This is a genomic window from Rudaea cellulosilytica DSM 22992, from assembly GCF_000378125.1.
Taxonomy (GTDB): domain Bacteria; phylum Pseudomonadota; class Gammaproteobacteria; order Xanthomonadales; family Rhodanobacteraceae; genus Rudaea; species Rudaea cellulosilytica.
Map to the genome: position 1 here is coordinate 631681 of NZ_KB899241.1, position 112250 is coordinate 743930.

Annotated in this window: 107 protein-coding genes (1 of these 107 running past the window's edge); 53 read left to right on the forward strand and 54 right to left on the reverse strand. The window is 64.9% G+C overall.

The window, feature by feature from the left end; genetic code table 11:
• Positions 1–680: 680 nt before the first annotated feature.
• The 3 genes from F455_RS0102825 to F455_RS0102835 form a co-directional block, all read right to left on the reverse strand.
• Positions 681–1322 (reverse strand): C40 family peptidase, encoded by a 642-nt coding sequence (locus F455_RS0102825; protein WP_018971746.1) that lies wholly within the window; start codon positions 1320–1322, stop codon positions 681–683.
• A 151-nt stretch (positions 1323–1473) separates the two neighbouring features.
• Positions 1474–2481: an NAD-dependent epimerase gene (locus F455_RS0102830; RefSeq protein ID WP_018971747.1), complete on the reverse strand. Its 1008-nt coding sequence runs from the start codon at positions 2479–2481 to the stop codon at positions 1474–1476.
• A gap of 10 nt (positions 2482–2491) precedes the next feature.
• Positions 2492–3781 carry a nucleotide sugar dehydrogenase gene (locus tag F455_RS0102835; protein WP_018971748.1) on the reverse strand — a complete coding sequence of 430 codons (1290 nt, stop codon included), beginning with the start codon at positions 3779–3781 and terminating at the stop codon, positions 2492–2494.
• Between the two features lie 113 nt (positions 3782–3894).
• Here F455_RS0102835 and F455_RS0102840 point away from each other — a divergent pair, with 113 nt between their 5' ends.
• Positions 3895–4476, forward strand: a complete 582-nt coding sequence (locus F455_RS0102840; RefSeq protein WP_018971749.1) for an LOG family protein — start codon at positions 3895–3897, stop codon at positions 4474–4476.
• 19 nt (positions 4477–4495) lie between these two features.
• On the opposite strand, the gene F455_RS19540 is transcribed toward F455_RS0102840, so the two are convergent.
• On the reverse strand, positions 4496–4924 hold the full coding sequence (locus tag F455_RS19540) for a TfoX/Sxy family protein (protein ID WP_018971750.1): 429 nt from the start codon (positions 4922–4924) through the stop codon (positions 4496–4498).
• A 9-nt stretch (positions 4925–4933) separates the two neighbouring features.
• The gene (locus F455_RS0102850) at positions 4934–5425 is read right to left on the reverse strand and encodes a GAF domain-containing protein (protein ID WP_018971751.1); all 492 of its coding nucleotides are present in this window, start codon (positions 5423–5425) and stop codon (positions 4934–4936) included.
• Between the two features lie 103 nt (positions 5426–5528).
• On the opposite strand from F455_RS0102850, the gene F455_RS0102855 reads away from it, so the two are divergent.
• The 6 genes from F455_RS0102855 to F455_RS0102880 all read left to right on the forward strand — a co-directional run bounded on the left by F455_RS0102855 (position 5529) and on the right by F455_RS0102880 (position 12781).
• A complete protein-coding gene (locus F455_RS0102855) occupies positions 5529–5699 on the forward strand; it encodes a hypothetical protein (RefSeq protein WP_157578392.1) in 171 nt (56 codons plus the stop codon).
• Positions 5696–6382, forward strand: a complete 687-nt coding sequence (gene bioD / locus F455_RS0102860; protein ID WP_018971753.1) for a dethiobiotin synthase — start codon at positions 5696–5698, stop codon at positions 6380–6382. The genes F455_RS0102855 and bioD overlap by 4 nt, the downstream gene beginning before the upstream one ends.
• A gap of 4 nt (positions 6383–6386) precedes the next feature.
• Positions 6387–7748, forward strand: coding sequence for a hypothetical protein (locus F455_RS0102865; protein ID WP_018971754.1), 1362 nt, complete (start codon positions 6387–6389; stop codon positions 7746–7748).
• A gap of 34 nt (positions 7749–7782) precedes the next feature.
• Positions 7783–8130 (forward strand): hypothetical protein, encoded by a 348-nt coding sequence (locus F455_RS0102870; RefSeq protein ID WP_018971755.1) that lies wholly within the window; start codon positions 7783–7785, stop codon positions 8128–8130.
• Between the two features lie 178 nt (positions 8131–8308).
• A complete protein-coding gene (gene dcp, locus F455_RS0102875; RefSeq protein ID WP_026293009.1) occupies positions 8309–10477 on the forward strand; it encodes a peptidyl-dipeptidase Dcp in 2169 nt (722 codons plus the stop codon).
• A 69-nt stretch (positions 10478–10546) separates the two neighbouring features.
• Positions 10547–12781, forward strand: coding sequence for a M3 family metallopeptidase (locus tag F455_RS0102880; protein WP_018971757.1), 2235 nt, complete (start codon positions 10547–10549; stop codon positions 12779–12781).
• Between the two features lie 59 nt (positions 12782–12840).
• On the opposite strand, the gene F455_RS0102885 is transcribed toward F455_RS0102880, so the two are convergent.
• Together F455_RS0102885 and yihA are read right to left on the reverse strand one after the other, a co-directional pair.
• Positions 12841–14217: a glutamate--cysteine ligase gene (locus F455_RS0102885; protein WP_018971758.1), complete on the reverse strand. Its 1377-nt coding sequence runs from the start codon at positions 14215–14217 to the stop codon at positions 12841–12843.
• Between the two features lie 153 nt (positions 14218–14370).
• Positions 14371–14973, reverse strand: coding sequence for a ribosome biogenesis GTP-binding protein YihA/YsxC (gene yihA / locus F455_RS0102890; protein WP_018971759.1), 603 nt, complete (start codon positions 14971–14973; stop codon positions 14371–14373).
• 123 nt (positions 14974–15096) lie between these two features.
• Between yihA and F455_RS0102895 the strand changes: the two genes are divergently transcribed.
• The 6 genes from F455_RS0102895 to F455_RS0102920 all read left to right on the forward strand — a co-directional run bounded on the left by F455_RS0102895 (position 15097) and on the right by F455_RS0102920 (position 21675).
• Positions 15097–15753, forward strand: a complete 657-nt coding sequence (locus F455_RS0102895) for a c-type cytochrome (protein WP_018971760.1) — start codon at positions 15097–15099, stop codon at positions 15751–15753.
• Between the two features lie 134 nt (positions 15754–15887).
• Positions 15888–16583: a thiol:disulfide interchange protein DsbA/DsbL gene (locus F455_RS0102900; RefSeq protein ID WP_018971761.1), complete on the forward strand. Its 696-nt coding sequence runs from the start codon at positions 15888–15890 to the stop codon at positions 16581–16583.
• A gap of 178 nt (positions 16584–16761) precedes the next feature.
• A complete protein-coding gene (locus F455_RS0102905) occupies positions 16762–17466 on the forward strand; it encodes a thiol:disulfide interchange protein DsbA/DsbL (RefSeq protein ID WP_018971762.1) in 705 nt (234 codons plus the stop codon).
• A 56-nt stretch (positions 17467–17522) separates the two neighbouring features.
• Entirely contained in the window at positions 17523–18338 is an 816-nt protein-coding gene (locus F455_RS0102910; RefSeq protein ID WP_018971763.1) for an endonuclease/exonuclease/phosphatase family protein, read from the forward strand.
• A 12-nt stretch (positions 18339–18350) separates the two neighbouring features.
• Complete coding sequence (locus tag F455_RS19545; protein WP_018971764.1) at positions 18351–20402, forward strand: transglycosylase SLT domain-containing protein; 2052 nt, start codon at positions 18351–18353, stop codon at positions 20400–20402.
• 58 nt (positions 20403–20460) lie between these two features.
• The gene (locus F455_RS0102920; RefSeq protein WP_018971765.1) at positions 20461–21675 is read left to right on the forward strand and encodes a multifunctional CCA addition/repair protein; all 1215 of its coding nucleotides are present in this window, start codon (positions 20461–20463) and stop codon (positions 21673–21675) included.
• A 142-nt stretch (positions 21676–21817) separates the two neighbouring features.
• Here the strand turns inward: F455_RS0102920 and F455_RS21560 are convergent, their stop codons facing one another.
• Positions 21818–22942, reverse strand: coding sequence for a class I SAM-dependent methyltransferase (locus F455_RS21560; RefSeq protein WP_018971766.1), 1125 nt, complete (start codon positions 22940–22942; stop codon positions 21818–21820).
• A 62-nt stretch (positions 22943–23004) separates the two neighbouring features.
• Here F455_RS21560 and F455_RS0102930 point away from each other — a divergent pair, with 62 nt between their 5' ends.
• Positions 23005–23754, forward strand: coding sequence for a pteridine reductase (locus F455_RS0102930; RefSeq protein ID WP_018971767.1), 750 nt, complete (start codon positions 23005–23007; stop codon positions 23752–23754).
• Between the two features lie 10 nt (positions 23755–23764).
• On the opposite strand, the gene F455_RS0102935 is transcribed toward F455_RS0102930, so the two are convergent.
• The 4 genes from F455_RS0102935 to tsaD form a co-directional block, all read right to left on the reverse strand.
• Complete coding sequence (locus tag F455_RS0102935) at positions 23765–24607, reverse strand: DUF6159 family protein (protein ID WP_018971768.1); 843 nt, start codon at positions 24605–24607, stop codon at positions 23765–23767.
• An 82-nt stretch (positions 24608–24689) separates the two neighbouring features.
• The gene (gene folK, locus F455_RS0102940; protein ID WP_018971769.1) at positions 24690–25175 is read right to left on the reverse strand and encodes a 2-amino-4-hydroxy-6-hydroxymethyldihydropteridine diphosphokinase; all 486 of its coding nucleotides are present in this window, start codon (positions 25173–25175) and stop codon (positions 24690–24692) included.
• Positions 25172–25537, reverse strand: coding sequence for a dihydroneopterin aldolase (gene folB, locus F455_RS0102945; protein WP_018971770.1), 366 nt, complete (start codon positions 25535–25537; stop codon positions 25172–25174). The genes folK and folB overlap by 4 nt, the downstream gene beginning before the upstream one ends.
• A 56-nt stretch (positions 25538–25593) precedes the next feature.
• Complete coding sequence (tsaD, locus tag F455_RS0102950; protein WP_051084114.1) at positions 25594–26655, reverse strand: tRNA (adenosine(37)-N6)-threonylcarbamoyltransferase complex transferase subunit TsaD; 1062 nt, start codon at positions 26653–26655, stop codon at positions 25594–25596.
• Between the two features lie 63 nt (positions 26656–26718).
• On the opposite strand from tsaD, the gene rpsU reads away from it, so the two are divergent.
• The gene (rpsU, locus tag F455_RS0102955; protein ID WP_018971772.1) at positions 26719–26934 is read left to right on the forward strand and encodes a 30S ribosomal protein S21; all 216 of its coding nucleotides are present in this window, start codon (positions 26719–26721) and stop codon (positions 26932–26934) included.
• Between the two features lie 138 nt (positions 26935–27072).
• Positions 27073–27525, forward strand: a complete 453-nt coding sequence (locus F455_RS0102960) for a GatB/YqeY domain-containing protein (RefSeq protein ID WP_018971773.1) — start codon at positions 27073–27075, stop codon at positions 27523–27525.
• Positions 27526–27527: 2 nt separating this feature from the next.
• Here the strand turns inward: F455_RS0102960 and F455_RS0102965 are convergent, their stop codons facing one another.
• Positions 27528–28214 carry an ArsR/SmtB family transcription factor gene (locus F455_RS0102965; RefSeq protein ID WP_033409150.1) on the reverse strand — a complete coding sequence of 229 codons (687 nt, stop codon included), beginning with the start codon at positions 28212–28214 and terminating at the stop codon, positions 27528–27530.
• 105 nt (positions 28215–28319) lie between these two features.
• Between F455_RS0102965 and F455_RS0102970 the strand changes: the two genes are divergently transcribed.
• Genes F455_RS0102970 through dnaG form a run of 3 tightly spaced genes read left to right on the forward strand, consistent with a single transcriptional unit; the run spans position 28320 to position 31002 of the window.
• The gene (locus F455_RS0102970; protein WP_018971775.1) at positions 28320–28664 is read left to right on the forward strand and encodes an NIPSNAP family protein; all 345 of its coding nucleotides are present in this window, start codon (positions 28320–28322) and stop codon (positions 28662–28664) included.
• Positions 28665–28709: 45 nt separating this feature from the next.
• Positions 28710–29222: an RBBP9/YdeN family alpha/beta hydrolase gene (locus F455_RS0102975; RefSeq protein ID WP_018971776.1), complete on the forward strand. Its 513-nt coding sequence runs from the start codon at positions 28710–28712 to the stop codon at positions 29220–29222.
• Positions 29223–29259: 37 nt separating this feature from the next.
• Positions 29260–31002: a DNA primase gene (gene dnaG / locus F455_RS0102980; RefSeq protein ID WP_018971777.1), complete on the forward strand. Its 1743-nt coding sequence runs from the start codon at positions 29260–29262 to the stop codon at positions 31000–31002.
• Positions 31003–31027: 25 nt separating this feature from the next.
• Here the strand turns inward: dnaG and F455_RS0102985 are convergent, their stop codons facing one another.
• Both F455_RS0102985 and F455_RS0102990 read right to left on the reverse strand, forming a co-directional pair.
• Positions 31028–32326: an MFS transporter gene (locus F455_RS0102985; protein ID WP_018971778.1), complete on the reverse strand. Its 1299-nt coding sequence runs from the start codon at positions 32324–32326 to the stop codon at positions 31028–31030.
• The gene (locus tag F455_RS0102990) at positions 32316–32774 is read right to left on the reverse strand and encodes a YybH family protein (RefSeq protein WP_026293011.1); all 459 of its coding nucleotides are present in this window, start codon (positions 32772–32774) and stop codon (positions 32316–32318) included. The genes F455_RS0102985 and F455_RS0102990 overlap by 11 nt, the downstream gene beginning before the upstream one ends.
• 256 nt (positions 32775–33030) lie before the next feature.
• Between F455_RS0102990 and F455_RS0102995 the strand changes: the two genes are divergently transcribed.
• The 5 genes from F455_RS0102995 to F455_RS0103015 all read left to right on the forward strand — a co-directional run bounded on the left by F455_RS0102995 (position 33031) and on the right by F455_RS0103015 (position 36124).
• Positions 33031–33240, forward strand: coding sequence for a cold-shock protein (locus F455_RS0102995; protein WP_018971780.1), 210 nt, complete (start codon positions 33031–33033; stop codon positions 33238–33240).
• Between the two features lie 494 nt (positions 33241–33734).
• Positions 33735–34706: a hypothetical protein gene (locus F455_RS0103000; RefSeq protein WP_157578393.1), complete on the forward strand. Its 972-nt coding sequence runs from the start codon at positions 33735–33737 to the stop codon at positions 34704–34706.
• A 5-nt stretch (positions 34707–34711) separates the two neighbouring features.
• The gene (locus F455_RS0103005) at positions 34712–35287 is read left to right on the forward strand and encodes a GTP-binding protein (protein WP_018971782.1); all 576 of its coding nucleotides are present in this window, start codon (positions 34712–34714) and stop codon (positions 35285–35287) included.
• Positions 35284–35694 (forward strand): roadblock/LC7 domain-containing protein, encoded by a 411-nt coding sequence (locus tag F455_RS21765; protein WP_018971783.1) that lies wholly within the window; start codon positions 35284–35286, stop codon positions 35692–35694. The genes F455_RS0103005 and F455_RS21765 overlap by 4 nt, the downstream gene beginning before the upstream one ends.
• A gap of 70 nt (positions 35695–35764) precedes the next feature.
• Positions 35765–36124 (forward strand): hypothetical protein, encoded by a 360-nt coding sequence (locus F455_RS0103015; RefSeq protein ID WP_018971784.1) that lies wholly within the window; start codon positions 35765–35767, stop codon positions 36122–36124.
• A 71-nt stretch (positions 36125–36195) separates the two neighbouring features.
• Here F455_RS0103015 and F455_RS23175 read toward each other — a convergent pair whose 3' ends face one another.
• The 3 genes from F455_RS23175 to F455_RS0103030 form a co-directional block, all read right to left on the reverse strand.
• Positions 36196–37695 carry a phytoene desaturase family protein gene (locus F455_RS23175; protein ID WP_018971785.1) on the reverse strand — a complete coding sequence of 500 codons (1500 nt, stop codon included), beginning with the start codon at positions 37693–37695 and terminating at the stop codon, positions 36196–36198.
• The gene (locus tag F455_RS0103025) at positions 37695–39278 is read right to left on the reverse strand and encodes a phytoene desaturase family protein (RefSeq protein WP_018971786.1); all 1584 of its coding nucleotides are present in this window, start codon (positions 39276–39278) and stop codon (positions 37695–37697) included. Before F455_RS0103025 ends, F455_RS23175 begins: the two co-directional genes overlap by 1 nt.
• 142 nt (positions 39279–39420) lie before the next feature.
• A complete protein-coding gene (locus F455_RS0103030) occupies positions 39421–40617 on the reverse strand; it encodes an aminomethyl transferase family protein (protein ID WP_018971787.1) in 1197 nt (398 codons plus the stop codon).
• Positions 40618–40742: 125 nt separating this feature from the next.
• Between F455_RS0103030 and F455_RS0103035 the strand changes: the two genes are divergently transcribed.
• The gene (locus F455_RS0103035) at positions 40743–41510 is read left to right on the forward strand and encodes a HipA family kinase (protein ID WP_026293012.1); all 768 of its coding nucleotides are present in this window, start codon (positions 40743–40745) and stop codon (positions 41508–41510) included.
• Complete coding sequence (locus F455_RS0103040) at positions 41500–41910, forward strand: DUF3037 domain-containing protein (RefSeq protein WP_018971789.1); 411 nt, start codon at positions 41500–41502, stop codon at positions 41908–41910. Before F455_RS0103035 ends, F455_RS0103040 begins: the two co-directional genes overlap by 11 nt.
• Here F455_RS0103040 and F455_RS0103045 read toward each other — a convergent pair.
• The 8 genes from F455_RS0103045 to F455_RS0103080 all read right to left on the reverse strand — a co-directional run bounded on the left by F455_RS0103045 (position 41870) and on the right by F455_RS0103080 (position 49357).
• Positions 41870–43159 (reverse strand): MFS transporter, encoded by a 1290-nt coding sequence (locus F455_RS0103045; RefSeq protein WP_033409156.1) that lies wholly within the window; start codon positions 43157–43159, stop codon positions 41870–41872. The genes F455_RS0103040 and F455_RS0103045 overlap by 41 nt on opposite strands.
• A gap of 62 nt (positions 43160–43221) precedes the next feature.
• Positions 43222–43701 (reverse strand): glutathione peroxidase, encoded by a 480-nt coding sequence (locus F455_RS0103050; protein ID WP_018971791.1) that lies wholly within the window; start codon positions 43699–43701, stop codon positions 43222–43224.
• 69 nt (positions 43702–43770) lie between these two features.
• Entirely contained in the window at positions 43771–44169 is a 399-nt protein-coding gene (locus tag F455_RS0103055; RefSeq protein WP_018971792.1) for a DUF2501 domain-containing protein, read from the reverse strand.
• 104 nt (positions 44170–44273) lie between these two features.
• Entirely contained in the window at positions 44274–46025 is a 1752-nt protein-coding gene (locus F455_RS0103060) for an alpha/beta hydrolase-fold protein (protein WP_157578394.1), read from the reverse strand.
• 68 nt (positions 46026–46093) lie between these two features.
• Positions 46094–46999 carry a heme o synthase gene (gene cyoE, locus F455_RS0103065; RefSeq protein ID WP_018971794.1) on the reverse strand — a complete coding sequence of 302 codons (906 nt, stop codon included), beginning with the start codon at positions 46997–46999 and terminating at the stop codon, positions 46094–46096.
• A gap of 10 nt (positions 47000–47009) precedes the next feature.
• Complete coding sequence (locus F455_RS0103070; RefSeq protein WP_018971795.1) at positions 47010–48035, reverse strand: COX15/CtaA family protein; 1026 nt, start codon at positions 48033–48035, stop codon at positions 47010–47012.
• Positions 48032–48613 carry a hypothetical protein gene (locus F455_RS0103075; RefSeq protein WP_018971796.1) on the reverse strand — a complete coding sequence of 194 codons (582 nt, stop codon included), beginning with the start codon at positions 48611–48613 and terminating at the stop codon, positions 48032–48034. The genes F455_RS0103070 and F455_RS0103075 overlap by 4 nt, the downstream gene beginning before the upstream one ends.
• A gap of 3 nt (positions 48614–48616) precedes the next feature.
• Positions 48617–49357 carry an SURF1 family protein gene (locus F455_RS0103080; RefSeq protein ID WP_026293015.1) on the reverse strand — a complete coding sequence of 247 codons (741 nt, stop codon included), beginning with the start codon at positions 49355–49357 and terminating at the stop codon, positions 48617–48619.
• Positions 49358–49458: 101 nt separating this feature from the next.
• Between F455_RS0103080 and F455_RS0103085 the strand changes: the two genes are divergently transcribed.
• Entirely contained in the window at positions 49459–49668 is a 210-nt protein-coding gene (locus tag F455_RS0103085; RefSeq protein WP_018971798.1) for a twin transmembrane helix small protein, read from the forward strand.
• Between the two features lie 151 nt (positions 49669–49819).
• Here F455_RS0103085 and F455_RS0103090 read toward each other — a convergent pair whose 3' ends face one another.
• The 6 genes from F455_RS0103090 to F455_RS0103115 all read right to left on the reverse strand — a co-directional run bounded on the left by F455_RS0103090 (position 49820) and on the right by F455_RS0103115 (position 54757).
• Positions 49820–50698: a cytochrome c oxidase subunit 3 gene (locus F455_RS0103090; RefSeq protein WP_018971799.1), complete on the reverse strand. Its 879-nt coding sequence runs from the start codon at positions 50696–50698 to the stop codon at positions 49820–49822.
• Positions 50699–50708: 10 nt separating this feature from the next.
• On the reverse strand, positions 50709–51299 hold the full coding sequence (locus tag F455_RS0103095) for a cytochrome c oxidase assembly protein (RefSeq protein ID WP_018971800.1): 591 nt from the start codon (positions 51297–51299) through the stop codon (positions 50709–50711).
• Positions 51296–51433 (reverse strand): hypothetical protein, encoded by a 138-nt coding sequence (locus tag F455_RS23180; RefSeq protein ID WP_018971801.1) that lies wholly within the window; start codon positions 51431–51433, stop codon positions 51296–51298. Before F455_RS23180 ends, F455_RS0103095 begins: the two co-directional genes overlap by 4 nt.
• 95 nt (positions 51434–51528) lie before the next feature.
• Entirely contained in the window at positions 51529–53154 is a 1626-nt protein-coding gene (gene ctaD / locus F455_RS0103105) for a cytochrome c oxidase subunit I (protein WP_018971802.1), read from the reverse strand.
• 31 nt (positions 53155–53185) lie between these two features.
• Complete coding sequence (coxB, locus tag F455_RS0103110) at positions 53186–54094, reverse strand: cytochrome c oxidase subunit II (protein WP_018971803.1); 909 nt, start codon at positions 54092–54094, stop codon at positions 53186–53188.
• Between the two features lie 162 nt (positions 54095–54256).
• The gene (locus tag F455_RS0103115) at positions 54257–54757 is read right to left on the reverse strand and encodes a DUF2244 domain-containing protein (protein ID WP_018971804.1); all 501 of its coding nucleotides are present in this window, start codon (positions 54755–54757) and stop codon (positions 54257–54259) included.
• A 299-nt stretch (positions 54758–55056) separates the two neighbouring features.
• On the opposite strand from F455_RS0103115, the gene F455_RS0103120 reads away from it, so the two are divergent.
• The 3 genes from F455_RS0103120 to F455_RS0103130 are packed head-to-tail and all read left to right on the forward strand — an operon-like array spanning position 55057 to position 60438.
• A complete protein-coding gene (locus tag F455_RS0103120; protein ID WP_018971805.1) occupies positions 55057–56685 on the forward strand; it encodes an alpha-glucosidase in 1629 nt (542 codons plus the stop codon).
• A gap of 15 nt (positions 56686–56700) precedes the next feature.
• A complete protein-coding gene (locus tag F455_RS0103125; protein WP_018971806.1) occupies positions 56701–58914 on the forward strand; it encodes an alpha-L-rhamnosidase-related protein in 2214 nt (737 codons plus the stop codon).
• Between the two features lie 57 nt (positions 58915–58971).
• Positions 58972–60438, forward strand: a complete 1467-nt coding sequence (locus F455_RS0103130) for an MFS transporter (protein WP_018971807.1) — start codon at positions 58972–58974, stop codon at positions 60436–60438.
• Between the two features lie 8 nt (positions 60439–60446).
• Here F455_RS0103130 and F455_RS19560 read toward each other — a convergent pair whose 3' ends face one another.
• Positions 60447–62918: a glycoside hydrolase family 31 protein gene (locus tag F455_RS19560; RefSeq protein ID WP_018971808.1), complete on the reverse strand. Its 2472-nt coding sequence runs from the start codon at positions 62916–62918 to the stop codon at positions 60447–60449.
• Positions 62919–63173: 255 nt separating this feature from the next.
• Here F455_RS19560 and F455_RS19565 point away from each other — a divergent pair, with 255 nt between their 5' ends.
• On the forward strand, positions 63174–66020 hold the full coding sequence (locus F455_RS19565) for a TonB-dependent receptor (protein ID WP_018971809.1): 2847 nt from the start codon (positions 63174–63176) through the stop codon (positions 66018–66020).
• Between the two features lie 149 nt (positions 66021–66169).
• Positions 66170–67381 carry a cation:proton antiporter gene (locus tag F455_RS0103145; RefSeq protein ID WP_026293018.1) on the forward strand — a complete coding sequence of 404 codons (1212 nt, stop codon included), beginning with the start codon at positions 66170–66172 and terminating at the stop codon, positions 67379–67381.
• 23 nt (positions 67382–67404) lie between these two features.
• Here the strand turns inward: F455_RS0103145 and F455_RS0103150 are convergent, their stop codons facing one another.
• Entirely contained in the window at positions 67405–67917 is a 513-nt protein-coding gene (locus tag F455_RS0103150) for a hypothetical protein (RefSeq protein WP_018971811.1), read from the reverse strand.
• A gap of 152 nt (positions 67918–68069) precedes the next feature.
• Between F455_RS0103150 and F455_RS0103155 the strand changes: the two genes are divergently transcribed.
• Positions 68070–68633 (forward strand): TetR/AcrR family transcriptional regulator, encoded by a 564-nt coding sequence (locus F455_RS0103155; RefSeq protein ID WP_211212279.1) that lies wholly within the window; start codon positions 68070–68072, stop codon positions 68631–68633.
• Here the strand turns inward: F455_RS0103155 and F455_RS0103160 are convergent.
• The 3 genes from F455_RS0103160 to F455_RS0103170 all read right to left on the reverse strand — a co-directional run bounded on the left by F455_RS0103160 (position 68630) and on the right by F455_RS0103170 (position 73719).
• Positions 68630–69364 carry a DUF6445 family protein gene (locus tag F455_RS0103160; protein WP_018971813.1) on the reverse strand — a complete coding sequence of 245 codons (735 nt, stop codon included), beginning with the start codon at positions 69362–69364 and terminating at the stop codon, positions 68630–68632. The two genes, F455_RS0103155 and F455_RS0103160, sit on opposite strands and share 4 nt — an antisense overlap.
• 27 nt (positions 69365–69391) lie before the next feature.
• Entirely contained in the window at positions 69392–72625 is a 3234-nt protein-coding gene (locus F455_RS21770) for an alpha-amylase family glycosyl hydrolase (protein WP_051084115.1), read from the reverse strand.
• Between the two features lie 92 nt (positions 72626–72717).
• A complete protein-coding gene (locus F455_RS0103170) occupies positions 72718–73719 on the reverse strand; it encodes a LacI family DNA-binding transcriptional regulator (RefSeq protein WP_018971814.1) in 1002 nt (333 codons plus the stop codon).
• 257 nt (positions 73720–73976) lie between these two features.
• Between F455_RS0103170 and putA the strand changes: the two genes are divergently transcribed.
• Complete coding sequence (putA, locus tag F455_RS0103175) at positions 73977–77102, forward strand: bifunctional proline dehydrogenase/L-glutamate gamma-semialdehyde dehydrogenase PutA (RefSeq protein ID WP_018971815.1); 3126 nt, start codon at positions 73977–73979, stop codon at positions 77100–77102.
• Entirely contained in the window at positions 77092–77298 is a 207-nt protein-coding gene (locus F455_RS23315; RefSeq protein ID WP_157578395.1) for a hypothetical protein, read from the forward strand. The genes putA and F455_RS23315 overlap by 11 nt, the downstream gene beginning before the upstream one ends.
• Positions 77299–77427: 129 nt before the next feature.
• On the opposite strand, the gene F455_RS0103180 is transcribed toward F455_RS23315, so the two are convergent.
• The 3 genes from F455_RS0103180 to F455_RS0103190 all read right to left on the reverse strand — a co-directional run bounded on the left by F455_RS0103180 (position 77428) and on the right by F455_RS0103190 (position 78818).
• Positions 77428–77931 carry an REP-associated tyrosine transposase gene (locus tag F455_RS0103180; RefSeq protein ID WP_018971816.1) on the reverse strand — a complete coding sequence of 168 codons (504 nt, stop codon included), beginning with the start codon at positions 77929–77931 and terminating at the stop codon, positions 77428–77430.
• Positions 77932–78017: 86 nt separating this feature from the next.
• Positions 78018–78446 carry a GFA family protein gene (locus tag F455_RS0103185; protein WP_026293020.1) on the reverse strand — a complete coding sequence of 143 codons (429 nt, stop codon included), beginning with the start codon at positions 78444–78446 and terminating at the stop codon, positions 78018–78020.
• A 36-nt stretch (positions 78447–78482) separates the two neighbouring features.
• On the reverse strand, positions 78483–78818 hold the full coding sequence (locus F455_RS0103190) for a DUF4242 domain-containing protein (protein ID WP_018971818.1): 336 nt from the start codon (positions 78816–78818) through the stop codon (positions 78483–78485).
• A 174-nt stretch (positions 78819–78992) separates the two neighbouring features.
• On the opposite strand from F455_RS0103190, the gene F455_RS19575 reads away from it, so the two are divergent.
• Positions 78993–79988 carry an AraC family transcriptional regulator gene (locus tag F455_RS19575; protein ID WP_018971819.1) on the forward strand — a complete coding sequence of 332 codons (996 nt, stop codon included), beginning with the start codon at positions 78993–78995 and terminating at the stop codon, positions 79986–79988.
• 53 nt (positions 79989–80041) lie between these two features.
• Here F455_RS19575 and F455_RS0103200 read toward each other — a convergent pair whose 3' ends face one another.
• Positions 80042–80932, reverse strand: coding sequence for a DUF4878 domain-containing protein (locus F455_RS0103200; protein WP_018971820.1), 891 nt, complete (start codon positions 80930–80932; stop codon positions 80042–80044).
• A gap of 172 nt (positions 80933–81104) precedes the next feature.
• Between F455_RS0103200 and F455_RS0103205 the strand changes: the two genes are divergently transcribed.
• Genes F455_RS0103205 through F455_RS0103215 form a run of 3 tightly spaced genes read left to right on the forward strand, consistent with a single transcriptional unit; the run spans position 81105 to position 84250 of the window.
• Complete coding sequence (locus F455_RS0103205) at positions 81105–82757, forward strand: ExeA family protein (RefSeq protein ID WP_018971821.1); 1653 nt, start codon at positions 81105–81107, stop codon at positions 82755–82757.
• A gap of 51 nt (positions 82758–82808) precedes the next feature.
• Positions 82809–83561, forward strand: coding sequence for a general secretion pathway protein GspB (locus F455_RS21565; protein WP_018971822.1), 753 nt, complete (start codon positions 82809–82811; stop codon positions 83559–83561).
• Between the two features lie 5 nt (positions 83562–83566).
• Positions 83567–84250, forward strand: coding sequence for a rhomboid family intramembrane serine protease (locus tag F455_RS0103215; protein ID WP_018971823.1), 684 nt, complete (start codon positions 83567–83569; stop codon positions 84248–84250).
• Positions 84251–84285: 35 nt separating this feature from the next.
• Here F455_RS0103215 and F455_RS0103220 read toward each other — a convergent pair whose 3' ends face one another.
• Complete coding sequence (locus tag F455_RS0103220) at positions 84286–84996, reverse strand: queuosine precursor transporter (protein ID WP_018971824.1); 711 nt, start codon at positions 84994–84996, stop codon at positions 84286–84288.
• A gap of 144 nt (positions 84997–85140) precedes the next feature.
• Between F455_RS0103220 and F455_RS21775 the strand changes: the two genes are divergently transcribed.
• Positions 85141–85623: a TlpA family protein disulfide reductase gene (locus F455_RS21775; RefSeq protein ID WP_018971825.1), complete on the forward strand. Its 483-nt coding sequence runs from the start codon at positions 85141–85143 to the stop codon at positions 85621–85623.
• Positions 85624–85654: 31 nt separating this feature from the next.
• On the opposite strand, the gene F455_RS21780 is transcribed toward F455_RS21775, so the two are convergent.
• Positions 85655–86479 (reverse strand): universal stress protein, encoded by an 825-nt coding sequence (locus F455_RS21780; protein ID WP_018971826.1) that lies wholly within the window; start codon positions 86477–86479, stop codon positions 85655–85657.
• 178 nt (positions 86480–86657) lie between these two features.
• On the opposite strand from F455_RS21780, the gene F455_RS0103235 reads away from it, so the two are divergent.
• The 8 genes from F455_RS0103235 (at position 86658) to F455_RS19595 (ending at position 96081) form a co-directional block, all read left to right on the forward strand.
• Positions 86658–87107 (forward strand): hypothetical protein, encoded by a 450-nt coding sequence (locus F455_RS0103235; protein WP_018971827.1) that lies wholly within the window; start codon positions 86658–86660, stop codon positions 87105–87107.
• Between the two features lie 87 nt (positions 87108–87194).
• Complete coding sequence (locus tag F455_RS0103240; protein WP_026293022.1) at positions 87195–87875, forward strand: response regulator transcription factor; 681 nt, start codon at positions 87195–87197, stop codon at positions 87873–87875.
• A gap of 8 nt (positions 87876–87883) precedes the next feature.
• On the forward strand, positions 87884–89302 hold the full coding sequence (locus F455_RS0103245; protein ID WP_018971829.1) for a sensor histidine kinase: 1419 nt from the start codon (positions 87884–87886) through the stop codon (positions 89300–89302).
• Between the two features lie 195 nt (positions 89303–89497).
• Positions 89498–92704 carry an efflux RND transporter permease subunit gene (locus tag F455_RS0103250; RefSeq protein ID WP_018971830.1) on the forward strand — a complete coding sequence of 1069 codons (3207 nt, stop codon included), beginning with the start codon at positions 89498–89500 and terminating at the stop codon, positions 92702–92704.
• On the forward strand, positions 92691–93899 hold the full coding sequence (locus F455_RS0103255) for an efflux RND transporter periplasmic adaptor subunit (protein WP_018971831.1): 1209 nt from the start codon (positions 92691–92693) through the stop codon (positions 93897–93899). The genes F455_RS0103250 and F455_RS0103255 overlap by 14 nt, the downstream gene beginning before the upstream one ends.
• Positions 93900–93957: 58 nt before the next feature.
• The gene (locus F455_RS0103260) at positions 93958–94959 is read left to right on the forward strand and encodes an LLM class flavin-dependent oxidoreductase (protein WP_018971832.1); all 1002 of its coding nucleotides are present in this window, start codon (positions 93958–93960) and stop codon (positions 94957–94959) included.
• Positions 94960–95005: 46 nt separating this feature from the next.
• Positions 95006–95692 carry a PAQR family membrane homeostasis protein TrhA gene (trhA, locus tag F455_RS0103265; protein WP_018971833.1) on the forward strand — a complete coding sequence of 229 codons (687 nt, stop codon included), beginning with the start codon at positions 95006–95008 and terminating at the stop codon, positions 95690–95692.
• The gene (locus F455_RS19595; protein WP_018971834.1) at positions 95689–96081 is read left to right on the forward strand and encodes a GFA family protein; all 393 of its coding nucleotides are present in this window, start codon (positions 95689–95691) and stop codon (positions 96079–96081) included. The genes trhA and F455_RS19595 overlap by 4 nt, the downstream gene beginning before the upstream one ends.
• A gap of 29 nt (positions 96082–96110) precedes the next feature.
• Here the strand turns inward: F455_RS19595 and F455_RS0103275 are convergent, their stop codons facing one another.
• The gene (locus tag F455_RS0103275) at positions 96111–96602 is read right to left on the reverse strand and encodes a DUF456 domain-containing protein (RefSeq protein ID WP_018971835.1); all 492 of its coding nucleotides are present in this window, start codon (positions 96600–96602) and stop codon (positions 96111–96113) included.
• Positions 96603–96612: 10 nt separating this feature from the next.
• Positions 96613–97482 carry an RsiV family protein gene (locus F455_RS0103280; RefSeq protein WP_018971836.1) on the reverse strand — a complete coding sequence of 290 codons (870 nt, stop codon included), beginning with the start codon at positions 97480–97482 and terminating at the stop codon, positions 96613–96615.
• A gap of 225 nt (positions 97483–97707) precedes the next feature.
• Between F455_RS0103280 and F455_RS21785 the strand changes: the two genes are divergently transcribed.
• Positions 97708–99180, forward strand: a complete 1473-nt coding sequence (locus tag F455_RS21785) for a serine hydrolase domain-containing protein (protein WP_083918775.1) — start codon at positions 97708–97710, stop codon at positions 99178–99180.
• A 6-nt stretch (positions 99181–99186) separates the two neighbouring features.
• Here F455_RS21785 and F455_RS0103290 read toward each other — a convergent pair whose 3' ends face one another.
• The 5 genes from F455_RS0103290 to F455_RS19610 form a co-directional block, all read right to left on the reverse strand.
• A complete protein-coding gene (locus F455_RS0103290) occupies positions 99187–100305 on the reverse strand; it encodes an ABC transporter permease (RefSeq protein ID WP_018971838.1) in 1119 nt (372 codons plus the stop codon).
• Positions 100302–101261 carry an ABC transporter ATP-binding protein gene (locus F455_RS0103295; protein WP_018971839.1) on the reverse strand — a complete coding sequence of 320 codons (960 nt, stop codon included), beginning with the start codon at positions 101259–101261 and terminating at the stop codon, positions 100302–100304. The genes F455_RS0103290 and F455_RS0103295 overlap by 4 nt, the downstream gene beginning before the upstream one ends.
• A gap of 9 nt (positions 101262–101270) precedes the next feature.
• The gene (locus F455_RS0103300) at positions 101271–102248 is read right to left on the reverse strand and encodes an HlyD family secretion protein (protein ID WP_026293024.1); all 978 of its coding nucleotides are present in this window, start codon (positions 102246–102248) and stop codon (positions 101271–101273) included.
• Positions 102229–103053 (reverse strand): TetR/AcrR family transcriptional regulator, encoded by an 825-nt coding sequence (locus F455_RS19605; protein ID WP_018971841.1) that lies wholly within the window; start codon positions 103051–103053, stop codon positions 102229–102231. Before F455_RS19605 ends, F455_RS0103300 begins: the two co-directional genes overlap by 20 nt.
• A 74-nt stretch (positions 103054–103127) precedes the next feature.
• On the reverse strand, positions 103128–104060 hold the full coding sequence (locus F455_RS19610; protein WP_018971842.1) for a LysR family transcriptional regulator: 933 nt from the start codon (positions 104058–104060) through the stop codon (positions 103128–103130).
• A gap of 96 nt (positions 104061–104156) precedes the next feature.
• Between F455_RS19610 and F455_RS0103315 the strand changes: the two genes are divergently transcribed.
• Positions 104157–105074: a DMT family transporter gene (locus F455_RS0103315; RefSeq protein WP_018971843.1), complete on the forward strand. Its 918-nt coding sequence runs from the start codon at positions 104157–104159 to the stop codon at positions 105072–105074.
• On the opposite strand, the gene F455_RS0103320 is transcribed toward F455_RS0103315, so the two are convergent.
• Positions 105055–105969 carry a PhzF family phenazine biosynthesis protein gene (locus tag F455_RS0103320; RefSeq protein WP_018971844.1) on the reverse strand — a complete coding sequence of 305 codons (915 nt, stop codon included), beginning with the start codon at positions 105967–105969 and terminating at the stop codon, positions 105055–105057. The two genes, F455_RS0103315 and F455_RS0103320, sit on opposite strands and share 20 nt — an antisense overlap.
• 177 nt (positions 105970–106146) lie before the next feature.
• Complete coding sequence (gene ubiA / locus F455_RS0103325; protein WP_018971845.1) at positions 106147–107268, reverse strand: 4-hydroxybenzoate octaprenyltransferase; 1122 nt, start codon at positions 107266–107268, stop codon at positions 106147–106149.
• Positions 107269–107359: 91 nt separating this feature from the next.
• On the opposite strand from ubiA, the gene F455_RS0103330 reads away from it, so the two are divergent.
• Positions 107360–108994 (forward strand): FMN-binding glutamate synthase family protein, encoded by a 1635-nt coding sequence (locus tag F455_RS0103330; RefSeq protein ID WP_018971846.1) that lies wholly within the window; start codon positions 107360–107362, stop codon positions 108992–108994.
• A gap of 6 nt (positions 108995–109000) precedes the next feature.
• Here the strand turns inward: F455_RS0103330 and F455_RS19615 are convergent, their stop codons facing one another.
• Both F455_RS19615 and F455_RS0103340 read right to left on the reverse strand, forming a co-directional pair.
• On the reverse strand, positions 109001–109747 hold the full coding sequence (locus F455_RS19615; RefSeq protein WP_018971847.1) for a type 1 glutamine amidotransferase: 747 nt from the start codon (positions 109745–109747) through the stop codon (positions 109001–109003).
• A 61-nt stretch (positions 109748–109808) separates the two neighbouring features.
• Positions 109809–110633: a DUF481 domain-containing protein gene (locus F455_RS0103340; protein ID WP_018971848.1), complete on the reverse strand. Its 825-nt coding sequence runs from the start codon at positions 110631–110633 to the stop codon at positions 109809–109811.
• A gap of 289 nt (positions 110634–110922) precedes the next feature.
• Between F455_RS0103340 and F455_RS0103345 the strand changes: the two genes are divergently transcribed.
• Entirely contained in the window at positions 110923–111909 is a 987-nt protein-coding gene (locus F455_RS0103345; protein WP_018971849.1) for a helix-turn-helix transcriptional regulator, read from the forward strand.
• Positions 111906–112250, forward strand: the 5' end (the start) of a protein-coding gene (locus F455_RS0103350; protein ID WP_018971850.1) for a patatin-like phospholipase family protein. It continues 654 nt past the right edge of the window; the window shows 345 of its 999 coding nt (coding positions 1–345); its start codon is at positions 111906–111908; its stop codon lies off the right edge, out of view. The genes F455_RS0103345 and F455_RS0103350 overlap by 4 nt, the downstream gene beginning before the upstream one ends.

The window sequence follows — 112250 nt, forward strand, 5'->3', positions numbered from 1 at the left end:
ATCTGCGTTGCCGTCTGAGAGCAGGGGCTTCCACTCGCCTTTCAGGCGAGCGTCTTACTTTCTCTGCTCGTGCAGAGAAAGTAAGCAAAGAGACACGCCCCAGAGCATTGCGCCTGTCGGGCATCCGGCCCGACAGGTCCGCGTCAGCGGCCGGGTTCCGCTAATTGCACGTCCGTGTGCAATAGCGGAATGCGCGCGGTCCACGCGCGCACCCCTGCGGGGCCTCTTCGTCCGCTGCAGCCGCAATGCAATGGGGACCCGGAAAAAGCCAACGCAGCGCGCTCCTGCGCGCCGAAGCAGAGAAAAAGCAAGCGCCGCGCGCCGTTGCTCTTGATCGGCTCGTGATCTTCGGGTCCCCGTTTGCCGCGGCGAGGTCAGGACGGAAATGCTCGCAGAGGCGCGCGCACGATGCGCGCGAGTTCGTTGTCTGGACAGGGAAGTTCAGTCAACGAACCCCGGCATGACCTCGCGTACCCGGAGCGCGTGGCGCGGAGGGCGCGGCATCCGGGGTGTGTTCTCTTTGGTTGCTTTCTCTTGCACAAGCAAGAGAAAGTAACCCGCGCGCCGGACGCGCGTGGAAAACCGAACGGACGCGGTCAGCGCGGAATCAAGATCAAGAACTGGATTCCCGCCTTCGCGGGAATGACGAGCACGGGAAGAACGCGCTACGCGCTGAATTGTCAGGAGAGCACGTGCACCCGACGCGCGCCGGCCCAGCGCTTGGCCCAGTACGGGTTGGCGAGCTCGTCGATGCGCACGCGCTTACCCGGCGCGGGAGAGTGAATGAAGCGGCCATCACCCATGTACAAACCGACATGGGTGATGTGCCCGCGCACCTGGAAGAAAACGAGGTCGCCGACCTTCATCTCCTCGCGCACGATCTTCTCGCCGTCGCGGTACTGGCTCGGTGCGTCGTAGGGCAGCTCGACGCCGAAGGTCTTGTTGTAGACGTAGTGGGTGAAGCCCGAGCAGTCGAAGCCGGTGGACGGATCGCGGCCGGCGCGGCGATAGCGGATGTCGCGCAGGGTCATCGCGAAATCAGCGACGCGCTTGCGCGGGGCCTTGTAGATCGCGCGGTCGAGAACCTGATCCATGCTCGCGGTAAAGCCCGCGTCGGTGTCGAGCGCCGGCTTCACGGTGAGCGGAACGCGCGCGGCGACCGGCTGCGCGACGAACGGGCGATACTGCGGGACGACCTGGTCCAGCGAGAACGACGGCTGGATGGCGGGCTGCTCGGAAGTTCGAACCTGGGCAAACGACGAAATCGGCGCTACGACGGCAAAAGCGAGCACGGCAAAACGGACGATTCGGGTTTGCAACATGGCCGGTGATCCCCCTGAAGCAGACAGCGGAATGAGTACGAGGGCGCGAACGTAGCAAACGACTTGTTCGGATTCTGTTAATGGACCATTCAGTCCAGAAACACTGGTGGTAAAACCACCACCACATCACGAAATGTGGCCTAAATCGCAGTCACACCCGGTAATAGTTCCGGTACCACGCGACGAAACGCGCGATGCCGACCTCAAGCGGCGTCGCCGGCGCGTAACCCGTGTCGCGCGCGAGCTCGTCGACATCGGCATACGTGTCGGGCACGTCGCCGGGTTGCAGCGGCAACAGGATCTTCTCCGCCTTTCGCCCGGTGCACTCCTCAATGATCTCGATGTAGCGTGCGAGCTTCACCGGCTGGTGATTGCCGATGTTGTAGACGCGGTACGGCGCACTCGACGTGCCCGGGTTCGGCGCAAGCGGGTCGAACGCGGGGTCTGGCGCGGCTATCCGATCGAGCGTGCGCACCACGCCCTCGACGACATCGTCGATATAGGTGAAGTCGCGCGAGTGGTCGCCGTGGTTGAACACCTCGATCGGCTCGCCGCGGAGGATCTTGCCGACGAACAGGAACGGCGACATGTCCGGCCGGCCCCAGGGGCCGTACACGGTGAAGAAACGCAGGCCCGTGGTCGGCAGGCCGTAGAGATGGCTGTAGGTGTGCGCCATCAGCTCGTTCGCCTTCTTCGTCGCCGCATACAGACTGACCGGATGGTCGACGGCGTCGTGCACCGCGAACGGCAACTTGCGATTCGCGCCGTAGACCGAACTCGACGAGGCGTAGACGAGGTTCTCGACGCGGCCTTCGCGGCAGGCTTCGAGGATGTTGATGAAGCCGACGAGGTTCGAGTCGACATAGGCGCGCGGATTCTCGCGCGAGTAGCGCACGCCGGCCTGCGCGCCGAGATGGGCGACGCGCTGCGGCGCGAACTCGGCGAACACGCGGTCGACCGCGGCGCGGTCGGCAAGGTCGCCTTTGACGAAACGGAAATTCGCCTGCGGCGTCAAACGCGCCAGCCGCGCTTCCTTCAGCGCCGGATCGTAGTAATCATTGAGGTTGTCGAAGCCGAGCACCTCGTCGCCGCGCGCGAGCAGGCGTTCGCTCAAGGCCGCGCCGATGAAGCCGGCGGCGCCGGTGACCAGGATGCGCATGTGATTTCTCCTACAACCGATCGTCCACTGCCTCGCGCGGCAGCACCTGCTTCACATCGAACACCACGCCACCCGGCTTGACCAGCGCGCGCACGCCGTCCGCACCGAGCGCGAGGAACGGCGCATGCGCGACGGCGAGGATCACCGCGTCGTATTTTTCGTCGCCCAATCGCGGCAGCAGCTCGATGCCGTATTCGCGACGCGCGTCGTCCGCGTCCGCGTACGGATCGTGCACGTGCACTTCGGCATCGTAACCCGCCAGTTCCGCGATCATGTCGGCTACGCGCGTGTTACGCAGGTCCGGGCAGTTCTCCTTGAACGCAAGACCGAGTACCAGCACCTTGGCTCCAGCGATGTGGATGCGCCGGCGCGCGAGCAGCTTGACCACGCGCTGGGCCACGTGCGCGGCCATGCCGTCGTTGATGCGCCGGCCGGACAGGATCACCTCGGGGTGATAACCGACCTCCTGCGCCTTGTGCGTGAGGTAGTACGGATCGACGCCGATGCAGTGGCCGCCGACCAGGCCCGGCCTGAACGGCAGAAAATTCCATTTCGTGCCCGCCGCGGCAAGCACCTCGGCCGTGTCGAGGTTGAGGCGGTGGCAGATCAGCGCGATCTCGTTGATCAGCGAAATGTTGAGGTCGCGCTGCGTATTCTCGATTACCTTCGCCATCTCGGCGACACGGATGCTCGGCGCGCGATAAGTGCCGGCGTGCACGATCTGACGATACAGCGCATCGACGAACTCGGCCGCCGCTGGCGTCGAACCCGAGGTGACCTTGAGGATATTCTCGAGCCGACGCTCGCGGTCACCGGGATTGATGCGCTCCGGGCTGTAGCCGGTATAAAAATCCACGTTGTGCTTGAGGCCCGACTCGCGCTCGATCATGGGCACGCAGACTTCCTCGGTCGCGCCGGGATAGACGGTCGATTCGAAAATCGCCACGCCGCCGCGACGAATGGCGCGGCCTATCGTGCGACTGGCGGCCACGAGTGGGGTGAGGTCGGGACGTTTGGCCGCGTCGATCGGGGTCGGCACAGTGACGATGAACACGTCACAGTCGGCGAGATCGGCGGCGACAGCGGTCAATCCGAGCTGCGACGCCGCGCGCATTTCTTCCGCTGAGGCTTCATCGGTGCGGTCATGACCGCGGCGCAACTCGTCCACGCGCGCCAGGTCGATGTCGAAGCCCACTGTCGGCCGCACGCGGCCGAACGCCACCGCAAGCGGCAAGCCGACATAGCCGAGGCCGATCACGGCCACGCGCGCTTCGGCAAGATTCGGCAAGGCTGACGACATCAGGGGACCTGTATGCTGTGGGGCAGTGCCTAGTCTAGCAAGCGCAACGCCCGTGTTCGCCGCACTGCCTCGCGCGCTTAGAATATGCGGCCTCGAATCCCGGAATCTCCGCCATGCGCATCTGCGTCTACGCCGCCTCGAGCCGCTATTGCGACCCGGTCTACCTAGATGCCGCGCGCGAACTCGGCGCCACGCTCGCGCGCGCGAACTGCCAGGTCGTCTACGGTGGCGGCGCGGTCGGGCTGATGGGTGCCCTGGCCGACGGCGCGCTCGAAGCCGGCGGCGAGGTAATCGGCATCATCCCGCGCTTCATGACCGAAGTGGAATGGCAGCATCCGGGCGTCGCCAACCTCGAAGTCGTCGAGGACATGCGCGAGCGCAAGCACAAGCTGCTCACCGGATCGGACGCGGTGATCGCCCTGCCCGGCGGCTCGGGCACGCTTGAGGAACTGTTCGAGGCAATCACGCTCAAGCGCCTCGGCATCTACTTCAACCCGATCGTGCTACTCAACGTCCGCGACTTCTACGCGCCGCTGCAGGCGTTCATGCAGCAGGTCGTCGCCGAGCATTTCATGAACGACGAACACCTGCAGATGTGGTCGCTGGTCAACAGCGTCGCCGAAGCTCTGCCGCGCATCCGCACCACGCCGCGCTGGTGCGAGGATGCACGCGCACATGCGGCGGTGAAGGCCTGACCTTCCGCGGAAGCAGGAGCTAGTCGAATCGGTTCGCCGGCCCGTCGGACGACGCGCTGCCTCGATCGTCGTCGAGAAAGCCCGACGAAGACGCATCGCCATCGTCGCTCGAACTGCTGGCGCCGGAGGCACCGGCCGCGCTGCGGTCGGCCTGTTTCTGCCAGCGCGTCTTGATCGGATTGGCCGCTTCGGCCGCCTCGGCGCCGGCCAGCAACGCGGCCTTGCGTTCGTCAGGCAAGTCGGCCCAGTGGCAGTCAGCGAGCGCGCCTTCGAGCGCGTAGAGCAGGTTGAGGCTTGGCCGGAACCCGGCGCGCTTGACCTTCATGAACGCCTCGACCGCACCGAGGCGGGTGAGATCGTCCTGCGTGCGCACGCCGACCTGGCGCAGCCATGCGGCCGACTTCGGCCCGACGTTGCGGATCTTTCCGGGGGTTTCTTTGGCGGCCATCATCGTTTCCTATTCGGCGCGCAGCGATTGCAGAAAAATAGCAGCCAAGCGCTCCATGCCGACGCGATCGTCCTCGTCGAAGCGCGCGAGCTCGGGACTGTCGACATCGAACACGCCAAGCAGATTGCCGTCGATCACGAGCGGCACGACGATTTCCGAGCGCGACGCCGCATCGCAGGCGATGTGGCCGGGAAACGCGTGCACGTCGCGCACAACCTGGGTTTGCCGCGTCGATGCGGCTGCGCCACAGACGCCCTTGTCGAGTGCGATACGCACGCAGGCCGGCTTGCCCTGGAACGGGCCGACCACGAGCTCGGCTCCATCGAAGAAATAGAATCCGGCCCAGTTGAGGCCCGGCAATGTGTTGTAGATCAACGCGGCAAAGTTGGCCGCGTTGGCGATACGGTCGCGTTCGCCGTGCAGCAGGCCGCGCGCCTGTTCGGCGAGTTCGGCGTACTGCTCGGGCTTGCTGTCGGATCGAAGTGCAGCGGCAGTGAACATGATTCGTCCGCGGAGGGAATCCTCGCATTCTACTCCAGTGGGCGTCTTTGCTTCGCGCACGCCAGCGCCTATGCTGCGCGCTCGCACCCGCAAGACTCGATCCATGGCGAATGCCCTCGACAACGTGATGTGCATCCGCCGCCGCCAGCCCACGCGGCTGGAAGGCTTCGTCGACGCTTCGTTCGCGGTCACTCTCGTTGTCATCTCGATCGGCCGCATGCAGCGATCGCGCTGCCGCCGCGCGATCGCGGCCCTGCCCTCCGGCCAAGCATGAGCCGCGCCGTCTATATCACCGGCACCGACACCGGCGTCGGCAAGAGCCTCGTCGCGGCGACGCTGCTCGCCGCGCTCAACTCGAACGGCGTGCGCGCGGTCGGGATGAAGCCGGTCGCGAGCGGCTGCGAGCGCACGCCGGCCGGTCTGCGCAATGCCGATGCCGAACTGCTGATCGCGCACAGCGCGGGTGCGCCGACCTACGCCGACGTCAATCCCTACGCCTTCGCCGACCCGATCGCACCGCATCTCGCCGCGGCCGACGCAGGCGTCGCAATCGAACTTTCGCGCATCGACGCGGCATTTGCCGCATTGTCCACAGATGCGCAATTCATCGTCGTCGAAGGCGTCGGCGGCTGGATGGCTCCGCTCGGGCCACGGTTGATGCAAGCCGATCTGGTGCGCGCACTGCATCTGCCCGTGATCCTCGTCGTCGGCCTGCGCCTGGGCTGTCTCAATCACGCACTGCTCAGTGCGCGTGCAATCCGCGCCGACGGCGCCGAGCTCACCGGTTGGATCGCGAGCAGCGTCGATGCGCAGATGGCGCGACGCGAGGACAATCTCGCCACGCTGCGCGAGCGCCTCGAAGCGCCCTGCCTCGGCGTACTGCCACACAGCGCTGCGCCCGATCCGGCGGCGCTCGCCGTGCATCTCGGCAACGTCTGCGATCGCCTTCTCGGCTAGGTCCATGTCGTCCGCACTCGATACGCACGGATCGTGGTGGCCGTTGGCGATGCTGGCGCTCGCCGGCATCGCATTCAGCGCCGCGTGCTATTACCCCGGCGCAATGTCGCTCGACAGCGCGGTAATCTGGTCGCAGGCGCGCGGCGCGCCGAGCACGAACATCTACGGTGCTGGACTGCGTTGGTTGTGGCAGCTGACCAACGCGCTGTGGATCGGACCGGGACCGGTGTTCCTGATCCAGCTCGCGCTGCTCTGGTCGGGACTCGCGCTGATCGCCCGCGCCCTCGACTGCAGTGTCGTCGTGCGCATCGCCTTCATGCTCGTCAGCGCGTCGGCGCCGGTCGTCTTCGTCCTGCTCGCGCACGTGTGGAGCGACGTGATGTTGATGGCGACGCTCGCCTTCGCCGTCGGCGCGCTTTTGCGCTGGCGCGATGCGCGCGTATCGGGCTGGCTAACAGCTTTCTGGCTTGCGCTCATTTTCGCGATGACCTTGCGCCACAACGTGCTGCCGGCCGCGGCGCCGCTGGTCGCATATGCGGGTTGGCTGCACCGGGATTCACGCTTCCTCGCGCCACGGTACAGACATGCATGGCTGATCGGCGGCGTGGTCGCGCTATGCCTGAGCCTGCAGGCGTTGGCCATGTTGAGCGCACATTCGGCGCAACGACGTTATACGCTCTGGCCTGGAACGGGTATGTGGGATCTCGTCGCGATCTCGCTCGCGGTGGACGAAGTACTGCTGCCACCGGCCGCGCGCAAGTCAGAACTGACGTTGGGCGATCTGCGTGAAGCCTACGTGCCCTGGTCCAACGTGCCGGTGTTCACCGCGACGAAGGGCCGCGTGATCGGGCCGTTCTTTGCGCTCGACGACACGACCGCCACAACGCTGCGCACGAGTTGGGTCGATGCGGTGACCGCGCATCCCGGCGCCTATCTTGCCCACCGCTGGCGCCTGACGACTGCGCTGTTCGGCAGCAAGCCGCGCGAATGGCCGCACGAGCTGGTCTACGTCGACGAGGAGCAATCGTTTCGCGACAACCCGCCGGTGGCACCGAACCGCTTGGCGCTACATCGCGCGTGCATCCGCCTCATCGAGAAGGTGCGCGACACCGTAGTGCTCGCGCCATGGCCTTACCTCGCGCTCGGCGTTGCCGCGCTCGCCCTGGCCTGGCGTCGCCGCGCGCGCGCGAATGCGCAAGCCGCGCTCGCCGTACTCGCGAGCGGCCTCGCCTATGCGGCACCGTTGCCGCTGATTGCGCCGTCGGCCGAATTGCGCTACCTCGGCTGGACCTGCCTTGCCGCGGTGATCGGCGCCGTATTGGCGCTTGCCGCCGGCACGCGCGCCAGAGACGACGCGCCGAACTGATAAACTCGATCTCCCCTCGAACCAGGAGTGGCCCATGCCCGCCTCGAAACAGACGTTCTTCATCGTCGTGGCCGATCTTGCCAAGGCGCGCGGGCAGATTCCATCGCTGTCCTATAGCGGCAATTCTGCCGAGGGCTTCGCTGCGCAATTACAGGCCGCGCTGCGCGAGCCGAGCCTGTGGGAGCGCTGGCGCTCGATGCAGCCCGATCCGGATGCGGTCGATCCGCTGCTCGGCGCGAGCGACGCCCAGGCGATCGTCGACGCGCACCAATCCGACCTGCATTGCGATGTGAAGATCACCACGGTGCTGCCACATGCGGTGCTCAAGCACCGGCTTGGCCTCTTGATCGGCGCGAACTGGACGCTACGCGACGTGAGTTGATTCTGCGCGAGTCCCCGACGCGAAAATCAGACAGCGGCCTTCCCTGGCCCACTTTCCGGCAAATCTAGCCCAAACGGCACATGTCCACCGCACTGCAACCTCGCTACGCTGCGCGTCCGTCGCGCGCGCGTGCGCGTACTTTTTCCTTCATCGCAACCTTGTCCGGGGACATTCCAACATGCTTCGACTCCGACCGATCGCCCTCGCCATGACCATCGCCTTCACCGCCCATGCGCAAACGCCGCAGAAGCCCGCCGAGCCAGCCAAGGCCGCGGAAACCGCGACTGCGGTCAATCCGTTCTTCGCTGTCAGCACGCTGCAGTACCAGGCGCCGCCGTTCGACAAGATCCACGACAGCGACTACGCGCCAGCCTTCGACGAGGGCATGAAGCAGCAGCTTGCCGAGGTCGACAAAATCGCCAATCAGGCCGACGCGCCAACGTTCGACAACACGATCGTCGCCCTGGAAAAGACCGGCGCGACGCTGACGCGCGTGTCGAAGGTGTTCTTCGCGCTGGCCCAGGCGAACACGAACGACGACATGCAGAAGATCCAGGAGGACTTCGCGCCTAAGCTCGCCGCACACCAGGATGCGATCTTCCTCAACGGCAAGCTCTACGCGCGCGTGAAGAAGCTCTACGACAGCCGCGAATCACTCGGAGGCGATCCCGAATCGCGACGCCTGCTCGACCGCTATCACCTCGCCTTCGTCCGCGCCGGCGCGGAGCTGTCCGCAGCCGACCAGGCCAAGCTCAAGGAGTTGAACAAGGAAGAGTCCTCGCTGTCGACGGCGTTCCAGCAAAAGCTGCTCGCCGCGACCAAGGGCGGCGCGCTCGTGGTCGGCGACAAGGCACAGCTCGCCGGTTTCAACGACGGCGATCTCGCCGCCGCGCTCGAAGCGGGCAAGGGCCGCAAGCTCGACGGCAAGTACGTCGTCGCGCTGCAGAACACGACGCAGCAGCCGGCGCAGGAATCGCTGAGCGATCGCGCCACGCGCGAAAAACTGTTCAAGGCCTCGATCGACCGCGCCGAACACGGCGATGCGAACGACACGCGCGCAACGATCCAGCGCCTCGCCGAACTGCGCGCACAGAAGGCCAAGCTGCTCGGCTTCAAGACCTACGCCGACTACAGCCTCGCCGACCAGATGGCGAAAACGCCGGACAACGCGATCAAGCTGATGACCGGCATCGTCCCGGCCGCGGTGGCCAAGGCCAAGGACGAGGCCACCGGCATGCAGAAGCTCGTCGACACGCAGAAGGGCGGCTTCAAGCTCGCGCCGTGGGACTGGCAGTTCTATTCCGAGCAGGTGAAGAAGAAGGACTACGACCTCGACCAGAACGAGATCAAGCAGTACTTCGAGCTCGACAGCGTGCTGCAGAATGGCGTGTTCTTCGCCGCGAACAAGCTCTACGGCATCACGTTCAAGGAGCGCAAGGACATTCCCGTCTACCAGCCCGACGTGCGTGTGTTTGAAGTGTTCGACACCGACGGCAAGTCGATGGCGTTCTTCTACGCCGACTACTTCAAGCGCGACAACAAGTCCGGCGGCGCGTGGATGGACAGCTTCGTCGACCAGAGCGGACTGCTCGGCACCAAGCCGGTCGTGTTCAACGTCTGCAACTTCGTCAAGCCCGCGCCGGGCCAGCCGGCGCTGATCAGCCACGACGACGTGATCACGATGTTCCACGAGTTCGGCCACGCGCTGCACGGCCTGTTCTCGAACGTGAAATACCCTTATCTCGCCGGCACCAACGTGCCACGCGATTTCGTCGAATTCCCCTCGCAGTTCAACGAGCACTGGGCCGACGAGCCCTCGGTGTTCGCCAACTACGCCAAGCACTACAAGACCGGCGCGCCGATGCCGGAAGAGTTGCTCGCGAAGATCAAGCGCGCCGGCACCTACGGCCAAGGCTTCGCCACGACCGAATACCTCGGCGCCGCGCTGCTCGACCAGGCCTGGCATAGCCTGCCGCCAAGTGCAGCCAAGCAGGACGTCGACAAGTTCGAGGCCGCCTCGCTCAAGCGTTACCAGGTCGACTACGCGCTCGTGCCGCCGCGCTACCGCACGAGCTACTTTGCCCATATCTGGGGCGGCGGCTACTCGGCCGGCTACTACGCCTATCTGTGGACTGCGGTGCTGCGCGACGACGCCTACTACTGGTTCAAGGAGCACGGCGGCATGACCCGCGAGAACGGCCAGCGTTTCCGCGACATGGTGCTGTCGCGCGGCGGCACGCAGGAAACCGACGCGCTCTATCGCGCCTGGCGCGGCCGCGATCCGTCGGTCGAACCGCTGCTCGAAGTGCGCGGGCTCAAGGCCGCGAAGACCGCCGAATCGAAGTAGACTTTCGCCGGCTGCGTCCATCCACTGTTCGCGCCGCGTTGCGGCGCGACTTTTTTGCAAGAGACCCTCATGTTCCGCAATCGTATCTTTCTCCTCTGTGCCGTCGCTGCTCTGGCGGCATCCTGTTCAACGGTGACGGACAAACCCGCATCGGCGAAGAAGGACACCGCGGTCAGCGACATCACCGATCCGCTGCCTGGCAATCCGTTCGCCGAGCCGAGTACGCTGCCGTTCGAGGCACCGCCTTTCGATCGCATCCACGACGGCGATTTCCAACCGGCGATCGAGGAAGGCATGCGCCGCCAGATCGCCGAGGTGGCGCACATCGCGAACAATCCGGAGCCGGCGACGTTCGAAAACACGCTGGTCGCGCTGGAGAAGACCGGCGCCCTGCTGACGCGCGTGCAGCGCGTGTTCTCCGCGCTCGCGCAAGCGAACACGAACGATATCCTGCAGCGCGTGCAGAAGGAGGAAGCACCCAAGCTCGCCGCACACAGCGACGCGATCTTCCTCGATGCGAAACTGTTCGCACGGGTCAAGGCCATCTACGGAAAACGCGCCACGCTCGGCCTCGATGCCGAATCGCTGCGCCTGACCGAGCGTTACTACCGCCTGTTCGTGCGCGCCGGCGCGGAACTGTCGGCCGGCGACCAGGAAGTCCTGCGCGGACACAACAAGGAACTGTCGTCGCTCGCCGCGCAATTCCGCAGCAAGCTGCTTGCTGCGACCAAAGACGGCGCCTTCGTCGCCGACGACAAAGACGCGCTGGCCGGCCTTTCCGAGACCGACCTCGCCGCCGCGCTCGAAGCGGGCCGCGCGCGCATGACCCCGGGCAAGTACGTCATCCCGTTGCAGAACACGACGCAACAGCCTGCACTGGATTCGCTGCAGAATCGCGACACGCGGGAAAAATTGTTCACCGCCTCGATCGCGCGCGCCGAGCACAACGACGACAACGACACGCGCAAGACGATCACGCGCATTGCCGAACTGCGCGCGGAAAAGGCTCGCCTGCTTGGCTACGACACCTGGGCCGCCTACACGCTCGACGATCAGATGGCAAAGACGCCAGAGCGTGCGATCAAGCTGATGACCGACATGGCCGCCCCCGCCATCAACAAGGCGAAAGGCGAGGCGCGCGAGATGGAGAAACTGGCGAAGAAGGACGGCATCCGCTTCAGGCCGTGGGACCTACAGTACTACTCGCCGAGTGCGAAGAACGCAGGCGGCGCGCTGCGCCCCTGGGACTGGGACTACTATTCCGAGCAGGTGCGCAAGCGCCAGTTCCAGCTCGATTCCGAAGAGATCAAGCAGTACTTCGAACTCGACAATGTGCTGCAGAACGGCGTGTTTTTCGCCGCGAACCAGCTCTACGGCATCACCTTCAAGGAACGCCACGACATTCCCGTCTACCAGCGCGACGTGCGCGTGTTCGAGGTGTTCGATGCGGACGGCACCTCGCTCGCGCTGTTCTACGCCGACTATTTCAAACGCGACAACAAGGCCGGCGGCGCCTGGGCGGCGGCATTCGTCGGCCAGTCGGGATTGCTCGGACAGAAGCCGGTCATCACCAACACCTGCAATTTCACCAAGCCCGCGCCGGGCCAGCCCGCACTGCTCAGCCACGACAACGTGATCACGATGTTCCACGAATTCGGCCATGCGTTGCACGGCATGTTCTCGAACGTGAAGTATCCGTTGCTCGGCGGCACCAGCGTGCCGCGCGACTTCGTCGAGTTCCCCTCGCAGTTCAACGAGCACTGGGCGGACGAGCCTTCCGTGTTCGCCAACTATGCCAAGCACTACAAGACCGGCGAGCCGATGCCGGCGGAACTGATCGCGAAGATCAAGAAGGCGGGCACCTACGGCCAAGGTTTTGCCACGACCGAGAACGTCGCAGCGGCCCTGCTCGACATGGCCTGGCACACCCTGTCGCGGTCGATGACCATCATCGACAACGTCGATGCGTTCGAGCGCAGCGCACTGAAGAAATACGATGTCGACTACCCACTCGTGCCGCCGCGCTACCGCACGAGCTACTTCGCTCACATCTGGAGCAACGGCTACGCCGCGGGCTACTACTCGTACCTGTGGACCGCGGTGCTGCGCGACGATGCGTTCTACTGGTTCAAGGAGCATGGCGGCATGACCCGCGAGAACGGCCAGCGCTTCCGCGAGATGGTCCTCTCGCGCGGCGGCACCGAACCAACCGACACGCTCTATCGCGCCTGGCGCGGCCGCGATCCGAGTGTCGAGCCGCTGCTCGAAGTGCGTGGGCTCAAGGCGGCGAAAGCCGACAAATAGAGATAATCCGGCGATGCATGGACGTGAAAAAGGCCCGTTTGCGGGCCTTTTTCATGCAATCAATATGCGAACTCGTGGAACAGCGGATCGATGCTGCCTTTCCATGGTCCGTGGAACAGTTCGAGCTTGCGCTCGGCCGGCGTCTGATTGGCCTCGACATACTCGATCAGCGGCTCGATGAAGACCGCTTCGTTCGCGCCGGTCGAATTCAACCGGTTGCGCCGGGCCAGGCCCTGGCCCGAAATCTTCAGCGCCTCGCGCGCGAGATCGCGCACGCTGCCGTTGCGGAACGGCAGCTTGAGCGCATATTTCGGCACGCCGTCGCGCAGCGCATGGCGCTCGACCATGGTGAAATCCTTGACCAGATCCCAGGCGGCGTCGAGCGCGGCCTGGTCGTAGAGCAGGCCGACCCAGAACGCCGGCAGCGCGCAGAGCCGGCTCCAGCGGCCGCCGTCGGCGCCGCGCATCTCCAGGTATTTCTTCAGGCGCACCTCGGGAAAGGCCGTGGTCATGTGGTCGGCCCAATCCTTCATCGTCGGCAACGCGCCGGGCAGATCATCGAGTTTGCCGGCGAGGAATTTCTTGAACGATTTTCCGGCGAGATCGATGTATTTGCCGTCGCGGTAGCTGAAATACATCGGCACGTCGAGCAGGTAGTCGACGTAACGCTCGTAGCCGAAGCCCTCCTCGAAGACGAAGTCGAGCATGCCGGTGCGATCAGGGTCGGTATCGGTCCAAATGTGCGAGCGATAGCTGAGATAGCCGTTCGGCTTGCCTTCGGTGAACGGCGAGTCGGCGAACAGCGCGGTCGCGATCGGCTGCAGCGCAAGCGAGACGCGGAACTTCTTCACCATGTCCGCTTCGTTGGCGAAGTCGAGGTTCACCTGGACGGTACAGGTCCGCGTCATCATGTCGAGGCCGAGCTTGCCGACCTTGGGCATGTAGTCGCGCATGATGCGATAGCGGCCCTTCGGCATCCACGGCATCTCGTCGCGTCGCCACTTCGGCTGGAAACCCATGCCGAGGAAGCCGAGCTGCAGCTCGTCGGCGACCGTCTTGACCTCGCTCAGGTGGCCGGTGACTTCCTCGCAGGTCTCGTGGATCGTCTTGAGCTGGCCACCCGAGAGTTCGAGCTGGCCGGCGGGTTCGAGCGTGATCGAGCCGTCGCCGCGCGCAAGCGCGATCACGTTGGTCGCGCCGTCGACGGTCTCGCTGATCGGCGCCCAGCCGAAGCGCGTGAGTCCGTTGAGCATCGCGCCGATGCCTCGCAGCCCCGCGTACGTGGGCGGACGCAGGTCGTCGAGACGGAAACCGAACTTCTCGTGCTCCGTACCGATGCGCCACGCGTCGGGGGCGCGCGCGCCGGAGGCGATGTAGTCCACGAGCTGCTCGCGGCGTTCGATCGGGGTTTCTTTTACCGCGCTGGGTCCGGACATGGGTTTCGCGTGCCTTGGAAGGACGATTTGAAAAGTGCGGTCGAGGATGGCCGCTTTTTGATTCTAGCGATCAGGGACGAGCGCAAAGCAAATAGGGGCGAAGCCGCGAAACAAAAGACCTCGCCGACCGCGAGAAACTGACGTCGCGGCGTATCAGGACTGGGACAGCAGCGTGGCCAGCGCGCCGCGCGCCTCGTCGAGGCCGGTCTTGGCCTGCGCCGAAAACAGCTGCACGGTCGCGGCGAACCCGGCGGCGGCGATCTCCTTGCGCACCGCAGCCAGCGTGCGCGCCGCCTCGCCGCGACCGAGCTTGTCGGCCTTGGTCAGCAGCACGTGGCAGGCCAGGCCGATGTCGTGGCAATAGGCCAGCATCTGCTGGTCGAACTCCTTGAGCGGGTGGCGGGAATCCACGATCAGCACGACGCCGCGCAACGACTCGCGCTCGCGCAGATAGGCGTCGATCACGCGCCGCCACTTGTCGCGCATCGCCTCGGGCACTTTGGCGTAGCCGTAGCCGGGCAGGTCGACGAGGCGGCGCCCGTCGTCCAGCGCGAATACGTTGAGCAATTGCGTGCGCCCCGGCGTCTTCGAGGTGCGCGCGAGGCCCGATTGGTCGCAGATCGCGTTGAGCGCGCTCGACTTGCCCGCGTTCGAGCGCCCGGCGAAGGCGATCTCGGCGCCTGCGTCCGCAGGCAGCTGGCGCAACTCGGCGGCGCTGGTGAGGAAGGCGGCACTGCGAAAGGGATTGTGCTTCATCGGTCGGTTCCGGCGGGTTTGACCGCTGACAAGCGCGGCTGAGATAATTCGTCGATTGTGCCGCAGCCAGCGCGGAAAAGGCTGCCCCGTGGCAAACGTTGTGATTTTCTCGGAGTGAAGGGTATGAGCTTTCGGTACGTGATCGGCGTGGCAATCCTGCTCGGTGCGAGCATGGCACAGGCCGCGGACAAGCCCGTCGTGGGCGACGCGACCGCCGGCGCGGCGAAGGCCGCCACCTGCGGCGCCTGCCACGGCGCGGACGGCAATCCGGCCAGCTCGCAGTATCCGAAACTGGCCGGCCAGAACGAAAACTACATCGCCCGCCAGATCCAGCTCATGAAGAGCGGCAAGCGCCAGAACGCGGTGATGATGGGTTTCATCGCCAACCTCAGCGACCAGGACATGCACGATATCGGCGCCTACTACGCGAGCAAGACCTCGCTGCCGGGCGTGGCCGACGCGAAATTCGTCGAGCAAGGTCAGTCGTATTTTCGCGGCGGCGACGCCGCGGACCGCGTGCCGGCCTGCATGGCCTGCCACGGGCCGGACGGCCGCGGCAATCCGGGCGCGATGTATCCGCAGCTCGCCGGGCAGTACGCCGACTACACCAGCGCCAAGCTCAAGGCGTTCCGCGGCGGCCAGGGCTTCAGCGACGACGAGCACGCCAAGATCATGACCGCGGTCGCCAAACCGCTGACCGACGCCGATATCGCCGCGCTCGCCAGCTACATCGAAGGCCTGCACGCGGCGGCGCCGAAGACGGCCGAAGTGGCCAAGTGACGCGGCCGAGCTAGATCGAACGCGTCATTCCGGCAGGGAATGGAAACTTTCCGCGCCGGCAAGCGTCATTCTTCGATGGCATCGCCGGTCGTTATCGGCGGTGCCATTTTCGTATTGCTGCAAAGGAATCCCTCATGCTCGCCCGTTTGCTGACTATCGTTTTCGCCACAACCGCACTTGCCCCGCTCGCCCAGGCGCAAGCACTCGCCGCGCCGACGCCGTGGAAAGAAGGCACGCACTATTTCCTCGTCGAGCCGGCCGTACCAAGTGAAGTGGAGGCAGGCAAGGTCGAAGTGACCGAAGTGTTCTCCTACGGCTGCCCGGCTTGCAATTTCTTCAACCCGACGATGGTCAAGCTGAAGAAGTCGCTGCCGGCGAACGCCGTGATGACCTACGTGCCGGCGTCGTTCAAGGCCAACGAAGACTGGCCGATGTTCCAGCGCGCCTACCTGACCGCGGCCACGCTCGGCATCGCCGACAAGTCGCACGATGCGATGTTCGATGCGGTGTGGAAGCCGAATGCGCCGCTCGCGATCATGAGCGCGGACGGGCGCACGATCAAGAATCCGCTGCCCTCCATTGAGGATGCGGCCAAGGTCTATGCGCAATACGGGGTCAAGGCCGAGGACTTCGTCGCTACGGCCAATTCGTTCGCGATCAACGCGAAGATGAAACGCGCCGACGCCTACCTCAAGGCGACGCTGACGGACTCGACGCCGACGATCGTGATCGGCGGCAAGTACCGCTTCACGCCGACTTCGGCAGGCGGTGAAGAAAAGGTCGTGCCGCTCACGCAATACCTGATTCAACTGGCCGCAAGCAGCAAGTAAACCCTAGGGAACCTCTAAAAACCTACTGCGCTCGATAATTTGCGCGCCGGCGGTGCTCGGAATCCTCACATACTTGTATGTATGCTCCGGTTCCTGCGCTCCGGCGACGCACAAATTCTCTTCGCTCGCTACGGTTTTTAGAGGTTCCCCTCCACTACACGTCCTGTCCGGAGCCGTCATGTTCAAACGCCTCGCTTCCCTGTTCATCGCCCTGCTCGCGGTGTCGGCCTGCACCAGCGACAAGACCGCAACGGCTGCTAGCGATCCGGCCGCAGCCAAGCCAGCGACCGCGGCCGCCGCGCCTACGCGCGACTGGCAGCTCGGCGCCGACTATTTCCTGATCGATCCACGCGTGCCGACCACGACCGGCGACAAGGTCGAAGTCGTCGAAGTGTTCTCGTATGCCTGCCCGCACTGTGCGCACTTCCAGCCGACCATGGACGAGCTGAAAGCGAAGCTGCCGGCGAATGCGCAGATCGTGCTGCTGCCGGCCGTGTTCAACCCGCAGTGGGAGCCGTTTGCGCGCGCGTTCTACACGGCGCGCTCACTCGGCGTGCTCGACAAGACGCATGCCGCGCTCTTCGAAGCGCTGCATACCCAGCATCAGCAGCTGTTCTCGATCGATGCGCTCGCGAACGACTTCTACGCCAAGTACGGCGTCGATCCGAAGTCGTTCCTCGCCACCGCGAACTCGTTCGTCACCGACAGCCAGATCGCCAACGGCAGCAATCTGGTCAAGGCGTATGGCATTGGCTCGACACCGACGCTCGTGATCAACGGCAAGTACCGCGTCGAGCTGACTGCCGAAAAGAAGATCGGGCCGAGCGAGGCGCTCGAGATTGCGCTGATGCTGGTCAACAAGGAATCCGCCGCGAAGAAATGATCGCGCGCGCATGACCCGAGCTTGCGATCGTCATCCGCGCGCCGTAGGCTCGCGGAGTGTCCGCCGCCAGCGCAAATCACCCCGACAAATCCGCCGCAGGCTCGCTCCTGCGGCTGCTGAGTTGCAACATCCTTGCCGGGGGCAGTGTGCGCAAGTACCGGCACTACGTCACCGAGGGCTGGAAACAGGTGCTGCCGATGCGCAGCAAGCGCGAGAACCTCGACCGCCTCGCCCGCCTGCTCGCCGGATTCGACATCGTCGGCCTGCAGGAAGCCGACGCCGGCTCGCTGCGCTCCGGCTTCCTCAACCAGACCGAGTATCTCTCCGAACGCGCGGGCTTTCCGTACTGGAGCCACCAGCCGAACCGCAAGATCGCGCAGTTCGCCGCGTCGAGCAACGGCCTGCTCACACGGCTCAAGCCGGTCGAGGTGCGCGACTATGCCCTGCCGAGCCGCATCCCCGGCCGTGGCGCGATGTGGGCGCGCTTCGATCTCGACGGCGAGGAGCTCATCGTCGTCGTCGTCCATCTCTCGCTCGGGCCGCAGGCGCGCATGCGCCAGCTCAATTTCATCGCCGACCTGATCTGGTCGAGTCCGCACGCAGTGTTGATGGGCGACTTCAATTGCGCGCTCGACAGCCCGGGCATGGTCCAGCTATTGCGCCGCACCGGCCTGACGCCGGCGCACGGCACGCCACCGCCGACGTTTCCGAGCTGGCGCCCGCGCCGCGCGATCGATCACATTCTCGTTTCGGAAAAAATGGAAATAGAGCAGTTGTATACTTTGCCGCACGCCGTGTCGGACCACCTGCCGATCGCCGCCGAGATCCGCCTGCCGGCGCCGCTGCGTCTGCCTCCACCCGTCGCCAACTGATTCGAACGTAAGATGAAAATGTTTGCCCGCGCCGCACTGGCTTGCTGCCTTCTCACCGCCGCGGCCGCACAGGCCGACACTGCGGAACTCACGCGCCAGCGCGAACAGTTTCCGGCCGTGTGGGAGCTGGCCAAACGCGATCCGAGCGGCAGCTGGGCCCGGCTTGCTTCGGGCCTGGAAAGCTATCCGCTATATCCGTATCTCGGTCTCGCCTCGCTGCAGCGGCGGATCAAGGAAGCGAGGCCGGAAGAGGCCGAGGCCTTCGTCAAGGCCTGGCCGAATTCGCTGCCGGCGACGCTGTTGCGCGAAGCGTTTCTGCCGGAGCTCGCAAAACGACAGGACTGGAAGAGCTATCTCGCGCTCTACGACGACGGCACGAAAAATCGCGAGCAGCGTTGCAACGCGTTGCAGGCAAAACTCGCGCTCGGCCAGAAGATCGACTTCGCCGAAGATTTCCAGTCGATCTGGCTCAGCGCAAACGACCTGCCTGACGCCTGCGACGCCGCCGCGAGCTGGGCGCGCAGCCAGGGTAAGCTGACGCCGGCGCTGATCTGGCAGCGCATCGACCTCGCCTCGGCCAAAGCCGCGCATGCCGGTGTCGTCGCCGCGCTGGCGACGCAGCTCAGCGGCGCCGACAAGACCGCTGCCGAGCACATAGCGCTCGCGCTGCGCGACCCGGCAGCCGCGCTCAAGCAGGCGAACGCTTGGCCCGATGCGCCGCGCTCGCGTGATGCGATTGCCATTGCCATCGAGCGCCTCGCCAGACGCGACGCAGATGCAGCCGCGGCGAAATGGGACGAGGTGCGCGCCCGATTCCATTTCGACAAGGACCAACAAGGCCGCGCGCTGCGCGCGATCGCGCTGTACCGCGCATCGAGCTATTCGCCCGACGCGCTCGCACGCCTGACCGCGTTGCCGGCCGACCTCGCCGACGACGCGACGCGCGAGTGGCGCGTGCGCTCGGCGCTCGCTGCGGGCGACTTCAAGGCGACACTGGCCGCGCTCGACATCATGCCCCAAACGCAGCGCGACGACTCGCGCTGGCGCTACCTGCGCGGCCGCGTGCTGGCCAAACTCGGGCGCAAGGACGAGGCGAGCGCGCTGTTCCGTACACTCGCCGCCGAGGCGAATTTCTTCGGCTTCCTCGCCGCCGACCAGATCGATGCCGGCTACACCATCTGCAGCGCCGACCTGCCTGCGGACAAATCCGCCGAGGCCGCGCTGCGCAAGGACAAGAACCTCGCACGCGCGTTCGAATTCTTCGCCATCGACCGCTTGAGCGAAGCGCGGCGCGAGTGGGACTTCGCCCAGAACGGACTCGATGCCGGCCAGCGCCGCCAGGCGATCGCCGTCGCCGCGAAGGAAGGCTGGATCGATCGCGCCGTGTACGCCTTCAACCAGGGTGATGACATGCGCCTGTACACGCTGCGCTTTCCGCTCGCCCGCAGGGAACAAATCTTGCGCGATGCGAAGGACGGCGGCGTCGAGGCAGCCTGGGCCTACGCGATCATCCGCGCCGAAAGCGCGTGGACTTCCGACGCGCGCTCCGGCGCGAACGCCTACGGCCTGATGCAACTCCTACCCGGCACCGCCAAGCAACTCGCCGCGGCAGAGGGAGTGTCGTACTCCGGCGCGAACGATCTGTTCGATCCGGATACCAACATCAAGCTCGGCACGCTCTACCTCGGCAAGGTGGCCGCGCGCTTCGACGGCAGCCCGTGGCTAGGCAGCGCTGCCTACAATGCCGGGCCGGGCGCAGTCGACAAATGGGTCGCCGCGCGCGACACGCTCGACCCCGACTTCTTCATCGAGACGATTCCGTACAAGGAGACGCGCGAATACGTCTCGCGCGTGCTCGCCTTCAGCGTGATCTACGACTGGCGCCTCAACGGTTCGACCCTGCCGATCTCCTCGCGCCTGCCGCGCATCGGTCAGGCTTACGAGCCACCCGGCGAGAAGGCTGCACGCAAGGCGGTGTCGTGTCCGGCAGCGAAAACTGCCGTGGCGGACACTGCCGCCGCACCACCGCCCGCTCCAGCGTCGGCACGAGAGAAAGCGCAATAAGTCCTTCCCTTGAATCGGGAAGCTGAAGCTTGGCGCATCTGCGCGGCATAATGCGCGCATGAAGACCTATCTCGTCGGCGGCGCCGTGCGCGATCGCCTGCTCGGCATCGCGGTCAAGGATCGCGACTACGTCGTCGTCGGCGCCATGCCCGAGGAGATGCTGCGCGCGGGATACAGGCCGGTCGGCAAGGATTTCCCCGTGTTCCTGCATCCGCAGACGCATGAGGAATATGCACTCGCGCGCACCGAGCGCAAGACCGGGCGCGGTTACCACGCATTCGCCTTCCATACCGACCCCAGCGTGACGCTCGAAGACGACCTGCGTCGCCGCGACCTGACGATCAATGCGATCGCGGAAGAAGAAGACGGCGCACTGATCGACCCGTTCGGCGGCGCGCGCGATCTCGAGGCGAAAATCCTGCGCCACGTCTCGCCCGCGTTCGCCGAGGATCCCGTGCGCGTGCTGCGCGTGGCGCGCTTCGCCGCGCGCTACGCCGACCGCGGCTTCCGCATCGCCGAGGAAACGCTGGCGCTGATGCGCGGCATGGTCGCCGACGGCGAGGTCGATCACCTCGTGCCCGAACGCGTCTGGGCCGAGACGCAGAAAGCGCTGACCGAGAAAACACCGGGCGCATTCCTGCGCGCCTTGCGCGACTGCGGCGCTTTGCGCGTGCTGTTTCCCGAGATCGATGCGCTCTACGGTGTGCCGCAACGCGCCGAGTTCCATCCGGAAATCGACAGCGGCATCCACACCGAGATGGTCGTCGACATGGCCGCGCGGCTCGCTCCCGGCGACGCGCTGATCGGTTACAGCGCGCTCGTGCACGATCTCGGCAAGGCGTTGACGCCTAAGGACATGTTACCCAAGCATATCGGCCACGAGCATCGCGGCCTCGCGCCGGTGGAAGCCGTAAGCACGCGCTACAAGGTTCCCGCCGAATACGCCGCGCTCGCGCAGCTCGTTTGCAAGCTGCACCTGCTCGCCCACACCGCGCTCGAACTCAAGCCCGCAACCGTGCTTGGCCTGTTCGAGCAGCTCGACGCATTCCGTCGCCCCGAGCGTATCGAATCATTCTTGATCGCCTGCGAAGCCGACAAGCGCGGGCGCCTAGGTCAGAGCGAATCCGCCTATCCGCAGGCCGACTATCTGCGCCGCGCGTTTGCCGCGGCGAGTGCAATCAGCGCCAGGGAATTCGTCGAGCGCGGCGTGCACGGCCCGGCGATCGGCGAAGCGATGCGCAAGGCGCGCATCGATGCGATCGCGGCGCTCTAAGGAACCTTGCACAAGCGTCGCGAGCGAAGACAGTTCGCGTGCCGCCGGAGCGCAGGAACCGCAGTGTACATAGAAGTACATGAGGATTCCGAGCACCGCCGGCGCGCGAAATGTCGAGCGCAGCAGCCTGTGCACAGGTTCCTTAACGCCGCAGCACCATCACGCGAAACTTCTCGCCCATCTCGCCAGGCAGGGTCAGGCGCTTGACCTGCTGCGCCAGCGCATAGCGTGCGGCCTCATCGGCCGCTTCGGCGTAACTCTGCGCGAACACTTCATCCATGCCGTTCGCGATCAGGAACTGCGCCTGCGTCGCGTGCTCGGCCACGCGCAATCCGGCCGCCGTGCCCGCGCGCGCGAGCGCATCGAAATCGACCCAGGCGGTGAGGTCCTGCAGGCCCGGCAGGATCAATGGATCGTCGTGCACGCGATGGCGGTAGTGGCAACGCAAGGTGCCGGCGCGACGTGCGGGAGCGTAGTACTCGCCGTGCGCGTAGCCATAGTCGATGAACCAGGCGCTGCCGTGCTCAAGGGTGCGCGTCACTTCGCCCAGCCACGGATCGAGCAGCGGACAGATTTCGGAGAGATACGGTCGTGGCAGGTGCGCCAGGCTCTCGCCGAGTGCGCTTTCGACCGCGGCCTGCAACTTGGCATCGGCAGGGATCTCGCTCCAGACGAGACGTTCTTGCGCATCGATACCGACGGTTCGCGCGAACAGTCCCGCGTCGCGCAACGCAAATGCGCGCACCGGCAACGCGTCGATCACTTCGTTGGCGACGAGTACTCCGCGCCACGGCGTCGCCGGCGGCGCATCGAGCCATTCGACGCGATCGAGTAGATGCGCGCAGCGCGCACTCAATATCTCGCGCTGGCGTGCGCGCAGGTCGGCGCTGCGTTCGAGTAGACGGTAGCGCGCCGGCAACGCACTGAGGCGCTCGAGTTCGAGTAGCAATTCCACAGCAAGGGTGCCGCTGCCGGGGCCGAGCTCGAAGATGTCGCCGCCGTCGGCGAGTTCGGGCGCCAGCGCGCGCGCCAGGCAACGCGCGAACACGAAACCGAGTTCCGGCGCGGTGACGAAATCGCCCGCCGCGCCGAACTTGGTCGTGCCGGCGCTGTAATAGCCAAGTCCCGGCGCATACAGCGCGAGTTCCATGTAGCGCGCGAAGTCGAGGGCGCCGCCTGCCTTCGCGATTTCCGCGCGGATCAGCGCCGCGAGCCGTTCACTGTGCGCGCGCTCTTCGGCGGAGGGTTCGGGTAATTCGACGCGCATGCGTGCGTTGTGGAAGAATCGGAAACGGCGCGCAGCATAGCGCGCGCGGTGAGGATGAGCGAATGGAAACGAACGCGGGTACGCGCAAAGTCGTGCTGATCACCGGCGCCGCCAAACGCGTCGGCGCCACGATCGCGCGCACGCTGCACGCGGCCGGCTGCGATCTCGCCCTGCACTATCGCCGCTCGCACGGCGAGATGGACGCGCTGATCGGCGAACTCGAAGCGCAGCGCGCGCACAGCACGCTCGCCGTGGCGGCGGAACTGGCCGACATCGAACACCTGCCAAGGCTCATCGACGCTTGCATCGCGCGCTACGGTCGCCTCGACGGGCTCGTCAACAACGCCTCGGCGTTCTATCCGACGCCGATCGGCACAGTCACCGCGCAGCAATGGAACGAGCTGTTCGCGAGCAATGCGCAAGCGCCGTTTTTCCTCGCCCAGGCAGCCGCGCCGCATCTGAAGAAAACGCATGGCAGCATCGTCAGCATCGCCGACATCTATGCGCAACACCCGCTCGCACGCCACCCGGTTTATTCCATGGCCAAAGCCGCGCTCGTGGCGATGACGCGATCACTCGCGCGCGAACTCGCACCCGAGGTGCGCGTGAATGCGGTCGCGCCGGGCGCGATCCTCTGGCCCGAATCGGGCAAGGCTTACACCGACCAAGCCGACTTGATCGCGCGCACGCCGTTGGCGCGTACGGGTACGCCCGAGGACGTCGCCGCCGCGGTGCTGTTCCTGCTGCGCGACGCGAAGTTCACGACGGGACAGATATTGAACGTCGACGGCGGTCGCGAACTGGTCATTTAGCCGCGTTGTCCTACTTCGGCTGGAATGCATCCGCGATCAGTACGCGATCGAACCCGGGGCTGCTCGCGCCCTCCTCTGCATAGCGATAGATCGCGGCGGCGTAAATGCCTTGCAGCGCGGTCTGGACGAGTGCGAGCAGGATGACCGTGAGCACGAGCAATGCGATCACGACACCGATGGCCACGGCCGAATGCGAGCCGATCGCCGGGATGATGAGGAAGACGCCGAGCAGGATCACGACGACGCTCAACAGACCGAATACGACGCCGATGCCCGCGTTGCCGATCAGGTTTTCGCCCCAGGTGCGCTTGAGCAACTCGACGCTGCGCTTGATCGCGTCGACCGGGCCGACGTCACTGTTGACCAGAATCGGCACGACGAGAAATGTCGCCAGCGACCAGGCCAGACCGATCAGGCCGACGACCCAGCGGCCGAGAAAACCGGCGCGTTCCTGCAGCGAGCGCAGCACCATGCCGACCGTGGCCGAAATCGCGGCATAGCCGAGGATCGCCGGCAGGCGCGCCTTGGCCGCGTTGAATCCGTCAGCCAGCGTCGGCTCGCCGCCGCGCAGGCGGATCAGCGCCGCGGCAACCAATGCCGAGTTGAAAAAGATGATGATGAAGTACTGGACCAGGTAGAACGCGAACAGCAGGACGATGCGCCCCGGCGTGAAATGTCCGCTCATCTGGCGCGTGAAGACGCCGGCGAACGCGGCCGGCACGAGGAAACTCGCCGCGACGATCACGGTGCACAATGCCGAGAGCGCGGGGTAGACGAGCAACTTCCTGTCTTCCTGCAGCACGGCGGCGCTGGCTTTTACCAAAGTCCAACTGCGCGAAATCTTTTCGAACATTGCGCGACTCCCCGGTTTGGTCGACGCGGATTATCCAACATCGCCTGCGGCATGGGTAAGCGCTGGAAGTCACACTTAGCGGCTACAGCTCGACCTGCCACATCGATTCGTCGGCGACCGGCCCATGCTCGGCCCACAGTTGTGCCATGGCCTTGCGCGAGAGCGGATGCACTGCCTGCGGTGCGATATCTGCCAGCGGCTTGAGCACGAAAGCGTGCTTGAGTTCGGGCCGCGGCAATTCGAGGTGGCCTTCGCCGGTCATCACCAGATCGTCGTAGAGCACGATGTCGATATCGAGCGTACGGCTGGAGAAGCGCGCCACGTCACGGCGGCGGCCGTGGCGATCTTCGAGTGCATGCAGCCAGTCGTTCAGCGCTTGTGGCGAAAGATCGGTGTCGATCGCGACCGCGAGATTGAGAAAATCGGGCCCGTCGAAACCGACCGCCTTGCAGCGATAGACCGGCGAGACGACGATCGCGCCGAACTTAGCCCGCAACTCGGCGAGCGCCGCGCGCAGATGTTTTTCCGGTTCGAGGTTCGAGCCGAGGCTCAAATAAGCGCGGCTCATGCAGCGGACTTGGTCTCGCGTTCGATCACGACACCGACCGATTTCGAGCCACGCACCGCGCCGGGCTTGGCCAGCTTCAGGCGCAGCCACGGTACCTTGAATTCGCTCAACACGATGTCTGCGCAGCGCTCGGCCAAGGTTTCCACGAGCTCGAAGTGCGAGCCTTCGACGAACGCGATCAGGCGTTTGGACACGGCCTTGTAGTCGAGCGTGTCCTCGATGCGATCGCTCGCTGCCGGCTTGCGATTGTCGAAGGCCATTTCCAGATCGAGCGCGACGACCTGACGGATCTTGCGCTCCCAGTCGTAGATACCGATGACGGTTTCGATACGCAGGTCTTCGATGAAAACTGTATCCGCCATACTTGGTGTGGTCATGCCGGCACAGCCGGCATTCAATTTATCCTTGGCCTTGGATTCTATACCGCCGCGAGACTTTCCAGGTCCCAACGCGGCGCTACTTTGATTGCCGCGTCTTCGTGCAGTCCCGCCTGCAAACGCAACGCGCCGGCGAGTGCGATCATCGCGCCGTTGTCGGTGCAGAACTCGGGGCGCGGAAAATAGACGCGGAAGCCTTCACCTTCGGCCGCTTCGGCCAGCTGCGCGCGCAGACGCTTGTTCGCACCGACGCCGCCGGCAATGACGAGCCGGCGCGCGCCGGTCTGCGCCAGCGCTCGACGACACTTGATCGCGAGCGTGTCGACGATCGCTTCCTCGAAGCCGCGCGCGATGTCGGCCTTCACGCCGGGCTCGCCCGCGTTCGCCTGATAGGCAAGCAGCACCTGGGTCTTCAGCCCGGAAAAGCTGAAATCGAGCCCAGGCCGGTCGGTCATCGGCCGCGAGAATTTGAATCTTCCCGCCGCACCCGACTCGGCCAGCTTGGCCAGGGCCGGGCCGCCCGGATACGGCAGGCCCATCAATTTGGCAGTCTTGTCGAAAGCTTCGCCGGCGGCGTCATCGAGCGTGTCGCCAAGCAGGCGGTAGCGGCCGATCCCACTCACCTCGATCAGCATCGAATGGCCACCGGAGACGAGCAGGGCCACGTACGGCGGCTGCGGCGGATCGGCTTCGAGCATCGGCGCGAGCAGATGCCCTTCCATGTGGTGCACGCCGATCGCCGGAACGTCGAGCGCCCAGGCCAGCGCGCGCGCGCAGGCGGCGCCGACCAGCAGCGCGCCGACTAGACCGGGGCCAGCCGTGTAGGCGACGCCGCCGAGGTTGCGCGTGGTCATGCCGGCACTGCGCAGGGTTTCGCGGATCAGCGGCAGCAGCTTGCGCACGTGGTCGCGGCTGGCCAACTCGGGCACGACGCCGCCGTAGTCAGCATGCATCTTGATCTGGCTGTAGAGCGTATGCGCGAGGAGGCCCCTCGCCACGTCGTACACGGCCACGCCGGTTTCGTCGCACGAGGTTTCGACGCCGAGCACTGGACCGGCCCCCGCGGTTTCGGGGTGGGGAGTATTTGCAATCGAATGGGTCATGGCGCTAGAATACACGGCTCACCGCCCCGAGTCGGGCAACCGTTACTGTTTTTTGGAGTTTGCATGCCTTCCGTCAAAGTTCGCGAAAACGAGCCTTTCGAGTTCGCCCTGCGTCGTTTCAAGCGCACCTGCGAAAAGGCCGGCGTCCTCGCCGAGACCCGCAAGCGCGAGTTCTACGAGAAGCCGACCCAGGAACGCAAGCGCAAGGCTGCCGCGGCCGTCAAGCGTCACCTGCGCCGCGTGTCGCGCGACGTGACCAAGCGCCGTCGTCTGTACTGATCTGACGACACCGCAAGCGTCTTTCAAGGCGGCCGGTCGCGCAAGCGTACCGGCCGTTTGTTTTATTTGTGCGTTCATCCGTGAACGCAAAGATCACGCAGCGGCCATCCCTGGCCGCACTTCTCCGAGAAAAGAAGTATGAGCCTCAAGCAACAGCTGACCGAAGACATGAAGACCGCGATGAAGTCGGGCGACCGCACGCGCCTGGAAGTCATCCGTCTGATCAACGCCGCGATCAAGCAGCGCGAAGTCGACGAGCGCATCATGCTCGACGACGCAGCCGTGCTCGGCGTGCTCGAGAAGATGCTCAAACAGCGCCGCGATTCGATCACCCAGTTCGAAGCGGCTGCGCGCCACGATCTCGCCGACAAGGAAAAGTTCGAGGTCGGCGTGATCCAACACTATCTGCCGGCGCAGCTCAGCTCCGCGGAAGTCGACGCGGCCATCGCCACCGCGATTACCGAAGCGGGCGCCACCAGCGCCAAGGACATGGGCAAGGTCATGGGCCTGGTCAAGCCCAAGGTCGCGGGCCGCACCGACATGGGCAAGTTGTCGGAGCTGGTCAAGGCCAAACTGGCGGCGCTCGGCTGAGCTCAGCCGGTCAGGCGGAACTGCCGGCGCAGTTCGAACTCACCCTGCGCCGTGAAAAGCACCGCGCGCGACCGCCGCACGCGGCGCGCCCAGCCAAGGACAAAGAACCGATCCAATAACGCCGCGCCAAGCGATCCGGCGAGGTGATGCCGGCGCGCGCTCCAGTCCAGGCAGGTGCGGCACAGCGGGCGCTTCTGCGCCGACAGCGCGTCCACGTCGATGCCGAAGTCGCGGAAGAAACGGAGGCCTCGCGCATTGAGCTGCAAGCCGTGTTGCGGCTCGACGAAGCAACGCGGCGCAACCTGTTCGAACAACTCCACGGCGAGATCGCCAGCCAGATGGTCGTAGCAGACTCGCGCCCGGCGCAATGCCGGATCGCGCGGGCCGAAACGCGGCGGCGACGGTGCGGCCAATCGCGTCGAAACATCGAACAGACTCTCCAGAAGCTGAGCCACCATGCGGTCGGCGAGCCGGAAGTAGCGATGGCGCCCCTGAGCCTCGACGCTGAGCAACTGCGCGTCGCACAGCCGGCGCAGATGCGAACTCGCGGTCTGCTTGGTCACGCCGCCGGCATTCGCCAGCTCCGTCGCGGTGAGAGCCTGGCCACCCATCAGGGCCATCAGCAATTTCGCGCGCGCCGGTTCGCCTATCAGCGCGGCAATGGCGGCAATGTCGGGTTCTTCGCTCACGCCACGATGCTGCCACAAGACACGCCGTCATGGTTCGATGCGAATCGAACCCTTTCCGGTTCGGCAACGTTATGTTGAATCCAACCTCAGCATAAGGAAGCCGGCATGAGCATCACCTGTTTCATCCGCTACCAGATCGATCCATTCCAGCGCGCGGCGTTCGCCGAATATGCCGAGAAATGGTCCACGATCATCCCGCGTTGCGGAGGAGATCTGGTCGGCTACTTCACGCCGTGCGAAGGCACCAACGATATCGGCTGGGGGTTGATCTCGTGTGAAAGTCTTGCCGCGTACGAGGCGTATCGCGCACGCCTGCGGGCAGATGCGGACGCGCGCGGGAACTTCTTGTTTTCGAGCGACCGCCGCTTCATCGTGCGCGAGGAGCGTACGTTCCTCGAGAACATCGACGCCACCCTGCACAGACCGGCGGCAAAGGTTATGCGGAAATAGCCGGGCGCGGGTATGGGTCACTTTCCAGGGAGCGCGAAAATTCTGATGCTGCCGGGCTGCGGCGACTCGGGACCGATGCATTGGCAAAGCCGGTGGGAAGCGGAAAACCCCTCGTTCCGGCGCGTCGCGCAAGACGACTGGACGCATCCGGTCTGCAAGGATTGGCGGGCGCGCCTCGAAGATGCGGTCGCGCAAATCGGACCCGAGACCGTGCTGGTCGCGCACAGCCTGGGCTGCCTGCTCGTTGCACACTGGGTGGCAAGCACGCACCAGCGCATCAAGGCGGCATTGCTGGTCGCGGTGCCCGATCCCGCGGCTCCGGAATTTCCTTCGGCAGCGATCGGCTTTGCGCGTCCGCCGATGCAACCGCTGCCGTTCAGAAGCCTCATTGTCGCCAGCAGCGACGATCCGTACGCCGACCTCGGCTATGCGCGTGATTGCGCGACCGCCTGGGGCAGCGAGCTGGTCGCTATCGGCGCGGCAGGGCATATCAATGCTCTGAGCGGCCTCGGCCGCTGGAGCAAAGGCTTCGAGTTGCTGCGACATCTGTGCAAATAAGCTTGGCGGACATCCGTACACGCTAAAATGGCGGTCCATGTCCGGCCGCATCCCCGCCCAATTCATCGACGAACTGCTCGCGCGCATCGACATCGTCGAGGTGATAGAGCAGCGCGTGCCGCTGCGCAAGGCTGGGCGCGACTGGAGCGCACGCTGCCCGTTTCACGACGAGCGCTCGCCGTCGTTCACGGTCAGTCCGGCCAAGCAGTTCTACCACTGCTTCGGCTGTGGCGCGCACGGCAGCGCGATCGGGTTCCTGATGAACTACGACCGCATGGAATTTCCCGACGCGGTCGAAGAACTTGCCGCGCGCGTCGGCCTCAAGGTGCCGTACGAGGGCGGCGGCGCGCGCCCGGTCGAGGATTCGACTGACCTGTACACCCTGCTCGATGCGGCAGCGAAGTTCTATCAGCGCGAGCTGGCGAAGAGCGACAAGGCGCGCGCCTATTTCGAATCGCGCGGACTCGATGCGGAGACGATCAGCCGCTTCGGCCTCGGCTACGCGCCCGATCAGTGGGATGCGCTGAAAACCGCGCTCGGCACTTCCGCGCAGCGCATGGCGCTACTCGAAAAGAGCGGCCTGGTCAAAAGCGGCGAGCGCGGCAAGTACGAATATTTCCGCAACCGGGTGATGTTCCCGATCGCCGACCGGCGCGGGCGCACGATCGCATTCGGCGGACGCATCCTCGAAAAAACCGAAGACTCCGGCCCGAAGTACCTTAACTCGCCCGAGACGACACTGTTCCATAAAGGCCAACAACTGTTCGCGCTCTGGCAGGTGCGTCAGGCGCACGCGAAGATTCCGCGCCTGATCGTGGTCGAAGGCTACATGGACGTGATCGCGCTGTTCCAGCACGGCGTGACCCAGGCCGTCGCCACGCTCGGCACCGCGACCACGCGCGATCATGCCGAACTGCTTTTTCGAAATTGTGCAGATGTATACTTCTGCTTCGACGGCGACCGTGCGGGTCGCGGCGCGGCGTGGAAGGCGGTCGAGTCGGTGCTGCCGCGCATGCGCGACGGGCGCCAGGCGTTCTTCCTGTTCCTGCCCGAAGGCGAGGACCCGGATTCGCTCGTGCGCAGCGAAGGACAAGGCGGTTTCGAGGAAAGATTGAAATCGGCGACACCGCTGTCCGAATTCTTCTTCGCGAACTTGAGCAGCGACGTGAATCTGGCCAGCCTCGACGGCAAGGCGCGCCTCGCCGAACGCGCGCGGCCGCTGCTGACTCAGATTCCCGATGGCGCGTTCCGCGACCTGATGCTGGCCGAGCTCGACCGGCGCGCGAATGTGACGCTGCGCATCGAAGCGCCCGTGAGCGACACGCCGCGCAAACCGACGCGGCCGCAGGAGCGCTCGCTCGTGCGCATCGCCGTTGCCCTGCTGCTGCAGAATCCCGGTTTTGCCGCCGCGATCGAGCCACCGCATACGTTCTCCGCGCTGCGCCTGCCCGGTATCGCGCTGCTCGTCGAAATGATCGCGCTGTGCCGCGAGCGGCGGGAGATTTCCACGGCTGCGATCGTCGATCTCTACGCCGAACGCGAGGAAGGTCGCGCGCTGCAAAAGCTCGCGGTGATGGAGTTCCCTGGCGGCGAAGACGCCTGGCGCGCGGAGTTCTTCGACGCGCTCAAACAGCTCGATCGGCAGACCATGCAGCAGCGCGTGGAAGATCTGATGAAGAAGCAGGCCGACAGTTCGATCACTGCTGTCGAGAAGGACGAGCTGCGCAACCTGCTGCCATTGAAGGGCGCCCCTTCAGCCAACCCTCCCCCGCAACGATAGAGCCTTCGGGAGAGGGCTTCGCGGCTCAGTCGTGGACCTGACCCGGCCTGATCGCAAGCAGGGCGAGCAAGGTCAACAACGCCGCACCGGCCAGATACCAGCCCACTGCGGCGATGCCGTAGTCGCGCGCCAGCGAGGTCGCGAAGTACGGCGCGAGCGAGGCACCGAGGATGCCGGCGAGATTGAACGCGAGCGAGGCGCCGGTGTAGCGCACCGCGGTCGGGAACAGCTCGGCCATCGCCGTGCCGAGCGGACCGTAGGTCAAGCCCATGAGAAACAGTCCGAGGGCGAGGAAGACCAGCACGAGCATCGGTTGATCCTTGACGAACATCGGCCCGAACAGCAGTCCAAAAGCCAGGATCGCGATCGTCGCGACGATCAGCATCGCGCGCCGGCCGCGCTTGTCGGCAATCACGGCCGACAGCGGGATGGCCACGGCGAACGCGAGCATGGCGAGGATCTGCATGATCAGGAACTGGCCGCGCGGATAGGCCAGCGGCCCCGTGCCCCAGCTCAACGAAAACACCGTCATCAAATAGAACAGGACGAAGGTCGCCAGGCAGACGAACGTCGCGATCACGAGGATCAGCGCATGGCGCGAGAGCACCGCGCCGATCGGCACCGCGACGCGCTCGTTCTGCTCGATCGCGCGCAGGAATGCCGGCGTCTCATTCAGGCGCAGGCGCACGTACAGGCCGACCAGGACAAGCAGCGAGGAAAGCAGGAACGGCACGCGCCAGCCCCAGGCGAAGAATTGCGCATCGTTCATCGTCGCGGTCAGAACGAGGAAAATTCCGGCCGAGCAGACAAAGCCGATCGGTGCACCGAGCTGCGGAAACATGCCGTACCACGCGCGCTTGCCCGGCGGCGCGTTCTCGGTCGCGAGCAGCACTGCACCGCCCCACTCGCCGCCGAGGCCGAGGCCCTGGCCGAAACGGCAGAGCACGAGCAGCAACGGCGCGGCGACACCGATTGCGGCATAGGTCGGCAACAGGCCGATGATCACGGTCGACACGCCCATCGTCAGCAACGCGGCGACGAGAGTCGCCTTGCGTCCGACACGGTCGCCAAAATGGCCGAACACGGCCGAACCGACCGGGCGTGCGAAGAAGGCGACGGCGAACGTCGCGAACGACTGCAGCTGCGCCGAGGTCGGGTCGCCAGCAGGGAAGAACAGCTTCGGGAACACGAGTACCGCAGCCGTGGCGAAGATGTAGAAATCGAAGAACTCGATCGTCGTGCCGATCAGGCTCGCGAACAACACACGCCATTTGGAGTTCACCGCAACTTCGCCGGTTTCGACCAGCGCCGCATTACTTGCCATCGCCACACACCTCGCTGCCTTTGTCGAACACGATACGCCACACACCGGACGGCTGGCGCTGCCAGATCGAATTGAACGTGGCGATGATCTTGCCGTCGGCACCCCGCACCGGCCCCGTGCTCAGCGCGAGCAGGCCCGAATCGAGTACCTCGACCTGCGCCGGCTCCCACGAGAACGGGGCGGCGGACTGCTCGAAATACTTCTTCCAGCCCGCCGCGACCTGGGCCTTGCCGCGCAGCGGCTCCTTGCCGCCGAAGAAGATCGCATCCTCTCCGAGGAAGCCCGCGAAGGCCGCGTGGTCGCGATCGGCCATGGTTTTCGCGAACGCGCGTTCGGTCGCCTCGACCTCCCGCTGCGCCTGCGCACGCGGAATTTTCTGCGCCGTGCCCGCGCACCCCGCGGTGACGAGGACGGCGAGCAATAGCATCCATATCGACCCGTATTTCATCAATCCCCCTGCGATTTGACCCCGATTGTGACAGGTGACGCACTGCTTGCGCAGCGTCCGGTGTGGCTTTTCCGTTAATTTGCCTGTATTGTGCACGCACTGCGTTTTGCAAAGGTCACAGTGCACCGTGGCCGTTGGGTCGATCCAACGAACCGCTTCACGTTTCGCCCGTGTTCTCCTTTCGCAATCACAGTCTCGGTTTCGGGTCTCCCGAAGTCGCGATTTTTCTTTCACTCATCTTTGCAAGGAGTTAAACATGGCTGACCGTCAGACCGGCACCGTGAAATGGTTCAACGACGCTAAGGGCTTTGGCTTCATCACCCCGGAAAGCGGCGCGGACCTGTTCGTCCACTTCCGTTCGATCCAGGGTTCGGGTTTCAAGACCCTGCAGGAAGGCCAGAAGGTCACCTTCGTGACCGTGCAGGGCCCGAAGGGCCTGCAGGCCGATCAGGTTCAAGTCGCCTGACCAAATCGGTTCCGATCAAAAGCCCCGCTCTCATGCGGGGCTTTTTTTTGCCCGTGCGAATGCACGGCCCCACGAGTCGCCTGCGTCGTGGCAGGGCAGCCCACGACTGTGTCTCGCGCTCAACAGTCGTCGAGATTCGGATCGCGCGTCGCGAGTTGCCGCCGCGGCGCGCTCCGGATGTGCGCATTAATTGGCAGTTCGCGGAAAGAACTTAAAAAAGTTTTCGTCCTCAGCGGCCCAATGCTGAAACGATCACACATTTTTAGTTGCGACCTTCCTAATATCTTTTCCGGGGTTTTAATACCGCGCTTCAATTCGCTCGATCTGCGATTGAAGAACTAAAATCAGGGGAAAGTAATTATGGGCATTCGCTACCCTGGCGCTGGGGTCGGGCTTGTGCGGCCTGCGAAAATGCACGGAACTGCGACAGGCAGCTCGCCCGTCGCCGCGGCGACTCCTTCTTCTTCTCGCACGACCGGTTAGCGCGCCTCGCCATGCTTTCCAGAGCGCGAAAACTGACCACTGTCGGCTTGCCATTGCGCGACGAACTGTTGATCAAGTCGCTCATCCAGGTGATCGGGACAAAAACAGTCGACGACTGGACATTTTACGAGGGCTTCGAAGCGGACGTAGCCCTGTGCAATCCGAATTCGAATCTCGCAGGCGTGGCGCTGCGGCGCGCCGGTCAATCCGCTGCCCCCACCTGCGTGTCCGTGGTCCACGACGGCGACGATTCGCTGCCGGGCACGAAGGTCCTGCATGCACCGATCAAGAGCAGCGAATTCATCGCGTTGCTCAACGATATCTCCCGTTCGACAGACCATATTCGCCGCGATGCCGCTCCGGTCGCTGCGGAAGCGGTCGACAGTCGCAGCGTCGCCGATACTCTGCACGAATTGATGCAGGCGAAATCGCCGGCCCTGCATGCCGTCAACTGCGGGGCGAAGACCGTCTTCATCGTCCCCGCATCGAGATCGCTGTATGCGGCAGCGCCACTTACGCAAACAGATTTGGCGCAATGGTCGAGCGCACGCGTGTTGCGCATCGATCGCATGGATGAGCAATCGGCCCGGCGCCTCGCCGGGCATACCGAAAGCCGACGCGATCTAGACGCGCTGCTGTGGCGAATCGGATTGGAAGGCAGCGACGGTGTATTGCTGCGCAGCCTGCCGCAAGGGGCAAAGTTCAGCCTCAAACACTGGCCGGATTTCGGCCGGCTCGCGCACGAGGCATTCCATTTCCGCATGGCTGCGTTGCTGTCGCGTGGTGCCTGCACGATCGAACAGCTCGCCGCAGCATCGAATCACACCTCGTGGGAAGCACGCGCCTTCGTCAACGCTTGCGCGATGTGCGACCTGATCCTGATCGACGCCGCGGCGGTCGAGCCGGCGCGAGCCGCAGCGCCGCAGCGCCGCTATTCGTCGATCCTGAAAACGATTCGCTCCGCCCTGGGTTTGCGCGCTTGATTGCCATGTCGCCACGTGAATACAAATTGATCTTCACCGGCAGCATGGGCGCGGGCAAGACCACGGCCATCGCCGCGGTCAGCGAAATCGAACCCTGCAGCACCGATGTCGCCAACAACGACAGCGGCGGCCACGCCAAGGCGACGACGACGGCGGCACTCGACTACGGCGAAATCACGCTGACCGGCGGCGACAAGCTGCGCCTGTACGGCACGCCCGGGCAATCGCGATTCGACTTCATGTGGAAGATCCTCGGCCAGGGCTCGCTCGGCGTGATCATCCTCATCGACAACAGCCGGCCCGATCCGCTGCGCGACCTGCGTGACTATGCACAGGCTTTCGGCGATGCGCTTGCGGAATCGCGTGCGGTAGTCGGCATCGGGCGCTGGCAAACCCATCCATCGCCGAGCATCGAGGAATTTCACGAGGCGGTGCGCGATCTCGGCTATGCGGCACCGGTCCTGTCCGTCGATGTGCGCGAGCGCCGCGACGTGCTGATGCTGCTCGACGTGCTGTTCCATCAGATCGAAGCGGCCGAGCAGCACGCCGTCCCGGCGATCGCCGACATGGAGACGCCATGAGCGCGGAAACCAAGCTCGTCAGTCGCACCGAGGCGTCGATCTACCATGCGCACATCGACGCTTTGATGACGTTGCAGCCGGAAATCTCCGGCGTGCTCATCTCGACGGTCGACGGGTTCGAGATCGCCGCCAAACTCACTCCGGGCTTGTCGGCGGCGAAGCTGTCGGCGATGACCAGCTCGCTGCTGGCCCTGGCCGAAGCGATGTGCAAGGAAACCGCGAGCGGAGCTTGCCGCGACATGGTCATCGATGCGGAAAAGAGTCGCATCCTGCTCATGGAGCTGCCGCATCACAAGCAGAAACTCGTCCTCGCCGTGCTCTGCACGAACAAGGTCACCCTCGGCCAGGTGCTGTGGGCCGTACGAACCTGCCGCGAACAGCTTTCGCGGCGACTCGACATGTTGTGAAACCACGCGGGCAGGTACGCATCGGCCTGCCGGCGACGAAATGACGATGCCAAAACAGAGGAGATACGCAATGGCTAATTTGAACGAATCGATGAGCGAACTGATGACGATCGACGGTGCGATGGCGGTCTCGCTCGTCGACAGCAACAGCGGGATGCTGCTGGCCCAGGCAGGCAGCGGCGTCGATCTCGAGGTCGCGGCTGCGGGCAACACCGAAGTCGTGCGCGCGAAACTGAAGACGATGAAAGCGCTCGGCCTCAAGGATGAAATCGAGGACATCCTGATCACGCTCGGCAAGCAGTACCACATCATCCGCCCGGTCGCGAGCAAAGCCGGACTGTTCTTCTACGTGGTGCTCGACCGCGCCCGCTCCAATCTCGCCCTCGCCCGGCGCAAGGTGCTCGACGTGGAAGGTGCATTGAAGATGTGAAGCAGAAGCCCGCGGCCCCTGCCGCGGATGAGAGGCCACGCGCGGATTGATCTCGATCCGCGCAGCCTTTGTTAGCGCGAGTCTCCGACAATCGACCTGGCCGCGTTGCGCCCGCTCGCGCCGCTGATGCCGCCGCCGCCGTGAACGCCGCTGCCGCACAGGTACAGCCCGTCGATCGGCGTCGCGTGTTTCGACCAGCCCGGCAGCGGGCGCATGAAGAATATCTGGTCGAGGATGAGCTGGCCGTGGTTGAGATCGCCCTCGCTCAAGCCGTAGTTCGATTCGAGATCGCGCGCTGTGATCACCTGCGTGCGCTGGACTGATGCCTTGAAACCTGGGTACTGCGCGTCGAGCGTATCGATCGCGCGCTGCGCGACGACGGCGCGCGCCGCCTCCCAGTCTGCCTGCCGCAGCGCATACGGCGCGAACTGGAAGTGGATCGAAACGATGTTGCCGCTCATGGTGACTTCCAGATACGGCTGCGCGGAAATCTCGCCGTACTTGGCCGCGTCATAGGCGCGCTCGAGATAGCGGATCGACGGCGCGACCGCGAGCGTGCCGTCCGGCAAACCGTGCCTGCCGTCCGTTGCGATATGCACCTTCGCCACGCAGCCGCGCAGCTTGATCGACTGCGCCTGCCAGACGAACTCGGGCGGCAGTTCGGCGGCGCCGACGAGTTGCAGGAACGTACGGCGCGGATCGGCCGCGGAGATCACGCAATCCGCGGTAATTTCCTCGCCGCTCGCCAGGCACACGCCGCGCGCACGCTGATGTTCGACGACGACGTTGCGCACTTCGGCCGACGTGCGTACCTCGCCACCGCGCGCGATCAGTGCCTCGACCAGCGCGGCAGTGATTGTACCGACACCGCCCGCAACCGGGCGATGCGCGAGTCCGCCGCGGTTGAGCCAGTTGTGCATCAGCGTGTAGCCGGTACCGGCCGACATCGGGCCGAGCGTGACGCCGTGGATCGCGAGCGCGGACACGGCCGCGCGCAACGCCTCGGACTCGAACCAGTCGCCGGTGAATTCCTCGGCCGACATCGACATCGCGCGCACGACGCGGAACATGTCGCGGCCGCCGAGGCGGCGCAGCTTCCACAGCAGGCCGGCCAGCGGCAACCCCTCACGCAGCGCGAAGTGCGGCAAACGCGGCATCGGCGTGCGGTAGGCGGCATCGAGAAACGCCGCGGCGCGATCCATGAAGGTGACGAACTCGGGCCAGCGCTCGGCGTCGCGTGCGGAGAACTCGCGGATCGCCGCGCTCGCGCGCGCGGGATCGGCATCGAGGGTCAGACGCTTGCCGCCGTCAAGTAGGCAGGTGTACGCCGAACCCGCGCGCGGCGCTTCGATGCGCAAGCCGAGATCGGCGACGATATCCGGGCGCAGCTGCGCACTCGCATGCAACGTGTCGACGTTGTTGAACCCGTCACCGAGCGATTCGCTGACAAGCTGGCCGCCAGGAATGTTCCGGCGTTCGAGCACGAGCACCTTCTTGCCGGCCTTGGCCAGATAGTTCGCGGCGACCAATCCGTTGTGGCCCGCGCCGATGATGATGACGTCGTAGGCCATTATTTCCGATCCTTGAGTATCGCTTCGGCCGCGAGCTTGCCGGGTGCGCCCATGACGCCACCGCCGGGGTGTGCGCCGGCCGCACCGAAGTAGTAGCCCGGCAGCGGCGTGCGGAAATCGGCCCATTGCGGCGCAGGCCGGAAGAAGAACAGTTGGTGCAGCAGCAGTTCGCCGTGGAAGATGTTGCCGCCGGTGATGCCGGCGATACGCTCGATGTCCTTCGGCGTGATCATCTGCTTGCCGACGATGCACTGGCGGATGTTCGGCGCGTACTTCTCGATCGTCGAGATCACGGTCTCGCCGAATGCCTCGCGCTTGGCATCGTCCCAGCCACCCTCGAGGTCGTATGGCGCGTACTGCACGAAGCACGACATCACGTGATGCCCCGGCGGCGCCATGTCGCGGTCGATCATCGATGGGATGATCATGTCGATGTACGGGTTCTTCGAGTACTGGCCGTACTTCGCTTCGTCGTAGGCACGCTCGATGTAGTCGATGCTCGGGCTGATCGAGATCGCGCCGCGGTGCAGCGGCCCTTCGCCGGGCAGGCAGGTGAAATCGGGCAGCGCGTTGAGCGCGATGTTGACCTTGCCCGACGAGCCGCGCACGCGGAAGCTGCGCACCGCATCGGTGAATTCGCCAGGAAGATGCTTGTCGTCGACGAACTGCAGGAACGTGCGCTTCGGATCGGCCGCGGACAGCACGATCTTCGCCTGCAGCTCGTCGCCGTTCTGCAACGCGACGCCGGCCGCGACGCCGCCCTTGACGATGACCTTGTCGACCGGCGCATTGGTGCGGATCTCGACGCCGAGTGCGCGCGCCGAGCGTGCAATCGCAGCGGAGACACCGCCGGTGCCGTTCTTGGCGAAACCCCAGGCGCGAAACGCGCCGTCGATCTCGCCCATGTAGTGGTGCAGCAGCACGTAGGCTGTGCCCGGTGAGCGCGGGCCGAGGAACGTGCCGATAATGCCGCTCGCCGACTTCGTGCCCTTGAGCGCATCGAACTCGAACCATTCGTCAAGCAGGTCGGCCGAGGACTGGGTCACGAGTTTGGCGATTCGGTACAGCTCTTTCTCGCTGAGGCTGCGTGCGTACTGGCCTAGCTTGAGCAGGCCGAGCAGATCGCGCGGGCTCAGGCTCGACGGATCGGGAGGCACCATGCTGATGATGGGCTTGATCGCCTTCGCCGCGCGCGCCATGACGCGCGAATACTCGTCGTAGGCCTCGGCGTCCTTCGGCGAATGGCGATAGACCTCCTGCCGAGTCAGGTCGTGGTCGTCCCAGCTGCCGAGATAGTCGCCGTTGTCGAGCGGCGTCACTGTGCTCGGCAGCGGCAGGATCTTCAAACCGTGCCTGGGCAATTCGAGATCGCGGATGATCTCCGGCCGCAACAGGCTGACCACGTAGCTGAATTCGGTGAAGCGATAGCCGGGGAAGATCTCCTCGGTCATCGCCGCGCCACCGACCACTTCGCGGCGCTCGAGCACCACAACCTTCTTGCCGGCGCGCGCGAGGTAGGCGGCTGCAACGAGGCCATTGTGGCCTGCGCCGATGACGATCGCGTCGTATTGATTGCTACTCATTCAAACCCTCTCGACAAAACATCCGTGCAGCATTCGGCACACGGATATGCCGACGAATCGGCGGCCAAATCACCGATTCGACAAGCGTGACGCGGCTCTGCCGCGATCGCTTGTCTGCGAACCGCGGCCCCGGTTTCGCAATTCATTTGCGTTTCCATTCGGGTTCATAAAAGGGCAGCTTGACCACCGTCGCCGGCGCATGCAGGCGATGATGCTCGACCGTGACTTCCATCGCGAGGCGCGTGCCGGGTTCGTAGTGCGGGCGCTGCACGTGCGCTAGCGCGATGTATTTCTTCAGTACCGGTGACCAGGTACTCGTCGAGGCATAGCCGATCTGCTTGCCGGCATGCATCACCGGCAGGCTCCCGCGCATCGCCATGCCCGGAATCTGCGGCGGCAAGCCGACGCGCGCATAGAGCTGTTCGAGTCCTTGCCAGTCGACTTCGAGGCCGATGAGTTTCCACGCGGAACCCTCCTTGTGTTCGCGCTCGAGCGCGCGGCGGCCGACGAAATAGCCCGGCTTGTCGAGCGCGACCGTCCAGCCCAGGCCCATCTCGAATGGCGTCGACTTTTGCCCGCCGATCCAGGCGTGGTTGGCCGCGGTGTAATCGACGTCAATCATGAACAGACCGGCCTCGACGCGCGCCATGTCCATCGCGAGGATGCCGCAGGGGACGATGCCGTAGTCGCGGCCGGCCTCGATCAGCGCGTCCCAGACCGCGAGCGCGTCACCCGCGTCCATCCAGATCTCGTAGCCGAGGTCGCCCGTGTAGCCGGTGCGTGAGATCGTCACCGGCTTGCCGGCCAGTGCCGATTCGGTCATGCGGAAGAACTTGAGCTTGTCGAGCGGCTTGGCGCAGACGCGATTGAGGATCGCGCGCGACTTCGGCCCCTGCAGGCTCAGCGCGGCGACCTGGTCGGTGACCTCGGTGATCGTCACGTCCATGCCGACCGCGTTCATCGCCAGCCAGCGCAGGCTCGGCTCGGCCGAGGTCAGGCGGAATTTCGTTTCCGCCAGGCGCGAGATCGTACCGTCGTCGAGCATCTTGCCATCGTCGTCGCACCAGCCGGTGTAGAACACCTGGCCCACCGCCATCTTGAGCACGTCGCGCGGGGTCATGCGGTGCAGCAGCTTCGCCGCGTCGGGGCCTTCGATGACGTATTTCATCAGCGGCGTGATGTCGATCAGCGCAGCCGCATCGCGAATCGCCCAGTATTCGCGGTCGAGGACGAGGTCGTACGAGCCGGCGACGATATAGCCGGCCCAGCGCCGCCAGTTCTGCGGCAGCGAAAGGCGCGAAGTACGCTCGTGGAACGGCGTGCGCTTGAGTTCGAACATGATTTCCCATTCCCGCCGCCGTTGCTGCGGCCGTCGACGGATTATGGGCGAGCGCCCCGGCGCAGCGCCAGCGCGGCGCAGCATGGACGCCAGGCGGGGCTATCGTCGATCATTGCGCGATGAAACTGCGCACGGTCACCGCCACCCGCTACGTCACTCCGCTGCGCGAGGGCGGTTCGCTGCCGGCCATCGTCGAGGCCGACGACCAGGGTCTGTACGTGCTCAAGTTCCGCGGCGCGGGGCAAGGTCCGCGTGCGTTGATCGCCGAACTCGTCGCCGGCGAGATCGCGCGCGCGGCCGCGCTCGCCGTGCCCGAGATCGTCTTCGTCGAGCTCGACGCGGAACTCGCGCGCACCGAACCCGATCCCGAGATCCAGGAGCTGATCCGCGCGAGCGCCGGCCTCAACCTCGCGCTCGACTACTTGCCCGGCTCGGTCACGTTCGATCCGCTGGTCGAGCAACCCGACGCCGAACTCGCCTCGCGCATCGTCTGGTTCGATGCCTACGTCAGCAACGTCGACCGCACCGCGCGCAACGCGAACATGCTGGTCTGGCACCGCAAGCTGCGCCTGATCGACCATGGCGCGGCGCTGTACTTCCATCACGATTGGGATGACTGGCGCGCGCGCAGCACGCGACCGTTCGCGCAGATCAAGAACCATGTGCTGCTGCCGTTCGCGAGCCGCATCGCCGAAGTCGACGAGAGCATGCGCGCGGCGATCGCTCCGGCGATCAACGATATCGTCGCGCAAATTCCGGGTGCGTGGCTGGCGGATGGCGCACCATTCGCGGCTGCGCGCGAACATCGCGCAGCCTATGTCGAATACCTCACGCGCCGGCTCGACGCACCGCGCGCATTCGTTGCGGAGGCAATCCGTGCCCATGCAGCCTGAGCGCAGCCACGCCACTTACGACTACGCGATCATCCGCGTCGTGCCGCGCGTGGAGCGCGGGGAATTCCTCAATGCGGGCGTGATCCTGGCCTGTCAGGACACAAGTTTTCTCGACGCGCGCATCGAGCTCGATGAAGCACGACTGCTCGCGCTCGATCCAGGTGCGGACCTCGCCACGATCGCGCAGCATCTCGCCGCGATTCCGGCGATCTGCGCCGGCGGCAAGCGCGCCGGTCCGCTCGCCGTGCTGTCGCGCCGTGAGCGTTTCGACTGGCTGACCGCACCGCGCAGCGCGCTGATCCAGACCTCGCCCGTGCATACCGGGCGCTGCGGCGACCCGGGCGCCGCGCTCGAAGCGCTTATGCGAAAGATGGTGCGTACGAGCGCTGACGCGCGTTGAGCAGCACGACCGCGATACCGAGCAGGCACAACGCGGCGACGTAGTGTGCCGGTGCGAGCCGATCGAACTTGAGCACCCAGCCGATGAAGATCGGGGTCAGGCCGCCGAACACGGCATAGGCCAGGTTGTAAGAGAACGCGACGCCGGTGAAACGCACCGGCGCGGGAAATGCGCGCACGAGCAGGGTCGGGATCACGCTGACCACACCTACGCTGAGGCCAGCGACGAACGACAGCGGGTACAGGTATTGCGGCGCGGCGGCGACACCGAGATAGAACGCGTAGACGACACCGATCAGCACCGCGCAGCCGAGTGCGGACACGCGCGTGGTGCCGAAACGGTCCGCAGCGAGGCCGAAACCGAGGTTGCCGAGCGCGAGGCCCACGGTCGCGATCGTGTCGGCAGTGAAGGCGATCGCCGGTGCGATGCCGTCGAGCTTCTGGATCAGCTTTGGCGTCATCAGGATCATGACCACGATCGCCGCCGTCAGCACCCAGGTCAGCGCCACGCAGGCGAGCACAGCGCCGCCGTGGCCGCGCAGCGCGGCCGCAAGCGGCAGCTCGCGCGAAAGCTCGCGGCGCCGGCGCAACTCCTCGAACACCGGTGTCTCGGCCAGCATGCGCCGCAGCAGCACGGCGAAGAAACCGAACACGCCGCCGACCAGGAACGGGATGCGCCAGCCATAGTCGAGCATCTGCGCCGGCGTGAGCGCGGTGTTGAGGGTGGCGGCAAGCAATGAGCCAGCAAGGATGCCTAAGGTCAGACCCGAGGTCAGCGTGCCGCAGGCAAATGCCGTACGCGTCGCCGGTACGTGCTCGGCGACGAAGGTCCATGCGCCAGGCACCTCGCCGCCGACCGCCGCGCCTTGCACGATGCGCAATAGAAGCAGCGCAATCGGCGCGAGGTAGCCGATCTGCGCATAGGTCGGCAGCAGGCCGATCAGCAGCGTCGGCACAGCCATGAGGAACACGCTCAGTGTGAACATGCGCTTGCGCCCGGTCTTGTCGCCGAAATGCGCCATGACCACGCCGCCGAGCGGGCGCGCGAAGTAGCCCGCGGCGAACACACCCCAGGTCTGCAGCTCGCGCAGCCAAGGCGCGGTCGAGGCCGGGAAGAACAGCGTGCCGATCTGCTCGGCAAGGTAGACGAAGAGAATGAAATCGTAGAACTCGAGCGCGCCGCCGAGCGCGGCGAGCGAGAGAGTTTTCAGGTCTTGGCGGGAAAGTGATGCACTGCCTTGGCTGCTCATTGCGATAACAGGGCCCTGTAGCTTCGGGTCGTCCGCCGCGACGGCGGGACTCTTCGCGGCGCTCACAGCACCGCGGCGATTTCCTTCTCGATCGATTCCGGCGTGTCGGTCGGCGCGTAGCGTTTGACCACCTTGCCGTGCTTGTCGACGAGAAACTTGGTGAAATTCCACTTGATCGACTCGCTGCCGAGCAGACCCTTGGCCTCGTGTTTGAGGTATTTGTACAGCGGGTCGGTGTTCGCCCCGTTGACGTCGATCTTGGCGAACAGCGGGAACTGCACGTCGTAGTTGAGCGAGCAGAAGTTCTTGATCTCTGCCTCGTCGCCCGGCTCCTGATGGCCGAACTGGTCGCAGGGAAAGCCGAGCACCACGAGGCCCTTGTCCTTGAGCTTTTCGTAGAGCGCCTCCAGCCCCTTGTACTGCGGCGTGAATCCGCATTTGCTGGCGACGTTGACTACGAGCATCGCCTTGCCTTTGTAGGCGCCGAGCGACTGCTCCTTGCCATCGATGTCCTTCGCACTGAAGTCGTAAATGCTCGCCATGGCGGCCTCCGCACCGGTGGGAATTCGCCTAATGTGCGGATGCCGCCAAAGAAAGTCCAGCGTCCTAGGTCAAAGCAGCGATTTGGCGTGATCGAGCACGCTCGCGCAGGCCTTTTTGGTGATCGACTTCTTCATCGAACCGAGCTGTCCGATGTCGACCGATTTGCCGTCGCTGGTCTTGACCAGGCCCTTGGCGCCATCGTCGTAATCGGACTTGTCGGAATCGCCACCCATCTTGCCCATCAGCTTGTCCTTGATGCCGGAGGCGCCGCCGTCCAGATAGTTGTTCTTCACGCAGTACTCGACCACGCCTGCGGCATTGCCGGCACTGCCCGAGGCGAGCGAGGACACGTCCGCGCCGCCGGCGAGGCCCTTGAGGTCGCCCAGCTGCGCACCGGCGCTGCCGACGAGACCGAATACCGCAACGATTCCGCCCATTACCGCCAAGCCGATTGTGTTCGCCTTCATGGTTTCGCTCTCCCGTGTGGATCGCGGCGAGCGCTCGCCGCGATGGAGCGGAATCTACCGCCCGCGATCGGAAGAAACCGTTAACGCGCAATCGCGGCCGCTGCTCAATAGCGCCAGCTGCTCAGGTCGGCGCCTTTGGGCGCGGTCTTCTCGATGCGCTCGACGATCTTCGGCAGGTACATCGTGTTGTAGCGCAGGCGCGAGTAGGCGTTCGGCGTATTCGCATCGCCATTCCAGCAATGTTCGTCGCGCAGGCCGTACTTCACTTCACCTTCGTAGGCCGGATCGCGAAAGCCCTCCAGCGCCGCCTGCATGAGATACACGGCGTCGTTGAGGAAATAGTTGTCGGAAAGGCCGACGTAGACGTGCAGCTTGCCGCGCAGCTTGGCGCCGATCTTGGGCCAGTTGCGCTTGAGATAGTCGGTCAGGTCCCAGTGCTCGCGCCAGTAGGCGGCGACATCGTGGTCGATCACGCCGCTGCGCTTGTCGAAGATTTGCTTCGGATAGCCGTCGGGCCCGACCGGCGAGTACACCGCCTGCCAGATGTCCCACTGCTCGGTCGAGCGGCCGTTGCTGCCGAGCATCAATTCGTAGTTCATTGCGTCGGGCATGGCCCAGATCGTGCGGCCGAGATAGTCGCGCATCGCCGGTTGGGCGATGCGCTTCATCGGCCCTTGCATCCAGACCGCGTTCTTGTCGTCGTAGAGGTTGATGTGCGTGTAGGCGTGGAAGTCGACCGGATCGGGACAGGCGCCGAACGCGCCGTTGTAATAGTCGGGATTGAAGATCTGCACGGCCAGCGCTTCCCAGCCGCCGGTCGAACCGCCGTAGACGAAGCGCGACCAGCCTGTGCCGAGTCCGCGGAACTGCTTCTCGATCGCCGGGATCAATTCCTGCTCGATCGCGCTGCCGTACGGTCCCACATTGGCCGAATCGATCGCATAGGAATCGTCGTAGTACGGATTCGCGTGCTGCAACTTGACGATCAGCACGCGCGGGAAATCCTTCGACGTCCATTGCTGGTAGAACTTGTACGCCTCTTCCTGCTGGATGCGGTTGTAGCCGGCGAGATGGAAGCGCTCGCTGTAGTCGGGTTTGAGGTTCGGATCGGGCGGTTCGGTACGGAAGCCGTCGAAGTCGGGCACGAAATGATCGTGGAAGATGACGAGCGGGAAGTGGGACTTCGGATGTGCGTCGAAACCCTCCGGCACGAGCACGACCGCAGACAGGAACATCGGCCGACCCCAGAATTTCGACAGCAGCTTGCTCTCGATGCGGATGTGGCGGATGTACTTCGTATCCTTCGCTGGCGCGATAGCCGGAATCGTCTGGTCGACCGCGATCGTCAGCGGCGCACCACCCTCGATCCTGCCGCCGGCGCCGAGCGTGATCTTCTGCGGCTTCGAGTAGAAGTTGCCCGGCTTGATGTTCCAGTGCTGGCCCTCGCCTTGATCCGGCGGCAGGTCGAGCACGCGGCCGTCGGCGAGATGGAAGGTTTCGTAGCGGTTGAGTAGCGCCTGCACGTTGTACGTGCCGGGCGGCAAGTCGCTGATGCGCACGACCGGGTAGCCGTCGGCGGCAGCATCGATCGCGACTGCCGCACCCGGTTTCCAGTCCTTAACGTTCTGGCCGAACGCGGCCTGCGAGGCGATCGTGTGATCGACCTGATTGCGCGGCTCATCGGAGAAGTCGTTCGAGAACAGCAGCATCAGGCGACCCTGCTGCGACGTCTTCGCCGCCGCGGCGGGCAACTGCACGCTGAAATCCGTTGCCGTTTTCGCCGTGCCATCGGCGACGGCCGGGCCACTCGCGAGAACAAGCAATGCCAGCCCAAGCCACGAACGTTCGATACGCATCGCCATCCCCATCGCCGGTTCGAAGCGGCGATGCTAACCGAATCCGGACGCGCGAGGTTGCGACGCGATCAGCCGATACGTTCGAGCGGCATCAGCGTGCGCTGCAGCGTCGGCGTGTCGATGTAGTGGTCGATCAGCAGGAACGCAAACAGCGCCATCAGATAGATGATCGAGTAATTGAACACCTTCATCGCGAAGCGTTCGGACGGCGGATCGAGCAGCACGATCGCGTAGTAGAGGAAGCCCGCGCCGAGCACGAGCGCGCCGCCGAGATAGAACAGACCGCTCATGCCGGTGAGGAACGGCAGCACGGTGACGAGGATGAGCAGGATCGTGTAATAAAGCACATGCCAGCGCGTGTACTCGACGCCGTGGGTGACCGGCAGCATCGGCACCATCGCGCGCGCGTAGTCGTCGCGGCGGAAGATCGCGAGCGCCCAGAAATGCGGCGGCGTCCAGACGAAGATGATCAGCACGAGCAGCCACGCATGCGGATGCAGATGGCCGGTCACGGCGGTCCAGCCGAGCAGCGGCGGCGCGGCGCCGGCGACACCGCCGATGACGATATTTTGCGGCGTCGCGCGCTTGAGCCAGGCGGTGTAGACGATCGCGTAGCCGATCAGCGAGGCGAAGGTCAGCGCCGCGGTCAGCGGATTGACGAAGGCGATGAGTGTCGTCATCGACAGCGCGCCGAGGAAGACCGCGAACGCAAGCACTTTGGCCGGCGTCAGCGCGCCGGTCGCAAGCGGCCGATGCGCGGTGCGCGCCATGAGCTTGTCGATGCGCTGGTCGATCAAATGGTTGATCGCCGCGGCCGAAGCGGCGGCGAGCCAGATACCGATGAAACCGGCGACCGATTCGCGCAGCGGCGGCCAGCCCGGCACGGCGAGGAACATGCCGATGATCGCGGTGAACACGATCAGCGCGACGACGCGCGGCTTGGTCAGTTCGAGGTATTGGTCGACGACGGACATGCGTGGGAGTTTAACGTGCGGCTGTACGTACCCGCACCAGCAACGCCAGCAGCGACAGCAGCAACACCGCAGCGACACCGTTGTGCGCCGTCGCGATCGGCAGCGGCAGCCCGAGCTTCACGTTGGCGATGCCGAGCGACACCTGCAGCAGCAGCGCGATGCCGACGGCGACGGCAAACGGCCGCGTCTCGACATGCCGCGCCGCGCGCTGCACGACGGCGAACGCGACATGGCCGAACACGAGCACGGCGCCGATGCGATGCACGAGCTGGATCGCGATGCGCGCCGAGCCGTCGAGCACGCCGCCCTCGTAGTTGACGCCGATGCCGCGCCAGAGCACGAACGCTTCATGGAAATCCATGTTGCCCGGCCACCATTGGCCCAAGCAGCTCGGAAAATCGAGCCCGCAGGCGAGCGCGGCATAGTTCGAACTCGTCCAGCCGCCGAGCGCGATCTGCACGGCGACGAGGCCGATGCCGACCGCGGTCAGGCGCCAGAGCTTGTCCTTTTCCGCGGCGGGAAAGCGCAGATTGGCAATCGGTGGAATGGTCAGGCGCAGCGCGCTGTAGGCAAGCAGCGCGAACGTGGTCATGCCGCCAAGCAGATGACCCATGACGACGATCGGCTTGAGTTTCCAGGTCACCGTCCACATGCCGAGCAAGGCTTGGAACAGAATGAACACCGACGCCGCGAGCGGCACCGCGGCAAGTCCATGCAAATCCCGGCGCCGACGCCACGACCAGATCGCGAGCGCGAACGTGGTCAGGATCAGGCCGCCGGCGAGGAAGCGATGGACTTGCTCGCGCCACGCCTTGTTCGATTCGACCGGGCGATCCGGGAATGCCGCGTTGGCCGCGTCGACCTCGTGCTCGTGCACCGGCCAGGTGACCTTGCCGTAGCAGGTCGGCCAATCCGGGCACGACAAGCCGGCGTTCGACAAGCGCACGAAGGCACCGAATACGATGACGACGAGCGCGAACAACGCCGCCGCCCAAGCCAGGCGCGCTATGCCGCGCGTTGAAATCATCGAATTCATTTGACCACCTTCGGCAAATCGCGGCGCACGCCGCCGAGATCGTAGCCTTCGGCGTAACGCATCATCAGGAAGCCGCCGGGATCGACCAGCGCAAGCGCAAGTCCGTCGTCGCCCGTGGCGTGCAGGTCGGCAAACGCGTTGGTGTCATCGCTGCCCGCCTGCAGCGGCGCCAGCGCTGCCAACACTTCCGCCGGCAGCGATGGGCCGAGATAGACGAGGCGCAGACGGCTGGCGTTGCGGCCAAGGGTCGCGCGCATGCGCACGAGATCAGCAAGCGCGGCTTGGCATTGCTGCGCGCAACTCGCACCGGGCAGCGCAAGCAAGGTCCACTGCCATTGCGGATTGCGCCAGACCAGCTTATCGCCTGCAGCGAGCGTCACCGGTATCGCATCGACTTGCCGCGGCGGGTTGATCAAGGTGCCGTACGCCTTCGTGCCCTTCGGCTCCCAGCCGACGAACGTAAGCGCGAACGCGATCAGCATCGGCACGACGAACACGGCGACGACGCCGATGAACATCCAGCGGTTGCGATTGCGTGCGCTGCGCGAGACAGCTTCGTTGTCGATTCGGTCGGACATGATTCAGACTTTCTTGTAGTGCAGCAGAACAAAAATCACGATCGCCGCGACGGCGAAGGCAAACCACTGGACTGCGTAACCGCGATGCCGCTCCGGCGGCATCACGCTTGGCGTCCACGAACGTACAAATCCCGAGGCTGCATCCGCGTCCAACAACAGCACGCGCGGCAGCAGCGGGCGGTTCAGATCGGCGGCGATTTCCTGCGCGTCGATCGCGAGCGTCAGCTTCGGCCATTGCGTTTGCCGCGTCAGCGCATTGCCGCCGACGCGGATGCCATTGCCCGGGAACGGCGCGTAGACGCCGGTCACCGCCACTTCGCCCTCGGCCAGCGGCGGCAACGCCGGTTGCGTGCCGCGCTCGTGCGACCAGGCGATCCAGCCGCGGTCGACGAGCAGTACCTCGTCATTTCCATTCGACGCATCGCTGCCTTCGGCGACGAAGGCAGCATAGACCTCGACACCCAGCTTGCCGTCGCGAATCTGCTCGTCGCGCAACCAACTGCGATCGGCGAGGAACCGGCCATGCACGCGCACATGCGGATACCGGTCTGCCGGCGGCGCAGCGCGCACGGCGGCGAAATCCTCGAGCGCCGCCTTTGGTGCCGCGTCGAACGCGGCGAGCAGATGCCGCGCTTCGTCCACGCGATCGAGTTGCCAGATGCCGAGCCGCACGAACAGCGCGATGCCGACCAAGGTCAACGCGATCGCGAACCACGACGGTCGCTGCCAGCGCCTCGCGCTCATGACGCGCTTCGCGCGACGCTGCGGCAAGCCCTCGGCATTCGGTCCATCGCGGCGGCGCTATACTGTTTCATCTTCGTTACGACGCAAGCGCGCCTATCGCCATGTGGACCAAAGTCATCATCGTCGCGTTCTTCGCCGTCATCATCTACAACCTCGGCGCTGGGTTGTATTACATGATGACCGACAAGAGCGGCAGCGATCGCGTGGTCAAGGCACTGACCCGGCGCATCGGTCTGTCGGTATTGCTGATCCTGCTCGTGATCCTCGGCATCTGGCTGGGAATCATCCAGCCGCACGATCTCGGCCGTTGACCACCCTGCTGCAAACGCCACTTAGAAGGCAAGAAACCGTCGCGAGCGAAGGCAGGTTGCGGGTCGCCTGCGCGCAGGAAGCGGAGCGTACTTCTAGTACGTGAGCATTCCGAGCACAGCCGGCACGCAAGCTGCCGAACGCAGCAGGTTTTTACAGAACGTAGACGAACAGGAACAGGCCCAGCCATACCACGTCGACGAAATGCCAATACCAGGCAACGGCTTCGAAGCCGAAGTGGTGGTCGCGGTCGAAATGGCCGCGCGCGCAGCGCAGCCAGATCACGATCAGCATGATCGTGCCGAGCGTCACGTGCAAACCGTGGAAACCGGTCAGCATGAAGAACGTCGAACCGTACACGCCGCTGCCGAGCGTCAGATTCAGATGCTCGTAGGCTTCCAGATACTCGTGCGCCTGATACCAAAGGAAGGTCGCACCGAGCAGGACCGTCAGACCGAGGAAGATCATCAACTGCGTGCGCTTGCCTGCGCGCAGCGCGTGGTGTGCGATCGTGATCGTCACGCCCGAGGAGAGCAGGATCAGCGTGTTGAGCAGCGGCACGCCCCAGGCCGGAATCGTTTCGAACGCGCCGCCGATCTGCGCGGGGCCGTTGGTCGGCCACGCCGGGGCGTAGCCCTTCCACAGGAAGAAGTTGGTCAGCGCGCCGTCGCCCTCGCCGCCGATCCACGGTACCGACAGCGCGCGCGCGTAGAACAGTGCGCCGAAGAACGCGGCGAAGAACATCACCTCGGAGAAGATGAACCACATCATGCCCATGCGGAACGAGGTGTCGACCTGCTTGTTGTAGGTGCCGGCGACCGATTCGCGGATCACCGTACCGAACCAGCCGAACACCATGAACAGGATGATCGCGACGCCGAGCAGCATCGCCGGCTTGCCGATCGCGTGCTCGTTGAGCCACAGCGCGGCGCCGCCGAGCGTGAACAGCAGGCCGAACGAGCCGACGATCGGCCACTTCGTGCCGTGCGGGACGTAGTAGACGTCGGGGTTAGCGTGGGTCGTGTCGGACATGGCCGTTTCCTTAACTCTTGGGTTGCGTGCTGGCTTCCTGCGCCGCCAGGCGCTTGGTCGCGAGCTCATTGTTGTAAAAAGTATACGACAGCGTCAGTTGCTTGATGTCGGCCGGCAGCTTGGGGTCGACGACGAAGCGCACCGGCATGCGCCGCGACTCGCCGGCCTTGAGCATCTGCTCGGTGAAGCAGAAGCATTCGGTCTTGTTGAAGTAAAGCGACGCGCGGTTCGGCGCGATGCTGGGCACGGCGTTGCCGACGATCGCGTCGGGCGCGAGGTTGCTCGCATCGAACCAGGCTTCGGTCAGCACGCCAGGATGCACTTTGACACTGAACAGTTCCGGCGCGAATTTCCATTTCAACGCACTGTTGACGTTGCCGACGAACTGCACCTCGACGAGGCGCGCATCGTCTTCCTTGAACGCCGCGACCTTGGCGCCGTCGGCGACCTTGTTCTCGTACTTGATGCCGAAGATATGCTCGCAGGCGATGCGATAGATCGGCGGCATCACGCGGAAGCCGAACAGGAACGAGGCGACGCAGACGATCACGGCGATCTTGACCACGCGCCGGTTCTTGTTCTGATCGGGCGTGATACTCATGAGTGATGCGCGCCGAGGAACGTCTGCACGAAGAACAGCACGAACACCGCCAGCGCCACGCCCGCAACGATCCACGCCGTGCGGCGCGCAGCGGCGCGGCGGCGGTCGAGATCGTTGGCAGGAATGTGCTGCATCAGTTCAGTTCAGCGAGTTTGAAAGCGGAAGATTTTGTTGAGAAGTGCGGCCACGGATGGCCGCTTCTTGATCTTAGCGATCAGGGATGATCGCACTAGTGACTGACGTCGCCATGCGCGAGCATGCCCGGCTTGATCACCGGCGGCGTAGTAAAGGTATGGTGCGGTGCCGGCGAGGGCACTTCCCACTCCAGGCCGTGCGCGCCTTCCCACGGACGCTGCGGCGCAATCGCACCGCTCTTCTTCGACATCGCGAAGATCGCGATCATCATGAACGGCGTCAGGAACATGCCGAACGCGCCGATCGATGAGACCAGGTTCCAGTCGGCGAACGCAACGTTGTAGTCGGGGATGCGGCGCGGCATGCCGGCGAGGCCGAGGAAGTGCTGCGGGAAGAAGGTCAGGTTGACGAACACCATCGTCCACCAGAAGTGGAACTTGCCCCAGGTCTCGTTGACCATGCGGCCGGTCCACTTCGGCCACCAATAGTAGATCGCGGCAATGATCGAGAAGATCGCACCGGTCACGAGCACGTAGTGGAAGTGGGCGACGACGAAGTAAGTGTCGTGGTACTGGAAGTCGGCCGGCACGATCGCGAGCATGAGGCCGGAGAAACCGCCGATCGTGAACAGGATGACGAAGCCGATCGCCCAGAGCATCGGCGTCTCGAACGTCATCGAGCCCTTCCACATGGTCGACACCCAGTTGAACACCTTCACCCCGGTCGGGATCGCGATCAACATCGTCGAATACATGAAGAACAGCTCGCCACCGAGCGGCATGCCGACGGTGAACATGTGGTGCGCCCAGACGATGAACGAGAGGAACGCGATCGAAGCCACGGCATAGACCATCGCCTGGTAGCCGAACAGCGGCTTGCGGCTGAAGGTCGGGATGATCTCCGACACGATGCCGAAGGCCGGCAGGATCATGATGTAGACCTCGGGGTGACCGAAGAACCAGAAGATGTGTTGGAACATCACCGGGTCGCCGCCGCCGGCCGCATTGAAGAAGCTCGTGCCGAAGAACTTGTCGGTGAGCAGCATCGTCACCGCGCCGGCGAGCACCGGCATGACCGCGATCAGCAGGAAAGCGGTGATCAGCCAGGTCCAGGTGAACAGCGGCATCTTGAGCAGGTCGACGCCGGGCGCGCGCAGGTTGAGGATCGTGGCGATGATGTTGATCGCGCCCATGATCGAGGAGATACCCATCATGTGCACGGCGAACACCATGAACGCGACCGAGGCGCCGCCCTGCAGGGCGAGCGGCGGATACATCGTCCAGCCGCCAGCCGGGCCGCCGCCCGGCATGAACAGCGTGCCGAGCAGCATGAGGAAGGCGAACGGCATGATCCAGAACGACCAGTTGTTCATGCGCGGAAGCGCCATGTCGGGCGCGCCGATCTGCAGCGGAATCATCCAGTTGGCGAGGCCGACGAAGGCCGGCATCACCGCGCCGAAGATCATCACCAGCGCATGCAGCGTGGTCATCTGGTTGAAAAAGTACGGCTGCACGTGCTGCAGGCCCGGTGCGGCCAGCTCGGCGCGAATCACCACCGACATCGCGGCGCCGATACACGCCATGGTGAAGGCGAAGATCAGGTACAGCGTACCGATGTCCTTGTGATTGGTCGTGAACAGCCAGCGATCGAGAAAGCCCTCGGGCTTGTGGTCGTGATCGTCGTGGGCGTGGTCGTCTGCGTGCGCGGCGGTGTTGGCCATGGTATCTGCCTCGTGAATTCTTGGACGCTACTTAGCCGTTCGACGGCGCAGCGGTGGGAGTCTGTTGCGCAACCGGCGCAGCGGCAGGGGTCGCGGACGGGTTCTGCGCCGCTTCCTGCTGGTCAAGCCAGGCCTTGAACTCCTCGGGCGGCACAGCCTTGACGACGATCGGCATGAAGCCGTGGTCCTGGCCGCACAGCTCGGCGCACTGGCCGCGATAGATGCCGGGCTCGGAGATGTTGGTCCACGTGTCGTTGATGATTCCGGGGATCGCGTCGGATTTCCAGCCGAGCGCCGGCACCCACCAGGAGTGGATCACGTCGTCGCCGGTGATGACAAAGCGCACCTTGGTGTTGGTCGGCAGCACGAGCGGCTTGTCGACGTCGAGCAGGTAGGTGTTCTCGCCCTGCGCATTCTTCACGCTGTTCGGATCGAGACCGGAGCGCAGCTGGCGCGTGCGGTCGCTGTCACCGGCGAGTTTGGAGATGAAGCGCACGTGGTAGGGCTTGTCGCCCCAATTGACGTAGTCGTAGCCCCACTTCCACTGGTAGCCGGTGACCTTCACCGTCATCTGCGATTCGTTGGTATAGGCTTCGCTGATCAGGACCTTGGTCGCCGGATAGGCCATGACGACGAGGATCAGGATCGGCACGATCGTCCAGATCGTCTCGGCAACCGTATTGTGGCTCCAGGTCGCCGCAACGGCACCCTTCGACTTGCGGAACTTGAACATCGCGATGAACATCGCGCCGAACACGATCAGGCCGATGACCGCGCAGATCCACAGCGAGAGCATGTGCAGCTGGTACGCCTCGTGCGAGGTCTGGGTCACGCCCGGATGCATGTTGAGCTGCCACGGTGCGCGTTCGGCCGCAGCAAAGGCCCACGAACAGCCCGCCATCAGCACGGTGCCCAATCCCCACTTGCCGAAATTTCGCATCGTAAACGTCCCAAGAGATTATTAAATGCAGTTGTAAAACCCGGCATCCTGCCGCGGTTTGCAGACAAACGGTCGCGGCAAGCCGCGCCACGTTTGTCGCAACGAGCAAACGCCGCTCATTGCGTTGGCACATCCTGTGCCCGAGCGGTCTTCCAACCGTTCTCAGTCCGCTCTTGGATGACGCCTTGCATCCACGAGCATTTCATTCAATTGCCGCGCCAGCTCGGCACGTTCGGCCTCGTTCAAGAACTTGCCGACTTCCACCTCGCATCCGTGCGAGCGCAACACCAACCGGCTCGCCCATCCGAAATGGCGGCCCGGCAACAACTCCACCCGCACCCAGTATGGATTGAACCGCTGCGGCGGCGCGGAGCCATCCATGCGCCGCACTTCCAGCCCCGACGCACTCAGCGTAATCACCTCGCCCGCGGCGCTTCGGCGCCAGACGCGGTTCAGGACATACGCCACCACACACCAATCCAGCACCGCGAAATACGGCGCGAACACATTGCCGCGCCACGCAGCGAGCCCGGCAAAACTGGCCATCGCCATGCCTTGCAGCGCAAGAAACAGCCAGAGGCCAGTGCGCGTCAACGAACGATGCGGGAGGACCAACAACCTCGCCGGCAAGGTCGACTTCGTCGCTTGCAGCGTCTCGCCCATGATGCGCTCGAGCCATTACAGCCCATAAATGATAGTGAGCGCGCCGAACCCGGGCAAGAGAAAATGCGGTTTCGTCGTGTCATGACAATGCCGCTGCGGTCCTGTCCGCACCGCCTCTGTGGCATTTTGCCCCACCCATGCCACCTCCGGGGAACGAGTCGTCGCCGCGGCAAACTGCGCGGATCGCACCGAATACGTATGCAGTTTCCTTCGCGCGCTTGCCGCGCGCGCTAAGCTTCCGTGCAACGACAAGGCGGAACGCGCGTGACGCGCAAACCGCCGCGGGGAGCCGAATTTTCATGTCCGATCCAGCCTGGTGGCGCGGCGCCGTCATCTATCAAATCTATCCGCGCAGTTTTCTCGACACCGACGGCAACGGCGTCGGTGACCTGCCGGGCATCATCGAAAAGCTCGACTACGTCGCCAGCCTCGGCGTCGACGCGATCTGGATCAGCCCGTTCTTTTTGTCGCCGATGGCCGACTTCGGCTACGACATCGCCGACTATCGCGAGGTCGATCCTCTGTTCGGCACGATGGCCGACTTCGACCGTCTGCTGGGCAAAGCACATGCGCTCGGCCTCAAGGTGATGATCGATCAGGTCCTCAGCCACACCTCGAACGCCCACGCCTGGTTTCGCGAAAGCCGCGAGGACCGCACCAACCCGAAGGCCGACTGGTACGTCTGGGCCGACGCTCGCGACGACGGCACGCCACCGAACAACTGGATGAGTCTGTTCGGCGGCGTCGCCTGGCGCTGGGAACCGCGCCGCGGCCAGTACTACCTGCACAACTTCTTAGCGGCGCAGCCCGACCTGAATTTCCACAACCCGGAGGTGCGCGCGGCCACGCTGGACAACCTGCGCTTCTGGCTGGCCAAGGGCGTCGATGCGTTCCGCCTCGACGCGATCAACTTCTGCTTCCACGACGCGCAACTGCGCGACAACCCGGCCAAGCCAGCGGAAAAGCGCGTCGGCCGCGGCTTCTCGCCCGACAATCCCTACGCGTTCCAGTATCACTACTACAACAATACACGACCGGAAAACCTCGGCTTCATGGAAGACCTGCGCCGGCTGACCGACGAATATCCGGGCACGACAACGCTGGGCGAGATCTCCTCCGAGGATTCGCTCGCAACCACCGCCGAGTACACGCGCGCCGGCCGCCTGCACATGGGCTACAGCTTCGAGCTGTTGGCCGAGGATTTCTCAGCCGGCTATATCCGGCGCACGGTCGAGACGCTCGAGGCCAAGGTCGACGAAGGCTGGCCGTGCTGGGCCGTATCCAACCATGATGTCGTGCGCGCGACGAGCCGCTGGGGCGGCGCCGCGCCGTCGTCCGATTTCGTCAAGCTTCTCGTCGCCCTGGTCGCCTCGCTGCGCGGCTCGGTCTGCGTCTATCAGGGCGAGGAGCTCGGCTTGCCCGAGGCCGACGTGCCGTTCGAGGCGCTGCAGGACCCGTACGGCATCGCGTTCTGGCCCAACTTCAAGGGTCGCGATGGCTGCCGCACGCCGATGCCATGGCGAGACAACGGCAACGGCGCGGGCTTCACCAGCGCGGAAAAATCCTGGCTGCCGATTCCGACCGCGCATCGCGCGCTCGCGGTCACCCGCCAGGAAGCCGACACCGCCTCGCCGCTCAACGCGTTCCGCCGTTTCCTGCGCTGGCGCAAGGCACACGCCGCGCTTGTGCTCGGCGACATCCGCTTCCTCGATGCGGATGAGCCCGTGCTGCTGTTCACACGCACGCACGCCAGGGAAACCTTGCTCGTCGCACTCAATCTCGGCGCCGCCGAGGTCGCCGCACCCGCTCCGCGCGGCCTGCGGCTCGAACAGATCGACTGTCCCGGCCCGCGCAATGGACGCATCGAGGCCGACAACTTGGTGTTGCCCGCTCACGCCGTGGTCTATGCTCGCGTCTCCACGCCGTAGTCGAGACGCGCTGTCATGAATTTCGTTCGCACCCTGCTTGCCGCCGCCCTGGCCTGCGCGGCATCGGCCGTCGTCGCGGCTGATCAGGATTGGAAAACGTCGCTCAAATTCGCCGACCGCAGTGCAACGGCGAGAGTGGAAAAGAACGACTATCGTCTCGACTCGAACGGCCATGTGCGCACAATCGCCGCGCAACCGCTGCGCAGCGAGACGGCGAGCCCGCTTGTCGATGCGCTGTTCGCGCTTGCGCAGGCCGAAGCGGCCGAGGCGCGCACGAAGGAGCTTACCGACGGCGCCTACAACCACGGCAAGCCGATTCCATGCGACTGCTTCGTCACCGGTGTGAAATGGCCGTTCGTGTGGACGCGCGACTCGGCCTATTCGATCGACCTTGCGCTCGGCTGGCTCGATCCTTCGCGCGCGCGGCGTACGCTCGAGTTCAAGCTTTCCGACGTGCGCGAACCGTCGGCGCCGCAGGGCCTCTATGTCGTGCAGGACACGGGTTCGGGCGGCAGTTGGCCGATCTCGACCGACCGCGTCGTCTGGTTCCTCGGCGCGCGTGGCCTGCTCGACGACAAGGCGTTCGCCGACAAAACCTACAAGGCACTCAAGGACACGCTCGCACAGGACAAACAGTACGCGTTCGATGCGCAGACCGGCCTCTACCGTGGCGAAACCTCGTTCCTCGACTGGCGCGAGCAGACCTATCCAGTGTGGACCGAGAAAAATGTGCGCTTCATCGCCGAGTCGTTCGCACTGTCGACCAATGCGCTGCACTACGAAGCCTTGCGTTTGGCAGTAAAGATGGCCAAATCACGCAACGATGCGGACGCTGCCGCACGATTCCAGAACGAAGCCGACGCGCTGCGCTCGGCGATCGACAAGCGCTTCTGGCGTGAGGATCGCGGCCTCTACATGAGCTACATCGGTACCGCCGACGGCCCGCAGACGATCGAAGCCTACGACCTGCTCGGCACCGCGCTTGCGATCCTTGCCGACATTCCCACGCCCGAGCGCGCGCGCAAGGCGCTAGCCAATTATCCGACCTGGCCGGCAGGCAGTCCGGTGATCTGGCCCGAGCACCGCGACGCGGCGATCTATCACAACCGTGCGATCTGGCCATTCGTCAGCGCGTACGCGCTGCGCGCGGCGCGCAAGCTCGACGACGCGAACCGCATCGCGCACGAACTGCGCTCGATCCTGCAGGGCGCAGCGCTGTCGGGATCGAACTACGAGAACTACGAACTGACCAGTGGCGCCGTGCACGTCGAAGACGGCAAATGGAGCGGCCCGGTGGTCAACTCGCCGCGCCAACTCTGGTCGGTCGCGGCGATGCTCGATGCGATTGTCGAGGGTGTGTTCGGCGTCGATGGTGACAAAGTCGAGCCGAAGATTCCGGTCGAGCTCGTACCGATGCTGTTTGGCGAAAACGACGCGATCGTCCTGCACCTGCCGAATCGCAGCATCACTCTCGCGCAGCCGCGTGAACTGCCGAAGGATGCCAACCTGCTCGTCGCCGACAAGGTGGAGACAAAGGGCAAACTGACCCGCGTCACGTTGCGCGGCATACACGTCGATTCCGCTCCGCTGAAACTCGGCGCACCCGAGTTCGCCCCCGACACGCCAGAAATCATCCCCACCGCGCCGAAGATCGCCGACGGCAGCCACGCTCCCGTGCGCTTCTGGCTCGACGGCAAGCTCGCGCAGACCTGGAAACCCGGCAGCGAGCAGCCGCTGAAAAGCATCGAGATCGCCGACACCGCGGCACTGCAAAACCTATGGACCACACGCGTCGATCCGTCGACCCTGCTCGAATCGCTGCCCGGCCCGATCGTCCGCCTCGGCCAGTTCGAGGACGTAACCGGCACCTGGCCGCGCACATGGACGGCCAAACACGACGGCCGCTACCAACTGCGCCTGGGTTACGAAAACAAGCACGGTCCGATCAACACCGGGGTCACCGCCGCAGTGAAGATGCTCGCGATCGATTGTGAAGGAGCGACGAAGCAGAGCGCGCCGATCGTGATGCCGCACAGTGTCGCGAAGGATCTTTCCACCGCCGCCACGTTTGCGGCGAAGGCCGGGAAAAAGTGTACTTTTACCCTCGAACAGGGCTTCAACATGAGTTTCCTGTCGCGTAACAAGCTCTATACCGGCGAGCAGGGCGGCGAGGCCGGCCCGATCGACGAGGCCGACTACGGCGAGTTGCGCATCGTGCCTTTGAAGTAGCTTTTGATTCCTTCTCCCGATGGGAAGGGAAGAAATACTTTTTCCGTGAACCTTTCCATGACCACCAAACCCACCCTGAGCTTCTGGCAAATCTGGAACATGTGTTTCGGATTCCTCGGCATCCAGTTCGGCTTCGCCCTGCAAAATTCGAACGTCAGCCGCATCTTCCAGACGCTCGGCGCGAGCGTGGACGACATCCCGGTGTTGTGGATCGCAGCGCCCTTGACCGGCCTCATCGTGCAGCCAATCGTCGGCTATTTGTCCGACCGCACGTGGACGCGGCTCGGCCGGCGTCGGCCGTACTTCCTCATCGGCGCGATCCTCGCCACGCTAGCGCTACTGGTGATGCCGAATTCGTCGACGCTGTGGATCGCCGCCGGCCTGCTCTGGATTCTCGACGCCTCGATCAATGTCTCGATGGAACCGTTCCGCGCGTTCGTCGGCGACCAGCTGCCGACGCCGCAGCGACCGACCGGCTACGCGATGCAGAGCTTCTTCATCGGCGCGGGCTCGATCGTCGCCAGCGTGCTGCCCTACGTGTTCGCCCATTTCGGCATCGCCAACACGGCCGCGACGGGCGTGGTGCCCGACACGGTCAAGTATTCGTTCTACGCGGGCGCGGCCGTGCTGTTCGGCGCAATCGCATGGACCGTACTGTCGACACGCGAGTACGCGCCCGAAACGCTGCACGCATTTTCCGATGCGACAGCCACGGACGACGCCATACCGCCAACCGATTCCGCGCGCTCGGCCGCATCCGGGCTGGTCTGGACGTTGGCCGGTGCGATCGCCACGGGCGCGGTCTGGTACCTCGGCGTCGACAAGCAGCTTTATCTGATCGCCGGCATGATCACCGCCTACGGCCTGATCCAGCTTGCCGCGAGCGCCCAGCGCGGCGGCTTCCTCGTCGACGTGCTTGCCGACCTGCGCGCGATGCCGGCGACGATGCGCCAGCTCGCCGTAGTGCAATTCTTTTCCTGGTTTGCCCTGTTCGCGATGTGGCTTTTCGCCACCAGCGCGGTCACCTCGGTGCACTATGCGACGCACGATGCCGCGAGCGCGGCGTACAACGACGGCGCGAACTGGGTAGGCGTGCTGTTCGCCGCCTACAACGGCTTCGCCGCGATCGCCGCGATGCTGATTCCGCCGATGGCGCAGCGCCTCGGCCTGCGCATCACGCACCTGATCAACGTCGTTCTCGGCGGCATCGGCCTGCTCTCGTTCCTCGTCATCCGCGATCCGCGCTGGCTGCTCGCCTCGATGGTCGGCATCGGCTTCGCCTGGGCCTCGATCCTGGCCATTCCCTACGCCCTGCTTTCGGACAGCGTGCCGGCGAAGAAGATGGGCGTGTACATGGGCATCTTCAACTTCTTCATCGTCATCCCGCAGCTTTGCGCGGCGAGCCTGCTCGGCTTCCTGCTCAAGACCTTCTTCGCCGGCGCGCCGATCGGCGCATTCGCTATCGGCGGCGCGAGCCTGATCGTCGCCGGACTGTGCACGCTGCGCGTGAAGGAACCGGCGTAGGACTCGATCTAACGCACGAACGAAATTTCCTTGACGTTTTCGTTCGGCAACGGAATGTGCAGGCGCTTGCCCGCAGCGTCGAACACAGCGTCGCGCACAGTCTTGCCGTCGATCGCGATCGTCGCCGGCGCCGCATCGAGGCCGAGCAACTCGACCGCGACAACGCGCTGGTAAGCGGCCGACTTCGGAATCTCCAAACTCACCTTGTCCGCACGCGCGCTGATCTTGATCGTGCGCGAAGCGCCTTTGCGATAAGCGTAGCCGTCGCCGGCATCCTGATAGATTTCGCTGGCGCCGGTAGCGCCGACGGCGACCGCGATCGTCAGCGGCGCATTCTTCATCTCGCCGCTGTGCTGGATCACCGGCTGGGTCGGCACGCTTGCGCCGGCACGCACGAACAACGGCAGGCGCTCGAGCGGCGCCTCGATCTTGACCGTCTTGCCGCCTTCGTAGCGCACACCGCTCCACCAGTCGATCCAGACTTCCCCTTTGGGGAAATACACGTTGCGCGCGCGCTGGTTCTGCACCACGACCGGCGCGACGAGCAGATCGCGGCCTACGAGATACTCGTCGGCGACGAGCAGCGCATCGACGTCCTGGGGATAGTCGAAGGCCAGCGGGCGCAGCGGCGGCAGGCCGCTCTCCTCGTTCTGTGCGAACAGCGTGTAAAGGTATGGCAGCAGGCGATAGCGCAGTTCGATCGCGGCGCGGTTGCTGCGCTCGTACTCGCCGCCGTAGGTCCATGGTTCGCGCTGATCGGTGTCGACGGCCGAGTGCGTGCGGTAAAACGGCGTCAGCGCAGCGGCTTGCATCCAACGCGTGTAGAGTTCGGGCGTGGTCGTCGCGGCGAAGCCGCCGACGTCGGCACCGACGAAGCTCACGCCCGAGATCGACAGGTTCGTCAGCAACGGGATCGTCAGCGCGAGATGGTCCCAACTCGCATCGTTGTCACCGCTCCACACCGCGGAGTAGCGCTGTACGCCGGCATAGCCTGCGCGCGTGATTGCAAACGGCCGCCGCTCGGGCGCGAGTTTGCGCAGCCCCTCGAACGTGGCGCGCACCATCTGCATGCCGAACACGTTGTGGTAGCGCGCATGCGTGCCCGGATCGCCGTCGCCGGCGTGCTGCACGTCGAGTGCGAAAGTCTTTTGCGGCCCCTGGGCGAGCGCGGGCTCCCTGAAGTCGTCGGCGGAGAATACGGCCGGCTCATCCATGTCGTTCCAGAAACCGTCGACGCCTTCGCTCAGCGGCTTTTTGTAAAGCTCGCCCCACCACGCGCGCGCCTTGGCATCGGTGAAATCGGGAAACGCGCAGATGCCGGGCCAGACCTTCGCGTGCAGTTCCTTTCCGGTCGCGTCGCGTACGTAGATGCCGGAGTCTCGGCCGCTGCGATAAACCGCATAGTTCTCGTCGAACTTGACGCCCGGATCGACGATCGTGACGACATGGAAGCCGTCATGATGCAGAGCGGACAGCATCTGCTTGGGCTCGGGAAACGTCTGCGGATTCCAGGTGAAGACGCGATAGCCGTCCATGTAGTCGATGTCGAGATGGATCACGTCGGCCGGAATCTTCTTCTCGCGGAAGGTGCGCGCAATCTCCTCGACCTTGGCCCGTGACATGTACGAATAGCGCGACTGCTGGTATCCCAAGGCCCAAAGCGGCGGCAGCGCGGTGCGTCCCGTCAGCGCGGTGTAGTCGCGCAGCACGTTGGCCGGGGTGCGTTCCGCTCCGCCGGTTAATACGTAGTAGTTCAGTTCGCCGCCATCGGCGCCGAACGCGTAGCGGCGCGGATCGCTCTTGCCCATGTCGAAATGGCTGCGATAGGTATTGTCGAAGAACAGGCCGTAGGCGCGGCCGTCGCGCAGCGCGATGAAGAACGGGATCGTCTGATAGAGCGGATTGGTGCCGACCGGGTACTTGTACGAGTCGGTGTTCCAATTGACCAGAAACTGGCCCTCGCGCGAGATTGTCGGCAGACCCTGCTCGCCGAAACCGTAGTACAGCTCGTAGGCGTCGCGCTGCTTGGAGGCCTCGATCGCGCCGGTCGCGGCATCGAACGCCATCGGCCGCGCCGGATCGTCGGCGACGACGACGCGTCCCTGCGCGTCGTAGACGGTGATGGTCAATGCCGGGCGCTTCTGTACGACGACGCGCGTACCACCGGTCGTGGCACGTAATTCCGTGCGCTCGGCGTTGTCGTCGAACTCGATTTTCGTCGGCGCCGGCGCGTTGTCCACGCGCGCGTAGGAAAAATCGCGGCCGAGCTTGCCGTCGGCGCTCATGCGCACGCGCACCACGTCCGGCGTGACGAAACTCACGACCACCCGTGCACCGCCTGCCGTGACGAACGATACCTCCTCGCCCGCCCGCTTCGCCTGCATCGCCGCGCCAACGCCCTGCCATGCCGCCTGCACCTGCGGGCCGGTCAAGAGCAACAACGGGGCCAGCCCTGCCGCCCACTTCTTCATGCTGCGCATCGTCCGTCCTCCCCGGGGTTATCCATGCCGCAATGATGGCCCAGCCACCGCGCGAAATCCGTCGCATACGAATGCGCAAAAACTATGAATACGTATGCGAAAAATTGTAAGCCCGCGGCAGCGCGACTAGGCTAGCCGAAGTTAAGCAAGCGTAAATATGGTCCGGCGATTGGCGTTCACGCGGATCAAGAAAATCGACAGAAAACGACGGCGCGGAAGTTACCGCGACCATCTCGACAACTCCGGGGAGGACACATGACACTCAAGCGCAATCTGCTGACGCTCGCCGTCGCATCGGTTCTGGTCGGCGGCATGCACTCCGCACGTGCGGCGGATGCTCCCGCCCCGGATCAGGCAACCGCCACACCGGGCGCCGACGACACGCCGAAGAAAAACGAAGACAACGCCGCCGAACTCGGTACGGTTACGGTCACCGGTGTGCGCGCCTCGATCGAACGCGCGATTTCGGTCAAACAGAACTCCAACTCGATCGTCGAGGCGATTTCGGCCGAGGATATCGGCAAGCTGCCGGACAACTCGATCGCCGAATCACTCGCGCGCCTGCCCGGCCTCGCCGCGCAACGCATCGGCGGTCGCGAATCGACGGTGAGCCTGCGCGGTTTCAACGGCGATTTCAGCGGCACGCTGCTCAACGGTCGCGAGCAGGTGTCGACCGGCGACAACCGCGGCATCGAGTTCGATCAGTACCCGTCCGAGTTGCTTTCAGGCGTCATCGTATACAAGACACCCGACGCCTCCCTCGTCGGTCAGGGCATCGCCGGCACGATCGCGATGCAGTCGGTGCGTCCGCTCGACTACAACAAGCGCGTGTTCCAGGTTGGCGCGCGTGGCGAGGCCTTGTCGAACAGCAGCCTCAATGCGAATACCGACAGCAAGGGCTATCGCATCAATGCCTCGTATATCGACCAGTACATGGACAATACGCTCGGTTTGGCCATCGGCTACGCGCGCCTGTATTCGCCTACCCAGGACGAGCGCTGGGAATCGTGGGGCTATACCGGGGTGACCGTGCCTGCCGGCACGCCCGGCATGACGAATGGCGGCACTGTCAACGCGCTCGGCGGCAGCAAGGTTTACGCCGACTCGACCGAGGGTACGCGCGATGCCTTGCTGAGCACCGTCGAATGGCGGCCTAACGAGCATTTCACCAGCACGCTCGATCTGTACTACTCGAAATTCAACCAACAGCTGAACTACGGCGGCTTCGAAGTCGGCCTGCCATGGGGTTGCTGCGGCGGCAGCCTCGTCAATCCGATGGTGCAGAACGGCTTTCTCGTCTCCGGCACCTGGACTGTCAAGCCCGTGCTGCGCGAAGAGCTTGATCATCACGACGACAAGATCAAATCTATCGGTTGGAACAACAAATTCCACTTCGGCGACGGCTGGGAAGCCTCGACCGATCTTTCTTACGGCAAGGCCACGACCAAACAGTCGTTCCTCGAGGAATACGCCGGCACGCCGGTGGGTACCGGTGCAACCGATACGTGGAACTACAGTCAGGGCGATCTCGACACCGGACTGCCGCACTTCAGCCCCGGCCTGAACTACGCCGATCCGAACGTCGTCAAGCTGACCGATGCCGGCGGCTGGGGTCAGGACGGCTATCTCAAATTCCCGCAAGTCAGTGACGAACTCAAGGCGGCACGCGCCGATTTGAGCAAGGACATCAATAGTCCCATCAGCAAGGTCGCGATCGGCGTCAACTACAACGAGCGCACCAAGACGCGCACTTCGGCCGAGTATTTCGTCGATCTCAAGGCCGGGCCGAGAGCAACGGCCGACATACCGAGCAGTTGCTTGACGTCTTCGACCTACCTCGGCTACGTCGGCTTCCCGAGCATCGTCAGCTGGGACATGAATTGCGTCTACAACCAGGCCTACGCGCTCGACGCCAACGGCTTGCCGACGCGCACGAACAATCAGCAGCACGATGTGCTCAACAAGGACTGGAAGGTCGAGGAGAAGGTCGGCACCGCCTACTTCAAGGCGGACATCGACACCGAAGTGGCGAGCTTGCCGCTGCGCGGCAACGTCGGCATCCAGTACGTGCACGCCGAACAGAACTCCACGGCCTATTCGCAATCGGGAGGAGTCGGCTATTTGTACACGTCGCCGACGACGAGCTACGGAAACTGGCTGCCGAACACGAACCTGATCCTGACCTTCCCCGCAGAAAACTACCTGCGTTTCGGTGCCGGTCGCGAGATCGCGCGTCCGCGTCTGGACTATATGAAGGCCAGCATCGATTACGGCATCAACACCACGCCGACGGGTAGCCTCGCCGTGCAGACCTGCACGAATACGGCAACCGGAGCAACGATCCGTTGCCGTATCGAAGGCAGCGGCGGCAACCCGGCTTTAAAGCCCTTCCAGGCCAATGCCTACGACTTGTCGTGGGAGAAATACTGGGAGACCAAGGCGTACGTTTCGGCGACCTACTTCTTCAAATCGATCACGACGTTCGTTTACAACAAGTCCAGTGCGCATGACTACAGCGGCGTCTCGAGCGCGGCGTTCGGTTCCCTCGTGCCGCAGAATTTGAACGGCATCGCCACCCAGTGGACGAACGGTTCGGGCGGCTACATGCGCGGCCTCGAACTGACCGCGTCGATGCCGCTCGATGTGCTCTGGGCCCCGCTGGAAGGTTTCGGCGTCCAGGCCAGCTATGCGGACACCCACAGCCGCGTCTGCGTGTCCGATCCCACCAACGGCGTCGCCTGCGGCCCGTTCCCCGGCCTGTCAAAGTACGTCATGCAAGCCACTGCGTACTACGAGAAGGGCGGCTTCTCGGCACGCATCGCTGCGATTCATCGTTCGGACTTCCTCGGCGAAGTGCAGGCGTTCGGCGCCGACCAGGAACTGCATATGGTGCGCGCGGAAACGGTCACCGATTTCCAACTCGGCTACACCATTCCGACCGGCAAATATGAGGGTCTCAACTTCCTGCTCCAAGTGCAGAACCTGTTCAACGAGCCTTATCGCGAGTTCTATCAGCTGAACAACCTCACCGATCACAGCCAACCGCGCGAATATCAGGTATTCGGCCGCCGCGTGCTGCTCGGCGTCAACTACAAGTTCTAAATGGCGTTCCCCTGACGCCCTCCAACCACCCCGTTCGGCCGGCGCCGGACGGGGTTTTTTTTTGCCCTCTGCCACGCGCATCGAAGCTTGTGCGCCAACGCGGCCTGAACGACACTCTGCGCCTGACGACGCGCCTCACCAGGGGACCCATGCACGCGACCATAAGCACGACCGAAATCTTCCTCATCGCGATGGGGATCATCCTCAGCGTGCCGTACCTGATCTGGCGTGTCGGGCGTACCGACTACTTCGCCCCGCTCGTGGTCGTGCAGATCATCGCCGGTATCCTGCTCGGACCCGGCATCCTCGGCAAGGTGTTTCCGGACTACTACGCGTTCGTGTTCAACCCGCAAGTCGTGCAGTCGCTCAACGGCATCGCCTGGTGGGCGGTGATGTTGTTCGTCTGCATCGCCGGCATCGAACTCAACTTGAAGCAGGTCTGGGAGCACCGTGTCGAGTCGGGGATCACCGCCGGGCTCGCGCTCGGCACGCCGCTCGCGTTCGGCAGCGCAGTGGCGATCGCCCTGCTTGCGTTCCCGGGCTGGATCGGCGCGAAGGCGCTCGACTGGCAGTTCGTGCTCGGCGTCGGCATGGCCTGTGCGGTGACGGCGTTGCCGATCCTGATCCTGCTGATGGAGAAGCTCGAAATCCTGCGCCAGCCGATCGGCCAGCGCATCCTGCGCTACGCGAGCCTCGACGACGTGGCAATCTGGGGCGTGCTCGCGGTGATCCTCATGGACTGGGCACGTGTCGGCAAGCAGGCAGGATTCCTCATCGTGTTCGCGCTCGTCACGCTTGCGTACCGGCGTCTGATGCGCTCGCTTGAGGAGCGCGACCGCTGGTACGTCGCGTTGGTCTGGCTTGTCGCCTGCGCCTGGGGCGCAGACTGGTCGGGCCTGCACTTCATGGTCGGCGCGTTCCTCGCCGGCGCGGTCATGGATGCCGACTGGTTCGATCAGGAGGCGATGGATTCATTCCGTCGCTATGTGCTGCTCGCGTTCATGCCCGTGTTTTTCCTTTCGACCGGCTTGCGTACGCAATGGGGCGTCGGCGGCGCCGCGGTCTTTCTCGCCGCGGGCATGTTGCTCGTCGCCTCGGTCGGCGGCAAGCTGCTCGGCATCCGCATCGCCGGAAAAATCCTCGGTTGGCCGCGCGCGGAAGCCTCGATCATCGGTTGGCTACTGCAGACCAAGGCGCTGATCATGATCATCTTCGTCAACATCCTGCTCGACAAGCAGCTGATCACGAACGAGACCTTCACCGCCCTGCTGCTGATGGCAATCGCGAGCACGATGTTGACCGTGCCGATCGTTGCCCCGCGGCTCGCGCGTGCGCGCGAGCTGGTCTTCAAGTCGGCCTGAGCGAAGCGCGCCGAGTCGGTGCCTCAAGCAATCGCCGTCGCATAGCGGAATGTCGCCATGGCGAGCACGGCGACGCCGAGCAGGCCCGCGGCGAGACGCGCGCCGAGCACCTGACGGCGGCGCAGCACGTCGATGCGGCGCTGCGTGTCCTGATCCGGTGGCGCACCGGGCACGAGCGTCTGCTGCAGGCGTCCGAGTTCGATCCCCGCCGGCCGACCGAGGAGAATGCCGACGCCGATCGACAGAATCGCCGCTAGCGCGCCAGTTTTGAGGACGAGGCCGCCTGTGGACACGTCCTGCTCGTGCAGCGCGGCGAACAGGTAGATGCCGGACAGCACGGTCAGCAGCGCGGCGATCATCGAAGACATGCCCGCGCGGCGCGCGACCAGTCCCATCCAGCGTCCGGCGCCTTCGGCACCGTGGCGCACGGCGATCGGCATGATCACCGAGGCGAGCATGAAAGTCGCTCCGGCCCAGGCCACGCCGGCGATGACATGAACGGCGCGAGCCAGCACAATGAGATCGATATGGAACATGACGTTCTTCCCGCTTGATAATTTCGATATACATACTGTACAACTAAATTATGAAAGTCAAGCGCCGCAAATCAGGCGAGCCGCCTGCAGCCGAGAAACCACGCCGCACGTACCGAAGCAAACTGCGTGCGGAAGCGACGGACGCGACGCGCATGCGCATCATCGAAGCCGCGCGGACCCTGTTCATCGGCGGCAAGGATCTTCCGGCGTTTTCGGTCGATGGCGTCGCGCGCCAAGCCGGTGTCACGCGCTTGACCGTGTACAACCAGTTCGTTTCTAAGCTCGGCCTGCTCGAAGCCGTGTTCGACGACATCGCCGAGCGCGGCGGCCTGATCGCGGACCTGCCATCGATATTCACCGAGCCCGATCCGCGCGCCGCCTTGCGCCGTTTCGTCAGCGTGTTCTGCGGCTTCTGGACGCGGCACAAATCGATGATGCCGGCGTTTCAGGCGGTGATAAAAATCGATGAGGACATCGCCGCAAGCCTGCAGCGCCGCACCGAACGCCGCCGCCATATCCTGAGCGCGCTCGTCAAACGGCTGGCGCCGGACGGCGGAAAAGACAACGCCGATCTCGTCGACATGCTGTATGTGCTGACGAGCTTCGACACGTTCGAGGCTCTGTCCGTGCGCAACCGCAGCGCGAAGAGCGTCGAGACGCTGATGCAGACGCTCGTCGAGCAGACCGTTCGCGCGCTGCTCGGCGCGCGCGGCTAGGTCGCCTTGCGGCGGCTGGTGAAGAAGCCATTGAGAGTCAGCCGGCCGCTGAGCGGATCGTCGCTCAACTTCTCCGGCGCGAAAATGTCGCCGGAATGCAGCATGCTGCCGTCGTAAAAGACGATGCGATTCCATTTCGCGGCAACGCGGCGGACCTGGGTAAACCAGTCGTTCGACGCGCAAAGGTAGCCTTGTGCGATGCCGTATTTCTGCGTGAACGCCGCTGCCTGCAGCGTGTTCGCATCGCGAAACAGCAACGCGGTTTCTTCCGCTGAACGCACAGGCTCGTAGAAACTCGTGCCGCCGAGGCTCTCGTCCTTGAACAAATACAACACCGAGGCCTGGATGCTGTGCCGGCGCGGATCGAGATGATGTCCGTCGGTGTGGCAGATCATCTGAAACGGCCGCAACGCCGACGGGGGCAGCGTCACCATCGACAAACGGCAGCGTACGTCTTGCGTGCGCCGCGCATCAAATTCGCGCCGCAGGTGTTCGGCGAAGAAACCATCGAGGCGCGCCGCGATCGGCGCAGGCATTTCCAGATAATTGCCCGGATACGCACTGAAATTGACCGGACTGAATACCGCGCGATTCGCCACCGCGAGCTGCACGAGCGCGTCCGGATCGACCAGGGCATCGTCGATCACATAACAGAATCGGTCATTGCGCAGGCGCACTCGTTCGATCCGCGGCCGCGGATTGAATACCGCGACCTTGTCCAGCGTCTGCATGCGGCGATACCCGTCGTTCGAAGCGAACTATCCGTTGCGATCGAACAACCATAACACCGCGCGCGCGAACTGCGCACGCCAGGCGGACTCGTGGTGCCTCGCTTCGGGGTCGACGACGACATCGAGCTTGTCCCGGGGATGCCCGCCCGCGCGCAGCAGGTCGACCATGCGCTGCATGTCGGGCAGCATCGAATCGCCTTCCTTGCCGCCGGCGTAGAAATACAGCTTGGCATCCTTGCGCGGCGGCTGCGCCTTGGCGAAGTCGAACACGGCCGGCACCGCAAGCCAATACGCCGGCGAGAAGATGCCGGCCTTGGAAAACACTTGCGGATACTGCTCGATCGCGTACTGCGAAATCAGCCCGCCCATCGACGAGCCCATCACGGCGGTATTCGCGCGATCGGGTTTGCTGCGGTAGTGCTTGTCGACATACGGCTTGACCGTGCCGACGAGGAAATCCATGTACTGTCTGCCTTCGCCCTTGCCGAACTTCTCGTTGTCCCAGGCGTTGAGCTCGTGGATGCGGTCGGCGCCGCCGTTGTCGACGCCGACGACGATCAGTTCGAGCCCTTTCGTCTTCGCCAGCTCGTTGAGCGTTTCGTCGACGCCCCACTCGCCCGAATACGAGGTCGCCGAATCGAACAAATTCTGTCCGTCGTGCATGTACAGCACCGGATAGCGCTTGTTCGATTTCTCGTAACCCAGCGGCAGATAGATGCGAATCGTGCGCTCGCGGCCGAGTTCCTGCATCGTCAGCTTCTGCGCGAGCACGTGCACGTTCGGCTGCACCGTGCCTTGCGCGAGCAGCACGCTGCCGTACATCGCAGGCACGCTGAGTTCGAGCGTGCCGTCGGCGGCCGCGCCGAGTTTCGCGCCGGTCAGCGCATCGGTGAACGTGGTCGCCGCGATCGGGCCGGGCAGATGAACCTTGACCGTGCGCGCCGCACCGTCGTTGTTTGTCGCAACGATCGCCCATTGACCGTCGTCGTGGCGGAACACGACGACGACGTGATCGTCGAGATAGCCTGGCGCTTCGAGCGAGCCGTGACGCAACACGGGATGGTCGTGGCGCAGTTTGGTCAGTTTCCTGTACTCGGCGAGCATCGCCTGGTCGGGCTTGCCGCCGAGATCGGGCCACGGATACGTGCCGCGGTCGAACGGATCGTCGCCGCCGGTCACGCCGACTTCGTCGCCGTAGTAGATCGCCGGCGCGCCGGGCATCGTCATCTGCAGGAACGCGGCGAGGCGCAGGCGCTGCTTGGCGAGTGCGACGGTCGCCGCATCGGCTCCCTCGTCCTTCCAGCCGAAGTCATACAACGCGCGCGCCGAGTCGTGCGAATCGATCAGGTTCATCAGCGCGGAGAACGCCTGCGGCGGATAGTTCTCGCGCATCAGTTCGATGTTGCGCCATACATCCTTCGCCTTCGCGCCGTTCGCATAGGTGACGACCGTGCTGCGGAAGATGTAGTTCATCGTCGAATCGAACTCGTCGCCGAGGAAGAACTTCGATGCGTCGAAGAACGTTTCCGCCATCGTCACCGCGTCTGGTTTGGCCGTCTTTACCGCCGTGCGCCACTCGCGCCAGAAGTCGTCGGGCACCCACGGCGCCACGTCCATGCGCCAGCCCGACAGGCCCTTGCCAAGCCAATGCTGCATCACGCCGTCGCTGCCGTAGAAATAATCGCGCAAGGAACGTTGCGACTTGTCGATCTCAGGCAGGTCGGGGATGCCGGCCCAGCCCTTGTACTGCAGGTCGGGATTCTTTTCGTTCGGATAGAACGTGAACCACGGGTAGTACTTCGATTGCGGCTGGATCTTGTCGCGATCGAAGGCGCCGACCTCGGCGAAATTGCCGTAGCGGTTGAAATAGATCGAGTCGCGGCCGACGTGGTTGAGCGAGGTGTCGAGGATGACTCGGATCCCGCGCTTCGCCGCCTCGCGGTTGAGCTTCTCGAATTCGGCCGTCGTGCCGAAATGCGGATCGATCTGGCGGTAGTCCGCGGTGTCGTACTTGTGATTGCTCGATGCGCGGAAGATCGGGTTGATGTAGAGCGTGTTCGCGCCGACCGATTTGATGTAGTCGAGCTTGTCGGTGATGCCTTTCAGGTCGCCGCCGAAGAAATCGTTGCTGTAGAGATCGTCGGAACCGTCGCCGGATTTCGGCATCCACGGCTTGTCGAGCCAGTTCTTGTGCAGTTCGACCGTACCTTCGTGGAACTTGTCGACGCCGGGCTTCGGATCGTTGGCCGGATCGCCATTGCGGAAGCGGTCGGGGAAGATGTAGTAGTACACCGCGTCGCGCGCCCAGTCGGGCACTTTGTAATCGGCGCGGTAGACAGTCTGGCGGAAGCGGCGGATGCGCGCGGCGTCCGCCGGCGGATTGACCACGGCGCCAAGCCCCTGCGAGCCGACCTCGCGCGTGAACGGAATCGGATCGGCATTGTTCGTGTATAGGTACTTGCGCCCGCCGGCCTCGAATTCGAAGTAGTAGGCGTAGACGCCGATCGCCTCGAATCTGTAGCTGCCCAGCCAACGTTCGTCCTGTCCCTGCACTTCGTGCTTCAGCGCAACGCGCACGAGGTCGCTGTATTCGAGTACTTCCTGCCAGCCCTCGAGGCGGCGCTTCTCGATTACGAGCGTCAAGTTCGTGACGCCCGCGCGCGTCGACACGCCGAACTGGATCTCTTCGCCTGCCTTGACCGCGCCGAACGGGAACTTGTACATCAGATCGCGCGAATCGAACTTCACACTGCGCGCGATCGCATCGTCGATCGGCTTCTCGTCGACATCGACGAAACTCTTCGGTCCGATCGTGACCGTCGGCTTGCCTGCCGCGCGGTCGCCGAAATCGAGCCTGATCGTCGCTGCACCGGCGAAGGCGTACTTCAGCTCACCCGCGGCGGCGCGCTCGCCTCCGCTCAGCGCGAACGGCTCGCCCGTGTGCAGCAGGGTTGGCGCCGAAGCCGGGCCGCCGAAAGCGACGCCGCCGCCGAGCGCGGCATCGACGATGCGGAATTTCTGCTCGCCGGCGAGATCGACGTTGAGGAAGTAGGCATTGCAGCGCCACTGGAACGCGTAGTCCTCGCGAGGTGTACCGTCGTTCATCGCGCCGCGCAGGAACAGCGTTTCCTTGTACGGTGCCGGCGGGCAGTTCGTTGCGGCCGGCTTGGCGTCAGGGCGCGGCGTTGCGCAACTGCTCAGAACGGCAGCGAGGCCCAGTGCCGCGGTCGCGGTGGCGGCGAAAAGAAACGTCTTGCGCATGGCTTCCCTCTCCCGTGAGAACGCCCAAGCGTAGTGATGCGCAAGCGCACAAGGAAGTCATTGCATACGAATTCATCGGCGCCGCAACAAGCTCAGCGCTGCGTCGACCCGCGCAGTACCAGCGAGACCGGAATCACCTGGTTCTCCGCCGGCTCGTCGCGGATCAGCTTGAGCAGCGTGTCGACGAGCACGACGCCGGCGCGCTTGGTGTCCTGTTGCGCGGTGGTCAGGCTCGGATCGACGAAGCCGGCCAGCGGAATATCGTCGAAACCGGCGACCAGCACGTCGTCCGGCACGCGCAGGCCGCGCTCGCGCAGCGCCTTGATTGCACCGATCGCGATCAGGTCGCTCGCGGCAAAGATCGCATCGAACTTCGCCTTGCGCTCGAACAGTGCCGTCGTTGCCTCGTAGCCCGACTGCTCGGACGAAAACGCGCTGGCCTGCAGTTTCGCGTCGACCTTGCCGCGATTTTCCTCGATCGCCGCGCAGTAGCCGCGGTAGCGTTCGAGAAACTCGGGCGAGGAATCCGTGGCGTCGCCGAGGAATGCGATGCGCTTGGCGCCACGCTCGATCAAGTGGCGCACGATGTCGCGGCCGCCCTGGAAATTGTCGCAGCCGACCGAGACCTCGGGCTGGTCGGGTGCGATCGCACCCCAGCGCACGAAATGCGTGCCGCGCTCGACCATGAATTTGAGCCGCTCGCGGTAGTCGAGATAGTCGCCGTAGCCGAGCAGGATGATGCCGTCGGCCTTTTTCGATTCCTCGTAGCTCGCCTGCCAGTCGTGGTTGTTCGGCTGCTGGAACGAGATCAGCAGATCGTAGCCGCGATGCGCGCAGGCGCGCGTGATCGAGGCCAGCATCGAAACGAAGAACGGGTTGATCAGCGAATCGTCGGGCGCTGGGTCTTCGAAGAACAGCAGCGCGAGCGTGCCGCTCTGCTGGCTGCGCAGGCTCGAGGCATGCTTGTCGACCTTGTAGTTGAGCTCGTTCGCGATCTTGAGGATGCGGCGTCGGGTCAGTTCGTTGACCATGCTGCTGCCGCGCAACGCGCGCGATACCGTCGGCTGCGAGACGCCCGCCAGATGCGCGATCACCAGTGAAGTCGCTTTTTGCTTGCTGCGAATGACGATGCCCTCCGTCCCGTGAGGATGGCAAGCCCGCCCGTCACGGGCAAGGGCGGGCGCACAACAGGCGGCGGTGCCCGATTGCGCCGAAGTGGTACCCGATCGCGCCTTCCCGGGTTGCCGCGCGCTGCTAGAATGTGCGGCCTTGCAGCTGCCCATGCGACGCGCCCGTGAGTGAAATCCTCCGTCCCGAACTTCCTCCCGCGCCGGACGCGGCGCACGCCCTGATGACCGCGGCGTACTGCCGCGACGAAACCGAGGCGATGAACGAACTGCTCGGCCAAGCCGCGCTGCCCGATGCCGAGCGCGACCTCGTCCTCGCTCGCGCCACCGAACTGGTCGCGCGCGTGCGCGCCAAGGCGCAGGACGCCTCGGCGGTCGAAGCGTTCATGCGTCAGTACGACTTGTCGAGCGAGGAAGGCGTGCTGCTGATGTGCGTGGCCGAGGCGCTGCTGCGCATTCCGGACAAGGACACGGCCGACAAGCTCATCTCGGACAAGCTCGGCGAAGCGAACTGGGAATCGCATCTCGGCAAGAGCGACTCGTTGTTCGTCAACGCCGGCACCTGGGGCCTGATGCTCACCGGCAAGTTCATCGAATTGGCCGACGAAACCCAGCGCAACTTCACCGGCGCGTTCAAGCGCCTCGTCGGCCGCGCCGGCGAGCCGGTGATCCGCCTCGCCGTGCGCCAGGCGATGCGCATCATGGGCCACCAGTTCGTCATGGGCCGCACGATCAAGGAAGGTCTCGATCGTGCCCAGGAAAAGGAAAACCGCGCCTACCGCTATTCCTACGACATGCTCGGCGAAGGTGCGCTGACCACGCCCGACGGCGAGCGCTACTACCAAGCCTATGTCGATGCGATCAAGGCCTTGGGTGCACGCGGCCCGTTCAAGGACATCCTCGACGCGCCGTCGATCTCGATCAAGCTTTCGGCGCTGCATCCGCGCTACGAAGTCGGCAAGCGCGCACGCGTGCATGCGGAACTCGCGCCGAAGCTGCTCGCGCTCGCGCAACTCGCGAAGACGCAGGGCATCTGCCTGACCGTCGATGCGGAAGAGGCCGACCGCCTTGAACTCTCGCTCGATCTGATCGCGGCCGTGCATGCAGACCCGTCGCTCGACGGCTACCAGGGCTTCGGCCTCGCCGTGCAGGCCTACCAGAAGCGCGCGCCATTCGTGATCGATTGGCTTGCCGAGCAAGCGAAAAAGACCGGCCGCCGCTTCTGCGTGCGTCTGGTCAAGGGTGCGTACTGGGATTCGGAAATCAAGCGCGCGCAGGAAGGCGGCCACGCCGGCTATCCGGTGTACACGCGCAAACCGAATACCGACGTGTCCTACCTCGCCTGCGCCAAGCGCCTGTTCGAGCACGGCCCGGCCGCGTTTTACCCGGCCTTCGCCACGCACAACGCGCACACGATCGCGGCTATCCACCACATCGCGAAGGGCCGTCCGTTCGAATTCCAACGCCTGCACGGCATGGGCGCCGACCTCTACAACGAGGTCATCGGCGAGAAGAATCTCAACGTGCCTTGCCGCGTCTACGCGCCGGTCGGTTCGCACGAGGACCTGCTGCCGTATCTCGTGCGCCGCCTGCTCGAAAACGGCGCGAACACTTCCTTTGTGAACCGCATCGTCGACGAGTCGACGCCGATCAAGGATCTGGTCGCCGACCCGGTCGAGGTCGTGCGCGGCTTCGCCAGCAAACCGCATCCCCGTATTCCGCAGCCGATTGGCCTGTTTGGAGACTCGAATTCTGCGCCCTCGCAGAATTCGCAATCGATTTCGAGGAAAAATTCCATGGGCGTGAACTTCGGCAACGACAATGAATTGAAGGCGCTGGCTGATGCGGTCGCCGCGGTGAAGGCAGACTGGACCGCAACGCCGCTCGTGCCCGGCGCGAAATCCTCCGAGCCACCGCAGGACGTGACCAATCCCGCCGACCGGCGCATGAAGGTCGGCACCAAGCAGCAGGCCGACGCTGCGACGATCGATCGATCGCTGACCAACGCAGTCGCCGCGCAGCCCGCATGGGACGCGCTGCCCGCCGCCTCGCGCGCGGCGATCCTCGAACACGCCGCCGATCTGCTCGAACAGCGTCGCGCGCAATTCGTCGCGCTGCTCGTGCGTGAAGCCGGCAAGACGCTGCCGGCGGCGATTTCGGAAGTGCGCGAAGCCGCCGACATGTGCCGCTACTACGCGGCGATCGCGCGCAAACTGTTCCAGCCCGAGAACCTGCCCGGCCCGACCGGCGAGTCGAACCAGCTCTCGCTGCACGGTCGCGGCGTGTTCGTCTGCATCAGCCCGTGGAATTTCCCACTCGCGATCTTCACCGGACAAGTCGCCGCCGCGCTCGCCGCGGGCAACGCGGTGATCGCCAAGCCGGCCGACCAGACCGTGCTGATCGGCCACGCCGCGGTCAAGCTGCTGCACGAAGCCGGCGTGCCCGAAGCCGTGCTCCAATTCCTGCCCGGCAAGGGTTCGATGATCGGCAACGCACTGCTGACCAAGCCCGACATTGCCGGCGTGTGCATGACCGGCTCGACCGAAACCGCGTGGACGATCAATCGCACGCTCGCCGCGCGCAACGCGCAGATCGCCGCGCTGATCGCTGAGACCGGTGGCCAGAATGCGCTGATCGCCGACTCCTCCGCGCTGCCCGAACAACTGGTGAAAGACGTCGTCGCCTCCGCGTTCGACTCGGCCGGCCAGCGCTGCTCGGCCGCGCGCGTGCTGTTCGTGCAGGACGACATCGCCGACAAGGTCATCCACATGCTTGCCGGCGCGATGGACGAATTGAAGGTCGGCGATCCCGGCCTGCTCTCGACCGACGTCGGCCCGGTGATCGACGAGCCCTCGCGCAAGAATCTCGCCGACCATGCCGCACGCATGGACGCCGAAGCCAAACTCATCAAGCAAGTGAAGCTCGGCGACGAGACCGCGAGCGGCACCTTCCTCGCGCCGCGCGCGTACGAGTTGAAGTCGCTGTCGCAACTGACCAAGGAAGTGTTCGGCCCGATCCTGCACGTGATCCGCTGGAAGTCCGACGAGTTGGATAAAGTCATCGACGCGATCAACGCGACCGGCTTCGGCCTCACCCTCGGCATCCATAGCCGCATCGACTCGACGATCGCGCACATCGCCCAGCGCGCCAAAGTCGGCAACTGCTACGTCAACCGCAACCAGATCGGCGCGGTCGTCGGCGTGCAGCCGTTCGGCGGCGAAGGCCTGTCGGGCACCGGGCCGAAGGCCGGCGGCCCACACTACCTCACGCGCTTCGTCACCGAGCGCACGCTGACGATCAATACGACGGCAGCGGGAGGCAATGCGTCGTTGCTCACCCTTGGCGAGTGAGTTCTTCAATTTCGGTGATTGCTATGCCGAACGATTACTGGCTCTTGGTGCACTGTTGTCTACGACATCCATTACATGGGCGCGCGGGCAACACGGTGGTCTTCCTTTCGGCAGCGTGTTCGAGGCCATTCTCGGTCTGGCAATGGCGGTAGGTCTGGTCTGGCTCTGTATCGATTGGCTGCGCAGCAAGAAATGAAGTATGTGAAACGGGATCGGTCGAGAACGGTCAAAACAGGGCCAGAGTCAACTCTCCCACAGGCTCGGCGATTTCGAAAGCCCGTAGCCCGTAGCCCGTAGGTTGGGGTGAGCGCAGCGAACCCCAACATCACTCCAGCATCACCGCCCAATCACCCGGCAAATCGCCCAAGCGCACGTACCGATGAATCGAGGAATACCGCCAATCCGCGGCGCGCAACGCATGTCCATGCTTCACAGGATTGAAGTGCACGTAATCGACATGCCGCTGCAGATCGATTCCGTCGCGAATCTGATGCTCCCAGAATCGCCGCTGCCACAGGCCACGTTCTCCCTTCGCGCGCCGACTCGGGCTGATGACCTCGCTGCGTTCGATGCGCCGCGAAAAGCCTGCCTTGATCAACGCCCAGCGTGTTGAGTAGTCCGCGTCGTCTTGCGGTAGCGTCCAGATCGCGTGGAGGTGCTCCGGCAAGACGATCCACGCGACGATTTCGAATGGATGCCGCTGCTTAACCAGGCGCACGCTGGCGCGTAAGTCGTCGATGCGATCGACCAGCAAACGGCTGGATCGATCGGCGAGATTCACGGTGAAAAAATACGTTCCGCCGTATACGTTCGCTCGTCGGTAGCGCATTGGAGGATGGTGAGGCAGTCTGTTGGGGTTCGCAAGCTCACCCCAACCTACGGCGCTCGGCGAATAATGCGGTCATAGCGCAAGCGTTATTCCGCCAGCGCCACGCCCGACCCACCCATCTCGGCCGGCACGTCTTTCATCTTCGGCAAGCCGTCGTGCATGCGCAGCTTCGTCTCCTGGTAGTGCACGTGCACGCCGGGTTGGAATGACAGATCGGGAATGACTGCGGCATAGACGTCGACGAGGTTCCACGCCGGATGGAAGGTGAACAGGTGGCCGCCGCAGGTTTTGCACCATTGGCGCTCGCTCGCCGGAGTCTTCGCGTAGCTGCCGATGTTGTCGGCGCCCGCAGTGATCTTCAGCGCGTCCGGCGGCCATAGCGTGAAAGCGTTGATCGGCCCGGCCGACCAGGCGCGGCAGGAATCGCAATGGCAGTAGCCCATGGCCACGGGCTCGCCGGTAACAGTGAATTTCACCGCGCCGCAGAAGCAGCGGCCTTGATGATTCGCGCTCATGTTCTATCCTCTTTTGCGACGGCGGCGCGCTGCGTGCTACTTCGATTCAAGCGTCACCGGGATCTCGGTGACCGAGTCGACCGGAATCTTGTTGGCCACGGCTGCGTCGCGTACCGCCTGCTCGCTCGGGCCCTCGTAGACACAGAACGTCTTGGTTTTGTCGGCGTTTGCATACGAAGTGACCCAGGTCACGCCAAACTTGGCGTTGGTCGCGTTGACGCTCTGCTTGGCCTGGGCATCGAGACCGTCGAGTGCGCCCTTCGGAAAAGTGCGCTCGATCATGTAGCGGTGCGTGGCGGATGACGGGGCGGTATCGGCGGCGCAGGCGGCGCCTGTCAACATCAGACTCACGGCGATGGCGAGAATTTTCATGGCAGGTTCCTCTGGTTGAACGCGCTTAGGGTTTCGGCGGCAAGCACCGATGCAGGCGATCGCAGGCTGTTGAATTGCCCCCTTCGCCCGACGCCACTAGTATCCGCTTCGGGCCGGCGCGGAACTTCGCCAACACTCTCCAGTTCTTGATCGAAACTCTTTGATCGAAACTCCATGGACGCGCTTTCCGACGTACTCAAATCCGTGCACATGGACGGCGCCGTGTTCCTCAACGCGGAATTCACCGCGCCGTGGTGCGTGCGCGGCGAGTCGGGCTGGGCGATCTATCGCGACCGGGTCGCGCCGGCCGAGCACATGGTGTTCTTCCACTTCATCATGCAGGGGTGCTGCAAGCTGCGCCTGCGCGACACTGGCGAGATGGTGGAAGCGGGCGCCGGCGATCTCGTGCTGTTTCCGCAGGACGATCGCCACCTGATGGGCAGCGACTTGCACATCGCCGCACTCGGCGACGAAGGCACCGGCGCTGCCGAGGTGACCGACGATCCGCAATTCATTCAGATCCGCTATGGCGGCGGCGGTGATGCGACGCGCTTCGTCTGCGGCTACCTGCTCTGCAGCCGCAGCATGTGCCGGCCGCTGTTCGAGGCGCTGCCGCGCATGCTGCGCATTCCGATCGGCGACGGCCACGCCGCGGCGCTGCTGCGCGAACTGCTGCAGGCCGGTGTGCGCGAGTCCTTGCATGCGAGCCCTGGCACCGCATCGACCCTGGCCAAGCTCGCCGAACTCATGCTCGTGGAGGCGATGCGCCGCTACGTCGAAAGCCTGCCGCCCGAGGGCCGCGGCTGGCTTGCCGGGCTACGCGACGCGCACGTCGGCCGCGCGCTCGCGCTGATGCACGCCGACCCGGCCAAGCCGTGGACCGTGGAAGAACTCGCGCGCGCCTCGGCGCTGTCGCGTTCGGCCCTGGCCGAGCGCTTCGCCGCGCTGGTCGGCGAGCCGCCGATGCAATATCTCATGCGCTGGCGATTGGCGCTGGCCGCGCAACGGCTGCGTTCGGGCAACGAGGCGATCACACGCATCGCCGAACACAGCGGCTACGAATCCGAAGCGGCGTTCAACCGCGCGTTCAAGCGCGAATTCGGCGTGCCGCCGGCCGTATGGCGCAGGTCGGGAATGGGATCTGAGTCGCTTGCGAAAGCCGAAGGCTGACAGCAGAGCGTTCCATCGTTTGCCCGACGGAACGCCCCAACCACAACTCTTCGTCAGCCGCCCTTCGACTGCATCGACGTCTTCTGTACCTTCCACTTGCCGCCTTCCTTGACCATCTGCGCCGTACCGGTCGACTTGCCACCGCCCTGCTCGACGCCTTCGAGGGTCAGCTCGGCATGGTCGCCGAAGTCTTGGCCACCGGTAACCGTGAGGCTCTTCGGCGCAAATGCCTTCATCATTTCGAGCATCGCCGGAAATTGCGCATCCTTGCGTTGCGCTTGCATCTGGTCGGCCTGTTGTTTCGACACGGTCGCGAGCATCGCGTCGACATCGCCCTTCTGCATCGCCGCGAGATTGGCCTGCAGCACCTTGCCGGCCTCGCCGCCGCCGGCGGGTATCGGCTTGCCGCCCTGCGCGGCCGCAGCGGCGGGTGCCGCTGACGATGTCGCCGCCGTGCCCGGTTTGGCGTAGGCGAGATCGAAACCGAAATCGCAGGACAGATCGTCGCTGGCCTTGCCCTTGAGGGTATAGTGGCCGGCCACGCCCTTGGCGTCGTTGCGCGAAAGCTTGAGATCGCCGAACGCGGTGCCCGATTGCGAGATATTGGCGCCGGGCGGCAGGTAAGCGTAGATCGCGGTCACCCCGCCCTCGCCGAGCGTAATGCGCACCTGGCCGCCGTCGTCGGCTTTCCAGACCTGCTCGCGTACCGCGTCTTCCGGATCCTTCGCTGCGGCGATCTTGCCGGGGTCGAGCTTGAGCGAGGCGAGCGCGACCGTGGTTTCCTTCTTGTTCGGCTCGAAGTGATCGGGGCGCTGATAGACCACCCCGTCGACGAGGGTCAGTTTCTTGTCCTTGTAGGTGCAGGTGCCGGTGCCGGCGGCAAAGGTGGTGATCGGCAACAGCAGGCAGGTCAGGGCAATAGCGGAGAGCGTGAACCTGGACATGGCGGAATCCTCTGGATGATGGATCAGACCGAAACAGGAACGCCCGGCGATGCTACTCCCGGATGCCCGCCTGCGGGCGAGCACCCACCCGGGCTCGCCCTTTCATACGGGAAATCCCGCTCCGCCGGCTCACGCACGAAACTTTTATGGGTTCCCAAGGTAAAGTAGCTGTATGTATCTGGAGTTCTACGGCCTCAAAGAGGCCCCGTTTTCGATCACCCCTGATCCGCGCTACGTCTTTCTGTCGGAGCGCCACCGGGATGCGCTCGCGCACCTGTTGTACGGCATCGGCAAGGGCGGCAGCGGCGGCTTCGTGCAGCTCACCGGCGAGGTCGGTACGGGCAAGACGACGCTGTGCCGGCTATTGCTCGAACAGCTGCCGGAGAACACGCGTGTCGCGCTCGTGCTCAATCCGAAGCTGTCGCCGCTCGAACTGCTCGAATCGATCTGCGACGAACTCAAGATCGACACCACCGATCGCAAGGGCAGCCTCAAGGCGCTCGTCGATGCGCTCAACGCCTACCTGCTCGACGCCTACGCGCAGGGCCTGCGCGTGGTGCTGATCGTCGACGAGGCGCAGAACCTGTCGACCGAATCGCTCGAGCAGGTGCGCCTGCTGACCAACCTCGAAACGCCGACGCAGAAGCTGCTGCAGATCATCCTGCTCGGCCAGCCCGAACTGCGCGACAAGCTCAACGACCCGGAGCTGCGCCAGCTCGCCCAGCGCATCACCGCGCGCTATCACCTGACGCCGCTCGACCGCGACGAGACCGAAGCCTACGTGCGCCATCGCCTCGCGATCGCCGGCGCGCTGCGCTCGCCGTTCTCGCGCCTCGGCCTGCGCGCGCTGTACAAGCGTTCCGGCGGCGTGCCGCGCCTGATCAACGTCATCGGCGACCGCGCGCTGATGGCCGGCTACGCGCGCGAACAGAACTCGATCGGCGAGCGCCTGGTCGATCGCGCGGCCGACGAAACCTTGCCTGGCACGACGCGCTATCGCCTGCGCCACTACGGTCCGTGGGCCGCCGCGGCCTGCGCCGTGATCGCGCTCGGCGCAGCCGCGTATTTCTACCAGCTGCAACAGCCGGCACCGGTGCCGACCGCCGTTGCCACTCCGCCGCCCGCCGCAGCGGCTGCCGCGAGCGCAACCGCGACGACGACGGCGGCCGCGGCCGAACCGGCGAAGCCGCAGGAAAATCCGGCCGAGAAGAAACTCGCCAAACTCGCCGAGAATGCCTCCGACTCCGAGCTGACCGCGTGGACTCAACTGCTCGCGCGCTGGCAGGCGACGTCGGCCGAGACCTCGGTGCGCGACGCGGCCCGTTGCCGTGCCGTGGTCTTTCCCGGCATGAACTGCCTGCGCGGACATGGCGCGATCACGCAGCTCGCCCGCTTCGACCGGCCGCTGATCCTGCCGGTCAAGTGGCAGAACGCGAGTGCATATGCACTGCTGCAGGGCGTGGCCGGAGACCAGGTGCAGCTCAATCTCGGCGGCGAGAGTTTCCGCGTCGGCAAGGACGATCTCGCCAGCGTGTGGGATGGCGAATTCATCGCGTTGTGGCGTCTGCCGGCAGATGTACCCGCGCGGTTGCACAACGGCGACGCCGGCCCGGGCGTGGCCTGGATCAAGGCCCAGCTCGCGCATATGGATGGCGGTGCCGCCGACGCCGGCCCGGCGTTCTTCGACGACGCCCTCGCCGAACGCGTGCGCAAGCTGCAGATCGCCTACGGCATCAAGCCCGACGGCATCGTCGGCCCGGAGACGCTGTTCGCGTTGTCTGCGCTCGATCCGGCCGGCCCGCACCTGACTCGCAGCGTGCAGTGAACGCGCGCCGCATTTGTACAGAAAGATAAAAATATACCCGTTGACAAGTCCATGTCGCTGATCCTCGAAGCCCTGAAGAAGTCCGAACAGCAGCGCCGGCTCGGCGAGATGCCGAACCTCGGCACGCCGGTCACGGCGACACGGCGGCGGCGCAGCCCGCTGCCGTGGCTGGCCGTGGTGGTCGTGCTCGCGCTCGGCGCCGCCGGCGGCTGGCGCTACCTGCGCCAGCACGCGGCGCAAGCACCGGCCACAGCGCCGGGCGAATCGGCTTCGGTCAAAGCGACGACGAAAGCGGCGACCGAGCCCGGCATCACGAACACGCCGCGGCCGCTGCCACCGAAACCGGTCTCCTCGCCGACACAAACCACGCAGGCGACAATCCCTGCACCGCCGCCAAGAAAGGAATCGACAACCCCCGTACCCGCGCCAGCACCCGCCCGCGCACCGGCTCCTTCGCCCGCGCCGGTGGCCGCGCCCGTGCCCGCGCCGCCTGCCCCCGTTGCCGCGCCAGCGCCGGCAGCACAGACCCCGGCTCCGGCGGTCCCCGCGCCACCTGCGCCTGCCGCAAACGATGTGCCCACGATCGATGAAATGCCCCCCGACGTGCGCAACGCCTTGCCCGCACTGCCGATCACGATGCAGGTCTACTCGCCCGATCCGAAGCGCCGCTTCGCCATCATCGAGGGAACGCGCGTGACCGAGGGCGAGAACGTGCGCGGCGTGACGCTGGTGGAGATTCGCCCGAGCGGGCTCGTGCTCGAATTCCACGGCCGGCGCATGCTGATGCCGCGGCCCGGTTCCTGAGCTCCGTGTTCGTCACCGTCGACCGAAAGCGGCCATCGCCCCTGCCTTGGGCCACGCTCGCGATTCTCGCGGCCTGCATCGCGCTGTTTCTCTGGCTCGTGCTCGCAGCGGACGCGACGCGCTGGCAGTTCCTGCGCCAGTGGGGCACCGTGCCGACACGCTTGTTCGACGCCAACGCACCGGCGTTGCAGCAGCTCGTGGAACTGCGCTGGCTGCGTCTGTTCACCGCGCTGTTCATCCATGCCGGCTGGCTGCATCTGGTCGGCAACCTGCTGTTCCTCTTGATCTTCGGCGTACCCGCGGAGCGTGCGCTCGGGCCGTGGCGCTTCCTGCTCCTGTTCCTGCTCGGCGGCGCCTTCGCCAACCTGCTCGCGGCACTGATTCTTTCGAGCACGAGCACGCCGATCGTCGGCTCGAGCGGCGCGGTGTCGGCGATCATCGGCGCCTACCTCGGCCTGTTTCCGCGTGCGCGTCTCGGACTCGTGCTGCCGCTGGGCATGTTCCTCGAATTCGTGCGCATCCCGGCGCCGCTGCTGATCGGCTTCTGGGCGTTGCTGCAGGTCGCCTTCACGTTTGTCGGCCCGGCGTTCGGCCCGGTCGCATGGTGGACGCATATCGCCGGCTTCGCCGCGGGCCTGCTGTTCGCACTCGTGTCCAAGCCGGCGATCGCGCGCCGCCTGCGTTCGTAGTCACGGGCACGCGCCGCAGCGCCGGCGAGTCGAAATCAGGTGCGCAGCGTGAACGGCGTGAATTGCGTGTCGCGATCGTAGTAGTCCTCGTGCTCCGCGCGCTTGAGCGCGGCCACGACGCGGTAGGTCAGCGGCGTCGCGAGTATTTCCCAGACCACCTTCATCACGTAGTTCGACACCATCACCGTGATCACGAGCTGGGTTTCCCAGACGCCGAGGAACGCGGCCGGATAGAACACAAGACAGTCGACGCCCTCGCCCATGATCGTCGAGCCGATGATACGCGACCAGAGCGCGTTGCCGTTCGTCCACAATTTCATTTTTGCCAAAGTATACGAATTGACGAACTCGCCGAGGAAGAACGCGGTGATCGAGGCGAACACGATGCGCGGGGTCTGGCCGAAGATCGATTCGTAGGCCTCCTGGCCGTGCCAGCCCGCGGCCGGCGGCAGCTTGACGACAACGGTGGCCATGATCGAGGCGAACACGAGTGCAGTGAGTCCGGACCAGATCACGCGGCGCGCGCGCGCGTAGCCGTAGACTTCGGTAAGGATGTCGCCGAACACGTAGGAGATCGGGAAGAACAGCACGCCGGCGCCGAAAGTGAACTCGCCGATGACCGGCAGATGCACGCTGGCGACCTTGGCCGGGCCGATCAGGTTCGAGCAGAGCAGGACGCAGACGAAGGCGCCAAGGATGAAGTCGTAATAGCGGTAGGTGCGCGGCGCAGGAGCGGGTGCGGACATGGCGGGCGGGTCGGATCGGCGATGCCCGCTAGCATGCCGGCTCGGGAAGTTTTCCGCCAGCCGTAAGGTTTTGCGACGCAACCTTGTCTATTGAGCACCGGTGCGCGCTGCGGCTGCGGCGCCCGCCAAGACGGAGATTCCCGCGTGAAACGTGTACTGCTTTGCCTATTCCTCGCCGGCCTGTCCGCCGCTGCATTCGCACAGAGCGATGCGATCGCGTGGCAGGGCAAGACGGCGAATGGCGATACGATCCATTTCGATCCGCAGCGGCTGAAGCGCCCGGCGATCCTGCTGTTCTGGGCGACCTGGTGTCCGTACTGCGAGGCCTTGATGCCTTATGTGCAGCACGTCCAGGATGCGGCGGGCAAGGACCGGCTCGACGTGTACGCGATCGACATCAAGGAAGACGGCGATCCGGTCAAGACCCTGCGCGAGCGCAAGCTCGGCTTCACCCTCATCCTCGACGGCGATGCGATCGCCGACCTGTACGCAGTGAAGGGCACGCCGGGACTGTTCCTCGTCGACGCGAGCGGAAAAGTCATCTATCACCGCAGCGGCGGCGACGCGCCGGAAAAAGTCGAGGCGGCGCTGCGCGAAAAACTGCGCTTGCCGGCATCCGCGCACTGAAGCGGCGACGAATGCGGCAGTCGCGCCGCAGCTAGTGCGCCACGAACAACGGCACGTCGCTGTACTGGAACAGGTGCCGCGTCGCACCGCCGAGCACGAGTTCGGCAATACGCGAGTGGCCCCAGGCGCCCATCACGATCAGGTCCGACTGCGCCGCGTGTGCCGCATCGAGGATGCCCGCGCCGTAGCCGCTGGTCACGGTGAACGGGCGGAACTCCGCGGTGACGCCGTGGCGCGCGAGGTACGCCGCGAGGTCGAGCGCAGGCAGATGACGCGCACCGACCAGGCTCGCCTGCTCGGCGCCGTCGAGCACGACCACCTGCTTCGCCAGGCGCAGCAGCGGCAGCGCGCCATGGATCGCGCGCGCGGCTTCGCGGCTGTGGTTCCAGGCGACGAGCATGCGCTCGCCGACGCTGGCCGGCTTCGCCGTTTCCGGCACGACGACGACCGGAACGCCGGCGCCGAACACGGCGCGCGAGACGAGACCCCAGCCGATCGGCGCGTCGGCATTCAATTGCGGCCGTTCGGCGACGACCAGATCGCACCAGCGCGCGGCATGGCAGATCGCCTCGACCGGCTCGCCCTGCGCGACCAGCCAGTCGCCTGCGACGCCGGCCGCGCCGAGTCGTTGCGCCCAGCTTTCGCGCTGCGCAAGCGCGGTGTGGTAGAGATCGTCGGCCTCCTGCACCTGGAACACGACTGTTTCCAGCGTGGAATAGGCGACTGTGCCGAGCGCGGCGACGTGGAGGCCGCTGACGTATGCATCGAGCCGGCGTGCGAGCGCCAGCGCCACGGTGGCGGCGAGCGAATCGCCTTCGTAACTACGCACGTGAACGAGAATGTCGAAGCGAGCCATATGCACCCTCCGTTTCTGTCCGATGACGTTAGCTTACGCCTATCGAATGGGGCGGTCTCGCCGCGCCTCGAGTTCAACGGACGGGATCATCCGGCGATTTCACGGCCAATTCCGCATTTACGTTTTCGTTCAGTTTGACGGGGTATGATCGGGGCTCCCTAAGCAGAAGGAGTTGGCCATGCGTACACGCAATTTCATCGGACTTGCCCTGATTGCCGTCGCATCAACGGGAATGTACGCCGCGCGTGCCGAAGCTGCAGGCAAGATCGATTGCGAAATGCGCTTCAACCTGTCCGGCTGGGCGGCGATCTACAAGCACGCTGAAGGCAGCGGCACGATCACCTGCAACGACGGCCGCAGCTTCAACGTGCACATCACCGCGGTTGGCGGCGGCCTCACCGCCGGCAAGTACAAGGTCGAAAACGGCAAGGGCAAGTTCGCCGAGGTGTCGAGCGTCGACCAGCTGTTCGGCAGCTACGCCCAGGGCGAAGCAAACGCCGGAGTGGTCAAGTCCGGCACTGCGCAAATACTGACCAAGGGCACCTCGTCGCTGGCCCTGTCCGGCGCCGGTGAGGGCGTGGACATCGGTATTTCGTTCGGCAAGTTCACGATCACGCGCGCGAAGTGACTCGCGAGTCATCCTCGCGAAAGCGGGGATCCAGCGGCTTAGTCAACACAATTTTCTTCGCCATGCCGCCGCGCTATGCTGGTCGGCATGGCGAAGATACTCACGATCGAAGACGATGCGCTGACCGCGCGCGAGATCGTCACCGAGCTTGCTAACAACGGCAACGAAGTCGAAAGCGTCGGCAACGGCCGCGAGGGTCTCGAGCGCGCGTTGACCGGCGCCTATGACGCGATCACTCTCGATCGCATGCTGCCCGAGGTCGACGGCCTCACCTTGGTCACCGAACTGCGCCGCGCCGGCATCGACACGCCGGTGCTGATGATCAGCGCGCTGTCCGACGTCGACGCACGCGTGCGCGGCTTGCGCGCTGGCGGCGACGATTATCTGACCAAACCATTCGCGCCCGACGAAATGGCCGCGCGCGTCGAAGTGCTGCTGCGCCGACGACGCGCGGCGGCGCCGGAAACCCACCTCGCCGTCGACGACCTCGATCTCGATCTGATGACACGCAGCGCGAAGCGCCGCGGTGCGGAACTCGAACTGCTGCCGATCGAATTCCGCTTGCTCGAGTTCCTCATGCGCAATTCCGGGCAGGTTCTCACCCGCTCGATGATCTTCGAGAGCGTCTGGGGCTACACGTTCGATCCCGGCACGAACGTGATCGACGTGCACATTGCACGCCTGCGCCGCAAGGTCGATCCCGATGGTTTGCCGCCGCTGATCCATACCGTGCGCGGCCGCGGCTACTGCATCGGCGGCACGATTTGACCGCGCCCATGACCCGACTTGACACCCCGTCGATTGCTCCGCTCAGCGAACGCTGGCGTTCGGGCACGGCGCGTCTGATCCTGATTTACGGCGGCTTCTTCCTCGCCTGGAGCGTGCTCCTGGTCGCGCTGATCAACTGGCAGATCAGCAGTTATCTTGAGCACATTGTCGACGACATCCTCGAACAACGCGTGGCCTACCTTTCCGGCGTGGAGCGCGAGCAGCTGCCCGCAGCGCTGGCGATGACCGCGGCGACCGACCGGCGCGGGGTGATGAGTTTCGGCGTATTCGATGCGGCCGGCCGCTACGTCGCCGGCAACATCGATCGACTCCCGCCGGAGCTGCCCGTGGACGGTGCGCTGCATCGGCTCGCCAATGGCATCGTGCGCATCGACGGTGTGCACACCGGAGCCAGCCGCGGCGTCGCAGTGCGCATCGCCGACGGATCGAGCATCGTGCTCACGCGCACGACCGACGCAGCCGACCGGGTCGGCGCGATCATCCGCAACGGTTTCATCTGGGCACTGTCCTTGACCCTGATTCCGGGCCTGCTCGGCGGCTTCCTGCTTGCGCGCGGCTCGCTCAAGCGCGTGCGCGACATCGAGACCGCGGTCGCGCCGATCATGCGCGGCGACCTCGGCGTGCGCCTGCCGATCTCTGAGCGGCGCGACGAGGTCGACATGCTCGCGAACATCGTCAACCGCATGCTCGATCGCCTCGAAACCCTGCTCGGCGAGGTCAAGGGCGTGTCCGACAGCATCGCCCACGACCTGCGCACTCCGCTGACGCGCCTGCGCGCGCAGCTCTACCGTCTGCAGCGCGAGATTCCGCCCGACGACGCGCACGCGGCGACGATCGAGCGCTGCATCACCGACACCGACAACCTGCTCAATCGTTTTCGCGCGCTGCTGCGCATCTCCGAACTCGAGGACCTGCAACGCCGTGCCGGCTTCGGCGAGGTCGACTTGCGCGAGAAGCTCGCGCGCGTGCACGAGCTCTATTCGCCGCTGGCCGAGGACAAACGCATCGCCTTTGCACTCGAACTCCCGGCAATCCTGGCCGGCGTGCGCGCCGACGGCGGCCTGCTGTTCGAGGCGATTTCCAACCTCGTCGACAACGCGCTCAAGTTCACCCCCGACGGCGGCCGCGTCGTGCTGCGCGCAGTCGATGAAAAGATCGGGCCGCGCATCGACGTGATCGACAGCGGTCCCGGCGTTCCCGCGGCCGAGCGCGATGCCGTGCTGCATCGTTTCTACCGGACCAAGACCTGTCGCAAGGAACACGAATGCGAAGCGCCCGGCTTCGGCCTCGGCCTGTCGATCGTCTCGGCCATCGTCAAGCTGCACGACTACCGCTTCGAGATCGCCGACGCCGAGGGTGGAACCGGTACACGCATGACGATCTATTGCTCGTCTAACGCGGGCTGAGGGCGACGTCCGCGGCAGATGAAGAAAATTTCATCGATGTCGCCACGAGTAAAAGCCGTTACCGGCACTACATTTTCGCGCATTGCGCAGGCCAGGGCCGTCGCTGCTTAAACAATTCTTCATATCCGCGACGATGAAAATTTGTGGCGTGGCAGCATAATTGCCTCGGCAAGTTTTTCGTCTCGCGGAATTTTCATGCAAGGTCTCGTTCGCATCGCGCTCGCGCGCCCGTACACGTTCGTCGTATTGGCGCTGCTGATCCTCATCATCGGCCCGCTCGCGGCGATGCGCACGCCGACCGATATTTTTCCGAACATCGACATCCCGGTGATCGGCGTGGCCTGGCAGTACACCGGCCTGCCGCCGGACCAGATGGCCGGACGCATGACGACGCCGTTCGAGCGTGCGCTGACGACGACGGTGAACGACATCGAGCATATCGAAGCCAATTCGTTCACCGGATTCGGCATCGTCAAGATCTACTTTCATCCCAATGTCAATATCGCCACGGCGAACGCACAGGTCACCGCGATCGCGCAGACGATGATCAAGAACATGCCACAGGGCGCGCAACCGCCGCTGATCGTGAACTACAGCGCCGCCACGGTGCCGATCATGCAACTCGCCCTGTCCGGCAAAGGGCTTACGGAGCAGAACCTCGCCGATATGGCGATGAACTCTCTGCGCACGCGCCTGGTCACCGTGCCGGGTTCGGCGATTCCGTACCCGTTCGGCGGCAAGGCGCGCCAAGTGCAGATCGATCTCGATGCCGCCGCGCTGCAGGCACGCGGCTTGACCGGCCAGGACGTCGCCAATGCCCTCGCCGCGCAGAACGTATTGACGCCGGTCGGCACGCAGAAGATCGGCAACTTCGAATATGCGGTCAATCTCAACAACGCGCCGTCCGACTTGAAGGACCTGGCCGACCTGCCGATCAAGGAGGTCAACGGCGCAATGGTCTACGTGCGCGATGTGGCGAACGTGCGCGACGGCAACGCCGTGCAGACCAACATCGTCCACGTCGATGGCGGCCGGTCGGTATTGATGAGCGTGCTCAAGAGCGGCGCGACGTCGACGCTGGCGATCGTCGATGGCATCAAGTCGATGCTCGAGGAGATCAAGCCCTCGCTGCCTGACGCGCTCGTCGTCAAGGCGATCGGCGATCAGTCGATCTTCGTGCGCAACGCGATCGGCGGCGTGATCAAGGAAGGCGTGATCGCGGCCGCGTTGACCAGCCTGATGATTCTGCTGTTCCTCGGTAGCTGGCGTTCGACCGTGATCGTCGCGATTTCGATTCCGCTGTCGGTCACCGGCGCGGTGATGATTCTTTCCGCGCTCGGCGAGACGCTCAACATCATGACGCTCGGCGGCCTCGCCCTCGCCGTCGGCATCCTCGTCGACGAGGCGACGGTGACGATCGAAAACATCAACTGGCACCTCGAACACGGCAAGGACGTGCGCACGGCGATTCTCGACGGTGCGCAGCAGATCGTCGTGCCGGCCTTCGTCTCGATGCTGTGCATTTGCATCGTCTTCATCCCGATGTTCTTCCTGCAAGGCATCGCACGCTACCTGTTCGTGCCGATGGCCGAGGCGGTCATGGCCGCGATGGTCTGCTCGTTCCTGCTCTCGCGCACCCTCGTGCCGACCATGGCGAACTATCTCCTGCGCGCGCACGCCGCGCACACCGACGAACACGGCACCTCCCCGCCGCTGCCGCCGTCGCGCAATCCGCTGGTACGTTTCCAGCGCGGCTTCGAGGCACGATTCGAGCGCATGCGCGCCGGCTATCACGATCTTCTCGGGCTCGCCCTCGCGCAGCGCAAGCTCTTCGTCAGCGGCTTCCTCGCTGCGATCGTGGTCTCGTTCCTGCTCGTGCCGTTTCTCGGCCGCAACTTCTTTCCGTTCGTCGACGCCGGTCAGATTCTCATCCACGTCCGCGCACCAGTGGGTACGCGCGTGGAGGAAACCGCTGCGCGTTTCGCCGACGCCGAACGCGCGATCCGCGAGATCATTCCGGCCAACGAAGTCGAGACGATCGCCGACAACCTCGGCGCGCCGTTCCTGTCCGCCATCAACACGATCTACAACAACACCGGCACGATCGGCGAACAGGACGGCGACATCCAGGTCTCGCTCGCCGAAGGCCATGCGCCGACCGCCGGCTACATGCGTCGCCTGCGCGAGGAACTGCCGCGGCGTTTCCCCGGCATGACTTTTTCGTTCCTGCCCGCCGACATCGTCAGCCAGATCCTCAACTTCGGCGCGCCCGCGCCGATCGACCTGCAGGTTCGCGGCAACAATCTCGCCGAGAATTTCACTTACGCGAACAAGCTGCTCGCGCAGATCAAACGCATCCCCGGCGTCGCTGACGCGCGCATCCAGCAGACCGGCAGCGCACCGGCGCTCAAGGTCGACGTCGACCGCACGCGTGCGCAGTACGCGGGCGTGACCACGAAAGACGTGACGAGCAGCCTCGTCGTCAACCTCGCCGGCTCGAGCCAGGTCGCGCCGACGTTCTGGCTCAATCCGGCCAACGGCGTCACCTATCCGATCGTGATGCAGACGCCGCAGTACAAGCTCGACTCGCTCGAAGCATTGCGCAACGTCTCGATCAACGCACCGGGCGGCGGTACCACCGTGCTCGGCGGCATCGCCGACATTAGCCGCACCCAGGTCAACGGCGTGTTCAGCGAGTACGACATCCGCCCGCTCGTGCAGATCTACGCGACCACGCAGGATCGCGACCTCGGTGGCGTCGCTGCCGACATCCAGAAGATTATCGACGCCAACGCGAAGGACCTGCCCAAGGGCGGAAACGTGGTCCTGCTCGGCCAGGTGAAGACGATGAACAGCGCATTCTCGGGCCTGCTATTCGGCCTCGTCGGCGCGATCGCGCTGATCTACTTCCTCATCGTGATCAACTTCCAGTCGTGGAGCGATCCGTTCGTCATCATCACCGCGCTGCCCGCGGCATTGGCCGGCATCGTCTGGATGCTGTTCGCCACACACACCACGCTATCCGTGCCTGCATTGACCGGCGCGATCATGTGCATGGGCGTGGCGACAGCGAACAGCGTGCTCGTGATTTCGTTCGCACGCGAAAAGCTCGATGAGCTCGGCGACGCCACCGCGGCCGCGCTCGAGGCCGGTTTCGTGCGCTTGCGCCCGGTGCTGATGACGGCACTCGCTATGGTCATCGGCATGCTGCCGATGGCGCTCGGCCTCGGCGAAGGTGGCGAGCAGAATGCACCGCTCGGTCGCGCCGTGATCGGCGGCCTCGTCTTCGCCACGATCGCCACGCTGTTCTTTGTCCCGGTCGTGTTCAGCATCATCCATCGGCGCCACGGCGACAAGCCGGCGCCGCAAGTTTCGTTCGGAGAGTCCCATGTCGCAGCCTGACCCTGTTTCCCGCAAGCGCGGCTCATATCGCGGCCTGCGCCTGGCGGGCGTCGTCGCCGTCGTGATCGCCGTCGTGGTCGTCGCACACGGGCTCATCGTGCGCGCTGCGGAATCCTCGCGTCTGCGTGACTGGACCGATGCGCAGGCGCTGCCTACTGTCGCGGTCAATCCCCCTGCGAACAGCGCGAATGCATCCGGCCTGGAACTGCCCGGCCGACTGGAGGCGTTCAAGCGCGCACCGATCTACGCGCGCGTGCCAGGCTACGTGAAGGACTGGAAATACGACATCGGCGCGAAGGTGAAGGCCGGCGACTTACTTGCAGAAGTCGAAACGCCCGATCTCGACCAGCAACTCGCGCAGGCGCGCGCCGACCTCGCCACCGCGCAGGCCAACGCGAACCTCTCGCGTATCACGGCGCAGCGCTGGCAGGCGCTCGGCAAGACCAGCCTCGTCGCCAAGCAGGATGTCGACGAGAAGACCGGCGATCTCGCCGCCAAACAGGCGGCCGCGAACTCGGCGCAGGCCAATGTCGCGCGTCTCGTCGCGATGAAAGGGTTCGCCCGCATCACCGCACCGTTCGATGGCATCGTCACCGCGCGCAACACCGACATCGGCGCGCTGGTCAACGCCGGCAGTTCCGCCGGTTCGGAACTGTTCGTCGTGTCCGACACGCAACGCCTGCGCGTCAACCTCGCCGTGCCGCAGAACTATGCACCGAGCGTACCGCCCGGCACGAAGGCGACGCTGAGCGTGCCGGAATATCCGAACAAGACGTACACGGCCGAAGTCGAAGCGTCTTCGCAGGCGATCAGCGCGGCGTCGGGCACGACGCAGATGCAATTGCTCGTCGACAATCCAGACGGCGAACTGCTGCCCGGCGGCTACGCCAGCGTGCGCCTCGACCTCAAGGCCCACGCCAAGGTACTCAGCGTGCCGGCGAGCGCGCTGATCGTCAACGCGAATGGCCTCACCGTCGCCACCGTCGGCGCCGACGACAAGATCGTGGTCAAACCGGTGACGCTCGCACGCGATCTCGGCAAGACAGTCGAAATCTCCTCGGGTCTCGCTGCCGACGATCGCGTCGTCGAGAATCCGCCCGACGGCGTCGTCAGCGGCACGCAGGTGCGCATCGCCGGCGCGCAGCCCAAGGGGCAAGTCGCCGCGGCGGAAAAAGGCAAGAACTCGAAAGGCTGAGGAACGCGGAATCCGGCGCTGCGCTTGACTGCGCGCGCCGCGTCACCATCTTGCTACGATGACCGGCAAACGCGTTCCTTTTTCCGTCCTCGACCTCGCCCCGATCTGCGCCGGCTCAACTGCGGCGCAATCGCTGGCCAACACGCTCGACCTCGCGCAGCACGCCGAACGTTGGGGCTACCATCGCTACTGGCTCGCCGAGCACCACAACATGCCCGGCATTGCCAGCGCCGCGACCTCCGTCGTGATCGGCCACGTTGCCGCAGGCACGCGCACGATCCGCGTCGGCGCCGGCGGCATCATGCTGCCGAACCACGCACCGCTTGTCGTCGCCGAACAGTTCGGCACGCTCGCAACGCTGTATCCCGACCGCATCGATCTCGGCCTCGGCCGCGCGCCCGGCACCGATCAGCGCACGATGATCGCGCTGCGTCGCCACCTCGCCGGCGACGTCGATCGCTTCCCGCAGGACGTGCTCGAGCTGCAGGCATATTTCGCCACGCCCGAATCCGGTGGCGCACCCGTGCGCGCGATTCCGGGCGAAGGCACGCTGGTGCCGATCTGGATCCTCGGCTCGAGCCTGTACGGCGCGCAACTCGCCGCCGCACTCGGCCTGCCGTTCGCGTTCGCCTCGCACTTCGCGCCGGCCGAACTGGACAACGCGCTCGCGCTTTACCGGCACCGATTCAAGCCGTCGGCAACGCTGGCGCAACCGCATGCGATGGCCGCACTCAATGTGTTCGCCGCCGACAGCGACGCCGAGGCGCGGCGCCTGTTCACGAGCCTGCAGCAGGCATTCCTCAACCTGCGCCGAGGCATGCCGGGACAGTTGCCCATGCCAGTCGACGACATCGGCGCGCTTACATCGCTGCCGGAGCGGACGATGCTCGAACACGCGCTGTCGTGCTCCATCGTCGGCGCCGCGGATACGGTGCGCAAAGGGGTCGCCGATTTCCTCGCGCGTACGCAGGCGGACGAACTCATTGTCACCGCGATGATCCACGATCACGCCGCGCGCCTGCGCTCGTTCGAAATTCTCGCCGAGATCGTCGCGGCATAATCGTCGTCGGCTATTTTTCAAACGCGACGTGCGTTAAGGTCGCGCGATGAATGCAACGATCGCCGCTACTCACACTGATCGCGAGGAAATCGCGAACACGTTGACCCATGGCCTCGGCATCGTGCTCGCCGTCGTCGGCACCGCCGTACTGCTGCTCGCCGCACAGGCGAGCGTCGTGCCGTATGCGCTGAGCGCCTGTACCGTATACGGCGCGACGATGATCGTGCTCTACCTCGCATCCACGCTGTACCACGGGGCCGGCATCCCGCACGCAACCGGTGCCGCACCACCGCGCCCGCGTCTGCGCGCATTCGACCATATCGCGATCTTCCTGCTGATCGCCGGCACCTACACGCCCTACGTGCTGATCACGCTGCGCGGCGCCTGGGGCTGGAGCCTGTTCGCGATCGTCTGGTCGCTCGCCGCGGTCGGCACGGTGTTCGAGCTGACCTCATTGCGTCATTATCGTGGCGCGATGGTCGCGCTCTACATCGGCATGGGCTGGGTCGGCCTCGTCGCGATCAACCCGCTGCTCGCCGCACTCGCGCCGACGGGCCTGTGGCTGCTGTTCGGCGGCGGCGTGGCCTACACGCTCGGCGTGGTGTTCTACAAGATGAAGTCGCTGCGCTACCACCACGCGATCTGGCATCTGTTCGTGCTCGCCGGCAGCGTGCTGCAGTATTTTTCGATCCTGCTCTACGTGATACCTGATGTGATTCCGCCACGCGCATGAGTGCGCTCGTCACTCATCGAGGCGGCTGTCATTGCGGCGCCGTGCGCTTCGAGGTCGACGCGCCCGCGCGCATCGCCGCGCTCGACTGCAATTGCTCGATCTGCCGCATGAGCGGCTACATCCATTTGATCGTACCGGCCACGCGCTTTCGCCTGCTTGCCGGCGCCGGCGCGCTGACCGAATACACATTCAACACCGGCACCGCGAAGCACCGCTTCTGCCGCATCTGCGGGATCAAGTCGTTCTATATCCCGCGCTCGCATCCTGACGGCGTCGACGTCAACGTGCATTGCCTCGATGCGGCGACGATCGAATCGGTCGACGTGCAGCCATTCGACGATGCCGATCGCGATGCGGCTACCGCGGCGATCGAGCACTTGTCACGCTGAAGAGCATTTCCGCGTTAAAGATCGCTCGGTTAGCCGAACACGAATGCAAGTGCAAACACGCCGAGCATGGTGAAGCACAGCGCGATCTTCGCGAGCGTGCCGAACAACAGGCCGAGCCAGGTGCTGACGCCGACATGCGCCGCGCGGCCCAGCCGGCTGCCGACCAGCAACTCGCCCGCGACCGCGCCGAGGAACGGCCCAAAAATCAAACCCGGCAAAGCGAAGAACAGACCGACGATGGTGCCGATCATTGCTCCCCAGATCGCGTGTGGACTGGCACCGACGCGCTTCGCTCCGAGCAGGCCAGCGACGAAATCGATCGCCAGCGCGAGCAGCGACAACACTCCGAGTACGACCAGGGTGAACGTACCGACGTGCTGGAAGTGATCGGCCCAGGCCGCGAGCAGCATGCCGGCGAACACGAGCGGCACGCCGGGTAGCACGGGCACGACGGTGCCGGCGAGACCGACGAGGATCAAGACCGCACTAAGGACGAAATACAACGCCTGTTCGGTCGGCATGCAGCGATGCTCAGCGCGAACCCGGCGAGCCCGGCGGAGGTACGGCGCTGTCCTTGTCGAACGCGTCGCGGTATTCCGGCTTGATCGCATCGACGAACAACTTCACCGGCACTTCGACCTGTTGCGCGCCGTCTGCGTCGACGGCCACCTGGCCCGGTGCGAAGATCAGGGTGATGCCGATTGCCTTGCCGTCGACGCCGTCGACGAGGAACGCGGCGAAGTTCTCGGCCTCGGGCTCGGTGCCCTTGTCGACCAGCACATGCATCGCCTTCATGCGCGCGGTGAGCTCGGCCTGCGGCAGATTCTGGTTGTACAGGCGCGCCTCGTATTCGGCGTAGAGGCGGCGTCGCGATTCGTCGCTGAAGGCCTTCAGCGCGGCCGTCGGGTCGAGGAACAGATCGCCGAGGGTGACGATACGGCCGCTGGGCAGATGCTGGTTGAAAGTCGCCCGCAATGGGGTTGGGGTACCGTCGCCGACATCGGCCTGACCCTGCGCGAGCGCGCTGGCGAAGGCGACGGTTTGCGTGGCGACGGTGAAGTCGAGATCGAGCTTGCCGGGCCGCTCGGCGCGCTCGGCTTCGGGTTTCAGCTTCTTGATGCGCGCGGCGAGTTCAGCCTGCTGCGCCTGCGTGTAGGCGTGCATCGCTGCTTCGAGCGGAGCGAGTTCGCTACGCATGGACGGATAGCGCGCGGCGACCTCGATGCCGTCGGCACCCGCGGCCTCGACCTTGTCGGTGATCCGCGGAATCGACGGCGAAGGCGGTGCAACCGGCGCGGCAGGAGGCGGGGCTTCACCGCAAGCGGCGCAGGCGAGCGCGACAAGCACGGGCAACCAGCGCGGGCTTCGCGGCAGCGCGCGAAAGTTCGAGGTGAACGTCATGGATGAGGAAAGTATACGAACGGCAAGGCAGTGTAGTCGTTGCCGCCGCGCCGTTCCAAGTGCCCGCAGCGAATTCCTTGAAGCGAAGGAATTTTTAACGTCAAAGCAAGGTTTTAGGCCGCATGGCATCGGACGCGCGAGGCCTCACTGGCGATTTTTGGTCTTCTCATCGCCCGTTTTCAACGGCAGGATTGGACCAATGGTTCGTGCGCAAAGGAGCAAACGATGAAAAACCAGCATGCATTGCTGCTCCTTCTGGCTTCAGTACTTGGCTTGCCAGTTGCGGTTGCAGCCGACACGCAAGCTCCCGAGGTGAAATGGCCCGACACGCAGGCAGCAAGATTGGCCAAAGGCTGGCTCGATGTTTGTCAAACGCCAACATTCGAACGGCAGAAAACCTGGACGGTGGCGAATGCGTCAGCCGAAGTCGTCAAGCAATTCGACTGGATCGCACGCAACCCCGTAGCGATGTGCGCCGGCAACGGCGGATTTCGCGCCGTCGAAATCGACAAGTCCGAAGCGAAAGCGATCACGGTGCTGATGGTCGGACGCCAGTCCGGTCTTTGGCAACGGATGGAATTCGTCGCGGACGACGCGGGCAAACTCGATCGCGTGGGTCTGTGGTTCGCCATGCCGCCGGAAGCCGCCTTGCCGAAAAACCTCGACGATGCGATGTTCGCCGCAGAAGTGAAGAAGTTTGCTGCGCAAGAAGCTCGACTCGGACTTTTCTCCGGCATCATCAGCGTTGCGCGCGGCACGCAGATCATCGCCCGCGCCAGCGGTGGCTATGCGAATCGCGAGAAGAAAACCCCGATCACGGGCTCAACGCAATTCACCCTGGGCTCGATGGGCAAGATGTTCACCGCGGCAGCGATAGGCCAGCTTGTCGATCAACACAAACTATCGTTCGACGACACGGTCGGAAAAATCTTTCCCGACTATCCGAACAAGACTGTGCGCGACAAGGTTGCCGTGCGTATGCTGCTCTCGCACACCGCCGGCATGGGCGACTTTCTCGGCAAGCGCACACCGGCGATGATGAAGAACGGCGTGAAGACCGCGACGGAAGTCTTGCCACTGTTCGACAAGGACGAACCGCAATTCGCGCCGGGCACGAGTTGGGCGTACAGCAATGCAGGTCTTGTGCTCGCCGGCGCTATCGTCGAGAAGGTATCGGGTGAAGATTATCCGGACTATCTGCGCAAGCATATTTTGGCCGTTGCGGGCATGTCGAACAGCGACCCCAACAATATTCCGCGCAAGCGCGCGCAGCTCGTAACGCCTTACACCAAGATGAGTGAAAAAGGTCCGACAGCGGACTGGCACGAAGCCGAACCCGACGTCGGCATGCCCGCAGGCGGCGCGATTTCCACCGCCGACGATTTGATCCGTTTTGCCGATGCGTTGCGCAACGGAAAGCTTGTGAGTCCAGCGGTGTTCGCACAAATGACCCAACCCTACCGCGCCGGCGGAGACTATGGCCTGGCAATGCAAATTGACGGTGTTTACGGCCGCACGGTCGTCGGTCACGGCGGCAACTATGCGGGGGTGAGCACGCGTTTGGGTCTCGTACTCGGCACGCCGTATACCATCGTGGTTCTCGCCAACCAGGATCTGCTCTCCAACACAATCATAGCTTTGAATGTCGAAGCGATGACGGCGAAAAAGGCGAAGACGGAAGCCTCGGCCAAACCCTGACAGGTGCTAGTCCAGCCGCTTGCGCGTGCGCAGCACCGCGATCGTCAGCGTCACGACGCAGAATATGGCGAGCGCGGCCAGTTCCGGCCACAGTTCGGCGAGGTGCGCGCCGCGCAGCATGATGCCGCGGATCAGGCGGATGAAATGCGTCATCGGGAAGATTTCCGCGAGCCACTGCGCCGGGCGTGGCATGCCCGCGTACGGGAACATGAAGCCCGAGAGCAGGATTTGCGGCAGGAAGGTGAAGAAGGCGAGCTGCATCGACTGGAACTGGGTTTTCGCCAGCGTGGAAATGAATACGCCGAGCGACAGCGAAGCGACGATGAAGGCGAGCGCCGCGCCATAGACGTCGAGCAGCGAGCCGCGGATCGGCACATGGAAGATCGCAACGCCGAGCAGCAGCACGACAGTGACCTGGAGCAGGCCGATGCCGACGAACGGCAGCACTTTGCCGAGGGTGAGCTCGAACGGCGACACCGGTGTGGCGATGAGAAATTCGAGGTTGCCGCGCTCGCGCTCGCGCACGATCGCCATCGCGGTGAACAGCACCATCGTCATCGTCAGGATCACGCCGATCAGGCCGGGCACGGTGTTGACCGGTGCGAGTCGCGCTGGGTTGTAGAAGTTCACGATCTCGACGTTCTTCGTCGGTGTCGCCACGGCCGGATCGAGCAGTTTCTGCAGCGGCAGCAAGGCGAGCTGCGCCGCGGCCTGCTGCACGACCTGGTCGGAACCGTCGACGACGATCTGCAGCGGCGGCCGCGGCCACGGTTGGGTATCGGAGTTCTGTCCGGCGAGACGACGCTCGAAGTCGGGGGGGATCACGAGCGCGGCGCTGATCTTGCCGGCGCGGATCAAATCATCGAGTTCCTGAGGCGTCTTCAGCCGGTAGCGGAAATCCATCACGCCGGTCTGGGCCAGCGCGGCGACGACTTCGCGCGCGTGCGCCGTCTGCGCCTGGTCGAGTACGGCCGCGGGCAACTGGCGGATGTCGAGGTTGATCGCGTAGCCGAACAGCAGCAGCTGCATCGTCGGGATGCCGACGATCATCGCGAACGTGAGCCGGTCGCGGCGCAGCTGGCGCAGCTCCTTGAGCACGATCGAAAAGAGGCGGCGCAGGTTCACGTCACGGCCTCGCGCTTCGGCTTCTGCGTGGCGACGACGAAGACGTCTTCAAGGTTGGCCTCGACCGGCTCGATGCGTGCGTCGATACCTTGCTGGCGAAGTTTCGCCGCGATCGTCACGCGTGCGTCGCCGCCGTCGCGCACGAGCACGCGCAGGTGCGCGCCGATCTGCGCCATCGACACGATCGTGGCGTCGCCCTCGAGCGCCTGCTGCGCGCGCCGCGGCACGTCGCATTCGACCAGCAGCGCCTGCCCCGGCAGCGCGGCGCAGAGTTCGCGCGGGCTGCCATCGGCGACGAGCCGACCGTGGTCGAGGATGGCAAGGCGATGGCAGCGCTCGGCCTCGTCCATGTAGTGGGTGGAGACGAGAATCGTCGTGCCGGCGTCGGCGAGCGCGAACAGCGAATCCCAGAACTCGCGCCGCGACTGCGGATCCACCGCCGAAGTCGGCTCGTCGAGCAGCAGCAGTTCGGGCTTGTGCAGCACCGCCGCGGCGAGCGCGAGACGCTGCTTCTGTCCGCCCGACATCGTGCCGGCGAGCTGGTCGCGTTGCTGCGTCAGCCAGTAAGTCTCAAGCAATTCCTCGATGCGCTTTCTTGCATCGCCACGCGAAAACTCGTGCACGGCGGCGACGAAGTCGAGGTTTTCGTAAACGGTGAGGTCGTCGTAGAGCGAGAATTTCTGCGTCATGTAGCCGATGCGCCGCTTGAGCACCTCGGCATCGCGCGGAATCGTGCAGTCGAGCACGCTGATGTCGCCGCTGGTCGGCAAGAGCAGGCCGCAGAGCATGCGGATCGTCGTCGACTTGCCCGAGCCGTTGGGCCCGAGGAAGCCGTATACCTGTGCGCGCGCGACGGTGAGATCGACGTGATCGACCGCGACGAGCTCGCCGAATTTCTTCGTCAAGCCCCGTGCGACGATGGCGTTGCCGTTTCGCTCGGCGATGACAGCACTCATGGCGTTCGCTCAGTGCTTGGGGTCTGACGCGAGTGCCGCGCGGCAGGGAATTCCCGCCGGCAGATCCTTGGTCTTGTCCGATGCATCTAGCGCCAGTTCGGCGCGCCACGCGAGCCGACTCGCATCGTCGCCGCTCAATGCATAGTACGGCGTAAACGTCGGCTCGCTGGCGATGCGCAGCGCGGTCGCATCGAACGCTGCGGCAGCACCGTCGATGCTGACTTTGAAGCGCGCGCCTTGCTTGAGGCTCGTGCGCAGCGTCTCAGGCACGTAGACGCGCGCGTAGGGTGCGTCGCCGACGAGCAGGCTGATCACGCTCGCGCCTTGAGCGGGCCGATCACCAAGCTTGTACGGCAGCGAATCGACCCGGCCCGCGCGCGTCGCGTGCACGCTGAGGCGCGACAACGTGACCTGCAACTGCGCGAGTTGCGCCTGGGCCTGCGCGAGCGCGGCTTCGCCCTGATTGATGTCCTCGATGCGCGTGCCGTGCAGCAGTTCGTCGAGGTTCGCGCGTGCGGAGTTCACATCCGCATTGGCCTGGCGCAACGCCGCGTCGGCATTGTCGAGATCGGCCTGGCTGTTGAGCCCGCGTTTGCGGATCTCGGCTGCGCGATCGCGAGCGAGCTTTGCGTTGACCGCGGCCGCCTGCGCACGCGCAAGCGCTGCACGCGAAGCATCGATCGTTTCGATGCGCGCGCCGTGACGCAGCTCATCGAGTGCGGCAGTGAGGCGCGTGACGTCCGCCTGCGCCGCATCGACCTGCGCCTGGGTGCGGCGCGGATCGAGAACGAGCAACAGCTGGTCGGCGGCGACGTGATCGCCTTCCTTGACGAGAATCTGGGTGATCGGCTCGGACACCTCGGCGGGCATCGCGATGCGGTCCCATTCGAGCGTGCCGAGCAGCGTGCCGGGATCGTTTTCGCGCGCGCAGCCGGCAACGGAAAGCAAGGCGAGGGCGATGAATAGGCTAGCGCTTCGGTTTCGCATGGATCGGCTCCAGTACGCTGTCGATGACGGTCAGGGTGTGCGCGATCAGCGCCTCGTCAATGCCGTCGTGAAAGGAGGGCTGCTGCGCGGCCATGGTCTTGGCCCAGCTGCGCATGGTCTGCGCCTTATCCGCGGCGACACCGTCGAGCATCGCCGCCGCCATGCCACGCCACACGGGCAGCGCGGCGAACGGAAACACGACGAGGCTGATCAGCGACAAGCCGAGCAGCAGCGGATGCAGGTCGCTGCGGATTTCGCCGCGGCGCTGTGCGGCGGTGATCTGGTACAGCGCTTTCGGCGCGATCGTCGCCATGAACTGCGCTTGCACCTGCGCGCGCAGCGCACCGCCCTCGCTGAGCACCTCGCGCGCCATCAGCCGCGGCATCCACGGATTGGCCGCGATATTGCGCATGTGCGTTTCGAGGAAGCGGCGCAGCGTGGCGCGCGGACTCGGCAAAGGCTCGCGCAGCGGCGCTACCGACACGGCGATGAACGGCGCGATGCGTTCGTCGAGCAGGGTCTGCACGAGCGTGTCCTTACTCGCGAAGTAATAGTGCAGCAACGCCGGCGTGACCTGCGCGCGGCGCGCAACTTCGCGCAGCGGCGTCGCCGCAATGCCGCGCTCGCCGAACAGCGCGACCGCGGCATCGAGCAGGCGTACGCGTTGGTCGAGGCCCGCTGCGGCGCTGGGCCGTCCGGGACCACGCGGCGCGGCAGCAACCGCTTTCGGCGTGCGCGGCCGCGTTGCCTTCGCGTTGCCAGCTGCCGCTGGCCGATTCGGTTTTGCGGATTTTCTGTCAGCCATGGCAGAAATAATAATTAAGCGATTAATTAATTTCAACCGCGACACCGGCGCCTGGGCGAAGCGCGACGGCCGCTTCAGCGGCGATCGGCCGCCCTGGCCTTGCGCCCCGTCTCCGGCATCGCGGTGGACAGATAGGCGGCGACGAAGTCGACGAACGCGCGCACCTTGGCCGGCACGAAGCGCGCGCTCGGGTAGACGGCATAGACGTCGCGCGCCGCGGTCGACCAGCCCGGCAGCACGCGCTCGAGACTGCCGCGGCGCAGGTCGTCGGCGGCGAGCACCTCGGCGACGAGCAGGATGCCGACACCGCCGCGGCAGGCGGCGAGCAGCGCGAGCGCGTTGTTCGAGCGCAGCGGCCCGTCCGCATCGTGGCTGGCACGCGCATCGCCGCGCACGAGTTCCCAGCGCCCCGGCGGAAACGTGCCGCCGACGTGGATGAGACATTCGTGCGCGGCGAGCTGCTGCGGCCGCCGCGGCCTGCCATGGCGCGCGAGGTAGTCGGGGCTGGCAACGAGCACCTGCCGGTTCGGTGCGAGGCGCCGTGCGATCAGCTGCGAATCGGCGAGCTCACCGATGCGCAGGGCGAGATCGAAGCCTTCCTCGACCAGGTCGACGAAGCGGTTGGACAAATCCAGGTCGAGCCGCAGCTGCGGATGCGCGCCGAGGAAACGATCGAGCACGGGCGCGATATGGGTCAGGCCGAAGCCGCTCGGCAGGCTGACGCGCAGCGTACCGGTCAGCGTCGAGCCGAGGTCGCGCACCGCGGCATCGGCGCCGTCGAACTCGCCGAGCAGGGTCTCGCAGCGCTGGAAGTAGGTGCGCCCGGCCTCGGTCGGCGCGACGCTGCGCGTGGTCCGCTGCAGCAGGCGCACGCCGAGCCGCTTCTCGAGCGCAGCGACCGCGCGGCTGACCGCGGAGACATGCCAGTCAAGTTCGCGCGCCGCAGCGGCAAAGCTGCGTCGGCGCGCGACCTCGACGAATGCCACGATTTCAGTGAAGCGATCCATTGTTGCTGATCTCGCAATAGTTCATTGCATTCCAGCCAGTTTATCGCAAATTGACCCGCGCCTATGCTGTGCGCAACGCTAGACTGGAGTGTCGTGATGAAACTCGAAACGCCACCGCTGATTGTTCCATCCACGCCGCGACTGGCGCCGCCGGCCGCCGCGCTCGGTGCTGCTTTCGTACTGCTCTGGTGCACGGGCTACCCGGCGGCGAAGCTCGCACTCGCGCACGCGGCCCCTCTGACCCTGCTCGTGCTGCGCTTCGGCAGCGCCGCCATATTGCTCGCCCTGCTGGCGGTGTTCGCAGGCGTGTCGTGGCCGCGTGGCCGCACGGCGCTGCACAGCGTGGTGACCGGCGCGTTGTCGCTGGCGTTGCAGTTCGGCGCGCTGTACGTGGCCGTCGCGCTCGGCGTCAACGTCGGCATCGCCGCGCTCGTGATCGGCATGACCCCGATCGCGACCGCGCTGATCTCGCGTGCGCTCGGCGAAGCGCTGTCGTCGCGCCAATGGCTCGGTTTCGCATTCGGTGCCGCCGGCGTGGTGCTCGCGGTCGCCGATCGCATCGGCACGAACGACGCACCCTGGTTTGCCTACCTTCTGCTATTGCTCGGTCTCGCCGGCATCGGCGCGGGCACGGTGTACCAGAAGCGCTTCGCTGTCGACGTCGATCCGCGCGCGGGGCTCGCGATCCAGCAGGCCAGTGCGACCCTGCTGCTTCTGCCGTTCGCGTTGCACGAAGGTTTCCGCTTCGACGCCTCGCCGGCATTCTTAGGCAGCTTGGGCTGGCTCGTCGTGGTCAATTCGCTGGCCGCGTTCGCGCTGATGTTTGTGTTGCTGCGGCGTGGCGCGGCGAGCCGTGTCGCCGCGCTGTTCTTCCTCATGCCGCCGGTGACGGCGATCATGAACTATTTCGTGCTCGGCGACGCGCTGACCGTCGCCAAGATGGCCGGCTTCGCGTTAGCCACGTTCGGCGTCTGGCTGGCGACGCGCGAACCCGCTACGCTAGGCGCGTCCTGAGTACGCCGTCGATGATCGTATGCGAGCGGCCACCGACCCAGACGATCGCATCGCCATCGGCATGTGCATTGATACGCACGTCGATCGTCGCATCATGGCCCATCTCGCGCCCCTGGCTGACACGATAGCCGCGCGCCAGCGCGCCCAGCGGTTCGCGTTGCGCGATATAAGCCGCGATCAGGCCGTTGGCCGCGCCCGATGCCGGGTCCTCGACGATGCCGACACCGGCAGGAAACGCACGCACGACGACTTGATAGCCGTTCTTCGCATCTGCTGCGCGCGCGAACGCACATAGCCCAAGACTGTCGCCCGCGCGCGCGAGCGCAAGGATCGCCGCGTGATCGGGTTGCCACGCGCGCAACGAGGCTTCGTCGGCGAACTCGGCCACCCACCAGCGTCTGCCTCCCTCGACGAACGCCGGCGGCAACACGCCGAGCCGTGTCTCGCCAAGCACGACACGCAGCAGCGCATCGTCCGTGCCGCTGCGCAGCACACGCGCCGCCGGTGCCTGGACGTATAGCCGTCTGGACACCCCTTCGCCTTCGACCCGGATCGGCAACAGGCCGGCACCGCATTCCTGGATCAATCCGTCGTCGCGCGGCACGACGCGACCGATTTCGAGCGCGGCATGCGCACTGCCTATGGTCGGATGGCCTGCAAACGGGATCTCCTTGTTCGGCGTGAAGATGCGCAGCCGATAGCTCGCGCGCGCATCGGTCGGCGCAAGCACGAAGGTCGTCTCGACGAGATTGGTCCATGCGGCGAAGCGTTGCATGTCGGCATCGCTCCACGCCTCCGCGCCGAAGACGACGCCGAGCGGATTGCCGCCGCCGGCGCGTTCGGCGAACACATCGATTTGCAGGTAACGCAGCGCGGTCGGATTGGGATCGTTCATGTCCTTCGATCAGTTTTCAGGGCGCCTCGAAAAACCATAGCGAGCGAAGAGCCGATCCTGGATAAGATCGGGCGCGTCGCCGCAGCGCAGGAACCGGAGTGTACGTAGAAGTACATGAGGATTCCGCGCACCGCCGGCGCGCAAATTATCGAGCACAGTAGGCTTTTCGAGGCGTCCTCATTTCATTGCCAGCGACACGGCGATGCCCACCCACAGCGCCATGCCGACCCAGTTGTTGTTGCGGAACGCCGTGAAACACGCATTGCGGTCGCGCCCGCGCATGATCCACATCTGCCAGGCGAACAAGCCGGCGGCAATCGCGAGCGCGGCGAAGTACGGCCAGTGCAGGTGCCCGCGCTGCGCGACCAGCGCCATCGCGAGCAGGAACGTGGTCATGAGCACGCCGATGATGGTCAGGTCGGCGTCGCCAAACAGGATCGCGGTCGACTTGGCGCCGACGCGAAGGTCGTCGTCGCGGTCGACCATCGCATACTCGGTGTCGTAGATCGTCGAGAACAGCACGTTGGCGAGGAACAGCAGCCAGCACAGCGGCGGCGTCGAATTCGTCACCGCGGCGAATGCCATCGGGATAGACCAGCCGAACGCCGCGCCAAGATAGACCTGCGGCAGGTGCGTGTAGCGCTTGGTGAACGGATACGTCGCGGCGAGGAACGCGCCGACGAAGGAAAGCTCGATCGTGAGTTTGTTGGTGAACAGCACGAGCACGAAGGCAAGGACGAGCAAGACAAAAAATAAAATCAGCGCTTCGCGCGGGCCGACTTTGCCGGCCGCGATCGGCCGTTCGCGCGTGCGCTTTACCTCGGGATCGAGCTCGCGGTCGGCATAGTCGTTGATCACGCAGCCGGCCGAGCGCATCAGGAACACGCCCAGGGTGAAGATGATCAGCGCCGACCATGGCGGAAAGTCGCCTGCGGCGAGCCACAGCGCCCACCAGGTCGGCCACAGCAGCAATGCCGCGCCGATCGGCTTGTGCATGCGTGCGAGCTTGGCGTATTCGGTCAAGCGCTCGACAACAGGCGATCCGTCCGCGCCTGGGTAAACCCGCTTCTCGACCTTGACCTTGCCCGGCGGACGCTTGACCGCACCGACCGGCGGCACTGAAATCTGCGGCCGCGCACTGAGGTCGGTGCGCCGCGGCTTCGCCGCAGGTGCCGCGGCCGCGGTCTTGGTCGCGCCGGCTTTTGCGACGGGCGCAGCGAGCGGCGGCGGATCCTGCAGTTCGGGATTCGCTCGCGTACGCGGGTGGCGAGGTTTTTGCGGCGGGGTTTGCGCTTCCATTGCGGCTAGTTTACGTCAGCCTCGCCAAAGCTCGCACTCGTCATCGCAGCGGGCGTATGCTCGCGCGGGTCGCCCTACGAGATGCAAGACCATGCTGCCCTCGCGCTACGTCCCTTTCGCCATCTGTCTGGTGTTGTTCGCGCTTTCGCTTGCGCTGCTCTGGGACGGCCTGATCTGGCGTTGGACCGCGGTGATCTTCGGCCTGTTGTCGCTGGTCGGCGTGCGCGACCTGCTGCAGACGCGGCACACGCTGCGGCGGAATTTTCCGATCACTTGCCACTTCCGCACGTTCTTCGAATTCTTCCGGCCGATGATGCGCCAGTATGTGGTCGAGTCCGATACGGAGGAAGTGCCGTTCTCGCATGCGCAGCGTTCGATCGTGTACCAGCGCGCGAAGAACGTCGAGGACAAGCGCCCGTTCGGCAGCGAACTGAACCTGTACGCGACGCAATACGAATGGATCAACCACTCGCTGGCGCCGGCGAAGATCGCCAGCCACGACTTCCGCATCACCATCGGCGGCCCTCAGTGCACGCAGCCGTACTCGGCCAGCGTGTTCAACATCTCGGCGATGAGCTTCGGCGCGCTTTCGGCGAACGCGATCCGCGCGCTCAACGAGGGCGCCCGTCTTGGCGGCTTCTACCACGACACCGGCGAAGGCTCGATGTCGCGCTATCACCGCGAGATGGGCGGCGACATCTGCTGGGAAATCGGCTCGGGCTATTTCGGCTGTCGCAACGACGACGGCAGCTTCAGCATCGACAGGTTCGCCGGCAACGCGGTGAACCCGCAGGTGAAGCTGATCGAGATCAAGCTCTCGCAGGGCGCCAAGCCGGGCCATGGCGGGGTGCTGCCGGGCGTGAAGGTCAGCCCGGAAATCGCCGAGGCGCGCGGTGTGCCGGTGGGCCAGGATTGTGTCTCGCCCGCTGCGCACTCGGCATTCTCGACGCCGCTCGGCCTGCTCCAATTCGTGGCGACGTTGCGTGAAAAGTCCGGCGGCAAGCCGACCGGCTTCAAGCTCGCGCTCGGCCATCCCTGGGAATGGTTCGGTATTGCCAAGGCGATGCAGGAGTCCGGCATCCTTCCCGACTTCATCGTCGTCGACGGCGGCGAAGGCGGTACCGGCGCGGCACCGCTCGAGTTCACCGACCATGTCGGCGTGCCGCTGCGCGAGGCGCTGCTGTTGATCCACAACACGCTCGTCGGCCTCAACCTGCGCGACAAGATCAGCCTCGGCGCGAGCGGCAAGGTCATCACCGCGTTCGACCTCGCACGCACGCTCGCGCTCGGCGCCGACTGGTGCAACGCCGCGCGCGGCTTCATGTTCGCCCTCGGCTGCATCCAATCGCAGAACTGCCATACGGACCGCTGCCCGACTGGCGTTGCGACCCAGAACCCGGGCCGCTGGAAAAAACTCGACGTGCCCGACAAGGCCACGCGCGTGAAGAACTTCCACGACAACACGCTACACGCGCTCAAGGAGCTGCTCGCCGCGGCCGGCCTGACCCATCCAAGCCAACTCGGCCCCGAGCACATCATCCGCCGCGTGTCCTCGACCGAGGTGCGATCGCTCTCCGCGCTCTATCAGTACGTCGAGCCCGGCGCATTGTTGAACGGCGGCGTGCCCGCGCATGCCGTATTCCAGTCGTTCTGGCAGGATGCGCGCGCCGATGCGTTTGCCGCGCCGCAGGCGCTGCTCGATATGCGCCAGACCAAGTCGCGCTGAAGCGCGTTACGCCGCGGCAAACCGGCGCCTGCGCGCGGGCGTGCCGATCAGGTCGAGGAAGTTGTTGAACACGGCGTGCGCCCTACCCTGCATCGCTTCGATGCGGGCGAAGGTGTCGGCGCGGATCGAATCGGCGTTGCGGCCGAGGCCAGCAGCGATCAGTTCGTCGCGATAGTTCGGCAGGTTGAGCCAGCGTTCAATCAGCGGCTTGTCCATTTCGAGATGGAACTGGAAGCCGTAGGCATTGTCGCCGTGGCGGAACGCCTGGTTTTCGCAGGTGTCCGTACGCGCGAGATGCGCGACCCCTGCGGGCAGCGAAAACGTGTAGCCGTGCCACTGGAAAATCGGGGCGATGTCGCCGAGCGGCGCAAAGACGGGATCGCTGCGGCCCGCGGCAGTCGTCGCCAGATCGTACCAGCCGATTTCGCTGACGTGATGGCGCCGCACTTCGCCACCGAGCGCATGCGCGAGTAGTTGCGCGCCAAGGCAGATGCCGAGCACGGGCTTGCCCTGCGCCAGCGCCTCGCGGATCGCCGCGATCTCGGTTTGCAGATGCGGCCGCGCGTCGCGATCCTCGACGTTCATCGGGCCGCCGAGCACGATCAGGCCCTTGTAGCGGTCGAGCCGCGGCTTGGCCTCGGGCTGGCGTTCGAAGTTGACGAACTTGACCCGATGCCCGCGCTGCCGGATCAGCGGGTCGAGCGTGCCGAGCGGTTCGGCGGCAACGTGCTGGAAAACCAGGATGCGGGACATGTCTGCAAAAAAACGGGCTCGCGAGAGCCCGTTTTTTACTTGAATCGACCCACGCTGTCGATCAGAAGCCGTAGACGAGGTTGGTCGTCAACAGCTGGTCGGTCTTGTGGGTGAAGCCAGAGAGCGCCGGAATATCCGTGTTGTGGCGGACCTGGTAGCCCGCCTTGAGCGCGAGCTTGTCACTCATCTTCACCTGCAGGCCGAGATCGTTCTGCAGATAGGTGTTGTTGCTGCCGGCTTCGACGAGGAGCGTGTCGACCAGCGAGGTCGACTCGTTGAAGTTGTGCTTGTAGTTGACGAGGCCGCGCGCGACCACGTAGCTGTCCGAATCGGCCTTGAGGTAGACCGGCGGCGTGAGGCTGTAGTCATACGCACCCTTCGGCTGCTGCACCTTGTAACCCGGGCCGATTTCGGCGGACAACTCGTCCGACGCGTTCTTCAGGAACTGATAACCGTAGCCGAGCGATGCGGTGTACTGATACTGATACGGCGAGAACGCATCGTGCTCGTAGCGCAGCGCGCCGACGATGTAGCTGCGATCGTCGAACTTGTAGCCGGCCGAAGTGCCGGCCGCGTAGCGGTTCGCGGTCAGGTCGTACTTGGTCGTGTTCTGGATCACGGGATTGCCCGCGCTGTCGGTGCCGATCGTCGTCGAGGTGACGCTCGCCTTGTTGCGCTGGGCCTCGAGGAAAAAGTCGTACTTCCACAGATCGTCTTCCTTCTTCAGCGTCAGCTTGGCATTGACGTTCTCCGACTTGGCGTTGCCGTTAGCGAGCGCAAGACCGGCTTCGCCGCTGCCGTGCCAGTTGCCGTCGTTCTCATCCGCCGCGTGGGCAGCGAAGGGAAGAGCTAGCGCCAGCGCGCAGGCGAGAATGGTCTTATTCATGTGGATCTCCTTGTTACGTGAGCGGTTTCGATAAAGGGCGCGCATTATGTCCCACGATGTCGGCTTCGAACCCGCGTCAGCTTCCGTTCATTCAGGTATACATCAGAAAAAAGTTAATTTGTATTTTTTTGGATAAATATACAATTTGTATTTGTATCCTTTTCTCGCGAATAGTTCATAGGCTGCCGGCCACACCAAGACTGGGAGGATGACCGCAGCAATGCGCCTGCGCCAGAGCGGATTCCGCGGCGCCACACCAGGAATTCGCGAGTTCGCGTACCATAGCTGCATGGACCGCTACGAACGCATTCTGACCCTGCACCGTATCCTCAAGTCGGCGCGCCGGCCGGTACCGCTGTCGCGCCTGCTCGACGAGCTCGAATGTTCGCGCGCGACGGCGTACCGCGACATTGCCTTCCTGCGCGACGCGCTCGGCGCGCCGATCGAGAGCGACGGCGAGAACGCCGCCTACAGCTACGCGGTCGAGGAAGGCGAGCGCTTCGAGTTGCCCGGCCTGTGGCTGACCAGCGAGGAACTGCAGGCCCTGCTTGCGCTCAACGAGCTGATCGGCCGCACCGGTCCGGGCGTGCTCTCCTCGGCACTCGCACCGTTCCGTTCGCGCATCGACAAGCTGTTGACCAACCAGGCCGACGGCACCATGCGCAAGGCGCCGCTCGAGCGCATCCGCGTGATCGGCTACGGCACGCGCAAGGTCGACGAGGCGACGTTCCGCCATGTCGCCAGCGCCGTGCTCGAGCGCAAGCGGCTCCGCTTCAGCTATCGCGCGCGTTCGACCGATCAGGCGACCGCGCGCTCGGTCTCGCCGCAGCGCCTCACCCACTACCGCGACAACTGGTACCTCGACGCCTGGGACGAAAGCCGCGACGGCCTGCGCAGTTTCGCCGTCGACCGCATCAAGGACGCGCAGGTGCTCGATGCGCCGGCAATCGATCGCGACGAAGAGGAACTCAACAAGCACCTCGCCTCGAGCTACGGCATCTTCTCCGGTGCGCCGAAGAACTGGGCGACCGTGCGTTTCTCCGCGCATGCCGCGCGCTGGGTTGCCGACGAGCACTGGCATTCGCAGCAGCAGGGAACCTGGCTCAAGGACGGCCGCTACGAGTTGAAATTGCCGTACAGCAATTCGAAAGAACTGCTGATGGACGTGCTCAAGTACGGCCCCGACGCGGAAGTGATCGCGCCGCTGAGCTTGCGCGAGGAAATGAAGATCCTGCTGCAGCTGACGATCGGCGGCTATGCGGGAGCGCCTGCGTGAACGCCGCGCGCGCCGCACCGACCGTCTCGCTCGTGCTCGGTTCCGGCGGCGCGCGCGGCTACGCGCACATCGGCGCGATCGAGGAGCTGCACGCGCAGGGCTACGACATCCGCAGCATCGCCGGCTGCTCGATGGGCGCGCTGGTCGGCGGCGTCTACGCGGCGGGCAAGCTCGACGAGTACCGCGACTGGTCGCGCACCTTGCAGCGTCTCGACGTGCTGCGCCTGCTCGACTGGACGCTGTCGGGCGGCGGCTTCATCAAGGGCGACCGCGTGATCGGCCAGATCAGGAACCTGATCGGCGAGGTGCGCATCGAGGAACTGCCGATCAGCTACACCGCG

Excerpts from the sequence above, each read along its gene's own strand:
- F455_RS0102825 (WP_018971746.1), bottom strand. The coding sequence starts at position 1,322 with ATGTTGCAAACCCGAATCGTCCGTTTTGCCGTGCTCGCTTTTGCCGTC.
- F455_RS0102830 (WP_018971747.1), bottom strand. The coding sequence starts at position 2,481 with ATGCGCATCCTGGTCACCGGCGCCGCCGGCTTCATCGGCGCGGCCTTG.
- F455_RS0102835 (WP_018971748.1), bottom strand. The coding sequence starts at position 3,781 with ATGTCGTCAGCCTTGCCGAATCTTGCCGAAGCGCGCGTGGCCGTGATC.
- F455_RS0102840 (WP_018971749.1), top strand. The coding sequence starts at position 3,895 with ATGCGCATCTGCGTCTACGCCGCCTCGAGCCGCTATTGCGACCCGGTC.
- F455_RS19540 (WP_018971750.1), bottom strand. The coding sequence starts at position 4,924 with ATGGCCGCCAAAGAAACCCCCGGAAAGATCCGCAACGTCGGGCCGAAG.
- F455_RS0102850 (WP_018971751.1), bottom strand. The coding sequence starts at position 5,425 with ATGTTCACTGCCGCTGCACTTCGATCCGACAGCAAGCCCGAGCAGTAC.
- F455_RS0102855 (WP_157578392.1), top strand. The coding sequence starts at position 5,529 with ATGGCGAATGCCCTCGACAACGTGATGTGCATCCGCCGCCGCCAGCCC.
- bioD (WP_018971753.1), top strand. The coding sequence starts at position 5,696 with ATGAGCCGCGCCGTCTATATCACCGGCACCGACACCGGCGTCGGCAAG.
- F455_RS0102865 (WP_018971754.1), top strand. The coding sequence starts at position 6,387 with ATGTCGTCCGCACTCGATACGCACGGATCGTGGTGGCCGTTGGCGATG.
- F455_RS0102870 (WP_018971755.1), top strand. The coding sequence starts at position 7,783 with ATGCCCGCCTCGAAACAGACGTTCTTCATCGTCGTGGCCGATCTTGCC.
- dcp (WP_026293009.1), top strand. The coding sequence starts at position 8,309 with ATGCTTCGACTCCGACCGATCGCCCTCGCCATGACCATCGCCTTCACC.
- F455_RS0102880 (WP_018971757.1), top strand. The coding sequence starts at position 10,547 with ATGTTCCGCAATCGTATCTTTCTCCTCTGTGCCGTCGCTGCTCTGGCG.
- F455_RS0102885 (WP_018971758.1), bottom strand. The coding sequence starts at position 14,217 with ATGTCCGGACCCAGCGCGGTAAAAGAAACCCCGATCGAACGCCGCGAG.
- yihA (WP_018971759.1), bottom strand. The coding sequence starts at position 14,973 with ATGAAGCACAATCCCTTTCGCAGTGCCGCCTTCCTCACCAGCGCCGCC.
- F455_RS0102895 (WP_018971760.1), top strand. The coding sequence starts at position 15,097 with ATGAGCTTTCGGTACGTGATCGGCGTGGCAATCCTGCTCGGTGCGAGC.
- F455_RS0102900 (WP_018971761.1), top strand. The coding sequence starts at position 15,888 with ATGCTCGCCCGTTTGCTGACTATCGTTTTCGCCACAACCGCACTTGCC.
- F455_RS0102905 (WP_018971762.1), top strand. The coding sequence starts at position 16,762 with ATGTTCAAACGCCTCGCTTCCCTGTTCATCGCCCTGCTCGCGGTGTCG.
- F455_RS19545 (WP_018971764.1), top strand. The coding sequence starts at position 18,351 with ATGAAAATGTTTGCCCGCGCCGCACTGGCTTGCTGCCTTCTCACCGCC.
- F455_RS0102920 (WP_018971765.1), top strand. The coding sequence starts at position 20,461 with ATGAAGACCTATCTCGTCGGCGGCGCCGTGCGCGATCGCCTGCTCGGC.
- F455_RS21560 (WP_018971766.1), bottom strand. The coding sequence starts at position 22,942 with ATGCGCGTCGAATTACCCGAACCCTCCGCCGAAGAGCGCGCGCACAGT.
- F455_RS0102930 (WP_018971767.1), top strand. The coding sequence starts at position 23,005 with ATGGAAACGAACGCGGGTACGCGCAAAGTCGTGCTGATCACCGGCGCC.
- F455_RS0102935 (WP_018971768.1), bottom strand. The coding sequence starts at position 24,607 with ATGTTCGAAAAGATTTCGCGCAGTTGGACTTTGGTAAAAGCCAGCGCC.
- folK (WP_018971769.1), bottom strand. The coding sequence starts at position 25,175 with ATGAGCCGCGCTTATTTGAGCCTCGGCTCGAACCTCGAACCGGAAAAA.
- folB (WP_018971770.1), bottom strand. The coding sequence starts at position 25,537 with ATGGCGGATACAGTTTTCATCGAAGACCTGCGTATCGAAACCGTCATC.
- tsaD (WP_051084114.1), bottom strand. The coding sequence starts at position 26,655 with ATGACCCATTCGATTGCAAATACTCCCCACCCCGAAACCGCGGGGGCC.
- rpsU (WP_018971772.1), top strand. The coding sequence starts at position 26,719 with ATGCCTTCCGTCAAAGTTCGCGAAAACGAGCCTTTCGAGTTCGCCCTG.
- F455_RS0102960 (WP_018971773.1), top strand. The coding sequence starts at position 27,073 with ATGAGCCTCAAGCAACAGCTGACCGAAGACATGAAGACCGCGATGAAG.
- F455_RS0102970 (WP_018971775.1), top strand. The coding sequence starts at position 28,320 with ATGAGCATCACCTGTTTCATCCGCTACCAGATCGATCCATTCCAGCGC.
- F455_RS0102975 (WP_018971776.1), top strand. The coding sequence starts at position 28,710 with ATGCTGCCGGGCTGCGGCGACTCGGGACCGATGCATTGGCAAAGCCGG.
- dnaG (WP_018971777.1), top strand. The coding sequence starts at position 29,260 with ATGTCCGGCCGCATCCCCGCCCAATTCATCGACGAACTGCTCGCGCGC.
- F455_RS0102985 (WP_018971778.1), bottom strand. The coding sequence starts at position 32,326 with ATGGCAAGTAATGCGGCGCTGGTCGAAACCGGCGAAGTTGCGGTGAAC.
- F455_RS0102990 (WP_026293011.1), bottom strand. The coding sequence starts at position 32,774 with ATGAAATACGGGTCGATATGGATGCTATTGCTCGCCGTCCTCGTCACC.
- F455_RS0102995 (WP_018971780.1), top strand. The coding sequence starts at position 33,031 with ATGGCTGACCGTCAGACCGGCACCGTGAAATGGTTCAACGACGCTAAG.
- F455_RS0103000 (WP_157578393.1), top strand. The coding sequence starts at position 33,735 with ATGCTTTCCAGAGCGCGAAAACTGACCACTGTCGGCTTGCCATTGCGC.
- F455_RS0103005 (WP_018971782.1), top strand. The coding sequence starts at position 34,712 with ATGTCGCCACGTGAATACAAATTGATCTTCACCGGCAGCATGGGCGCG.
- F455_RS21765 (WP_018971783.1), top strand. The coding sequence starts at position 35,284 with ATGAGCGCGGAAACCAAGCTCGTCAGTCGCACCGAGGCGTCGATCTAC.
- F455_RS0103015 (WP_018971784.1), top strand. The coding sequence starts at position 35,765 with ATGGCTAATTTGAACGAATCGATGAGCGAACTGATGACGATCGACGGT.
- F455_RS23175 (WP_018971785.1), bottom strand. The coding sequence starts at position 37,695 with ATGGCCTACGACGTCATCATCATCGGCGCGGGCCACAACGGATTGGTC.
- F455_RS0103025 (WP_018971786.1), bottom strand. The coding sequence starts at position 39,278 with ATGAGTAGCAATCAATACGACGCGATCGTCATCGGCGCAGGCCACAAT.
- F455_RS0103030 (WP_018971787.1), bottom strand. The coding sequence starts at position 40,617 with ATGTTCGAACTCAAGCGCACGCCGTTCCACGAGCGTACTTCGCGCCTT.
- F455_RS0103040 (WP_018971789.1), top strand. The coding sequence starts at position 41,500 with ATGCAGCCTGAGCGCAGCCACGCCACTTACGACTACGCGATCATCCGC.
- F455_RS0103045 (WP_033409156.1), bottom strand. The coding sequence starts at position 43,159 with ATGAGCAGCCAAGGCAGTGCATCACTTTCCCGCCAAGACCTGAAAACT.
- F455_RS0103050 (WP_018971791.1), bottom strand. The coding sequence starts at position 43,701 with ATGGCGAGCATTTACGACTTCAGTGCGAAGGACATCGATGGCAAGGAG.
- F455_RS0103055 (WP_018971792.1), bottom strand. The coding sequence starts at position 44,169 with ATGAAGGCGAACACAATCGGCTTGGCGGTAATGGGCGGAATCGTTGCG.
- F455_RS0103060 (WP_157578394.1), bottom strand. The coding sequence starts at position 46,025 with ATGCGTATCGAACGTTCGTGGCTTGGGCTGGCATTGCTTGTTCTCGCG.
- cyoE (WP_018971794.1), bottom strand. The coding sequence starts at position 46,999 with ATGTCCGTCGTCGACCAATACCTCGAACTGACCAAGCCGCGCGTCGTC.
- F455_RS0103070 (WP_018971795.1), bottom strand. The coding sequence starts at position 48,035 with ATGAATTCGATGATTTCAACGCGCGGCATAGCGCGCCTGGCTTGGGCG.
- F455_RS0103075 (WP_018971796.1), bottom strand. The coding sequence starts at position 48,613 with ATGTCCGACCGAATCGACAACGAAGCTGTCTCGCGCAGCGCACGCAAT.
- F455_RS0103080 (WP_026293015.1), bottom strand. The coding sequence starts at position 49,357 with ATGAGCGCGAGGCGCTGGCAGCGACCGTCGTGGTTCGCGATCGCGTTG.
- F455_RS0103085 (WP_018971798.1), top strand. The coding sequence starts at position 49,459 with ATGTGGACCAAAGTCATCATCGTCGCGTTCTTCGCCGTCATCATCTAC.
- F455_RS0103090 (WP_018971799.1), bottom strand. The coding sequence starts at position 50,698 with ATGTCCGACACGACCCACGCTAACCCCGACGTCTACTACGTCCCGCAC.
- F455_RS0103095 (WP_018971800.1), bottom strand. The coding sequence starts at position 51,299 with ATGAGTATCACGCCCGATCAGAACAAGAACCGGCGCGTGGTCAAGATC.
- F455_RS23180 (WP_018971801.1), bottom strand. The coding sequence starts at position 51,433 with ATGCAGCACATTCCTGCCAACGATCTCGACCGCCGCCGCGCCGCTGCG.
- ctaD (WP_018971802.1), bottom strand. The coding sequence starts at position 53,154 with ATGGCCAACACCGCCGCGCACGCAGACGACCACGCCCACGACGATCAC.
- coxB (WP_018971803.1), bottom strand. The coding sequence starts at position 54,094 with ATGCGAAATTTCGGCAAGTGGGGATTGGGCACCGTGCTGATGGCGGGC.
- F455_RS0103115 (WP_018971804.1), bottom strand. The coding sequence starts at position 54,757 with ATGGGCGAGACGCTGCAAGCGACGAAGTCGACCTTGCCGGCGAGGTTG.
- F455_RS0103120 (WP_018971805.1), top strand. The coding sequence starts at position 55,057 with ATGTCCGATCCAGCCTGGTGGCGCGGCGCCGTCATCTATCAAATCTAT.
- F455_RS0103125 (WP_018971806.1), top strand. The coding sequence starts at position 56,701 with ATGAATTTCGTTCGCACCCTGCTTGCCGCCGCCCTGGCCTGCGCGGCA.
- F455_RS0103130 (WP_018971807.1), top strand. The coding sequence starts at position 58,972 with ATGACCACCAAACCCACCCTGAGCTTCTGGCAAATCTGGAACATGTGT.
- F455_RS19560 (WP_018971808.1), bottom strand. The coding sequence starts at position 62,918 with ATGCGCAGCATGAAGAAGTGGGCGGCAGGGCTGGCCCCGTTGTTGCTC.
- F455_RS19565 (WP_018971809.1), top strand. The coding sequence starts at position 63,174 with ATGACACTCAAGCGCAATCTGCTGACGCTCGCCGTCGCATCGGTTCTG.
- F455_RS0103145 (WP_026293018.1), top strand. The coding sequence starts at position 66,170 with ATGCACGCGACCATAAGCACGACCGAAATCTTCCTCATCGCGATGGGG.
- F455_RS0103150 (WP_018971811.1), bottom strand. The coding sequence starts at position 67,917 with ATGTTCCATATCGATCTCATTGTGCTGGCTCGCGCCGTTCATGTCATC.
- F455_RS0103155 (WP_211212279.1), top strand. The coding sequence starts at position 68,070 with ATGCGCATCATCGAAGCCGCGCGGACCCTGTTCATCGGCGGCAAGGAT.
- F455_RS0103160 (WP_018971813.1), bottom strand. The coding sequence starts at position 69,364 with ATGCAGACGCTGGACAAGGTCGCGGTATTCAATCCGCGGCCGCGGATC.
- F455_RS21770 (WP_051084115.1), bottom strand. The coding sequence starts at position 72,625 with ATGCGCAAGACGTTTCTTTTCGCCGCCACCGCGACCGCGGCACTGGGC.
- putA (WP_018971815.1), top strand. The coding sequence starts at position 73,977 with ATGACCGCGGCGTACTGCCGCGACGAAACCGAGGCGATGAACGAACTG.
- F455_RS0103180 (WP_018971816.1), bottom strand. The coding sequence starts at position 77,931 with ATGCGCTACCGACGAGCGAACGTATACGGCGGAACGTATTTTTTCACC.
- F455_RS0103185 (WP_026293020.1), bottom strand. The coding sequence starts at position 78,446 with ATGAGCGCGAATCATCAAGGCCGCTGCTTCTGCGGCGCGGTGAAATTC.
- F455_RS0103190 (WP_018971818.1), bottom strand. The coding sequence starts at position 78,818 with ATGAAAATTCTCGCCATCGCCGTGAGTCTGATGTTGACAGGCGCCGCC.
- F455_RS19575 (WP_018971819.1), top strand. The coding sequence starts at position 78,993 with ATGGACGCGCTTTCCGACGTACTCAAATCCGTGCACATGGACGGCGCC.
- F455_RS0103200 (WP_018971820.1), bottom strand. The coding sequence starts at position 80,932 with ATGTCCAGGTTCACGCTCTCCGCTATTGCCCTGACCTGCCTGCTGTTG.
- F455_RS0103205 (WP_018971821.1), top strand. The coding sequence starts at position 81,105 with ATGTATCTGGAGTTCTACGGCCTCAAAGAGGCCCCGTTTTCGATCACC.
- F455_RS21565 (WP_018971822.1), top strand. The coding sequence starts at position 82,809 with ATGTCGCTGATCCTCGAAGCCCTGAAGAAGTCCGAACAGCAGCGCCGG.
- F455_RS0103220 (WP_018971824.1), bottom strand. The coding sequence starts at position 84,996 with ATGTCCGCACCCGCTCCTGCGCCGCGCACCTACCGCTATTACGACTTC.
- F455_RS21780 (WP_018971826.1), bottom strand. The coding sequence starts at position 86,479 with ATGGCTCGCTTCGACATTCTCGTTCACGTGCGTAGTTACGAAGGCGAT.
- F455_RS0103235 (WP_018971827.1), top strand. The coding sequence starts at position 86,658 with ATGCGTACACGCAATTTCATCGGACTTGCCCTGATTGCCGTCGCATCA.
- F455_RS0103240 (WP_026293022.1), top strand. The coding sequence starts at position 87,195 with ATGGCGAAGATACTCACGATCGAAGACGATGCGCTGACCGCGCGCGAG.
- F455_RS0103245 (WP_018971829.1), top strand. The coding sequence starts at position 87,884 with ATGACCCGACTTGACACCCCGTCGATTGCTCCGCTCAGCGAACGCTGG.
- F455_RS0103250 (WP_018971830.1), top strand. The coding sequence starts at position 89,498 with ATGCAAGGTCTCGTTCGCATCGCGCTCGCGCGCCCGTACACGTTCGTC.
- F455_RS0103255 (WP_018971831.1), top strand. The coding sequence starts at position 92,691 with ATGTCGCAGCCTGACCCTGTTTCCCGCAAGCGCGGCTCATATCGCGGC.
- F455_RS0103260 (WP_018971832.1), top strand. The coding sequence starts at position 93,958 with ATGACCGGCAAACGCGTTCCTTTTTCCGTCCTCGACCTCGCCCCGATC.
- trhA (WP_018971833.1), top strand. The coding sequence starts at position 95,006 with ATGAATGCAACGATCGCCGCTACTCACACTGATCGCGAGGAAATCGCG.
- F455_RS19595 (WP_018971834.1), top strand. The coding sequence starts at position 95,689 with ATGAGTGCGCTCGTCACTCATCGAGGCGGCTGTCATTGCGGCGCCGTG.
- F455_RS0103275 (WP_018971835.1), bottom strand. The coding sequence starts at position 96,602 with ATGCCGACCGAACAGGCGTTGTATTTCGTCCTTAGTGCGGTCTTGATC.
- F455_RS0103280 (WP_018971836.1), bottom strand. The coding sequence starts at position 97,482 with ATGACGTTCACCTCGAACTTTCGCGCGCTGCCGCGAAGCCCGCGCTGG.
- F455_RS21785 (WP_083918775.1), top strand. The coding sequence starts at position 97,708 with ATGAAAAACCAGCATGCATTGCTGCTCCTTCTGGCTTCAGTACTTGGC.
- F455_RS0103295 (WP_018971839.1), bottom strand. The coding sequence starts at position 101,261 with ATGAGTGCTGTCATCGCCGAGCGAAACGGCAACGCCATCGTCGCACGG.
- F455_RS0103300 (WP_026293024.1), bottom strand. The coding sequence starts at position 102,248 with ATGCGAAACCGAAGCGCTAGCCTATTCATCGCCCTCGCCTTGCTTTCC.
- F455_RS19605 (WP_018971841.1), bottom strand. The coding sequence starts at position 103,053 with ATGGCTGACAGAAAATCCGCAAAACCGAATCGGCCAGCGGCAGCTGGC.
- F455_RS19610 (WP_018971842.1), bottom strand. The coding sequence starts at position 104,060 with ATGGATCGCTTCACTGAAATCGTGGCATTCGTCGAGGTCGCGCGCCGA.
- F455_RS0103315 (WP_018971843.1), top strand. The coding sequence starts at position 104,157 with ATGAAACTCGAAACGCCACCGCTGATTGTTCCATCCACGCCGCGACTG.
- F455_RS0103320 (WP_018971844.1), bottom strand. The coding sequence starts at position 105,969 with ATGAACGATCCCAATCCGACCGCGCTGCGTTACCTGCAAATCGATGTG.
- ubiA (WP_018971845.1), bottom strand. The coding sequence starts at position 107,268 with ATGGAAGCGCAAACCCCGCCGCAAAAACCTCGCCACCCGCGTACGCGA.
- F455_RS0103330 (WP_018971846.1), top strand. The coding sequence starts at position 107,360 with ATGCTGCCCTCGCGCTACGTCCCTTTCGCCATCTGTCTGGTGTTGTTC.
- F455_RS19615 (WP_018971847.1), bottom strand. The coding sequence starts at position 109,747 with ATGTCCCGCATCCTGGTTTTCCAGCACGTTGCCGCCGAACCGCTCGGC.
- F455_RS0103340 (WP_018971848.1), bottom strand. The coding sequence starts at position 110,633 with ATGAATAAGACCATTCTCGCCTGCGCGCTGGCGCTAGCTCTTCCCTTC.
- F455_RS0103345 (WP_018971849.1), top strand. The coding sequence starts at position 110,923 with ATGGACCGCTACGAACGCATTCTGACCCTGCACCGTATCCTCAAGTCG.